The organism is Cupriavidus pampae, from assembly GCF_914271485.1.
Taxonomy (GTDB): domain Bacteria; phylum Pseudomonadota; class Gammaproteobacteria; order Burkholderiales; family Burkholderiaceae; genus Cupriavidus; species Cupriavidus pampae.
Window position 1 is genome coordinate 285723 of record NZ_CAJZAG010000006.1, and the last position, 113062, is coordinate 398784.

The 113062-nt window shown below is 65.5% G+C and carries 108 protein-coding genes and 1 pseudogene (2 of these 109 only partly in view); 74 read left to right on the forward strand and 35 right to left on the reverse strand.

The window, feature by feature from the left end:
• Positions 1-515 carry the 3' end of a DNA polymerase III subunit beta gene (dnaN, locus tag LDO41_RS16650; RefSeq protein WP_223990112.1) on the forward strand. It extends 601 nt beyond the left edge of the window, so only the last 515 of its 1116 coding nucleotides appear in the window; its start codon lies beyond the left edge, outside the window; the stop codon is at positions 513-515.
• A 225-nt stretch (positions 516-740) separates the two neighbouring features.
• Entirely contained in the window at positions 741-3266 is a 2526-nt protein-coding gene (gyrB, locus tag LDO41_RS16655; protein ID WP_223990114.1) for a DNA topoisomerase (ATP-hydrolyzing) subunit B, read from the forward strand.
• A 78-nt stretch (positions 3267-3344) separates the two neighbouring features.
• On the opposite strand, the gene rtcR is transcribed toward gyrB, so the two are convergent.
• On the reverse strand, positions 3345-4958 hold the full coding sequence (gene rtcR, locus LDO41_RS16660; protein WP_223990116.1) for an RNA repair transcriptional activator RtcR: 1614 nt from the start codon (positions 4956-4958) through the stop codon (positions 3345-3347).
• Positions 4959-5165: 207 nt separating this feature from the next.
• Here rtcR and LDO41_RS16665 point away from each other — a divergent pair, with 207 nt between their 5' ends.
• From LDO41_RS16665 to LDO41_RS16685, 5 genes are all read left to right on the forward strand, one after another.
• Positions 5166-6740, forward strand: coding sequence for a vWA domain-containing protein (locus LDO41_RS16665; protein ID WP_223990118.1), 1575 nt, complete (start codon positions 5166-5168; stop codon positions 6738-6740).
• A 463-nt stretch (positions 6741-7203) separates the two neighbouring features.
• Positions 7204-8430, forward strand: a complete 1227-nt coding sequence (locus LDO41_RS16670) for an RtcB family protein (RefSeq protein WP_223990478.1) — start codon at positions 7204-7206, stop codon at positions 8428-8430.
• Between the two features lie 56 nt (positions 8431-8486).
• Entirely contained in the window at positions 8487-9302 is an 816-nt protein-coding gene (locus LDO41_RS16675; protein WP_223990120.1) for a nucleotidyltransferase domain-containing protein, read from the forward strand.
• A gap of 24 nt (positions 9303-9326) precedes the next feature.
• Entirely contained in the window at positions 9327-10364 is a 1038-nt protein-coding gene (rtcA, locus tag LDO41_RS16680; RefSeq protein ID WP_223990122.1) for an RNA 3'-terminal phosphate cyclase, read from the forward strand.
• A gap of 122 nt (positions 10365-10486) precedes the next feature.
• Positions 10487-10747 carry an XRE family transcriptional regulator gene (locus LDO41_RS16685; protein WP_223990124.1) on the forward strand — a complete coding sequence of 87 codons (261 nt, stop codon included), beginning with the start codon at positions 10487-10489 and terminating at the stop codon, positions 10745-10747.
• Between the two features lie 220 nt (positions 10748-10967).
• Here LDO41_RS16685 and LDO41_RS16690 read toward each other — a convergent pair whose 3' ends face one another.
• Positions 10968-12002 (reverse strand): hypothetical protein, encoded by a 1035-nt coding sequence (locus LDO41_RS16690; RefSeq protein WP_223990126.1) that lies wholly within the window; start codon positions 12000-12002, stop codon positions 10968-10970.
• Between the two features lie 183 nt (positions 12003-12185).
• Positions 12186-12359, reverse strand: coding sequence for a hypothetical protein (locus LDO41_RS16695; protein WP_223990128.1), 174 nt, complete (start codon positions 12357-12359; stop codon positions 12186-12188).
• Between the two features lie 111 nt (positions 12360-12470).
• Here LDO41_RS16695 and LDO41_RS16700 point away from each other — a divergent pair, with 111 nt between their 5' ends.
• Genes LDO41_RS16700 through LDO41_RS16710 form a run of 3 tightly spaced genes read left to right on the forward strand, consistent with a single transcriptional unit; the run spans position 12471 to position 14900 of the window.
• Complete coding sequence (locus tag LDO41_RS16700) at positions 12471-12830, forward strand: PepSY domain-containing protein (protein ID WP_223990130.1); 360 nt, start codon at positions 12471-12473, stop codon at positions 12828-12830.
• Between the two features lies 1 nt (position 12831).
• Positions 12832-13497 carry a response regulator transcription factor gene (locus LDO41_RS16705; protein ID WP_223990133.1) on the forward strand — a complete coding sequence of 222 codons (666 nt, stop codon included), beginning with the start codon at positions 12832-12834 and terminating at the stop codon, positions 13495-13497.
• A complete protein-coding gene (locus LDO41_RS16710) occupies positions 13494-14900 on the forward strand; it encodes a sensor histidine kinase (RefSeq protein WP_223990135.1) in 1407 nt (468 codons plus the stop codon). Before LDO41_RS16705 ends, LDO41_RS16710 begins: the two co-directional genes overlap by 4 nt.
• A gap of 69 nt (positions 14901-14969) precedes the next feature.
• On the opposite strand, the gene LDO41_RS16715 is transcribed toward LDO41_RS16710, so the two are convergent.
• From LDO41_RS16715 to LDO41_RS16730, 4 genes are all read right to left on the reverse strand, one after another.
• Entirely contained in the window at positions 14970-15581 is a 612-nt protein-coding gene (locus LDO41_RS16715) for a 2-hydroxychromene-2-carboxylate isomerase (protein ID WP_223990137.1), read from the reverse strand.
• Positions 15578-16915: an MFS transporter gene (locus tag LDO41_RS16720; RefSeq protein WP_223990139.1), complete on the reverse strand. Its 1338-nt coding sequence runs from the start codon at positions 16913-16915 to the stop codon at positions 15578-15580. The genes LDO41_RS16715 and LDO41_RS16720 overlap by 4 nt, the downstream gene beginning before the upstream one ends.
• A 34-nt stretch (positions 16916-16949) precedes the next feature.
• Positions 16950-17729, reverse strand: coding sequence for an aldolase (locus LDO41_RS16725; protein ID WP_223990140.1), 780 nt, complete (start codon positions 17727-17729; stop codon positions 16950-16952).
• 151 nt (positions 17730-17880) lie between these two features.
• Positions 17881-18774, reverse strand: coding sequence for a LysR family transcriptional regulator (locus LDO41_RS16730; protein ID WP_223990142.1), 894 nt, complete (start codon positions 18772-18774; stop codon positions 17881-17883).
• Positions 18775-18999: 225 nt separating this feature from the next.
• Between LDO41_RS16730 and LDO41_RS16735 the strand changes: the two genes are divergently transcribed.
• The 9 genes from LDO41_RS16735 to LDO41_RS16775 all read left to right on the forward strand — a co-directional run bounded on the left by LDO41_RS16735 (position 19000) and on the right by LDO41_RS16775 (position 28437).
• Positions 19000-19350, forward strand: a complete 351-nt coding sequence (locus LDO41_RS16735) for a nucleotide pyrophosphohydrolase (protein ID WP_223990144.1) — start codon at positions 19000-19002, stop codon at positions 19348-19350.
• Between the two features lie 61 nt (positions 19351-19411).
• The gene (locus tag LDO41_RS16740; RefSeq protein ID WP_223990146.1) at positions 19412-20527 is read left to right on the forward strand and encodes a Fic family protein; all 1116 of its coding nucleotides are present in this window, start codon (positions 19412-19414) and stop codon (positions 20525-20527) included.
• 64 nt (positions 20528-20591) lie between these two features.
• The gene (locus tag LDO41_RS16745; RefSeq protein ID WP_223990148.1) at positions 20592-21452 is read left to right on the forward strand and encodes a DUF72 domain-containing protein; all 861 of its coding nucleotides are present in this window, start codon (positions 20592-20594) and stop codon (positions 21450-21452) included.
• Positions 21453-21458: 6 nt separating this feature from the next.
• A complete protein-coding gene (gene dbpA / locus LDO41_RS16750; RefSeq protein WP_223990150.1) occupies positions 21459-22853 on the forward strand; it encodes an ATP-dependent RNA helicase DbpA in 1395 nt (464 codons plus the stop codon).
• 165 nt (positions 22854-23018) lie between these two features.
• Positions 23019-23459, forward strand: a complete 441-nt coding sequence (locus LDO41_RS16755; protein ID WP_223990152.1) for a CBS domain-containing protein — start codon at positions 23019-23021, stop codon at positions 23457-23459.
• A 217-nt stretch (positions 23460-23676) separates the two neighbouring features.
• Complete coding sequence (locus LDO41_RS16760; protein ID WP_223990154.1) at positions 23677-25167, forward strand: MDR family MFS transporter; 1491 nt, start codon at positions 23677-23679, stop codon at positions 25165-25167.
• Positions 25168-25270: 103 nt separating this feature from the next.
• A complete protein-coding gene (locus LDO41_RS16765) occupies positions 25271-25888 on the forward strand; it encodes a glutathione peroxidase (protein WP_223990156.1) in 618 nt (205 codons plus the stop codon).
• A 65-nt stretch (positions 25889-25953) separates the two neighbouring features.
• Positions 25954-26802 (forward strand): fumarylacetoacetate hydrolase family protein, encoded by an 849-nt coding sequence (locus LDO41_RS16770; protein ID WP_223990158.1) that lies wholly within the window; start codon positions 25954-25956, stop codon positions 26800-26802.
• Between the two features lie 354 nt (positions 26803-27156).
• Positions 27157-28437 (forward strand): M20 aminoacylase family protein, encoded by a 1281-nt coding sequence (locus tag LDO41_RS16775; protein ID WP_223990160.1) that lies wholly within the window; start codon positions 27157-27159, stop codon positions 28435-28437.
• Between the two features lie 9 nt (positions 28438-28446).
• Here LDO41_RS16775 and LDO41_RS16780 read toward each other — a convergent pair whose 3' ends face one another.
• Positions 28447-29301, reverse strand: a complete 855-nt coding sequence (locus LDO41_RS16780) for an AraC family transcriptional regulator (protein ID WP_223990162.1) — start codon at positions 29299-29301, stop codon at positions 28447-28449.
• 129 nt (positions 29302-29430) lie between these two features.
• Between LDO41_RS16780 and LDO41_RS16785 the strand changes: the two genes are divergently transcribed.
• Positions 29431-30654, forward strand: a complete 1224-nt coding sequence (locus LDO41_RS16785) for an MFS transporter (protein ID WP_223990164.1) — start codon at positions 29431-29433, stop codon at positions 30652-30654.
• A gap of 85 nt (positions 30655-30739) precedes the next feature.
• Here LDO41_RS16785 and LDO41_RS16790 read toward each other — a convergent pair whose 3' ends face one another.
• Positions 30740-32020, reverse strand: a complete 1281-nt coding sequence (locus LDO41_RS16790; protein WP_223990480.1) for a M20/M25/M40 family metallo-hydrolase — start codon at positions 32018-32020, stop codon at positions 30740-30742.
• Positions 32021-32220: 200 nt separating this feature from the next.
• Between LDO41_RS16790 and LDO41_RS16795 the strand changes: the two genes are divergently transcribed.
• Complete coding sequence (locus LDO41_RS16795; RefSeq protein WP_223990166.1) at positions 32221-32511, forward strand: hypothetical protein; 291 nt, start codon at positions 32221-32223, stop codon at positions 32509-32511.
• A gap of 44 nt (positions 32512-32555) precedes the next feature.
• Entirely contained in the window at positions 32556-33548 is a 993-nt protein-coding gene (locus LDO41_RS16800; protein WP_223990168.1) for a Bug family tripartite tricarboxylate transporter substrate binding protein, read from the forward strand.
• Between the two features lie 23 nt (positions 33549-33571).
• On the opposite strand, the gene LDO41_RS16805 is transcribed toward LDO41_RS16800, so the two are convergent.
• A complete protein-coding gene (locus tag LDO41_RS16805) occupies positions 33572-34288 on the reverse strand; it encodes a response regulator transcription factor (protein WP_223990170.1) in 717 nt (238 codons plus the stop codon).
• Positions 34289-34461: 173 nt separating this feature from the next.
• Here LDO41_RS16805 and LDO41_RS16810 point away from each other — a divergent pair, with 173 nt between their 5' ends.
• Complete coding sequence (locus LDO41_RS16810; protein WP_223990172.1) at positions 34462-35301, forward strand: response regulator transcription factor; 840 nt, start codon at positions 34462-34464, stop codon at positions 35299-35301.
• Between the two features lie 26 nt (positions 35302-35327).
• On the opposite strand, the gene LDO41_RS16815 is transcribed toward LDO41_RS16810, so the two are convergent.
• The 4 genes from LDO41_RS16815 to minC all read right to left on the reverse strand — a co-directional run bounded on the left by LDO41_RS16815 (position 35328) and on the right by minC (position 38760).
• On the reverse strand, positions 35328-36404 hold the full coding sequence (locus LDO41_RS16815; RefSeq protein WP_223990174.1) for a porin: 1077 nt from the start codon (positions 36402-36404) through the stop codon (positions 35328-35330).
• A 410-nt stretch (positions 36405-36814) separates the two neighbouring features.
• Positions 36815-37069, reverse strand: a complete 255-nt coding sequence (gene minE, locus LDO41_RS16820; protein ID WP_223990176.1) for a cell division topological specificity factor MinE — start codon at positions 37067-37069, stop codon at positions 36815-36817.
• A 13-nt stretch (positions 37070-37082) separates the two neighbouring features.
• Positions 37083-37895 carry a septum site-determining protein MinD gene (minD, locus tag LDO41_RS16825; protein ID WP_223990178.1) on the reverse strand — a complete coding sequence of 271 codons (813 nt, stop codon included), beginning with the start codon at positions 37893-37895 and terminating at the stop codon, positions 37083-37085.
• 52 nt (positions 37896-37947) lie between these two features.
• Positions 37948-38760, reverse strand: coding sequence for a septum site-determining protein MinC (gene minC / locus LDO41_RS16830; RefSeq protein ID WP_223990180.1), 813 nt, complete (start codon positions 38758-38760; stop codon positions 37948-37950).
• Between the two features lie 176 nt (positions 38761-38936).
• Between minC and LDO41_RS16835 the strand changes: the two genes are divergently transcribed.
• The 11 genes and pseudogenes from LDO41_RS16835 (at position 38937) to LDO41_RS16885 (ending at position 53434) form a co-directional block, all read left to right on the forward strand.
• On the forward strand, positions 38937-39908 hold the full coding sequence (locus LDO41_RS16835; protein ID WP_223990182.1) for a magnesium and cobalt transport protein CorA: 972 nt from the start codon (positions 38937-38939) through the stop codon (positions 39906-39908).
• 129 nt (positions 39909-40037) lie between these two features.
• On the forward strand, positions 40038-40175 hold the full coding sequence (locus LDO41_RS16840) for a hypothetical protein (protein WP_191002154.1): 138 nt from the start codon (positions 40038-40040) through the stop codon (positions 40173-40175).
• A complete protein-coding gene (gene kdpF, locus LDO41_RS16845) occupies positions 40175-40264 on the forward strand; it encodes a K(+)-transporting ATPase subunit F (protein WP_109582419.1) in 90 nt (29 codons plus the stop codon). Before LDO41_RS16840 ends, kdpF begins: the two co-directional genes overlap by 1 nt.
• Positions 40264-42072 (forward strand): annotated as a pseudogene (kdpA, locus tag LDO41_RS16850) (potassium-transporting ATPase subunit KdpA); the annotation flags it as partial. The gene kdpF and the pseudogene kdpA, both read left to right, overlap by 1 nt.
• Positions 42073-42333: 261 nt before the next feature.
• Positions 42334-44439 carry a potassium-transporting ATPase subunit KdpB gene (gene kdpB / locus LDO41_RS16855; RefSeq protein ID WP_223990483.1) on the forward strand — a complete coding sequence of 702 codons (2106 nt, stop codon included), beginning with the start codon at positions 42334-42336 and terminating at the stop codon, positions 44437-44439.
• A gap of 36 nt (positions 44440-44475) precedes the next feature.
• Complete coding sequence (gene kdpC / locus LDO41_RS16860) at positions 44476-45102, forward strand: potassium-transporting ATPase subunit KdpC (protein ID WP_290370895.1); 627 nt, start codon at positions 44476-44478, stop codon at positions 45100-45102.
• A gap of 106 nt (positions 45103-45208) precedes the next feature.
• The gene (locus LDO41_RS16865; RefSeq protein WP_223990186.1) at positions 45209-48193 is read left to right on the forward strand and encodes a DUF4118 domain-containing protein; all 2985 of its coding nucleotides are present in this window, start codon (positions 45209-45211) and stop codon (positions 48191-48193) included.
• A 1-nt stretch (position 48194) separates the two neighbouring features.
• Positions 48195-48890, forward strand: a complete 696-nt coding sequence (gene kdpE / locus LDO41_RS16870; protein ID WP_223990188.1) for a two-component system response regulator KdpE — start codon at positions 48195-48197, stop codon at positions 48888-48890.
• Between the two features lie 227 nt (positions 48891-49117).
• Positions 49118-49816 carry a tetratricopeptide repeat protein gene (locus tag LDO41_RS16875; protein ID WP_223990486.1) on the forward strand — a complete coding sequence of 233 codons (699 nt, stop codon included), beginning with the start codon at positions 49118-49120 and terminating at the stop codon, positions 49814-49816.
• Positions 49800-52532 carry a circularly permuted type 2 ATP-grasp protein gene (locus LDO41_RS16880; protein ID WP_223990191.1) on the forward strand — a complete coding sequence of 911 codons (2733 nt, stop codon included), beginning with the start codon at positions 49800-49802 and terminating at the stop codon, positions 52530-52532. Before LDO41_RS16875 ends, LDO41_RS16880 begins: the two co-directional genes overlap by 17 nt.
• Positions 52529-53434, forward strand: a complete 906-nt coding sequence (locus LDO41_RS16885; RefSeq protein WP_223990193.1) for a transglutaminase family protein — start codon at positions 52529-52531, stop codon at positions 53432-53434. The genes LDO41_RS16880 and LDO41_RS16885 overlap by 4 nt, the downstream gene beginning before the upstream one ends.
• A 45-nt stretch (positions 53435-53479) precedes the next feature.
• On the opposite strand, the gene gatB is transcribed toward LDO41_RS16885, so the two are convergent.
• The 5 genes from gatB to gatC all read right to left on the reverse strand — a co-directional run bounded on the left by gatB (position 53480) and on the right by gatC (position 58420).
• Complete coding sequence (gene gatB / locus LDO41_RS16890) at positions 53480-54943, reverse strand: Asp-tRNA(Asn)/Glu-tRNA(Gln) amidotransferase subunit GatB (protein WP_223990195.1); 1464 nt, start codon at positions 54941-54943, stop codon at positions 53480-53482.
• A gap of 56 nt (positions 54944-54999) precedes the next feature.
• Complete coding sequence (locus LDO41_RS16895) at positions 55000-55980, reverse strand: dienelactone hydrolase family protein (protein WP_377741621.1); 981 nt, start codon at positions 55978-55980, stop codon at positions 55000-55002.
• A gap of 77 nt (positions 55981-56057) precedes the next feature.
• A complete protein-coding gene (locus LDO41_RS16900) occupies positions 56058-56519 on the reverse strand; it encodes a hypothetical protein (protein ID WP_223990199.1) in 462 nt (153 codons plus the stop codon).
• A gap of 19 nt (positions 56520-56538) precedes the next feature.
• The gene (gatA, locus tag LDO41_RS16905) at positions 56539-58044 is read right to left on the reverse strand and encodes an Asp-tRNA(Asn)/Glu-tRNA(Gln) amidotransferase subunit GatA (protein ID WP_223990201.1); all 1506 of its coding nucleotides are present in this window, start codon (positions 58042-58044) and stop codon (positions 56539-56541) included.
• Between the two features lie 76 nt (positions 58045-58120).
• The gene (gatC, locus tag LDO41_RS16910; RefSeq protein WP_223990488.1) at positions 58121-58420 is read right to left on the reverse strand and encodes an Asp-tRNA(Asn)/Glu-tRNA(Gln) amidotransferase subunit GatC; all 300 of its coding nucleotides are present in this window, start codon (positions 58418-58420) and stop codon (positions 58121-58123) included.
• A 768-nt stretch (positions 58421-59188) separates the two neighbouring features.
• On the opposite strand from gatC, the gene LDO41_RS16915 reads away from it, so the two are divergent.
• The 7 genes from LDO41_RS16915 (at position 59189) to LDO41_RS16945 (ending at position 67485) form a co-directional block, all read left to right on the forward strand.
• Positions 59189-60232, forward strand: coding sequence for a rod shape-determining protein (locus LDO41_RS16915; protein WP_011296266.1), 1044 nt, complete (start codon positions 59189-59191; stop codon positions 60230-60232).
• A 199-nt stretch (positions 60233-60431) separates the two neighbouring features.
• Positions 60432-61433, forward strand: coding sequence for a rod shape-determining protein MreC (gene mreC, locus LDO41_RS16920; RefSeq protein ID WP_223990203.1), 1002 nt, complete (start codon positions 60432-60434; stop codon positions 61431-61433).
• Positions 61430-61942 carry a rod shape-determining protein MreD gene (gene mreD, locus LDO41_RS16925; protein WP_223990205.1) on the forward strand — a complete coding sequence of 171 codons (513 nt, stop codon included), beginning with the start codon at positions 61430-61432 and terminating at the stop codon, positions 61940-61942. Before mreC ends, mreD begins: the two co-directional genes overlap by 4 nt.
• Positions 61943-62009: 67 nt before the next feature.
• The gene (gene mrdA, locus LDO41_RS16930) at positions 62010-64412 is read left to right on the forward strand and encodes a penicillin-binding protein 2 (RefSeq protein ID WP_223990207.1); all 2403 of its coding nucleotides are present in this window, start codon (positions 62010-62012) and stop codon (positions 64410-64412) included.
• A 12-nt stretch (positions 64413-64424) separates the two neighbouring features.
• Complete coding sequence (gene rodA, locus LDO41_RS16935; protein ID WP_223990209.1) at positions 64425-65567, forward strand: rod shape-determining protein RodA; 1143 nt, start codon at positions 64425-64427, stop codon at positions 65565-65567.
• 63 nt (positions 65568-65630) lie between these two features.
• Entirely contained in the window at positions 65631-66302 is a 672-nt protein-coding gene (locus LDO41_RS16940; RefSeq protein ID WP_223990211.1) for a DUF484 family protein, read from the forward strand.
• A gap of 79 nt (positions 66303-66381) precedes the next feature.
• Positions 66382-67485: a tyrosine recombinase XerC gene (locus tag LDO41_RS16945; RefSeq protein ID WP_223990213.1), complete on the forward strand. Its 1104-nt coding sequence runs from the start codon at positions 66382-66384 to the stop codon at positions 67483-67485.
• Here LDO41_RS16945 and LDO41_RS16950 read toward each other — a convergent pair.
• A complete protein-coding gene (locus LDO41_RS16950; RefSeq protein ID WP_223990216.1) occupies positions 67482-68453 on the reverse strand; it encodes a transcriptional regulator GcvA in 972 nt (323 codons plus the stop codon). The two genes, LDO41_RS16945 and LDO41_RS16950, sit on opposite strands and share 4 nt — an antisense overlap.
• Positions 68454-68655: 202 nt before the next feature.
• Here LDO41_RS16950 and LDO41_RS16955 point away from each other — a divergent pair, with 202 nt between their 5' ends.
• The 9 genes from LDO41_RS16955 (at position 68656) to pcp (ending at position 76128) form a co-directional block, all read left to right on the forward strand.
• Positions 68656-69024, forward strand: coding sequence for a DUF2917 domain-containing protein (locus LDO41_RS16955; RefSeq protein WP_223990218.1), 369 nt, complete (start codon positions 68656-68658; stop codon positions 69022-69024).
• Positions 69025-69120: 96 nt separating this feature from the next.
• A complete protein-coding gene (gene lipB, locus LDO41_RS16960) occupies positions 69121-69870 on the forward strand; it encodes a lipoyl(octanoyl) transferase LipB (RefSeq protein ID WP_223990220.1) in 750 nt (249 codons plus the stop codon).
• A gap of 51 nt (positions 69871-69921) precedes the next feature.
• A complete protein-coding gene (gene lipA, locus LDO41_RS16965; protein ID WP_223990222.1) occupies positions 69922-70932 on the forward strand; it encodes a lipoyl synthase in 1011 nt (336 codons plus the stop codon).
• Between the two features lie 311 nt (positions 70933-71243).
• A complete protein-coding gene (pxpB, locus tag LDO41_RS16970; protein ID WP_223990224.1) occupies positions 71244-71894 on the forward strand; it encodes a 5-oxoprolinase subunit PxpB in 651 nt (216 codons plus the stop codon).
• Positions 71891-72910: a 5-oxoprolinase subunit C family protein gene (locus LDO41_RS16975; RefSeq protein WP_223990226.1), complete on the forward strand. Its 1020-nt coding sequence runs from the start codon at positions 71891-71893 to the stop codon at positions 72908-72910. The genes pxpB and LDO41_RS16975 overlap by 4 nt, the downstream gene beginning before the upstream one ends.
• Before the next feature lie 57 nt (positions 72911-72967).
• Positions 72968-73708, forward strand: coding sequence for a 5-oxoprolinase subunit PxpA (gene pxpA, locus LDO41_RS16980; RefSeq protein WP_223990228.1), 741 nt, complete (start codon positions 72968-72970; stop codon positions 73706-73708).
• 52 nt (positions 73709-73760) lie between these two features.
• Positions 73761-74501, forward strand: coding sequence for a DUF969 domain-containing protein (locus LDO41_RS16985; RefSeq protein WP_223990230.1), 741 nt, complete (start codon positions 73761-73763; stop codon positions 74499-74501).
• 12 nt (positions 74502-74513) lie between these two features.
• Positions 74514-75464: a DUF979 domain-containing protein gene (locus LDO41_RS16990; protein ID WP_223990231.1), complete on the forward strand. Its 951-nt coding sequence runs from the start codon at positions 74514-74516 to the stop codon at positions 75462-75464.
• 13 nt (positions 75465-75477) lie between these two features.
• Positions 75478-76128, forward strand: a complete 651-nt coding sequence (pcp, locus tag LDO41_RS16995) for a pyroglutamyl-peptidase I (protein ID WP_223990233.1) — start codon at positions 75478-75480, stop codon at positions 76126-76128.
• A gap of 120 nt (positions 76129-76248) precedes the next feature.
• Here pcp and LDO41_RS17000 read toward each other — a convergent pair whose 3' ends face one another.
• The 5 genes from LDO41_RS17000 to LDO41_RS17020 are packed head-to-tail and all read right to left on the reverse strand — an operon-like array spanning position 76249 to position 81243.
• Positions 76249-77514 carry a VanZ family protein gene (locus tag LDO41_RS17000; protein WP_377741609.1) on the reverse strand — a complete coding sequence of 422 codons (1266 nt, stop codon included), beginning with the start codon at positions 77512-77514 and terminating at the stop codon, positions 76249-76251.
• Between the two features lie 33 nt (positions 77515-77547).
• Positions 77548-78378, reverse strand: a complete 831-nt coding sequence (locus tag LDO41_RS17005; RefSeq protein ID WP_377741610.1) for an ABC-type transport auxiliary lipoprotein family protein — start codon at positions 78376-78378, stop codon at positions 77548-77550.
• Positions 78375-79316 (reverse strand): MlaD family protein, encoded by a 942-nt coding sequence (locus tag LDO41_RS17010; protein ID WP_223990235.1) that lies wholly within the window; start codon positions 79314-79316, stop codon positions 78375-78377. The genes LDO41_RS17005 and LDO41_RS17010 overlap by 4 nt, the downstream gene beginning before the upstream one ends.
• On the reverse strand, positions 79316-80116 hold the full coding sequence (locus LDO41_RS17015) for an ABC transporter ATP-binding protein (RefSeq protein WP_223990237.1): 801 nt from the start codon (positions 80114-80116) through the stop codon (positions 79316-79318). The genes LDO41_RS17010 and LDO41_RS17015 overlap by 1 nt, the downstream gene beginning before the upstream one ends.
• Entirely contained in the window at positions 80113-81243 is a 1131-nt protein-coding gene (locus LDO41_RS17020) for an MlaE family ABC transporter permease (RefSeq protein ID WP_377741611.1), read from the reverse strand. Before LDO41_RS17020 ends, LDO41_RS17015 begins: the two co-directional genes overlap by 4 nt.
• Before the next feature lie 181 nt (positions 81244-81424).
• Between LDO41_RS17020 and LDO41_RS17025 the strand changes: the two genes are divergently transcribed.
• The 3 genes from LDO41_RS17025 (at position 81425) to LDO41_RS17035 (ending at position 84064) form a co-directional block, all read left to right on the forward strand.
• Entirely contained in the window at positions 81425-82369 is a 945-nt protein-coding gene (locus LDO41_RS17025; protein WP_223990239.1) for a biotin--[acetyl-CoA-carboxylase] ligase, read from the forward strand.
• Positions 82366-83184, forward strand: coding sequence for a type III pantothenate kinase (locus LDO41_RS17030; RefSeq protein WP_223990241.1), 819 nt, complete (start codon positions 82366-82368; stop codon positions 83182-83184). Before LDO41_RS17025 ends, LDO41_RS17030 begins: the two co-directional genes overlap by 4 nt.
• Positions 83185-83329: 145 nt before the next feature.
• Complete coding sequence (locus LDO41_RS17035; protein ID WP_223990243.1) at positions 83330-84064, forward strand: SPOR domain-containing protein; 735 nt, start codon at positions 83330-83332, stop codon at positions 84062-84064.
• A gap of 8 nt (positions 84065-84072) precedes the next feature.
• On the opposite strand, the gene rfaE2 is transcribed toward LDO41_RS17035, so the two are convergent.
• The 6 genes from rfaE2 to LDO41_RS17065 form a co-directional block, all read right to left on the reverse strand.
• Complete coding sequence (rfaE2, locus tag LDO41_RS17040) at positions 84073-84567, reverse strand: D-glycero-beta-D-manno-heptose 1-phosphate adenylyltransferase (RefSeq protein WP_223990245.1); 495 nt, start codon at positions 84565-84567, stop codon at positions 84073-84075.
• A gap of 38 nt (positions 84568-84605) precedes the next feature.
• On the reverse strand, positions 84606-85445 hold the full coding sequence (locus LDO41_RS17045; RefSeq protein WP_109582382.1) for a ferritin family protein: 840 nt from the start codon (positions 85443-85445) through the stop codon (positions 84606-84608).
• A gap of 201 nt (positions 85446-85646) precedes the next feature.
• On the reverse strand, positions 85647-86876 hold the full coding sequence (locus tag LDO41_RS17050; protein WP_223990494.1) for a patatin-like phospholipase family protein: 1230 nt from the start codon (positions 86874-86876) through the stop codon (positions 85647-85649).
• A 62-nt stretch (positions 86877-86938) separates the two neighbouring features.
• A complete protein-coding gene (locus LDO41_RS17055; protein ID WP_223990496.1) occupies positions 86939-87838 on the reverse strand; it encodes a PhaM family polyhydroxyalkanoate granule multifunctional regulatory protein in 900 nt (299 codons plus the stop codon).
• A 58-nt stretch (positions 87839-87896) separates the two neighbouring features.
• Positions 87897-88757, reverse strand: a complete 861-nt coding sequence (locus tag LDO41_RS17060; RefSeq protein WP_223990247.1) for an enoyl-CoA hydratase/isomerase family protein — start codon at positions 88755-88757, stop codon at positions 87897-87899.
• Between the two features lie 74 nt (positions 88758-88831).
• On the reverse strand, positions 88832-89812 hold the full coding sequence (locus tag LDO41_RS17065; protein ID WP_223990249.1) for a fumarylacetoacetate hydrolase family protein: 981 nt from the start codon (positions 89810-89812) through the stop codon (positions 88832-88834).
• 104 nt (positions 89813-89916) lie between these two features.
• Between LDO41_RS17065 and LDO41_RS17070 the strand changes: the two genes are divergently transcribed.
• The 4 genes from LDO41_RS17070 to LDO41_RS17085 all read left to right on the forward strand — a co-directional run bounded on the left by LDO41_RS17070 (position 89917) and on the right by LDO41_RS17085 (position 93371).
• Positions 89917-90765, forward strand: coding sequence for an IclR family transcriptional regulator (locus LDO41_RS17070; RefSeq protein ID WP_223990251.1), 849 nt, complete (start codon positions 89917-89919; stop codon positions 90763-90765).
• Positions 90725-91849: a DUF3108 domain-containing protein gene (locus LDO41_RS17075; RefSeq protein ID WP_318036294.1), complete on the forward strand. Its 1125-nt coding sequence runs from the start codon at positions 90725-90727 to the stop codon at positions 91847-91849. Before LDO41_RS17070 ends, LDO41_RS17075 begins: the two co-directional genes overlap by 41 nt.
• A 146-nt stretch (positions 91850-91995) precedes the next feature.
• Positions 91996-92838, forward strand: a complete 843-nt coding sequence (gene pcaD, locus LDO41_RS17080; RefSeq protein ID WP_223990254.1) for a 3-oxoadipate enol-lactonase — start codon at positions 91996-91998, stop codon at positions 92836-92838.
• Between the two features lie 275 nt (positions 92839-93113).
• Complete coding sequence (locus tag LDO41_RS17085) at positions 93114-93371, forward strand: BTH_I0359 family protein (protein WP_223990256.1); 258 nt, start codon at positions 93114-93116, stop codon at positions 93369-93371.
• Positions 93372-93449: 78 nt separating this feature from the next.
• Here LDO41_RS17085 and LDO41_RS17090 read toward each other — a convergent pair whose 3' ends face one another.
• Positions 93450-93842 carry a rhodanese-like domain-containing protein gene (locus LDO41_RS17090; RefSeq protein WP_223990258.1) on the reverse strand — a complete coding sequence of 131 codons (393 nt, stop codon included), beginning with the start codon at positions 93840-93842 and terminating at the stop codon, positions 93450-93452.
• 140 nt (positions 93843-93982) lie between these two features.
• Between LDO41_RS17090 and LDO41_RS17095 the strand changes: the two genes are divergently transcribed.
• From LDO41_RS17095 to LDO41_RS17115, 5 genes are all read left to right on the forward strand, one after another.
• Complete coding sequence (locus LDO41_RS17095; protein ID WP_223990260.1) at positions 93983-95059, forward strand: homocysteine S-methyltransferase family protein; 1077 nt, start codon at positions 93983-93985, stop codon at positions 95057-95059.
• 72 nt (positions 95060-95131) lie between these two features.
• Positions 95132-97894, forward strand: a complete 2763-nt coding sequence (gene metH / locus LDO41_RS17100) for a methionine synthase (protein ID WP_290370896.1) — start codon at positions 95132-95134, stop codon at positions 97892-97894.
• A gap of 200 nt (positions 97895-98094) precedes the next feature.
• Positions 98095-98451, forward strand: coding sequence for a hypothetical protein (locus LDO41_RS17105; RefSeq protein ID WP_223990263.1), 357 nt, complete (start codon positions 98095-98097; stop codon positions 98449-98451).
• A 230-nt stretch (positions 98452-98681) separates the two neighbouring features.
• Entirely contained in the window at positions 98682-99314 is a 633-nt protein-coding gene (locus LDO41_RS17110) for a response regulator (protein ID WP_223990264.1), read from the forward strand.
• A gap of 62 nt (positions 99315-99376) precedes the next feature.
• On the forward strand, positions 99377-99784 hold the full coding sequence (locus tag LDO41_RS17115; RefSeq protein ID WP_223990266.1) for a response regulator: 408 nt from the start codon (positions 99377-99379) through the stop codon (positions 99782-99784).
• 16 nt (positions 99785-99800) lie between these two features.
• On the opposite strand, the gene LDO41_RS17120 is transcribed toward LDO41_RS17115, so the two are convergent.
• A complete protein-coding gene (locus LDO41_RS17120) occupies positions 99801-101192 on the reverse strand; it encodes a CHASE3 domain-containing protein (RefSeq protein WP_223990268.1) in 1392 nt (463 codons plus the stop codon).
• A 304-nt stretch (positions 101193-101496) separates the two neighbouring features.
• Between LDO41_RS17120 and LDO41_RS17125 the strand changes: the two genes are divergently transcribed.
• Together LDO41_RS17125 and LDO41_RS17130 are read left to right on the forward strand one after the other, a co-directional pair.
• Complete coding sequence (locus LDO41_RS17125; RefSeq protein WP_223990500.1) at positions 101497-101661, forward strand: DUF1328 domain-containing protein; 165 nt, start codon at positions 101497-101499, stop codon at positions 101659-101661.
• 79 nt (positions 101662-101740) lie between these two features.
• Entirely contained in the window at positions 101741-102169 is a 429-nt protein-coding gene (locus tag LDO41_RS17130; protein WP_223990270.1) for a DUF883 family protein, read from the forward strand.
• 283 nt (positions 102170-102452) lie between these two features.
• Here LDO41_RS17130 and LDO41_RS17135 read toward each other — a convergent pair whose 3' ends face one another.
• On the reverse strand, positions 102453-102767 hold the full coding sequence (locus LDO41_RS17135) for a DUF1840 domain-containing protein (protein ID WP_223990272.1): 315 nt from the start codon (positions 102765-102767) through the stop codon (positions 102453-102455).
• Between the two features lie 186 nt (positions 102768-102953).
• Here LDO41_RS17135 and argS point away from each other — a divergent pair, with 186 nt between their 5' ends.
• The 5 genes from argS (at position 102954) to LDO41_RS17160 (ending at position 108185) form a co-directional block, all read left to right on the forward strand.
• Positions 102954-104759, forward strand: a complete 1806-nt coding sequence (argS, locus tag LDO41_RS17140) for an arginine--tRNA ligase (RefSeq protein WP_223990274.1) — start codon at positions 102954-102956, stop codon at positions 104757-104759.
• Positions 104760-104815: 56 nt separating this feature from the next.
• The gene (locus LDO41_RS17145; RefSeq protein ID WP_223990276.1) at positions 104816-105562 is read left to right on the forward strand and encodes an SPOR domain-containing protein; all 747 of its coding nucleotides are present in this window, start codon (positions 104816-104818) and stop codon (positions 105560-105562) included.
• 166 nt (positions 105563-105728) lie between these two features.
• A complete protein-coding gene (locus LDO41_RS17150) occupies positions 105729-106367 on the forward strand; it encodes a thiol:disulfide interchange protein DsbA/DsbL (RefSeq protein WP_223990278.1) in 639 nt (212 codons plus the stop codon).
• Positions 106368-106479: 112 nt separating this feature from the next.
• Positions 106480-107289 (forward strand): SDR family oxidoreductase, encoded by an 810-nt coding sequence (locus tag LDO41_RS17155; protein ID WP_223990280.1) that lies wholly within the window; start codon positions 106480-106482, stop codon positions 107287-107289.
• 26 nt (positions 107290-107315) lie between these two features.
• Positions 107316-108185 carry a helical backbone metal receptor gene (locus LDO41_RS17160; protein WP_377741622.1) on the forward strand — a complete coding sequence of 290 codons (870 nt, stop codon included), beginning with the start codon at positions 107316-107318 and terminating at the stop codon, positions 108183-108185.
• Between the two features lie 6 nt (positions 108186-108191).
• On the opposite strand, the gene LDO41_RS17165 is transcribed toward LDO41_RS17160, so the two are convergent.
• Positions 108192-109274 carry an MBL fold metallo-hydrolase gene (locus LDO41_RS17165; protein WP_223990282.1) on the reverse strand — a complete coding sequence of 361 codons (1083 nt, stop codon included), beginning with the start codon at positions 109272-109274 and terminating at the stop codon, positions 108192-108194.
• Between the two features lie 112 nt (positions 109275-109386).
• Between LDO41_RS17165 and LDO41_RS17170 the strand changes: the two genes are divergently transcribed.
• The 5 genes from LDO41_RS17170 to LDO41_RS17190 all read left to right on the forward strand — a co-directional run.
• Positions 109387-109815 (forward strand): MerR family transcriptional regulator, encoded by a 429-nt coding sequence (locus LDO41_RS17170; RefSeq protein ID WP_223990284.1) that lies wholly within the window; start codon positions 109387-109389, stop codon positions 109813-109815.
• Between the two features lie 96 nt (positions 109816-109911).
• The gene (locus tag LDO41_RS17175; protein ID WP_223990286.1) at positions 109912-110385 is read left to right on the forward strand and encodes a PaaI family thioesterase; all 474 of its coding nucleotides are present in this window, start codon (positions 109912-109914) and stop codon (positions 110383-110385) included.
• 25 nt (positions 110386-110410) lie between these two features.
• Positions 110411-111592 (forward strand): isovaleryl-CoA dehydrogenase, encoded by a 1182-nt coding sequence (locus LDO41_RS17180; protein ID WP_223990288.1) that lies wholly within the window; start codon positions 110411-110413, stop codon positions 111590-111592.
• Between the two features lie 146 nt (positions 111593-111738).
• Entirely contained in the window at positions 111739-112410 is a 672-nt protein-coding gene (gene can, locus LDO41_RS17185; protein WP_223990290.1) for a carbonate dehydratase, read from the forward strand.
• Between the two features lie 38 nt (positions 112411-112448).
• Positions 112449-113062: the 5' portion of an acetyl-CoA C-acetyltransferase gene (locus LDO41_RS17190; protein ID WP_223990292.1), read on the forward strand. 568 nt of this gene lie beyond the right edge of the window; the window shows 614 of its 1182 coding nt (coding positions 1-614); its start codon is at positions 112449-112451; its stop codon lies off the right edge, out of view.

Here is a 113062-nt window from a genome sequence, read left to right on the forward strand (position 1 = left end):
CGCGCAAGACCATCCTCGAACTGCAGCGTCTGCTCGAGGACACCGACGATCCCGTGCAGGTGCAGCTGGCCGCGAATCAGGTGAAGTTCACGTTCGCCAACATCGAGCTGATCTCGAAGCTCGTGGAAGGCAAGTTCCCGGACTTCCAGCGCGTGATCCCGAAGGGCTACAAGAACGCGTTCGCGATCGACCGTGTGCGCCTGCAGCAGGCGCTGCAACGTACCGCGATCCTGACCACCGACAAGTTCAAGGGCGTGCGCTGCATTCTCGATACGCACACGCTGAAGATCAGCTCCACCAACGCCGATCAGGAAGAGGCGCAGGAAGAGCTGGAACTCGACTACTCGGGCGACGCGCTCGACATCGGGTTCAACGTGACCTATCTGCTCGACGTGCTGGCCAATCTCAAGAGCGAGCAGGTGCAGGTCAGTCTCGGCGACTCGAATTCGAGTGCGCTGATTACCGTACCGGACGACGACAACTTCAAGTATGTCGTCATGCCGATGCGCATCTGATACTCCGGACCCAGGACGACAAGATACGCAGGACCGGAGCATCGAACGGCGCGCTACGGCTCCCCGGCACAGGCCTTGTGCCCGCCGCGGAGACCCACCGCAGCAGGGGGCAGGATCCCATCGATCCGCCCCTTTTGCCGTTTTTAGTAACCCGCTATTGCGGAACGATCGGGCGCGCCAGCAGCGAGACGCGCCGATCGCCGCATTTGCCGTGAGCAAGAAAACATGACCGAACAGCAGAAACCGCAGCAGGAAAACTCTTACGGCGCCTCTTCGATCCAGATCCTGGAAGGCCTGGAGGCGGTACGGAAGCGGCCAGGCATGTATATCGGCGATACGTCCGACGGCACCGGTCTGCATCACCTCGTGTTCGAGGTGCTGGACAACTCGATCGACGAGGCGCTGGCTGGCTATTGCACCGAGATTTCGGTGACGATCCACAGCGACAACTCGATCTCGATCGTCGATAACGGCCGCGGCATTCCGCCGGCCGTGAAGTTTGACGACAAGCACGAGCCGAAGCGCAGCGCCGCGGAAATCGCGATGACCGAGCTGCATGCCGGCGGCAAGTTCAACCAGAACAGCTACAAGGTGTCGGGCGGCCTGCATGGCGTGGGCGTGTCGTGCGTGAACGCGCTCTCCAAGTGGCTGCGCCTGACCGTGCGCCGCGATGGCCAGGTCAACCTGATCGAATTCGCGCGTGGCGATGTGCAGAACCGCGTTATCGAGACCGTGGCGGGCCCGGATGGCCAGCTCGTGGAAGTGTCCCCGATGAAGATCATCGGTGCGACCGACAAGCGCGGCACCGAAGTGCACTTCCTCGCCGACGAGGAGATCTTCACCAACGTCGAGTTCCACTACGAGATTCTGGCCAAGCGCATCCGCGAGCTCTCGTTCCTGAACAATGGCGTGCATATCAAGCTCACGGACCAGCGCACCGGCAAGGAAGAGGACTTCGCGTTCTCGGGCGGTGTGAAGGGCTTCGTCGAGTACATCAATCGCGCGAAGTCCGTGCTGCATCCGACCATCTTCTACGCGAACGCGGAGAAGGAAGGCATTTCCGTTGAAGTGGCGATGCAGTGGAACGATGGTTACAACGAGCAGGTGCTCTGCTTCACGAACAACATTCCGCAGCGTGACGGCGGTACCCACCTGACCGGTCTGCGCGCGGCGATGACGCGCGTGATCAACAAGTACATCGAAGAGAACGAGATCGCCAAGAAGGCGAAGATCGAGACTTCGGGCGACGACATGCGCGAAGGCCTGTCGTGCGTGCTGTCGGTGAAGGTGCCCGAGCCAAAGTTCAGCTCGCAGACCAAGGACAAGCTGGTCTCGTCCGAAGTGCGACTGCCGGTGGAAGAGCTGGTGGGCAAGGCGCTGACCGACTTCCTGCTGGAAACGCCGAGCGATGCCAAGATCATCTGCGGCAAGATCGTCGATGCGGCGCGCGCGCGCGAAGCCGCGCGCAAGGCGCGCGAGATGACGCGACGCAAGGGCGCGTTCGACGGCATGGGCCTGCCCGGCAAGCTCGCGGACTGCCAGGAACGTGACCCGGCGCTGTCCGAACTGTTCCTCGTCGAGGGTGACTCCGCAGGCGGCTCCGCCAAGCAGGGCCGCGACCGCAAGTTCCAGGCGATTCTGCCGCTCAAGGGCAAGATCCTGAACGTGGAGCGCGCGCGTTTCGACAAGATGCTGTCGAGCCAGGAAGTGCTGACGCTAATCACCGCGCTGGGCACGGGCATCGGCAAGGACGACTACAACCTCGAGAAGCTGCGTTACCACCGCATCATCATCATGACCGATGCGGACGTCGACGGCTCGCACATCCGTACGCTGCTGCTGACGTTCTTCTATCGCCAGATGCCGGACATCATCGAGCGCGGCTATGTGTATATCGCCCAGCCGCCGCTGTACAAGATCAAGCACGGCAAGGAAGAGCGGTATATCAAGGATGACAACGAGCTGAACGCGTACCTGCTGAGGCTCGCGATGGAGAAGGCCGCGCTGATCCGTCCGGATAGCAGCGAGATCAACGGCGACGCCCTGACCGAACTCGCACGCCAGTACCAGCTGACCGAGGGCGTGATCAGCCGGCTGTCACGCATCGTCGATACCGACGCGCTGCGCGCGATCGCGGACGGCGTCACGCTGGACCTCGACAATGCGGCCGCCGCTGAAGCATCGGCCGTCGCGCTGAAGGCCAAGCTTGCCGAGATGCACGCCAAGACGTTATTGGGCGCCGCCGTCAATGACGACGGTACCGCCGACGTCTACGCCCAGTTCGACGAGAAGAGCGACAAGCACCGCCTGATGATCGCGCGCCGCCACCACGGCAACGTCCGCCTGTCGCACCTCGACGCGGACTTCGTGCACGGCGCCGACTACCAGGCTCTGGCCACGGCCGCCGCCACGTTCCAGGGTTTGATCCCCGAAGGCACCAAAGTCAAGCGCGGCGAAGGCGAGAAGCAACGCGACCAGACCGTCTCCGACTTCCATCAGGCCATGCAATGGCTACTGGGCGAAGCCGAACGCGGTGTGACCCGCCAACGCTACAAGGGCCTCGGCGAAATGAACCCCGACCAGCTGTTCGAAACGACGCTGGACGTGACGCAACGCCGCCTGCTGCGCGTACAGATCGAAGACGCCATTGCCGCGGATCAGATCTTCACGACGCTGATGGGCGACGAGGTGGAGCCACGTCGGAATTTCATTGAAAGCAATGCGTTGATCGCGCGGAACATTGATGTTTGATGTTCTGCTGGGGCATGATCGGTAGCGATGCCCTGCCAGGTTGAAAACACCCCAGAGGTCGACACTCTGGGGTGTTTTTCATTGTGCGCCACTGGGCGAACAGATGCCGTCCCACGTCAGCGCGTATTTGAGCAGGTACTTGCGGAGTCTGTCCGCGTCATTGACCACCGAGCGTTGCGTGCGTGACTGATTGAAGAGCCTGCGTCCCGCATCGGACAGCGTTTGCGATTCCCTGCATACGCGAACCACTGCTTCGAGCTGCAGGCGGTCGAACAAGTCCAACTTGTCTGCCACATCGGCTGGCAGCAGAACATCGAGGTCGACGTCGTGCACTTGCGCCTGTTCCGCAGGCTGCCACAACCATTGCAGACGCTGGATTTCCGCATCCACCAAGTCAGTGGAAATTCGCCCTCCATCGGCCAGCGTTGCCATGCGGGTCACGCTGGCGGAGAGGTCGCGAAAGTTGCCGCTCCAAAGCGCCTGGTTTGACCGGGCGAATTGGAGGTAGCGTGACTTGGCTTCGGCATTGAAGCGAACGGCTTGGCCCACCTCTGCGGTGGCTCGCGCCAGAAGGTGATCGACATTGGGCTCGATATCTTCCGGGCGTTGCGCCAGGCCAGGCAGCGTGTAGGCCCAGAGGTTGATACGTGCGAACAGGTCTTCCCGAAAACGCCCCTGTGCCACGTCGATCCGCAAATCACGATTGGTGCCTGCGATCAGCTGGAAATCGCTGCTGACCTCGCGGTCGCTGCCCATGGGCAGGAAGCGCTTTTCCTCTACGGCCTTGAGTAGCATGGCTTGCTCGTCCAGGCCCAACTCCCCAATCTCATCGAGAAACAGTACGCCTTCGTGCGCCGTGCGCAGCAAGCCCGCCCGGTCGGTCGCTGCACCGGTGAATGCGCCTTTCTTGTGGCCAAAGAGCGTTGACGCCGCGCCGTCGCCGCGCAGCGTGGCGCAGTTCACTTCCACAAAATCGCCCTGCACTCGGTGCCGCGACTTCTTGAGCTCGTACATGCGCCTTGCCAGGTGGGACTTGCCCGCGCCCGTGGGGCCAGTCAGCAAGATGGGGGCTTCCGAGCGAACTGCGACACGTTCGATTTCCTCGATGAGGGCGTTGAAGCGCTTGTTGCGCGTGGGGATGCCGCTCTTCAAGAACTCCAGGGCTTCGGCATGCGCCTGGCTGAATCGCTGAGCAAGCACGTCGTAGCGAGACAGGTCGAGGTCGATCAACGTGTAGCTGCCTGGGTTGCCCCTCTCCTGCTTCTTGGGGGGCGCGGTCTGCAGCAGTAGTCCAGGGATGAAGCGCGACTCCACCATCAGAAACATGCAGATCTGCGCCACGTGCGTGCCGGTGGTGATGTGTGCCCAGTATTGCTCGCGGTCCGGATCGAACCGATAGCTGCGAGCCCAGTCGTAGAGCACCCCGTACATCTCGCCGAAATCCCATGGATTCCCAACGTCCGTGGGAATCAGGTTCACGGTGGTGTCGGGCGATACGTTGGCGATATCGCGTACCAAGGTCTGGGCCAGCGCTTCGTATTTGGTGGCGTAGAGCAACTCCAGTCGGTCGATCAGCGTGTCTTCATGCTGGACGAGAGAAATCGTCGGCCGCCATTTCTCCCAGCGGCCAGCTCCCTGCCCCGAGTCGAGTTGGGTACCCATGAAACCGATGACCACGTTCTTCTTCGTCATATCAATTTAGCTAATCAACTAGCTGATATTCTAGTTCTGGTGGCAATTGAGATGCTTAAATTTTTGCCAAATTTAGCGGAGAAAAATAATTTATCCATGTAAATCAATCACTTGATAAACGAAGTGCCGATCATAGAGGGAGCTGGCACACCCATTGCGATGAGAAGGGCACAAACAAGAAGATCGAATGAAAAAAGGGAGAACCCCATGGTCGACACGAAGCTTTTCCAAACGCATAAGGGCGCCTGGCTCCCTGCTGCCACGGCACGCAATGCCGAGCAAGCCCCGGCCTACGCTTTCAGCGCCCAGCATCGGCTGGCGCAGCTCGCAGCCACCGGTTGCCTGAGCCGCACCTTCTATGCGACGGCTGAAGACCAACTTGACCAGGTTGTGGCGTTGTCCAATGAGCTGGACGCAACCTTTGTGGCCAAGACGGCGATCTATGCTCGCGAGTCCGGATATATGAAGGACATGCCTGCGCTGCTGGCGGCCAGTCTCGCTATGCGTGATGTCGCCCTGTTGAGCCAGGTGTTCTCTCGTGTGATCGACAACGGCAAGATGCTGCGCAACTTCGTGCAGATCCTGCGTAGCGGCGCCGTGGGCCGAAAGTCCCTCGGTACCCGTCCCAAGAAGCTGGTTCAGCGGTGGCTGCTGACGGCCTCCGAAAAGCAGCTGCTCAATGCCGCTGTGGGCAGCACGCCTTCACTGGCTGATGTGGTCAAGATGGTTCACCCCAAGCCTCAGGAGGCCTGGCGCGCCGCGTGGTTCGCGTGGCTGATCGGCAAGCCGGTTGATGAGGCCGCGCTGCCTCCTATCACCCAGGCGTTCGAGCGCTTCAAGCGCGAGAGCGCGCAAGGCCTTGCCATCGAGGTGCCGGATGTGCCGTTCCAGATGCTGACGGCGCTGGCGCTGACCTCGGCACAGTGGGCGCAAATCGCTCGCTCGGGTTCCTGGCAGATGGTGCGTCAGAACCTGAACACCTTTGCGCGGCATGGCGCGTTCGATATCCCCGGCACCGCCAAGGTGGTTGCTGCCAAGTTGAGCGATGCGCAAGCCGTGGCAAAGGCTCGGGTCATGCCGTACCAGTTGATGGCAGCGTTCAAGGCAACGGTTGCCGCCGTGCCTGCGGTGGTGCGCGAAGCGCTGCAAGATGCGATGGAACTCTCGCTGGCCAGTGTGCCCAGCCTGAATGGCCGTGTGGTGGTCTGTCCGGACGTGTCGGGGTCGATGAGCTCCGCTGTCACGGGCCATCGCGGTTCGGCCACGTCCAGCGTGCGTTGCATCGACGTCGCCGCCCTGGTGGCAGCCGCGGTGCTTCGCAAGAATGCGCGGGCACGTGTGTTGCCGTTCGAGCAGGAAGTGGTGACGCTGTCGTTGAATGCTCGTGACTCGGTCATGACCAACGCGCAGGCGTTGGCCAGGATCGGCGGCGGTGGGACCAACTGCAGCGCGCCTCTGGCTCTGTTGAACCGAGAGCGAGCGGTGGTGGACCTGGTGATTCTGGTATCGGACAACGAGTCCTGGGTCGATGCCAGCCGGCGAGGCGCGACGCAAACCATGCGCGAGTGGGAAGTGCTCAAGCAGCGCAACCCGGCCGCGCGTCTGGTGTGCGTCGATATCCAACCGACGGCGACCACGCAGGCGGCGGAGCGCCAGGACATCCTGAATGTCGGCGGATTCTCGGATGCGGTGTTCACGATGATGGCGAACTTCGCCGAAGGCAAGATGGACGCTGCGCACTGGATGGGGGAGATCGAAAAGGTCTCGCTGGCACCTCAGTAGAAGGAAAGATCAAGCCGTAAGCCAGAGTATTGATTTCGCGTGAATGCTGGCAGGACTACATCGGATGCCTGGGGTTCGAATCCCCGGCTGGGAAACTGGCTAAGGCTACGTCTTGCCGACCCTTGTCACGCAACTTTTGAGATGCCCTGCCGCGAATGCGGGTGGAACTACAGATTCTTAATCTCGTGGTCGCGGGTTCGAGTCCCGTCGGTCCCAAATCAGGGGGACCGTAGCTCAGTGGTAGAGCACGACGTTTCACCAATTCTTTGTCGCGGCATGGCATCGCCTGTTTGGCGGTGAATGCGGATGGAATTACAGGTAGACGCACGCAGCAACACTGCGTGCCCTGCGAGCAGATACACGAGTGGTCGCGGGGTGCCCGGGTTCAAGTCCCGGTCCAGCAATGGATGGCGGAGTAAAGATTTCATCGCCCCTAGTCACCGCATTTTTTATGGAGAAGATCATGTCAGGTCAGAACTACAACGTTGAAGAGATCCCTGGCGGGGTGTCGGTGAAGATGTGGACCAAAGGCGTTCCCGTCGAGGAGGAAGCCAGGCAGCAGCTGGCCAATGCGGCTCGCCTGCCCATCGTGTTCAAGCACATCGCGGCCATGCCCGACGTGCACCTGGGAATTGGCGCCACCGTCGGCTCGGTGATCCCGACCCTCAAGGCCATTATTCCGGCAGCGGTAGGCGTGGACATCGGTTGCGGCATGATGGCCGCCAAGACCACGCTGCGTGCGGAAGACCTGCCGGACAACCTGGGCCCGTTACGCTCGGCCATCGAGCAGGCGGTACCGCATGGTTCGGCGCCCAAGCACCGTGGCCGTGACCCGGGTAGCTGGGAGAATCCGCCCGTGTCGGTGGACCAGGTCTGGGCCACGCTGGTCGATGAGTTCGAGGCGCTGTGCGAGTTGCACCCGCGACTGAAGAACACGAACAACCGCAAGCACCTGGGCACGCTGGGTACGGGCAACCACTTCATCGAGGTCTGCCTGGATGAAGCCGGTTTCGTCTGGTTCATGTTGCACTCTGGTTCGCGCGGTGTGGGCAATGCCATCGGGACGCATTTCATCGAGCTCGCCAAGAAGGATGCGGAGCGCAATCAGCGCAACCTGCCTGACAAGGACCTGGCTTACTTCGAGGAAGGCGCGCAGTACTTTGGTGACTATGTGCGCGGCGTGTCGTGGGCTCAGAAGTTCGCCATGCGCAACCGCGAAGTGATGATGGCCAACCTGATCGCTACGGTGCGCAAGGTCATCAACAAGCCGTTCGAGTCGCACGTCGAAGCCGTGAACTGCCATCACAATTATGTGCAGCAGGAGCGCCACTTCGGCCAGGACGTGTTCGTGACCCGCAAGGGGGCGGTGAGTGCCAAGCGCGGCGAAATGGGCATCATCCCGGGCAGCATGGGTGCGCGCAGCTACATCGTGCGTGGCCTGGGGAATCCTGAAAGCTTCGAGAGTTGCAGCCACGGTGCCGGACGTGTGATGAGCCGCACCAAGGCCAAGAAGATGTTCACCGTCGAGGACCACGTCAAGGCCACCGCTGGCGTCGAATGCCGCAAGGACGCAGCCGTCATTGATGAAATTCCAATGGCCTACAAGGACATTGATGCCGTCATGGCAGCGCAAGGCGACCTGGTCGAAGTGGTGCACACCCTGAAGCAGGTGGTTTGCGTGAAAGGTTGAGCCAGCGAGAGCTTCGTGCTCTCGCCGGCCGAAGATAACGAGCTTGGGGAGGGAGCATGAAGGAAGGAGCCGTTTTGAGTGCGCATTCCGTGTCAGATGACATGCGTGCCACTGTTCTGGAGAACCTTGCCGCGCTGGAGCGAACGCACCAGGTCAAGGTGCTGTTCGCCTGTGAATCCGGCAGTCGCGGATGGGGCTTTGCTTCACCGGACAGCGACTATGACGTGCGCTTCGTCTACGTCAATCGGCTGCCTTGGTACCTGAGCGTCGAGCCTGACCGCGATGTCATCGAGCAGCCCATCAGCGGCGAGCTGGACATCAACGGCTGGGATCTGCGCAAGACACTGCAGTTGCTGCGCGAGTCCAATCCGACGCTGCTCGAGTGGTTGCGATCGCCCATCGTTTACCAGCAGGAAGGCCGCTGGGCTGTGCGGCTTCGCGAGTTGGCCGAAGAAGGCTTCTCGCCAGTGCGGGGCTATCATCACTACGTGTCGATGGCCAAGAAAAATATGCGGGAACACCTCTACGGCGAGGTCGTCCGGTACAAGAAGTACCTCTACGTCTTGCGGCCGTTGCTGGCCGCTCGCTGGATACGCGAGGGACGGGGCGTACCGCCAATGCGCTTCGCGGAACTGGCCAGTGAAACCTTGACGGACCGGGCTCTGCTGGACGAAGTCAATGCGCTGCTGGAGGTGAAGATGCGGGCGGGCGAGTCTGCGACGAGTCCGCGCTGGGTGGGCATCCATGACTTTCTGGAAGCGGAGTTGGCTCTCGCGTTGACCCATTCACCTGACAAGGGACCGAAGGCCGATGAATATCAGCTCGACCAGTATCTGCACGATGCCGTGTTGCACTTCGACGCGCGTGTCTAAAACAACGAAAAAAGAAGCAAGACGATGATTGAAATCGATGGCTCCGCTGGCGAAGGCGGGGGACAAATCCTTCGCACTTCGCTGGCTCTGTCCATGTGTACGGGGCAGTCCTTTTCTCTGACCAAGATTCGCGCCGGCCGCGCGAAGCCTGGCTTGATGCGTCAGCACCTGACCTGCGTCAACGCAGCAAAGGAGGTTTGTGGCGCAGAGGTTTCTGGGGCCGAACTGAGTTCGCAATCGCTGACTTTCGTGCCAGGCCAGGTGCGTGCGGGGGACTATCACTTCAACGTTGGTACGGCAGGCAGCTGCACGCTGGTGTTGCAGACGGTGTGGCCGGCATTGCTGATGGCCCATGCACCCAGTCGCGTGAAGCTGGGGGGCGGCACCCATAACCCGATGGCTCCGCCCTTTCATTTCCTGGAGCGTAGCTATGCGCCTTTGCTGAAAAAGCTGGGTGCGAATGCTGAGCTGACGCTGCGTCGACTGGGCTTTTACCCGGCAGGCGGCGGTGAAATCGAGGTGACGATCTGGCCCGCCAAGGACGCGCTGCAGCCCTTCGATTTAAACGATCGCGGCGCCAGGGTGGAGGGCTACGCCGAATGTTTTGCACCAGCGCTTCCGCGCTCTGTCGCCCGTCGCGAGCTGGAGCAACTCGGCACGGCCCTCGGCTGGAGTGGCGATCAATTGCGCGAAGCGCCGACCCGTCAGCATGAGGGGCCTGGCAATGCATTGCTGGCCACTCTGGTGTACGACAACCTCAGTGAGGTCTTCACCGAGTTCGGCGAAAAGGGCGTGAGCTCGGAGAAGGTCGCGCGCGACCTGGCGCACGAAGTAAGGGCCTATCAAATGTCCAGCGCCGCGCTCGGCCCGAACCTGGCTGACCAGTGGGCGCTACCGCTGGCCTTGGCCGTATGGATGCGTCAACGCGAGGCTTCATTCACTTGCGCGCAGCTGACCGATCATGCGAAGACCAACTTCGACGTGATCGAGCGATTCTTGCCGGTGAAGTTCTCTACTGCGCCGTCGGAAGGCGGCTGGTCCGTCATCACCCGGCCCGTATAAGAGGTGTCGCGTGAGCATGTCGCGGTGTAACACCGCGACATGGTTCTTGGCTGGAAGTCCGCCTGCGCCTGCCTATAGTTTGTCGAGTGCCCGCATGGCATGACACGATAGGCAAGACCAGCATGTTCAGTTTTGTGTACGACCCCGAAGTCTTCGCCCGCCTCGGCTTTCCCGATGCGGATGAAATTCCTCTCAAGGCTGCCATCGTGGCAGATCTCGCTCGCTGTCTGCGAGTGGCCGGCATTTCGCTGGCAGATGCCGCCACCCTGCTCCGGCTTCCGCAATCGGATCTTGCGGTGATTCTGTGCGGGAAGTTGCAGCACTTTCATGTAAGCGAGTTGTGCCAATGGCGCGATCGTGTGCGAGCGTCATTGACGTCGTGACGTCGCACCCGGACTCCGTCCACCACTTATAGCGTTACCACCGGGTTCCTCCAATCTCACCACGTGTCCAAAGTTGGCCAAGGCGATACTTCTTCAATCGCGGTTTCAAATGCTCTCCGTCGGGGCGAGTCATCGAAGTGCCTCGCTCGGACTTCTCCGCGACGACGTGCATAAAAAATGGCCAGCTTTCGCTGGCCATTTTTCACTACGTGTTGCTGACTTACTGCGGCAGAGTCTGCAGGCTTTGCAGTTCCTGCGTGTACACCTTCATGTAAGTCGGGTTCGCGAAGCCCGTGGCGTAGCCGTAGTTCGACACCCACTTCACGAAACGGCCGAGGTCCGGCGACCACCAGCCCGTGATCGTTTCCGAATACGTCGCGTTACCCGAGCTGCCGTTCGGCAGCAGGGCATCGTTCGAGTTCGTGTACGTGACCACGTAGTTGATGCGCAACGCGTTGTAGGTGCCCGCAGCGACCGTGACCGGCTCGAAGGCCAAGACGTTGGCCTGAACGTTGGCCTTTTCGAAATAGCCCGCCGCGCAGCCATAGTTCCACGTCGAGTTCCACCCCTTGCCGACGTACATCGGGAAGTTGTAGTAGTCGCGCTTCGGCGTGTACGTGCACACGTTGCCGTTGTTCATGTACGTGCGCGTCAGGCGGTTGCGGTCCTGATCCTGCGTGTAGTTCTGATCCGGCGTGTTGGTGGCGATATCGACGCCCTTGATCGTGGCGATGCCGTTGGTGATCGACGACGTCGTGTACGCGATGCGTTGCGTGCCGCCGGTGCCGCCGAGGCGCAGCGACGTCTCGGCGAACGTGGCCACTTCACCGACCTTTTGTGGCACTGCGCTGTACATCGGGGTCGTGATCGGCGCCGGCTGCAGCGTCAGAAGCAGCTTGAAGACCTTCGACGGGTCGCTGACCGCGGTGGCCACCAGCGCGATGGTGTCGCCGTTCGGATTGATCAGGTTGCCCGACCATCCGGTATCGGTGAGCGTCTGGTTGATCACCGTCGTTGCAGCGCTGGTCAGCGCGACGGACCATTTCACCGGCTCGGTGGTGCGCAGCGACAGGAAGTCGCCCGATTTCACCGTCAGGTTACCTGACTTCCCCGTGGCAATCGACTGCGTTTGCGCGCTGCTGCCAGACGTGTTGATGTTGAGCGCGGCTGTATTCTGGTCATCGCCGCCACCACCGCATGCACAAAGCATTGCAGCCAGCGCGCAGCTGGCCATCCATTTACCCATACCCATCATGATTTCCCCTAACAAACTCTTGTGGATTTTTTTGAAAAGCCCGCTATTTCTATTCGGATTTCGAGCCCGGGCAATTCTAGTTTGGGGTGGTGTACTCGGCGCTCCCAACCGAAGGGGGATTGCTGGAGGAAATGAATATCTTTAATACAAAAAACATTAAAGACATCCAGTCATCATTTTTGATCAGCCCCAGAACAGGCTGCTTACCAGCACCATCGTGCCGAGCAGCGTGCTCAGCATCGTGAGCGCCTCGTGCAGGCCCACGCGTTCGTGCGGGCGGCTGAGGGGCGCGGAGGCCGCAGATAGGGCTGGAGTAGTATCTGCAACATGAACGCTTGGTTGGACGCAGGCCGGCATGGCTTTCCCCGGAAATTGGATTCGATGGAGGCATCATGCGGGCCGCAACCTGAATGGCGCCTGAGCGTGGCGTTCAGGTTCCGTTCAGCTTGGGCGCGTCAGGATGACGCCATGGCTACCAGAACCTCCCTCTTCCGCAGCGCCGCGATCGTCCTCGCCACGGCGGGGTCCGTCGCCGTGCTCTCTCTCACCTCGCTGCCGGCCAGGGCCGACACCGACGCCGATCGCGCGCGCGCCGCGTTGCGGGCCGGCGAGATCGTGCCGCTGGCGCGTGTGCTGGACGCCGTGAATCGTCAGTACAACGGCGATGTGCTCGACGTCGAGCTCGATCACGACGATGGTCAGTGGATCTACGAGGTGAAGCTGCTGCTGCCCGATGGCGGTGTGGCCAAGCTCAAGTACGACGCGCGCACCGTGGCGCTGATCAAGAGCAAGGGCGCCAAGCTGGAGAGCGCCCGAAAGGCACCCTGACATGCGCATACTCGTCGTCGAGGACGAACCGGAACTCGCGCGGCAACTCGAGCAGGCACTGGTCGCGGCGGGGTTTGCCGTGGACGTGGCCGCCGATGGGCTCGATGGCTGGCATCTCGGCCAGGAGAACCCTTACGATGCGGCGATTCTCGATCTCGGGCTGCCGTCGCTCGATGGCCTGTCGGTGCTGCGGCGCTGGCGCGAAGCGGCCTCCGAAATGCCCGTGCTGATCCTGACCGCGCGCGATAGCTGGGTGGAGAAGGTCGAAGGCATCGACGCTGGCGCCGACGACTATCTGACCAAGCCGTTCCGCATGGAGGAGCTGCAGGCCCGCATCCGCGCGCTGATCCGGCGTGCGTCGGGCAAGCTGGCCCCGGTTCTGGCGTGTGGGCCGATCGAACTCAATCCGCGCACGGGCACGGTGTCGGTCGCGGGCGCGGTGGTGACCCTCACGAGCCACGAGTTTCGTGTGCTCGACTATCTGATGCATCATCAGGACGAGATCGTCAGCAAGACCACATTGACCGAGCATATCTATGCACAGGATTTCGACCGCGACAGCAATACGATCGAGGTGTTTATCGGGCGGCTGCGCAAGAAGCTCGATACCGATCGCATCGAGACCGTGCGTGGGCGCGGCTATCGTCTGAAGTCGGCGCAGGCATGACGGCACCTCCCGCGGCACCCTCGACGACATCTTCCGCGACTCCCTCCACGACGCAGCCTCGCGCACCGGCGCGTTCCATCGCGCTGCGGCTGTTCGCCGTGTCCACGCTGTGGGTGATCGGCGCATTGGTCACCACTGGCCTGATTCTCTCCGCGCTGTTCGAACGTCACGTCGATCAGACCTACGCAAGCCAGCTCAACCGCGAGATCGCAAGCCTGGCGGGCTCGCTCGAATGGACGCCCGCGGGCGCACTGGTCACCACACGCACGCCGGCGGATCCGCGTTACGAACGGCCCTACTCCGGCGCCTATTGGCATGCCGTCGGTGGCAAGTCCGAGGTGCGCTCGCGCTCGTTATGGGACGCCGAGTTCCCCACGCATATGGAACGCGAAGTACCGACCACCGACGCCTATGTGGCCACGGGCCCGCGCGATCAGTCGCTGATGGTGATGACGCGCACGGTACGGCTCGAGGGCCCTGGCGCGCATGCGGGCGATACGCCGGTGACGATTGGCGTGGCAATCGATCGCACCGAATTGCGTGCGGCCAAGCGTTCATTCCGCAATCTGTTGTGGCTGTCGCTGGCGGTGCTGGGCCTGGGACTGGTGGCTGCGGTGGTCGCGCAGATCAGCTTTGGTTTGCTGCCACTCAAGCGCTTGCGCGAGGCACTGGTGGCGATGCACCGGCAGCGCGAGATCACGCTTGGCGGGACGTGGCCGAGCGAAGTGATTCCGCTCGTCGATGAAATCAACAAGCTGCTCGCGCGCAATGCGGAGGCGGTCGCGCGCTCGCGGCGCCAGGCGGCCGATCTCGCGCACGCGGTCAAGACACCGCTCGCGGTGCTCACCAACGATATCGATCGTCTGCCTACCGAAGATCGGCAACGCATGGCCGAACAGTTCGACGTCATGCGGCGTCAGGTCGATCGTCATCTGGCGCGCGCGCGTGCGGCGGGTGCCACGCGCGATGCCGGGCTGGTGCCCGTGCGCGAGGTGGCGGACGCGCTGGTGCGCGCACTAAGCCGATTGCATGACGAGCGTGCGCTCGATATCGAGGCCGAGGGCGAGGGCATGTTTCCCGGCGATCGTCAGGACTTGATCGAGATGCTTGGCAATCTGCTCGACAATGCGTGCCGCTGGGCGCGTCATCGTGTGCGGCTGCGTGTGGCACAGCATGACGATGCGCTCGAGATCGAAATCGCTGACGATGGTCCCGGCATTCCCGACGCGGCGCGCGAGGCGGTGATGTCGCGCTTCGTGCGGCTCGACGAACAGGCCGAGGGTAGTGGTCTCGGCCTCGCGATCGTGCGCGATATCAGCGCGCTGTATGGGGGCGAACTGCGGCTCGAACGCGCGCGCGAAGGTGGGCTGGCGGCGCGCCTGCGCTTTCCTGTCGGCGGTTGATCGCGGACGCATAAAAACGGGCTCCCCGAAGGGAGCCCCAGTCCTGCAATGACCACCAGGAAGAACAGATTACGAGGCCATGCGCCGCGCGATCGCTTCCTCGAGCATATCGAGGCGGTCCTGGCCCCAGAACAGCTCACCCTCGAACACGTAGGAAGGCGACCCGAACACGCCTGCAGCGACCGCTTCGTCGGTGTAGCGACGATAGCGTTGTTCGATGTCGTCCTGCTGTGCCCGCGCGATCAGCCGATCGGCGTCGAGGCCCTGGGCCCGCACGATGTCGTGCAACGTGTCTGCTGACGAGATATCGCGCTCATCGCACCATTCGGCGCGCAGGATCGCCTTGTACAACTCCAGCACCGGCACATGCTCCAGATCGGCCGCGATCACGATGCGCGAGGCGAGGTCCGCGTTCGGGCACATGTACCTGGGTGTCGGGTTCACGTCGATACCGAGCTTGCGACACCAGCGCTTGAGCTCCGTCACGCGATAGTGCTGGCGCTCCGGTGCGCGCTGACCCAGCAGCACGCCGCCCGTGCGCGCATACACGTCAGGCAGATCCACCGGCTTGTGGCGGATCTCGACGTCCATGCGTCGTGCAAGCGCATCGAGCCGATCGGCGCCGAGGTAGGCCCAGTCCGAGTTGAGCCAGAAGTAGTAGTCGATATGCGGGCGGGTCATGCGCGCTTGCTCCCGGCATTGCCAGACCGTATCGCCGAGAGCGCGGTCGTGGCGAACGCGGATTCACGCATGCAGGCGGCGCTGACAAAGGCGATCACGCTCAACGCGCCGAGGTACCACACGATATACGTGGGGCTGCCCTTGCCGTATGCGAGCAGCGACGTGGCGACGATCGGCGCGAGGCCGCCGCCGATGGCACCCGATACCTGCACCGCGATCGAGATGCCGCTATAGCGCACCTCGGGCGGAAACTGTGCCGAGAACAGGCTGCCTTCGGGACCATAGAGGCAGGCGTAGACGAGCCCGATGGCAATCGCGAGGGCGATCGTGATGTTCTTCGGCTCTAGCGTCTGCAGCAGCATGAAGAATTGCGGCGCGAAGATCAGAATGCCGACCGTGCCCGCCATAAACACCCACTTGAAGCCGATGCGATCGCCGAGTATGCCGAACAGCGGCATCGTGAACAGGGCCAGCAGCGCGCCCCATACGGTGGCATCGAGCATCACGGTCTTCGGTACGCCAAGCGTGCCGGTGGCGTAGGCCAGAGAGAACGTCACGACGGTGTAGAACCACGTCACCTCGGCCAGGCGTCCACCGACTACCGTCAGTACCTGACGCGGATAGCGCTTGAGCACCACCATCGCCGGCATTTCCACCTTCTCGCCCTTCTTCTGCATTTGCTCGAAGTCTGGCGATTCCGCAACCTTCGCGCGAATAAACCAGCCCACCGCGAGCAGCACCACGCTGGCGAGGAATGGCACGCGCCAGCCCCACGACAGCATGTCCTTCTCGGGCAATGCGGCAACCATGCCCATGGCCAGCGAGGACAGCACCAGACCCGGCGCGACGCCGGCCTGCGGCAGGCTGCCGAAGAAGCCCTTCTTGCCTTCCGGTGCGTGTTCCACGGCCATCAGCACCGCGCCACCCCACTCGCCGCCCACGGCGACGCCCTGCAGCAGGCGCAATAGCACGAGGGCCACCGCGGCCCAGTAGCCGATGCTGTCGTATGACGGGATCAGCCCGATCAGGATGGTGGGAATGCCCATCATGAACAGCGTGATCAGCAACATCGACTTGCGGCCGACCTTGTCGCCGAAGTGGCCGAAGATCACGCCGCCAAGCGGTCGCGCGAAGAAGCCGACCGAGTACGTGGCAAACGCCGCAAGCGTGCCGGTCAGCGGGTCAAACGAGGGAAAGAAGATCTTGTTGAAGATCAGCGCGGCCGCGGTGCCGTAAAGGAAAAAGTCGTACCACTCGATGGTGGTGCCCATCATGCTGGCCAGGCCCGCGGTGATGTACTCGCGCCGCGTGCGCTTGGTAGGAATGCTGTTCATCGTGACGCTCCTTGGATGGTGGGACGGCAGCGCGTCACGCTGCGGGCAGCGGCGGTACGCCGTGCGTCTGGCGGGCCCAGTAAGAGAACGTCGCATTGACGATCGAGGGCTTGAGCAGGTAGTCGTGGGCTTCACTTGCGAGCGCATCGTCCACGGGCGTCAATGGGCCGAACGCTTGCGCGCGGATCTGCATGCGCGCGGCGCGTTCGAGGTACACCGAAAGATAGGTGGCTTCCTCGCAGGTCTTGCCGGCGGTCAGGTAGCCGTGATGCGCGAGGATGATCGCGCGCTTGCTGCCGAGCGCTTCGGAGATGATCACGCCTTCCTGATCGGCGATGGGCACGCCCGGCCATTCGCCGAGGAACGCGCAGTCGTTGTGCAGCGGCGTCATGTCCATCTGCGCGATGACGAGCGGCTGACGCGCGGCCGCGAGTGCGGAGGCCCACGGCGAATGCGTATGGATGATCGAGTTGACGTCGGGGCGCGCATCGTACACCCACAGGTGGAAGCGTGTGGCCGGGTTGGGCATGCCGGCGCCGGTCAGCGTGTTGAGATCGCGATCGACCTCGATGAAATCGTCGGGGGTGGCTTCATCGAAGCCAAGGCCGAAGCGCAACGTCCAGTAGGCACCGGGGCGCTCCGAACGCACGCTGATCTGGCCGGCGAGGCCGGCTTCCTGCTCGGTCATCGCGAGGATGCGGCACGCGTAGGCCATGGTCTCCTGCATCGTGCGCGGCTTGCTGCGCAGATGTTGGGCCATCTCTTTGGTGGCACGCGTGTCGAAGTAGGACTTGTCTCTGAGGGGGGCATTCATACGTTCTCTCTCCGTGGTGGCCTCTGGCACGCGTTTGAGTCGAACTCGGCCAAAGGTACGGAGCGAAGTATGGAAACGACGCCCTGCGGGTGCTATGAAGCTACGGTCATAGCAGGTATCTCATCCCGTCACTGTTGTGTCATGAGAGGCCTCAAGGCAGGCTGCGTGCGACCTGTAGCGCGCATTCGAGCAGTGCGCCGGTCAGCGGCAGTGCATGTCGCTCGCCGTGGCTGATGGCGACGATGCGCCGGCGCAGCAGTGGACTGCGGATGCCGATCTTGCGCAGGCCGTAGTCGGCCAGCAGCTTGTCGGGCAGCCGGCACGGCAGGATGCAGTCGCCGACGCCGGTGGAGACCAGCTTGAGGATGGCATCGACGGTTTCCGCCTCGGCCACGTAGTCGGGGTGAAGCCCGGCGCTCTGGATCATGCGGTGCAATGCGTAGGCGGGTGGGAAGCCCACCAGACGCAGAGGGCGGCCGCGCAGGTCGATGCCATCGTCGTCCGCCTCGTTCCCGACCGCACTCTCCCGCGTGACCAGACACATCTCGTCCTCGAACAACGGATGGGACGCGAGCGTGGGCGTCGCCACGGCGGTGTCGTAGACAAAGCCGAGGTCGGCCTTGCCGCTTTCCACCAGCGACACGACCTCGGGCGAACTACGGCCCATCAGCGAGAGATTGACGCCCGGATGGCTACTGACGAACGCTGCCACCACGTCGGCCATAAAGTAGTAGCTGACCGTATGCACGATCGCGAGCCGGACCGTACCTTGTGTCGTGCCATGACTGTCGCGAATGGTATCGACGGCCTGATCGATCGCGCGATACGACCCGTGGATCGCGTCATGGAGCTTGCGTCCAGCCTCGGTCAGTTCCACACCACGGCCGGTGCGGACGAATAGCGGCTTGCCCAGATGCGCTTCGAGCGCGGCCAGTTGCCGGCTGAGCCCCGATTGCGTCTGATCGAGTTCCTCCGCGGCGCGCGACAGCGACTTGAGTTCGGCGATACGAAGAAAATTGCGGAGCTGGCGGTCGGGGGTATCCATGGGGGCAAGTCTTGTCCTGCGGGCGCCACGTCGATGGGCAACCTCTCAACTTACCGCAGCGGGGTGCGACGGCAATGGGCATATACCCGCCCCAAGTCGGGGCATGGAGCGGAACGGGCTGTGACGGCATGCAGGGTTTGTGCCCGATCTAACCCATGTCGATACAATCGTATCCTTTCCGATCCCGCTTTGCGTGGATCGAACCTCGTCATCGGATTCCGCATCATGGCTCTTATCGATATCCGCAATTTGCAGCAGGCCGCAGCCGGCTTTGCCGAAGCGCGTGGCTGGCGCAAATATCACAGCCCCAAGAACCTCGCCATGGCGCTAAGCGTCGAAGTGGCCGAGCTCGTCGAGATTTTTCAGTGGCAGACCGAGGACGAATCGCGCGGCGTCATGAACACCGACGAACGCGCGCACGTGGAGCAGGAGCTGGCCGATATCACGATCTATCTGACGCAACTGGTGACGACGCTCGGCGTCGATCTCGATGCCGCGGTGAAAGCCAAGATGGAAATGAACGCGGTGAAGTATCCGGCGGACGCCCCGCCAAGTGCTGAACGCATGGGGCGTTAATCTCCGCAGAAAATGCGGAGATTAGGTTGTGAATTCTCCGCACGCACGACATAATGGCCGCATGACATCCGGGGATTGGCGATATATCTGGCAGGCGCCCGACTGGCCGCGCATGCAGTACAACACCGTGACGCTGCAGCAGCCGCTCGCGGAGGCCGCCTATACGCAGGGCATTTTGCTCGGGCGGCTTGCCGACATCGGTATGTCCTTGCGCGATGAAGCTAGTCTGGCGGTGCTGACCAGCGACGTGCTCAAGACCAGCGAGATCGAAGGAGAGCATCTGAACCCGGAATCGGTACGGTCGTCGATTGCTCGCCGCCTCGGCATCGATATCGGGGCGCTGGCGCCGGTGGACCGGCATGTCGAGGGCGTCGTCGAAATGGTGCTCGACGCCACAGGTCGCGCCGCTGCGCCATTGACCGATGAGCGGCTGTTCGGATGGCATGCGGCGCTGTTCCCGACCGGCTACAGTGGCCTGTCGAAGATCCGGATCGGCGGCTGGCGCGACGACGCACGGGGCGCGATGCAGGTCGTATCTGGTCCTGCTCACCGGCAGCGCGTGCATTTTGAAGCCCCGCCGGCAACGCGCCTCGACGGCGAGATGGCGCGCTTCATCGAATGGGTCAACGCCGAGACCGGCGATCCGCCGCTTATCAAGGCGGGCCTGGCGCATCTCTGGTTCGTGACGCTGCATCCGTTCGATGACGGCAACGGTCGCATCGCGCGCGCGCTCGGCGATCTATTGCTCGCGCGTGCGGATCGCAGCCCGCAGCGGTTCTACAGTCTCTCTGCACAGATCCAACGCGAGCGCAGCGACTATTACGACATTCTCGAGTCCACGCAAAAGGGTTCGCTCGACGTGACGGCGTGGCTAGAGTGGTTCCTCGCCGCGCTCGTGCACGCCATCGCCAACGCCAATGCGTCGCTCGATGCCGTGCTGGCCAAGGCGCGCTTCTGGCAACGTTGGGGCAACGCCGCGTTTAACGCGCGGCAGGTGAAGGTGCTCAATCGCCTCCTCGATGGGTTCGACGGCAAGCTCACGAGCACGAAATGGGCGCGGATCGGCAAGTGCTCCGCCGACACTGCTTTGCGCGATATCGTCGAACTCGTGGACCGCGGTGTGTTGCGCCGCTCCGAGGCGGGCGGGCGCAGTACTTCGTACGAGCTGGCTCACTGAATCCGCCGCCGGCTGCCGGGGTTTCGACTAGACTCGCGTCATCGGTGTTCTCCGGAGCCACTACATGGCCACGCGCGACAAGCAGGGGACGTATCCATCGAATGTGCATGTCGGCATCGGCGGCTGGACGTTCGAGCCGTGGCGCGACAATTTCTATCCGGCGGGGCTCGCGCATGCGCGGGAGTTGCAGTATGCGAGCCGGCATCTGACCGCAATCGAGATCAACAGTACGTATCACGGCACGCAGAAGCGCACGTCGTTCGTGAAGTGGCGCGACGAGGCGCCCGATGATTTCGTATTCGCGGTGAAGGCGAATCGCTTTGCCACCAATCGGCGCGTGCTGGCCGAGGCGGGCGATTCGATCGCGCGCTTTATCGATAGCGGTATCGCGGAACTGGGCAAAAAACTCGGGCCCGTGGTGTGGCAGTTCGCGCCGACCAAGCAGTTCGATGCCGAGGACTTCGAGGCTTTTCTGGCGTTGCTGCCGGCTTCCGTGGAAGGCGTGAAGCTGCGGCATGTACTCGAGGTGCGGCACGATAGCTTTCTGTGCGACGCCTACCTGAAGCTCGCGCGCAAGTACAAGGCCGCGACAGTATTCACGGACTCGCCGAAGTTTCCGTCGATGGCGGACCTGACGGCGGATTTCGTCTATGCGCGACTGATGGACAGCAGCGCGAAGCAGGCAACCGGCTATGGGCCCAAGGCCCTCACGCAGTGGACCGAACGCGTGCGCGCGTGGAGCGATGGCAAGGCGCCCGACGACCTGCCGCGCGTGGCGGACACCGATGGCAGGCTCAAGGCGAAGGAGGTGTATGTCTTCTTCATCAATGGCGCCAAGGAGCGCGCGCCCGCAGCCGCGCAGGCGTTGCTTGGCAAGCTTGGCTGGCAGCCAACGACGGACGACACCCTGGGCGTCCCTCTATAATCCGGCATGACTTCCGCAACCGCACCCCTTTTCTCCGCCCTGCCCCTGTCGGCCGGCACGCTCGCCACGCTGACGCAGCTCGGCTACGACACCATGACGCCGATCCAGGCCGCGAGCCTGCCGGCGGCGCTGGCCGGCGAGGATCTGATCGCGCAGGCCCGCACTGGCAGCGGCAAGACTGCCGCATTCGCGCTCGCCCTGCTCCACCGGCTCGATACGCGACGCTTCGACGTGCAGGCGCTCGTGATGTGCCCCACGCGCGAACTCGCGGATCAGGTCACGCAGGAGATCCGCCGCCTCGCGCGTGCCGAGGAGAACGTCAAGGTCCTGACGCTATGCGGCGGCTCGCCGATGCGGCCACAGGTCGATAGCCTGATCCACGGCGCGCACGTCGTGGTGGGCACGCCGGGTCGCCTGATGGACCATATCGAACGCGGCAGCCTGGACATGCGCGCGATCAACACACTCGTGCTCGACGAAGCCGATCGCATGCTCGACATGGGCTTCGTCGACGACATCGCCTACGTCGCGCGTCATTGCCCGAAGGAACGGCAGACCATGCTGTTCTCGGCCACGTATCCGCCCGGCATCGAAAAGCTCGCGCAGCAGTTCATGCGCAAGCCGCGCGAGATCAAGGTGGCGGAGCAACACGCGCCCGACAAGATCCGCCAGCGCTTCTACGAAGTCGAGGACGGCCAACGCCTCAACACAGTGGCACGTCTGCTCGAGCACTACCGCCCCGTCAGCACGCTTGCGTTCTGCAATACCAAGGCGCGCTGCCGCGACCTCGTCGATCTGCTGCGCGCGCAGGGCTATCAGGCACTTGCGCTGCACGGCGAGCTCGATCAGCGCGACCGCGACCAGGTGCTGGTGCAGTTTGCCAACCGCAGCTGCTCGATCCTTGTGGCCACGGACGTCGCCGCGCGCGGTCTCGATATCGCGCAACTGGAAGCCGTGATCAACGTCGACGTGACGCCCGACCCCGAGGTGCACGTTCACCGCGTGGGCCGCACCGGCCGCGCCGATGCCGAAGGCTGGGCCTTCACGCTGGTGAGCATGAACGAGATGGGTCGCGTCGGGAATCTGGAACAGCACCATGGCGGCGAGTTCGAATGGCACTCTGCGGCGGAGTTGCTGCCCACGGGCACCGACCGGCTGCTGCCGCCGATGGTGACGTTGCAGATGCTCGGCGGCCGCAAGGAGAAATATCGTCCCGGCGATCTGCTCGGCGCGTTGACGGGCGATGCAGGCTTTGCCAAGGAACAGATCGGCAAGATCAACGTCATGGAGATGTCGACGTATATCGCCGTGGACCGCGCGATCGGTCGCGAGGCTGTGCGCAAGCTCAACGAGGTGAAGGTGAAGGGCCGCAAGGTCAAGGTACGCATGCTCACCGAGTGACGTCGGCGTCGCCGGGGTTGCTGCTCCCTTGCTGGCGGGGGACAAGATTCGTACAAGTCACCCTGTAAGCCCTGCCGATCCTTTGCTAATCTGAATGAACGGCCGGCGACGCATCGCGCAGCGTCGCCCGGATCCCCAGACGCAAGAGACCGACGAGGAGTGGGTATGAAAACCGCACGGCAGGTTCTGGAATCGAAGCCAACGCAGGCTATCTTCAGCATTTCTCCGGTAGCGACGGTCTACGCCGCGCTACAGATGATGGCGGAGAAGGGCATCGGGGCGTTGCTCGTCATGGAGCAGAACAAGATCGTCGGCATCCTCAGCGAGCGCGACTACGCGCGCAAGGTGATCCTGATGCAACGCACCTCGCGCGAGACGCTGGTGCGGGACATCATGACCGGTTCGGTGATCTACGTGCGGGCGGACCAGAGCACCGACGACTGCATGGCGCTGATGACGCGCCACCGCCTGCGTCACCTGCCGGTTATCGACGGTGAAGAACTGGTCGGCATGTTGTCGATCGGTGACCTGGTGAAGGACATCATCTCCGAGCAGAAATTCATCATCGAGCAGCTCGAGCACTACATTTCGGGCGGCGTGCACTAGGCTCAGGCCGCCCGGCAGCTGGCAGGCCGGCGGGGCGCAAAAACAGGCAACGGCAAAGTTCGGTAAGCGCATATAATTATGCGGTTACTGAATAAGGCCGCGCCTGATGTCCCCGCCTTTGTCTGCACAATCTGCATCGCCCGCCACCGAAGTGGGCATCTCATCCCCACCGCATTCCCCCTCAGTTCAGGATCCGGCACTCGACCATCGCGCGATCATGCGTGTGATCGGCGGCATCGTGCTGTGCATTCTGCTGGCGGCGCTCGACCAGACCGTGGTGATCCCGGCCGTACCTGCGATCGCCAACGACCTGAACGGATTTGGGCATCTGTCGTGGATCGTCACCGCGTACCTGATCGTCTCGACCGTCACCACGCCGCTCTACGGCAAGCTGTCCGACAGTTTCGGGCGACGCCGGCTGCTGATGGTGGCGATCTCGCTGTTCGTCGCGGCGTCGGTCGCGTGCGCGCTGGCGCAATCGCTGTCGCAGCTGATTCTGTTCCGGGCGCTGCAGGGCGTGGGCGGCGGCGGGCTGATGTCGCTCGCCCAGGCGGCCATCGCCGACGTGGTGGCGCCGCGCCAGCGCGGGCGTTATCAGGGCTACCTGGCCATGGTATGGGCGATGGCGTCGATCGCGGGTCCGCTCGTCGGTGGCTGGGTCTCGGACCATATGTCGTGGCGCTGGCTGTTCTGGATCAACGTGCCGCTCGGCGCGCTGGCGATGACCATGTGCTATCGCGGGCTGGCGCACCTGCGTCCGCGTGGCGGCAAGCCGAAGGTGGACTGGCTTGGCGCGCTGCTGCTGGCGGTGGCGATCGTCGCGTTCCTGCTGGCGATGAGCTGGGCTGGCGACGCCTTCGACTGGATCTCGCCCGAAATGGGCGCGCTGCTGATGGTCACCGCGATCGCGCTGGCGCTGCTCGCCTGGCAGGAACATCGCGCGCCGGACCCGATGCTCGCACCGCGGCTGTTCCACAACCGCGCGTACGTGATGGGCGTGGGCGCGTCGGCGATGTCCGCGCTCAATATCTTCCTGTGCATCTTCGCGCTGCCGCTGCTGTTCCAATTGGTACGCGGCGCCGATGCGTCGATGTCGGGCCTGCTCGTGGTGCCGTTCCTGCTGTCTACCGTGGCCGGCAACCTCGTGGTGGCCTGGCTGGCCCCGCGCGTCGGCCGCATGCGCGACATCCTGAGTGGCGGGTATGTGGCCGCGGCGATCGGCCTGATCGCACTGGCGGCGGCGACGCCGGCCGTGCCGACCGTGATGGTGCTGCTTGCCATGTCGATCGCGGGCATTGGCCTGGGGATGACGATGGTCGGCACGCTGATTGGCGTGCAGAACGCGCTCGAGCGTCGTGACATGGGGTCGGGCACGGGCGCGTTGCTGGTGATCCGCTCGCTCGGCAGCGCCATCGGCGGCGCGCTGGCCGGCACGCTGCTCGCGCTGCAATTCCGTGCGGCGATGACGAAGGCGGGCATTACCGAGTCGCTCGACCTCGGCGCGCTGCGCCATGGCAGCGAGGCGATGGCGCACCTGTCGCCGGCCGCGCATCAGGCGCTGGCGGGCGGGGTGGAGTCGGGTTTCCACCTGATTTTCGCGGCCGGCGCGGTCGCGGCGATCGTCGCGCTCGTGATCGTGCGCCGCATGCCGGACCTGGAGCTGCGCGGCAGCGTGACCGAACACGCGAAGACCGCGATGATGGACTGAAACGCTCGCCATGCACCGCCCGCGCACAACCGGCGCGGGAATAGCGCAGTAACGGCTCAGGAGCATTAAACTTGGCGGCGATCCCGAACCGGAGACACCCGTCATGATCCGTCCGCTTTCCGCCACGCTGTCCACCGCTGCCGCCCTGGCGGCCGTCGCCGCCATGGCTGCCCTCCCTGCCGCGTACGCGGCCGACAAGCCTGCAACTAACGCCGCCGCGCCTGCCGCCGCGGCCGGCGCATGCCCGGCGTCGCTGAACTTCAAGTTCCCGCGCCTGCAGGACGAGTCCCCGCAGAATCTCTGCCAATACGCGGGCAAGGTCGTGCTGGTGGTCAATACCGCCAGCTATTGCGGCTTTACGCCCCAGTATGAAGGCCTCGAGCAGCTCTACTCGAAGTATCGCGAGCGTGGCCTCGTGGTGCTTGGCTTCCCGTCCAACGACTTCTCGCAGGAGCCGGGCTCGGAGAAGGAGATTTCCGACTTCTGCTACAACACGTATGGCGTCAAGTTCCCGATGCTGGGCAAGTCGCACGTGCGCGGTGGCGACGCCAATCCGATGTACGCGTTGCTGGCCAAGGAGACCGGCACCACGCCGAAGTGGAACTTCTACAAGTATCTGATCGACCGGAACGGGCAGGTGGTCGGCAGCTATGGCAGCACCACGAAGCCTGACGACAAGCAGCTCGTCGGCAGGATCGAGCAACTTCTGGGCACGCGCTGAAGCCTGGCCCCGCGCCGGCCCGTCATTTCTTTGTCTGTCCCTCTGACCATCGCAAAAGGAAAACAATGAAGCTCGTACGTGTTGGGAATCCCGGTGCCGAGCGCCCGGGCCTCGTCGACCGCGACGGCCGCGTCCGCGACCTGTCGGGCGTGATTGGAGACATCGGCCCGCAGGAACTCTCGCCGGCCGCCCTGAAGAAGCTGGCCGCGCTCGATCCCGCGAGCCTGCCGCTGGTGGACAGCCAGCGCCACGGTGTGCCCTGGACCGGGATCGGCAAGATCATCGCGATCGGGCTCAACTACGCGGATCACGCGGCCGAGGCGGGCATGGCGCTGCCGGCGGAGCCGATCGTGTTCCTGAAGGCGACCACCTCGCTGAATGGCCCCGACGATCCCGTGATGCTGCCGTTCGGCTCGGAGAAGAGCGACTGGGAAGTGGAGCTCGGCGTGGTCATCGGCACGACGGCGCGCAACGTGTCGCGCGAATCCGCGCTGGACCACGTGGCCGGATACTGCGTCGTCAACGACGTGTCCGAACGCGAGTTTCAACTCGAGCGGGGCGGCACCTGGGACAAGGGCAAGGGTTGCGACACGTTCTGCCCGGTGGGCCCGTGGCTCGTCACGCGCGACGAGGTGGCCGATCCGCAGAAGCTGGCGATGTGGCTCGACGTGAACGGCGAGCGCCTGCAGAAGGGTTCTACCGCGACGATGGTGTTCGACGTGGCCACCGTGGTCAGCTACGTCAGCCGCTATATGACGCTGATGCCCGGCGACCTGATCGCCACCGGTACGCCGCCCGGCGTCGGCATGGGCTTCAAGCCACCGCGTTACCTGAACGCCGGCGACACGATGCGCCTGCATATCGAGGGACTCGGCGTGCAGACCCAGCTCGTCGTGCCATACGGTGATCGCTGAGCGCGATCGCTAAAGCAGCGGAGATCCGGGCGCGCTGACGCGTGCCCGGAATTTGGGGAAGCATGGGGGCACGAGAGGGTGGATGAGGGGGGCGGGGGCCCACGCTCATGCCGTCGGGTCTGTCGGACATGCACCGATATGGTGGGGCGAAATCTCTGTCAACGAGGTTCCCTGCTGAAACGTCTTCATACAAAGCGTCGCGATTGCTTGCAAAGCGTTCCGTGCGGGCAACAGTTTTCAGGCGTTTTGGGGCGCATGCGCACGAAAACCGCAATCAGGGTTTTACATGCGGATTTCGCGTGACACACTGAATCCAACGCTGTCACGAAAGCGCACCAATCGAGAGCCCCCGCCATGTCAGAGCACGCACCTGAAATCGAATCGATATTGAAGACCGTCGAAGCTGATGTCGACGCTGCCGACGGTCAAAAGCCCGATCGCCACTTCATTCCCACGCGCCATTTCTGCACGCTGGACGACACGCTCGACAGCCGCGCCGAACTGCAGGACATCCGGCGACATATCCACCAGCATCCCGAACTCGCGTTCAACGAGATCCACACCGCGGAACTCGTGGCGAGCCGTCTCGAGGGATGGGGCTACGAGGTGACTCGTGGCGTCGGCGGTACCGGGGTGGTCGGCACGCTGAGGCACGGCACGAGCCGTCGCAGCGTCGGCATTCGCGCCGACATGGATGCGTTGCCGATCCACGAACGCTCGGGACTGCCTTATGCCAGCGTGCACGAAGGCAAGATGCACGCATGCGGCCATGACGGCCACACCACGGTGTTGCTGGGCGCCGCGCGGCAACTGGCGCGCACGCGCCATTTCGACGGCACGATTCATCTGATCTTCCAGCCGGCCGAGGAAATCGGCTCGGGTGGCGGTGCCGAACGCATGCTCGCCGATGGCCTGTTCGAACGATTCCCATGCGATGCCATCTTCGGCCTGCATAACCACCCTGGCGTGGCGGCGGGCACGTTCATGTTCCGCGCGGGCCCGTTCATGGCCGCGTGCGACACGGTGGCGATCACGATCCGCGGCAAGGGGGGCCATGCCGCGCGTCCGCACCAGTCGATCGATCCGATCCTCGTGGCAGGTAGCCTCGTGATGGCGCTGCAATCGGTGGTGGCGCGCAACGTCGATCCGAATGAGACGGCGGTGGTGACCATCGGCACGCTGCACGCCGGTCACGCGCCGAACGTGATTCCGGACAGCGCGCGCATGGAGATCAGCGTGCGCTCGTTCAGCGCGGAGGTGAGGGCGTCGATGGAGGCGCGCATCCGCCAGTTGGCCACCGCGCACGCGGAAGGCTATGGCGCGACGGTCGAGATCGACTACGTGCGCGGTTATCCGGTGCTGGTGAACAGCGAGCGCGAGACCGCGTTCGCGCAGCAGGTGGCCGAGGAGCTCGTGGGTGCCGAGCGCACGGTGGGCAATTTCCATCGCATCGCGGGCAGCGAGGACTTCGCGTACTTCCTGCAGCAGCGCCCCGGCTGCTTTGTGCGCATGGGTAACGGCGCCAATCAGCCGCTGCTGCATAACGCGGGCTACGACTTCAACGACGAGAATCTGACCGTCGGCGCAGCGTACTGGACGCGACTGGCCGAGCGTTATCTGTCGGACGAGTTCTAAACCAGGGCACTAACGAAAGAACGCGCTCGGCGGCATGCCGAACTGCCGTTTGAACATCGTCGCAAAGGCGCTCGGACTGTCGTAGCCGAGGTCCAGCGCCACATCCACCACCTTCTCGCCCGCGGCCAGCTTCTCCAGCGCCGCGAGCAGTCGCGCCTGCTGGCGCCATTGCCCGAACGTCATGCCGGTATCGCGCGCGAATCTGCGCTGGATGGTCTTGGGATCGAGCCCGAGCCGCGCGCCCCAATCCACGAGCGTGAGGTCCGAATCGGGTGTTTCCACGATCTCCTCGCAGATTTCGCGCAGGCCTGCGTCGTCCGGACGCGGCAGATGCAGCGGCAGCGTGGGCACGCGCAACACCTCATCGAGCAGCAGACGCATCAGGCGTCCATCGCGCGAGTCGTCGGCGTAGGGCAGCGGGATATCGATGGCCGCGAGAATCAGTTCGCGCAGCAGCGGCGAGATGCCGAGCACTGTGCATTGCGTAAGCAGATCCGAGGCGGCATCGGGACGGATATAGGCGGTCCGCATCTGCACGCGGCTGGCCATGCGGATCCAGTGGGTGGTATTGCCCGGCATCCACATGCCGCGCGTCGGTGGCACCAGCCACTGCCCCTGCGCCGTATTGACGACCATGACGCCGTGTACCGCGTGGACCAGTTGAGCATGGGGGTGCTGGTGCGGCTTGGTCACGTGGCCATGCGGGTAGTCGGCCGCCATGGCAGTGACGGGCATCGGGCTGCGGTCGAACTTCAGGTAGGTGGGCGAGGGCGCGTGGGAGTCCGCGCGCGGCGCGGCGGGGCGATCGGCGTGGTCTCCCGGTATCTCGAACGCCGCGTGGTGGACTCGTTTAGCTGTCGGCATGTCCTTTTCTCCAAGGTCGCGACCTTATTCTCGCAGGACAGGCGTCGTTTTGCCATTTACGATGCCCGCACAGTAGGAAAAAGTTCCCTGAGATTCCAAGAGACAACCGGGCCAATGTGCCCCCGCACCATGACTATCACCGTGAACACCGCCCAGGCCCCCGCCGGCGCGGCGCAGCAGAAAGAGGAGGGCACGCGCTTCCGTGTGCTGTACGCGATCAGCTTCGCGCACTTCCTCAACGACATGATCCAGTCGCTGATCCTGGCGATCTACCCGATGCTCAAGGGCGGCTTCAACCTGAGCTTCACGCAGATCGGCCTGCTCACGCTGACTTACCAGATCACCGCGTCGCTGCTGCAGCCGATCGTCGGGCTATACACCGACAAGCATCCGAAGCCGCATTCGCTGGCCATCGGCATGGGCTTTACGCTGGGCGGCCTGCTGCTGCTGTCGGTGGCGCCGACCTACGGCGTGCTGCTGGTGGCCGCCGCGCTGGTGGGTACGGGTTCGTCGATCTTCCACCCGGAGTCGTCGCGCGTGGCGCGCCTGGCCTCGGGCGGCAAGCATGGCCTGGCGCAGTCGATCTTCCAGGTGGGTGGCAATGGCGGTAGCGCGATGGGACCGCTGCTGGCCGCGTGGATCGTCCATACGCAGGGCAATCTGGCGTGGTTCTCGGTGGCGGCGGTGCTGGCCATCGCCGTGCTGTGGCAGATCGGTGGCTGGTACGGGCGCCATCTGGCCGAGCGCGCGGGCAAGAAGAAGGCCGCCGCTGCGGTGCCCAAGCTGCCGACCTCGACGGTCGTGCGCGCGATCGCGGTGCTACTGCTGCTGATCTTCTCCAAGTACTTCTACATGGCGAGCCTGAACACGTACTACACGTTCTATCTGATGGAGAAGTTCGGGCTCACGCGCCAGTCGTCGCAGGTGTATCTGTTCCTGTTCCTGTTCGCGGTGGCCGCGGGCACGATCCTCGGCGGCCCGATTGGTGACCGCGTGGGCCGCAAGCAGGTGATCTGGGCGTCGATCCTCGGTGTGGCGCCGTTCACGCTGATGCTGCCGCATGCCAATCTGTTCTGGACCGGCATACTGTCGGTGGTCATCGGCTTTATCCTGGCTTCGGCGTTCTCGGCGATCCTGGTGTTCGCGCAGGAACTGATCCCCGGCAAGGTGGGCATGGTGTCGGGTCTGTTCTTCGGCTTTGCGTTCGGCATGGGCGGCATTGGCGCCGCGGTGCTGGGCAGCTTTGCCGACACGCATGGCATCACTGCCGTGTACCGCATCTGCGCGTATCTGCCGCTGCTGGGTTTGCTGGCGGTGTTCCTGCCGGACCTGCGCAAGCGCGCATTGGCCTGATCGGCTTTGCGGCATTGGCGTCCTCCCCGCGGGAGAGGACGCCGTACTTCCTTCCTTCCTTCCTTCCCTGCCTTACTACCCCGTCTTACTTCGCGGCCTTGTCCTGCGAGACGTCCATGATCATGCGCGTCAGCAGGTACAGCCGCGGCGTGACCGAGTTCAGGTCCACATACTCCGCATCGTTCGAATGCGCGCCAAAGCCGCGCAGGCCGAAGCGTTCGATCACGGGCGCCTTGGTCCCGGCCGCGGCGAACGCGGCATCGGTGCCGCCGCCCTCGGCGGTGTCGTACACGGCCAGCTTCTCACCGATCTCCGCATAGATGCCCTGGGCGTGCGCGGCCAGCGCGCGCGCGGCCGGCGTGACCTCGAGCGGCGGACGGCGGCGCTCGAACTTGACCTCGACCTTGGTATCGGAAATCAGCTTCTTCTGGACTCGCTCCTGCAGCGTCTTCTCGAGGCCGTCGTAGTCGGCGGTGCGCAGCACGCGCACGTCGGCCTGTGCCGTGGCCACGGCGGGAATCACGTTGCGGTTGGTACCTGCATTGGCGAGCGTCCAGTTGACCTTGAGGCCAGTGTCCGGATTCGACAGGTCGCGCATCTGCAGCACCTGATGCGCCATCTCGTAGAACGCGTTGCGGCCGAGTTCGGGCGAGCTGCCCGCATGCGACGACTTGCCATCGACCTTGAGCGCGATGGCGCCGATGCCGCTGGTCGCCAGCGACAGACGGTCGCCGCTGATGCGCGTGGCCTCGCACGAGAACACCGCGTCCTGCTCCGCGCCGAGCTTCGTCATGGTCGCGCGCGCGCCCGGCGAGCTGATTTCCTCATCGCCGTTGATCAGCACCGTGAGCGTGCCGTAATCCTTGAAGTTCATCTTCTGGAGGATCGCCACGGTATGGAGGATCACCGCGATGCCGTTCTTGTCATCGGCGATGCCGAGGCCGTAGGCGCGGTCGCCATCCACGCGGAACGGCTGCTGCGCGAGCATGCCACGCAGATAGACGGTGTCCATGTGGGCGATCAGCATGATCTTGCGCTTGCCGGTGCCCTTGAATTGCGCCAGCACCATCTTGCCGACCTTCTCGGGCGTGTCCTCCATGCGATAGACCTCGGTCGGCTCGACCAGCTTCGCATCGCCGCCGAGCGCGGCCAGGCGATCGCGGATGAGGTTGGCGATGCGGTCGAGGCCTTCGATGTCCTTGCTGCCCGATTCGATCGAGACGAGATCCTTCATCGTGTTGATCAGCGCGGGCTTCTCCTGCTGGGCGAGCTGGTACGCGGGCTCGACCGGGGCTGCGTGGGCCGAGGCGGCCGCAGCAGCCAGGGCGAGTACGGTGAGGCAGGACAGGGGGTGGTGTCGTCGCATGGCGGGCATGTAAAAGAAGCTCCTTTTGTTATCGGTGTGTGTGTGACGCGAGGAAGCCAAAATCTTGGCGATGCGGGCGCGCCGCGTAAAGTGTTTTTTGTGCATTCCTCTGGGATAGGAAAGCGAGGATTGGTCACTGTCGCGCGGGCGCCGCAGACAATCCTCGATGCAGGCATGCGTTTTGCGGCATCATTGCGGTCATGAAGTCCGCCGTATCCCCGTCTTCCCCCGCCCCCGGGCGTCCCGCATGCGCGCATTGCCGCGCGCTCGCCGCCGATTCGCGCCGACGCGAGCCGCATGCCTGCCTGGCCCTGCGCAACACGGCGCCGCTGGTCAGCCAGAGCGCCGCGGGCGTGCCGTACAGCATGATGTCGTTCACCTGCCGCGAGTGCGGAACGTCGTGGCGGCTCTATGATCGTGCGAACGAACTGTTCGTCTCGTGGGTCCCCGAGCACCCGCTGGATGCCGCCGCGCCCACCGATGGTGCGTGATCCGCGCTGTTTTTAAACCTTTGCTGACCGTTCTGCCCATCACCATGGCTTCTTCCTCTCGCATGCCGATTCTCGCGGCCCTCGCTCTGGCCGGCGCTGCCAGTCTGACCGCAACGACCGTTGCCCAGGCCGCCGACGCCTACCCGAGCAAACCGATCCGTCTGATCGTCGCCTATCCGACCGGCGGTATCAGCGATACCGTGGCGCGCGCGCTGGCCGATCGTCTTTCCGCGCAGATGGGTGCATCGGTGGTGGTGGAGAATCGCGCGGGCGCGGGCGGCAGCATCGGCATCGATGCGGTCGCGAAGGCGGCGCCCGATGGCTACACGATCGGCTTCGCCTCGACGAGCCCGGTAACGCTCAACCCGCATGTGGGCCGCGTCAACTACGATCCCCAGCACGACATCGCTCCGGTGATGAGCGTGATGTATTCCCCGGTGCTGGTGATTGCCACCCAGAGTTTCACGGGGCAGTCGTTCCAGGACCTGATTACGCAGTCGCGCGCCAAGCCGGGCTCGGTGCGCTGGGCCACGTCGGGCCTCGGCACCGTCGGGCACGTGATGCTGGAACAGGTGAAGGCGAAGTCGAAGGCCGACGTGACGCTCATCCCATACAAGGGCGGCGGCCAGCAGATGAACGACGCGCTCGGCGGCCAGTTCGAGGTGATGAGCACCAATGCGAGCCCGCAGCTGACCGGGCAAATGCAGGCAGGCAAGCTGCGCGCGATTGCCGTGGGCGCGCCGAAGCGGATCGAGAGCCTGCCGAACGTGCCGACGATGGCCGAGCTCGGGTATCAGAAGGCCAACCTGACGTCGACGTTCGGCGTGTTCGCGCCGGGCAAGACGCCGGCGGCGATCGTCAACCGCCTCAATGCGGAGCTGAACAAGGCGCTGACCTCGCCCGAGGTGCGCGAGCGCCTGCTGCGCGATGGCGAGGTGCCGACCGGTGGTACCGCCGCGCAGTTCGCGGCGGCCATCCACACCGAGTACGACGACAACGCGCGCATCGTCAAGGAAGCGGGCATCAAGGCGGATTGAGACGGCGCCCGCTCGGCCGGGCGCTACACCGCATCGAGGCGGCTGCCGAGGCCGTGGACCGTACGCAGGTCCACGCCGTTGTGCGGCCATAGCTCGAGCTTGCCGCGCACGCGCGACAGATGGCTGTCGATGGTGCGCGCGCCCTCGGCGAGCGCACCCTGCCAGACCTGATCGATCATCAGCCTGCGCGTGACCAGCGCGCCGAGATTGCGGAACAGCAGCAGCGCCAGCGCGAACTCTTTCGGTGCCAGCCGCACGCTGCGATCGCGCAACCAGACGCGGCGGTCGCCCAGGTCGAACCGATAGCGGCCATACACCAGTTCCGGGATGTCGTCGTCGGGCAGGCGGCCCGTATCGCCAGCACGCCGAAATGGCGCAGCCGCGCGTCGTGCCAATGCTTCCAGCCGCGCGACCAGTTCGCGCTCGCGCACCGGTTTGCGCAGGCAGGCATCGGCGCCGTCGGCAAGGCAGGCCACCACTTCGGCCTCTTCATCGGTATCGGACAAGACCATCAGCGGCACGCCGTGGCCGAACGACTGCCGCACGATGCGCACAAGTTCGCGCACGTCCGCATCGGCGTGATCGCAGTCGAGCAGCAGCGCATCGAAGCCCTGATGCCGCAGCGCGTCGATCAGCGCGGTGCCATGGCGGAATCGCATGCAGCGATGCGCGCCGCGACGCAGCGCGCGCTCGAGCTGCATCGCGCGCATCGGATCGTCATCGAGCACTGCAATATCCATGGCAGCGTTCCTTCCGCAATCGTCTGGGCAGGACGTCATGGTAGAAGTCCGCGCCGCGCGCGCGAAGTAAACTTTTGTTGCGGACTGCAGAATGAGCATCGTCTCATTTGCAGCGGCCCCATGGCCGTCTCTAATAACCGCTGGAGCGCCCGAGTGCGCGCACAGAGACGACGATGGGAATTACGATTGCTTCGCTCGAAGACGATCTCGCGGACGCCGCGCTGATCCGCGAGACCGTGGCGACGGCCGGACATGCCTGCACCACCTTCACATGCGGCTGCCAGCTGCTGCGTGCGTTGCGCGCGACCGCCTACGACCTGCTGCTGCTCGAATGGAACGTGCCGGGCGTGTCGGGGCGCGAGGTGCTGGCGTGGGTACGCGCGCATCTGGATCCACGCCTGCCCGTGATGTTCCTGAGCGTGCGCGACGACGAGCTCGATATCGTCGATATGCTAGTGGCCGGCGCGGACGACTATCTGGTCAAGCCAATTCGGCCGGCCGAGCTGGTCGCGCGCATCCAGGCGCTGGCGCGCCGCGCGTATCCGGAAAGCCTGCCCGCCGGCGCCACGGTGGCGCGCGGGTGCTTCGTGTTCGATGGCGCCGCGCGCACGGTCATGCGCGCCGGGCGCGAGGTCACGCTGACGCCGAAGGAGTTCGACCTCGCGATGCTGCTGTTCCGCTACGAGGGCCGCGTGGTATCGCGCGAGCATATGGTGGCCGCCGTATGGGGCCGCGACCTTGCGCCACTGTCACGCACGATCGACACGCATGTCTCGCGCGTGCGCACCAAGCTGCAGCTCGTGGAGTCGCTGGGCGCGCGGCTGGCGCCGGTCTACACGCATGGCTACCGGCTCGAACTGTTCGAGGGCGAGCCACCGCCAAAGCTGCCCCGGCGGCCGCCGCTCGAGGTGTTCGCGCCTGACCGGTTCACGGTGCCAGCGCCGCCATACAGAACGACGGCAAGACGCGCGGCCAATAAAAAAGGCGCCCGAAGGCGCCTTTCCATCAGCTGACAAGCGGATCGTGCGATCCGCGACGATCAGAAGATGTGGCGGATACCAGCGCCAAAGCCGGTCTGGTTGTTCTTGCCCGGCAGATTCGCCTCGGCAGCACCAGTGACCTTGTTGAAGTCCACGGTACCGTAGACCTGCGTGCGCTTCGACAGCGAGTACTCGGCCAGCAGCACGCCCGTGTAACGGTTGCCGCTGGCGTCGTTCACGCCGTACGCGTTCTTGATGTGGTCGCCGTAGAACACACCGGTCACGGCCAGGGCCGGCGTCGCCTGGTAGGTCGCGCCGATGTAGCCGATCATGTCCTGACGCGGGTTCGCGCCATAGTTACGCGTGGCTGCGGGCGGCAGCTTGGAGGGGTTCGGCGAGAAGAAGTTCGCGTCGAGCGTGCCGGTGCTGTCGCGGCCGCCAACATAGCCCAGGAACAGCTTTGCGGGTCCGATGGTGTACTTACCCGCGGCGCCCCACATTTGCTGCTTGTTGCTGTTGATGTCCTTGATTTCCTGATACACACCGCCGAAGCCGAACGGTCCGAACTCATAGGCAGCGCGTGCGCCCCAGTACGAGCTCTTGGTCGTGCTGCCCGGCACTTCGCCGAAGCCGTAGCTGGCGCCGACGCTCAGGCCGCTGAAGGCGCCCGAGTAGCTGACCACGTTGTTGTTACGGAACTGCGTCAGGAAGAACGGCCACGCGTTGTTGTCGTAGTTGCCGATCGTCAGGGGATCGTAGTCGCCGAAGAAGTTAAAGCCTTCGGTGTACTGACGGCCCAGCTTGACGGCACCGAAATCACCCGAGAGACCCACGTAGGCTTGACGACCGAACAGCGAACCGTTCTGGTTGGCACGGCCCGTATCAGGGTCGAAGCCGTTTTCCAGCTGGAAGATTGCCTTCAGGTTGTTACCGAGCGCTTCCGCGCCCTTCAGGCCCCAGCGGCTGTTGGTGATAGCGCCGTTGGTCAGTTGGGTCTGGCTGTGGTTGGCAGCGTCCGCGTTGGTCTGGTAGCGGATGGACTGGTCCACGATCCCGTACAGCGTCACCGACGTCTGGGCGTAGGCGCTGCCCGCGCACAGCGAGCCGATAGCGAGAGTCAGTAGCGATTTCTTCATGGTGCTCCTTTTCTGTCTTGTGGTGTTCGCGGCCGGATCACGGCGCGAATGGTCTACGTTTTCTGTAAACGCCGCGAAAATTTAACAAAAGGCTGAACTTTTCGACATAAAACTGAACTAGAGGCGGCGTTCAGGAAGACATTTGGTGCAAATCCGTTGGTTTGCCGCTACACCCTGTCACACACGCGACTTCATGGTGCGGTGCGGCAAGCGCCAGGACGGTGCACACCGACCCACAACGGGTATGCAGAAAGGGAGCGAGGGGGGAGGTGAGGAGCATGCAGGATCTGCATGTTGCAGTGCCGCAATCCCCACGAAGGTAGGAAGGGTTACTACCGAGCCGGCGCGAATGCGCTCAGGGTTACTACGGAGACGGCGCGAACGCGCCGTCTCGGGGTCATTGCCGCGGGTCAGCCCTGCGGAATTTCGATCTTGATATCGAGCACCTCGAGATTGTCCTGGCGCTCGAGGTTCACGCGCAGATCCTGGTCGCTGATCTTCACATACTTCGAAATCACGGCGACCAGCTCGCGCTGCAGCGCGGGCAGGTAATCGGCGGGCGCCGAATGGCCACTGCGCTCGTGGGCCAGAATGATCTGCAGCCGCTCCTTGGCGACCGAAGCGGATTTCTTCTTTTCCCCCAGCAGGAAGGACAGGATCGACATGGAATAGTCCTCCTTACTTGTTGCCGAAGATGCGCGAGAGCAGTCCCGGCTTCTGATAGTCGGTGAAACGCATGGGCTTGTCCTTGCCGAGGAAGCGGTCCACGACGTCGCCATACGCATCGGCCACGTCGGTGCCTTCCAGGTGGATCGCGGGCGTCCCCTGGTTGGAAGCGTGCAGCACCGCCTCGGATTCCGGGACCACGCCGATCAGTTTGATGCGCAGAATCTCCTGAATATCCTGGAGCGACAACATTTCTCCGCCATGCACGCGCTTCGGGTTGTAACGCGTGATCAGCAAGTGCTCCTTGATAGGCTCGCCTTCGCTCGCGCGCTTGGTCTTGGAGGCCAGGATGCCGAGGATGCGGTCCGAATCACGTACCGACGACACTTCGGGGTTGGTCACCACGAGCGCCTCGTCGGCGAAGTACATCGCCATCAGCGCACCGGTCTCGATGCCGGCCGGCGAGTCGCAGACGATGAACTCGAAGTCCATTTCCTTCAGGTTGTTGATGACCTTTTCCACGCCATCACGCGTCAGGGCATCCTTGTCGCGCGTCTGCGAGGCCGGCAGGATGAACAGGTTTTCGCACTTCTTGTCCTTGATCAGCGCCTGATGGAGGTTCGCTTCGCCCTGGACCACGTTGATCAGGTCGTACACCACGCGGCGTTCGCAACCCATGATCAGGTCGAGGTTGCGCAGGCCCACGTCGAAGTCGATCACGACGGTCTTGTGGCCTCGCAGGGCCAGGCCGGCGGCAAAGCTGGCACTAGTGGTGGTCTTGCCGACGCCTCCCTTGCCGGAGGTCACTACGATGATTTTTGCCATGGCTCTTTGGTCCAGTAAGGGTGCTAGATAGATCGGTCCCGGTCCCCGCGCGTCACTTCATCCGCAGCGGCTCGAGGATCAGTTTTTCGTCGGCCAGGCGAACCTGGGCGGATTTGCCGAGCACATTGGCCGGAAGCGTCTGCTCCGCGGTCCGGTAGATGCCAGCGATGGAAATCAGTTCGGGCTCCAGGCACGTGCAGAAGATGCGAGCGTCGTGGTTGCCCTTGACACCCGCCAGCGCGCGGCCGCGCAGCGGGGCGTAGATATGGATATTGCCTTCCGCGATCACCTCGGCGCCGTAGCTGACGAGGTCGAGAATCACCACGTCGCCCGGCGCATAGACCTGCTGGCCCGAGCGCAGCGGCCGGTCGATCAGCATGGTCGGGACCGCGCGCGCGGTGGCGGCGGCCACGATGCCGGCCACATCCGATACTGTCGCGGCGGCGGGCGCCGGGGCTGGCGCAGCAGCGGGTACGTCCGCAACCGCCTCGGCGGCGTCGGTGGAAGCGTCGGGCACGGGCTCGGCGGCTTCTTCCCGACCACCGCGTCGGCTCTGGCTATCCAGCAGCGGCAAGCCATAGGCTTCCGCCCATTCGCGCTGGTCCGCGCGGGCCACCACGCCAATGGCGCGGGCGCGCAACGTGCCCAGGGTCTCGATCAGCCGGTCGATGCCGACCCGTTCGTCGCCTTCCAGGCGACGCAGGTCCAGCGCGATGACGTCATTGGAGAAGAAATCGGGGGTCGCTTCAAAGCGGGAGAGGAGGTCGTCCCGCAGGGCGTCCGTGTCCGCGGTCTTGAGAGCGAGAAGGAGGGCGTCGACATTGCCACTTCGCAGCTCGAAGCGTGGCGATTTCTTCTGGGACATAGCCGGGTGACCGTGGAAATGCGACATTCTAACGTCGTCTCCGCGGCGAACTGTAACAATTCGCCAGTTGATTGCCGCAGGTGCCCGATGGTCGCCATACCGGGTGTCAGAGTGACGCCGATGCCCGCAGCCCCCTGACTCTTGCTAGGATGCCGCATCCAGAAAAAGGAATACCCATGGGTGCAGTGGTCAATTGCGTGGCCTATCGCAATGGCAAGAAGCTCGGCACGGTCGACGTCGATGCGATTTCCGACGTGCTGGCGGAGGACGACACGTTCGTCTGGCTGGGCCTGCATGAGCCGGACCTCCCGTTGCTGCGCAAGGTACAGCGCGAATTCGGACTGCATGACCTCGCGGTGGAAGACGCGCTCGACGCGCACCAGCGGCCCAAGATCGAGACCTACGGCGATTCGGTCTTTATCGTGCTGAACACCGCGCAGCTGGTGGACGAGGAGGTGGTGGTCGGCGAGACCCATATCTTCGTGGGCCCGCGCTACGTGGTATCGGTGCGCCACGGGGCCAGCAGCACGTACACGCCGGTGCGGGAACGCTGCGAGCAGGACCCGGCGGGGCTTGCGCACGGGCCGGGCTATGTGCTGTACGCGCTGATGGATTTCGTGGTCGATCACTACCTGCCCATCGTCAATCGGCTCGAGGACACGTTCGAGAAGCTCGAGCAGAACATCTTCCGCGACGAGTTCGATCGCGCGGCGCTGGAACGCCTTTATCGGATCAAAAGCCAGGTGCTGCGGCTGCGCAACGCGGTATTTCCGGTGGAGGACATCTGCAGCCAGCTGATTCGCCTGCATGAGAACCTCGTGCCGAAGGAGCTGCGCGCGTACTTCCGCGATATCGAGGACCACGCCAGCCGCGTGGTGCGCACGCTCGACGTGGTGCGCGAAATGCTGACCACCGCGGTGCAGGTCAATCTGGCGCTGGTAACCGTGGCGCAGAACGAGGTGGTCAAGCGCCTTGCGGGCTGGGGCGCGATACTGGCGATTCCGACCGTGGTGTTCAGCCTGTATGGCATGAACTTCGAATGGATGCCCGAGCTCAAATTCCATTACGCCTATCCGATCGTGGTCGGTTTCACCGCCGTGGCCTGCGGCGGCCTCTGGCGCAAGCTGCATCGGGCCGGATGGCTCTGAAATAGGCCCTGCGAGCCCGCCCCGGGCTCGTCTTTATATTTTCTTTACACCCCCCTCCGACCTCTCTACCCCGTTTTTACCCCTCGATCCCTAACCTCCCATTCGTGAATCACTCACGAGGCAGTTGCCATGGACGGGATCTATTTCATCGTGTTGTTAGGGTTTGGCGCGCTCACTGGCGCGCTACTGGCGCTGTGCGCCGCACTGGGCGCACAGCCCCCATCCGAGCCGAACGGGAAGACCGGCGCTGACGAGCGGGGGCGTTGATGAACTGGACCGACCTGCTGAGCGGCGGCCTGGCCGTCGCCATCTTTATCTACCTGCTCGTAGCACTGTTCCGGCCGGAGAAATTCTGATGTCTTCCCATTTGGTATCCGCCCAGTTTCTTGGGCTCCTGGCGCTCTTTCTCGCGATTCTGTTCATCGCGGGACCATTCCTCGGCCGCTATATGCGCCGTGCGATGGAAGAGGGCAACTACAAACTGACGGCATGGGGCCGTCCGCTGGAACGACTGGTCTATCGCATCGGTGGCGTGCGTGCCGACGCCGAGATGGGCTGGAAGCAATACGCCATCGCGCTGATCGTCTTCAATCTGATTGGCGTGATCGCGGTCTACGCGCTGCAGCGCCTGCAGGGCGTGCTGCCGCTGAATCCACAGGGGTTCGGCGCGGTCTCGCCCGATTCGTCGTTCAACACCGCGATCAGCTTCGTTGCCAACACGAACTGGCAGGGCTACGCCGGTGAGTCGACGATGAGCTATCTGACCCAGATGCTCGCGCTGACGGTCCAGAACTTCGTGTCCGCGGCCACCGGTATTGCGGTGGTGTTTGCGCTGATTCGTGGCTTCGCGCGTCATACCGCCCACACCATCGGCAATTTCTGGACCGACATGACGCGCAGCACGCTGTACATCCTGCTGCCGCTGTCGGTGGTGATGGCCGTGGTGCTGGTGGGGCAGGGCGTGATCCAGAACTTCGACGCGTACAAGGATGTGTCGATGGTGACGGAAGTGGAATACACGCAGCCGAAGGTCGATGCCGCGGGCCAGCCCGTGCTCGACAAGGAAGGCAAGCCCGTCATGGAAGCCGCAAAGACCGGCACGCAGCAGCTGGCGATGGGTCCGGTTGCGTCGCAGGAAGCGATCAAGATGCTTGGCACCAACGGTGGCGGCTTCTTCAACGCCAATTCCGCGCATCCGTACGAGAACCCGACGCCGTTCGCGAACCTGATCGAGATGCTCGCGATCTTCCTGATTCCCGCCGCGTTGTGCTTCACGTTTGGCGAGATGGTGCGCGATCGTCGCCAGGGCGTGGCGGTCATCGCGTCGATGACGGTAATCTTCGTCGTCATGGCGCTGGCTGCGATGGCATCCGAGGCCCAGATCACGGCCGCGCTCTCGCAATTGCCGATCGACCACGTGGCGTCCGCGCTGCAGGCCGGCGGCAATATGGAAGGCAAGGAAGTCCGATTCGGCATTTCGGCCAGCGCACTGTTCGCGACCATTACGACCGCGGCTTCGTGCGGCGCCGTCAATGCGATGCACGATTCGTTCACCGCGATCGGCGGCCTCGTGCCGATGCTGCTGATGCAACTGGGCGAAGTGGTGTTCGGCGGTGTGGGTTCCGGCCTGTACGGCATGCTCGTCTACGCGGTGCTGGCGGTGTTCATTGCGGGCCTGATGATCGGCCGCACGCCGGAGTACCTCGGCAAGAAGATCGAGACATACGAGATGAAGATGACTGCGGTGGCCATCCTCGTCACGCCGCTGCTGGTGCTGCTGGGCACCGCGATCGCGGTCATGGCGGATCCGGGCCGCGCGGGCGTGTTCAACCCAGGCACGCACGGTTTCTCCGAAATCCTGTACGCGCTGTCGTCGGCCGCCAACAACAACGGTAGCGCGTTCGCGGGCCTGTCCGCCAACACGCCGTTCTACAACACGCTGCTGGCCGCGGCAATGTGGTTCGGCCGCTTCTGGATCATCGTCCCGGTGCTCGCCATGGCTGGCTCGCTGGCCGCCAAGAAGCGCACGCCGGTGACGGCGGGCACGATGCCCACGCACGGTCCGCTGTTTGTCGTGTTGCTGGTTGGTTCGGTGCTGCTGGTTGGCGCGCTGACCTATGTGCCGGCGCTCGCGCTGGGCCCGGTGGCCGAACAGCTGCAGCCGCTGCAAGCCGCATCGACCGAGCCGTCCGCCACGCCCGCCGCCCCGGCCGCGCAGTTAGAGCAGACCCAGCAGCAACCCGCGGCGTTGACCGCCGCAACCCGGTAATTCGCGGAGAATCGCATGCAACATGATTCCACGGTAGCGCACAAGAAAACAGGCGCGACCGATAACACTCAAGGGGCCAGCCGGACTGCCGTGCAAACGTCCGCCGCCACTTCGTCAGCGTCAGGCAAGGGCCCGCACGGCCGCCCGGCGCGCGGCATGTTCGCGCCCGAGCTGGTCAAGCCGGCTATCGTCGACGCGTTCCGCAAGCTCACGCCACGCGAGCAATTGCGCAACCCGGTGATGTTCGTGGTCTACGCGGGCAGCATCCTGACCACGATCCTGTTCCTGCGCGCATTGGTGACGCCGAGCGCGGACGAGTCGGCGGGCTTTATCCTGGCCGTGTCGGTGTGGCTCTGGTTCACGGTGCTGTTCGCGAACTTTGCGGAAGCGCTGGCCGAGGGCCGCAGCAAGCAGCAGGCCGCCGCGTTGCGCGGTCTCAAGACCACGGTGACCGCACGCGTGGTGCGTGCCGGCCGCAAGGACTATCGCGCGCAGACCGCCACCGAGGCGCGCGTGGCCACCGAACTGCGCAAGGGCGACGTCGTGCTGGTGGAAGCCGGCGATACGATCCCTGGCGACGGCGAGGTCATCGAAGGCGTGGCCTCGGTCGACGAGTCGGCGATCACCGGCGAATCGGCGCCGGTGATCCGCGAGTCGGGCGGCGACTTCTCGTCGGTGACGGGCGGCACGCGCGTGCTGTCGGACTGGATCGTCGTGCGCATCACGACCAATCCGGGCGAAAGCTTTATCGACCGCATGATCGGTATGGTCGAAGGCGCCAAGCGTCAGAAGACGCCGAACGAACTCGCGCTGACGATCCTGCTGGTGGGCCTGACGCTGGTGCTGCTGCTGGCCACGGCCACGCTGCAGCCGTTCTCGCTGTACGCGGTGCTCGTGACCAAGCTCGGCGTGCCGGTATCGGTGACCGTGCTGGTGGCGCTGCTGGTCTGCCTGATCCCGACCACGATCGGCGGTCTGCTGTCCGCGATCGGTGTGGCCGGCATGAGCCGCATGATGGAAGCGAACGTGATTGCCACGTCGGGCCGCGCGGTGGAAGCCGCCGGTGACGTGGACGTGCTGCTGCTCGACAAGACGGGCACCATCACGCACGGCAATCGCCAGGCCGCGCGCTTCGTGTGCGCACCGGGCGTGACCGAGCGTCAGCTCGCCGAGGCGGCATGGCTGTCGTCGCTGGCCGATGAAACGCCGGAAGGCCGCGGCATCGTCACGCTGGCACGCCAGCAACCGGGCGCTGTCGCGCCGGAGCTCAACAACCGGACCATGGACGCGCCGGTGTTTATCCCGTTCAGCGCGCAGACGCGCATGAGCGGCGTGGACGTGACGCAGGGCAACCAGGTGCGCAGCGTGCGCAAGGGCGCGGCCGAAGCGGTGCGCCGCTACGTGACCGAGCGCGCCGGCAAGTTCCCCGAGGCCCTGGTGCAGGCGGTGGACGATGTGGCGCGTGCCGGCAGCACGCCGCTGGTGGTGGTGGAAGCTGTGAGCGTCGGTACCGAGGACAGCGTACGCGTGCTGGGCGTGATCGAGCTCAAGGACATCGTCAAGGCGGGCATCAAGGAGCGTTTCGGCGAACTGCGCAAGATGGGCATTCGCACGGTGATGATCACCGGCGACAACCGTCTGACGGCGGCCTCGATCGCAGCGGAAGCCGGTGTCGATGACTTCCTGGCCGAGGCCACACCCGAAGCGAAGCTGGCGATGATCCGCGAGTTCCAGCGCGAAGGCCGCCTCGTGGCGATGACCGGCGACGGCACCAACGATGCGCCCGCGCTGGCACAGGCGGACGTGGCGGTGGCGATGAACAGCGGCACGCAGGCCGCGCGCGAGGCCGGCAACATGGTCGACCTCGACAGCAACCCGACCAAGCTGATCGAGATCGTCGAGATCGGCAAGCAGATGCTGATGACGCGCGGTTCGCTCACCACGTTCTCGGTGGCCAACGATATCGCGAAGTACTTCGCGATCATCCCGGCTGCGTTCGCGACCACGTATCCGCAGCTGAACCTGCTCAACGTGATGGGTCTGGCCACGCCGGCCTCGGCCATCATGTCCGCGGTGATCTTCAACGCGCTGATCATCGTTGCGCTGATTCCGCTCGCGCTGCGCGGCGTGGTCTACCGCCCGCTTGGCGCCGCCACGCTGCTGCGTCGCAATCTGCTGATCTACGGGCTCGGCGGCATTCTGGTGCCATTTGTCGGCATCAAGCTGATCGACATGCTACTGGTGATGTTTGGCTGGGCCTGATTTTACGAATGCGCCCACGCAATACGGAGTAAGAACATGCAAACGCAACTGAAGACCACCACGCCGGCCCCCGCGCCGCAGGTACCCGTGCAGCAGGGCATGCTGCGCCCCGCGCTGACGTTGTTCGTCGCGCTGTCGATTGTGACCGGGCTGCTGTATCCGGGCCTCGTCACCGGCATCGGCCGCACGCTGTTTCCGCATGAGGCGGCGGGTTCGCTGATCGTCAAAGACGGCAAGGTCGTCGGCTCTGAACTGATCGGGCAGCCGTTCTCCGATCCGAAGTACTTCTGGGGCCGCCTGTCGGCCACCGCGCCGATGCCGTACAACGCGGCCGCTTCGGTGGGTTCGAACCTGGGCCCGACCAACCCGGCGCTGACCGATGCGGCCAAGGCACGCATCGATGCGCTGCGCGAGGCCGATCCGGGTAACGACAAGCCGGTACCGGTGGATCTGGTCACCGCGTCGGGCAGCGGGCTCGATCCGCAGATCAGCCCGGCTGCGGCGCAGTATCAGGCCGCGCGCGTCGCGCGCCTGCGCGGTGTGCCCGTGGCCAGGGTGGAAGCACTGATCGCCGCCAATACGCGCAGCCCGGGCCTCGACGTGCTGGGTGAGCCTGGCGTCAATGTGCTGAAGCTGAACCTCGCTCTTGATGCCATGAAGTAACCGCGTTACTTTCCCGCTTTCCTTCTTCCCACGGAAGAGGGAAGGCGGGAATCCCCGCCCGCATTTCCGCCGTGGCAGAATCGCAGCCATCTCTTCCCCGACTTCCATGACCGAACCCGTCGCCCGCCCCGATCCGGATGACCTGCTCGAACGCGTGCAGGCGGAGGGCGCGCGCGCGGCGCGTGGCAAGCTGCGCGTGTACTTCGGCGCCTCGGCTGGCGTCGGCAAGACCTTCGCGATGCTGACCGCGGCGCGCGCGCTGCGCATGCAGGGGACCGACGTGGCAATCGGCATCGTCGAGACCCATGGCCGCGCCGAGACCGAAGCGTTGCTCGAAGGGCTCGAGCGCCTGCCGATGCGGTCCGTGCCGTATCGCGACCGCGTGCTGCAGGAGTTCGACCTCGACGGCGCGCTCGCGCGGCGACCGGCGCTTGTGCTCGTGGACGAGCTTGCGCATTCCAACGCGGCGGGCAGCCGGCATCCCAAACGCTGGCAGGATATTCAGGAATTGCAGGCGGCCGGCATTGATGTCTGGACGACCGTCAACGTACAGCACCTCGACAGTCTCAATCAGGCGGTGGGCGGCATCACCGGCGTGCGCGTGTGGGAGACCGTGCCCGATGCGGTGTTCGATGGTGCCGACGAAGTCGTGCTGGTCGATCTGCCTGCCGACGAACTGCTGCGGCGCCTGCGCGAGGGCAAGGTCTATTTCGCCGAGCAGGCAAAGCAGGCCGCGCGCAATTTCTTCCGCAAGGGCAACCTGATGGCGTTGCGCGAACTCGCGCTGCGCCGCACCGCCGATCGGGTAGACGACGATGTGCGCGCGTATCGCGACGCGCGCGCGATCTCGCCCGTGTGGCGCACGCGCGAGGCCGTGCTCGCCTGCATTGGCAGCGGTGACGATGCGGAGCAGGTGGTGCGCAGCGCGCGGCGGCTCGCGAGTCAGCTCGATTGCGACTGGCATGTGGTGACGATCGCCACGCCGCGCCTGACGCCGCTTGCCGAGACCGTGCGGGCGCGCATGCAGGCCGCGATGCGGCTTGCCGAGGAACTCGGCGCGCGCACCGATACGCTCGCGGGCGACGATATGGTGAGCGCGGTGACTGGATACGTGCGCCGCCACAATCTGACCAAGGTGATCGTGGGCCGCGCGCGCACCGATTGGCCGCGTGAAGGCAACTGGCTCGAACGCGGCCGCACATCGCTCGCGCGCGTGCTGGCGCCGGCGCTGGGCGTCGGCAACCGGCTGATCGGCCGGCAGACCTTTGCCGATGCGTTGGCGATGGGCTGTCCCGAGATTGACGTGATTCGCGTGGCGGCCGACACCACGCGCGCCGACCTGCGCCCGCGTACGGCCGGCGCGGGAGCGAGCGGCGTGGAGGGAACGGTGGCGGGGGCCGCGCTGGCCGATGATGAAGCCGCTATGGAGGCCGCGGCCGCCGCGGACGCCATCAGCCGCAAGCGCTGGTACGACTACGGGTGGGCAGTGCTGTGGTGTGGCGCGGCTTCCGCGCTGTCGACGCTCACGCGCCCATGGTTCGATCAGGTCAACATCGCGATGCTGTTCCTTGCGGCCGTGGTCGGCGTGGCGTTACGTCATGGTCGTGGACCGGCCGCGCTCGCCTCGGTGCTCGCGGTTGGCTCGTTCGACTTTTTCTTTGTGCCGCCGCGCCTGTCGTTCGCCGTGAGCGACGTGCAGTACCTGCTGACCTTCGCGGTGCTGCTTACGGTGGGCCTGGTGATCGGTCAGTTGACGGCGGGGCTGCGCGAGCAGGCGCAGGTGGCCGTGCACCGCGAGACCGACGCGCGCACGCTGTACGAACTGGCACGGGAGTTGTCGGCGGCGCTGACGATCGAGCAGATCGGTGAAATCGGCAGCCGCTTTCTACGCGCCGCGTTCGATGCGCAGGCGACGTTCTTCGTAGTGGGTGCGCAAGGGCGGCTGGTGTCGCTGGCGTTCGACAGTGGCCATGGCGATGCTCGCCACGGGCGTGACGAGAATGCGCGCACATCTGCAGACCTGCACAAGGGCGAGGCCATCGACAAGGTGCTCGCGCAATGGGTGTTCGATCACGGCCAGCCAGCTGGCACCGGCACGCATACGCTGCCGGGCAGCACCGTGCTGTACCTGCCGCTCAAGGCGCCGATGCAGACGCGCGGCGTGCTGGCAGTGGAGCCACGCGCATGGCGTGCATTGGCCGCGCCCGAACTGCGGCGCCAGGCGGATGTTTTCACGACGTTGATCGCCATCGCGATCGAACGTCTGCATTATGTGGAAGTCGCGCAGCAGGCGTTGCTGTCGATCGAATCAGAACGGTTGCGCAGTTCGCTGCTGGCCGCGGTTTCGCACGATCTGCGCACGCCGCTGACCGGCCTGATCGGTATGGCCGAGACCCTGCAGCGCGCGAACCCGCCGTTGCAGGATGACGTGGCAGCGACCGTCGATGCGATGCGTGGACAGGCGCTGCGCATGCGCACGATGGTGGTCAATCTGCTGGATATGGCGCGTCTGCAGCGGCACGACGTGGCGTTGCAGCGCACGTGGCAGTCCCTCGAGGAACTCGTCGGCGCGGCGCTCGCATCGTTGCGTGATGCGCTCGCGGGCCATCGCGTACGCGTGGCGGATCTGTCGGTGCTGCCGCTGGTGGAATGCGACGGCGTGCTGATGGAGCGCGTGTTGTGCAATCTGCTGGAGAACGCCGCGAAATATACGCCGGCCGGTACCGAGATCCGTCTGCGCGGCACGCTCACCGAAGACGAAGTCCATCTGATCGTCGAGGACGAGGGCCCCGGCGTGCCGCGCGGCCGTGAGCGCCAGATTTTCGAGAAGTTCGTGCGCGGCGATAGCGAATCGTCGACCGCCGGCGTCGGCCTGGGTCTTGCGGTGTGCGATGCGATCATGCAGGCGCACGGGGGTCGCATCTGGGCGGATGCGGTGGAGGGTGCTGGTGCACGCTTCACGCTCGCACTGCCGCGCGGCAATCCGCCGGCGATCGAGCCGGAGGTCATCGATATGACCACGGAAGTCGCTAACCCGACCGAAACTGCGGACGTCGCGACGCAACCCATGCGCGACAAGGAATCTCACTGAAATGCCATTCGACTATTCGCCCACCGTCCTGCTCGTCGAGGACGAGCCGCACATTCGTCGTTTCGTGCGCGAGTCCTTGCAGGCCGAAGGCTGCATGGTGCACGAGGCGGACACGCTGAAACGCGGCCTGATCGACGCCGGCACGCGGCAGCCAGACGTCGTGATTCTCGACCTCGGCCTGCCCGACGGTGACGGCATGACGCTGATCCGCGAGATGCGGACGTGGACCGAAGTGCCGGTGCTGGTGCTGTCGGCGCGCACCGAAGAATCGGACAAGATCGCCGCGCTCGATGCGGGCGCGGATGACTATCTGACCAAGCCGTTCGGTGTGGGCGAGCTGGTCGCGCGCGTGCGCGTGTTGCTGCGCCGCCATGCCAAAGCCAATCCGCAGGGCACGCCGCAGATCGCGTTCGGCGACGTCAAGGTCGATCTCGCGAACCGGCTCGTCACGCGCGGCGAAGCGTCGATTCACCTGACGCCGATCGAGTACCGGCTGCTCGCGGTACTGATCGCGCATCGCGGCAAGGTCATGACCCATCGCGAACTGCTGCGCGAGGTCTGGGGCCCGTCGCATTCGGAGAGCAGCCACTATCTGCGTGTCTATATGGGCCATCTGCGGCACAAGCTCGAGGCCGATCCGGCGCAGCCGGCGCATTTGCTGACCGAAGTCGGCGTCGGCTACCGGTTCGCGGGGTAGTTGATGGTTATCGATGCGAGGAATGAAGCGATGAAATAAATCGCAGTCTTCATTCTTCGCTTGGATGGTTGGCGGTAACCCCACCGGGCCGATGCCATCCCCACTACACTGGCATTTGACCGGAACCGGACCGGAGTTTCCTCATGCCTGCCTTGTACTTGCCACGCGCCAATTCCGTCGCGCGCGTTTGCCTGCCTTCCTGCCTGCCCAAGCTGCGCAGCGTGGCCATGGCGCTCTTTCTGACGCTGGCGGCCACGGCGGCCACTGCCGCGCCGGGGCGTCCCGCGCCGGCGCAGGCGCAGACCCATGCGGCCGTGGCCGACTATGACGCCGGCCGCTTCGACGCCGCGTTTCAGGGGTTCGGTGCGGCAGCCAGGCAGGGCAACCGACTGGCGCAATTCAACTACGCAATGATGCTGCTGCGCGGCGAGGGCACTGTGGCCAGGCCGCAGGAAGCGCTGGTGTGGCTGCGCCGCGCCGCCGACAACCAGATGACCCACGCGCAATACACGCTCGGCGATCTCTACGAGCGCGGGCAGCTTGTGCCGAAGTCGCTCGAGCAAGCCAATCAGTGGTACGAGCGCGCCGCACAGGGTGGCCATGTGGAGGCGCAGATGGCACTGGGCACCAACTATTTCACCGGGCGCGGCGTGGCGAAGGACTACGGCAAGGCCTTCACGTGGTACAGCCGCGCGGCAACCGCGGGCGATGGCGGCGCGCAGTACATCGTCGGCAGTTACTACGAGCGCGGGGAGCCGGGCGTGGTGGAGAAGGATATCGAGCAGGCGAAGATCTGGTACGCACGCTCGGCCGCGCACGGCGACCCGGGCTCGTTGGCCAAGCTGCGCTCGTTGCTCGAGGAGTCCGTGCGCGCGAAGGGGATCACCGAGGGCATCAACAAGGGCGCCGATGCCAAAGCGATGTAGAACGGACGACCTGATGCCGCCGGCCGTGGCGCACGGCCACCATGATGAACTGCGTGCACCCGATGGCGCATTGCGCGCGTCGTGGGCACAGTTTTTCGATGCGCTGGGCATGACGCGCGCTGATGCACGGGACGAAGCTCAGATCGACACGGCGGTCGACACACCGGGTGACACCCCGGGCGACACCCTGAGCGCGCGTGCCGCGGCCGTGGCGCGTCAGGTCCGCGACAACGGCGTGACCTTCAATATTCATGCAGAGCAGGACGGCGAGAAGGACAGCGCGCGCGACTGGGCGCTGGAGTTGCTGCCGTTCCTGATCAGCGAGGAAGACTGGGCCACGATCGAGGCTGGCGTCACGCAGCGCGCGGTGCTGGCCAACGCGATCATGGGCGATATCTACGGGCCGCAGACGCTGCTGGAGCGCGGCCTGCTGCCGCCGGGGCTGGTTTTCGGTCATCCGGGCTACCTGCGCGGGCTCAAGGGGTATCACCCGCCGGGCGCCAGCTTCCTGCAGATCGTGGCGGTGGACCTGGTGCATGGCGCAGCGGGCTGGACCGTGCTCGCGCAGCGTACCGAAACTCCGGCGGGGATGGGCTATGCGCTCGAGAACCGGCTGATCGTGTCGGGCCAGCTGGCGGAGCCGTTTCGCGCGCTGCACGTCCGGCGACTGCCGCCGGTGTTCGCGCAGTTGATCTCCACGCTTACGCACCTGCCACTCGACGGCGCGACTGGGGAGCGGCACCTCGTGCTGCTGACCCCGGGACCCGCGAGCGCGATGTACTTCGAGCATGCGTTTCTCGCGCGCTACCTCGGCATTACGCTGGCCGAGGGCGGCGACCTGACCGTGCGCAACGATGTGGTCTACCTGAAGACGTTCGGCGGTCTCGAGCGCGTCGACGTGATCCTGCGCCGTGTCGACGACGTACTGTGCGATCCGCTCGAGTTGCATGGCGCCTCCGCAGTGGGTGTGCCGGGCCTGCTCGAAGCCATGCGCGCGGGCAATGTGCTGGTCTCCAACATGCCCGGCTCGGGATTTCTCGAGTCACCGGCGTTGCATGGATTTCTGCCGGGGATGTCCGAGGCGTTGCTCGGCGAGTCGCTGCGGCTGCCGGGCGTCGATACGTGGTGGTGCGGCGAGGCCGCCGCGCGGGCGCGCGCCTTCGACGCGCTGGGCGAGGCCTACATCATGCCGACGTATCCTGAACACCTCGCGGACAACCCCGCCCCCGCCAACGACCCCGCTGATGACCCCAACGAGGCCGCTGGGGGTGGCGAGCGCGAGGATGTCGATGCAGCCATCGACTGCGAGACCCTGCCGGGGCAGGAACGCGGCGTGCAGCGGCTGGCCGACTGGCGCGCGCGGATCGAGGCGATGCCCGATCGCTACACGATCCAGGCACCGCTCGCGCTGTCGCATTCGGCATGCTGGGAGCCAGACGATTGCCGCATGAGCTCGCGCGCGGCCCTGCTGCGCGTGTACGCCGTGGCGGATGGCAATGGCGGCTGGCAGGTCATGCCCGGCGGGTTCACGCGACTGGCGCCGCCTGGATGCGCCGAGGTCTCGATGCGCACCGGTGGCACCAGCGCCGACACATGGGTGCTGTCGACGCAGCCGATCGGCGCCACGCCGCTGGCCGCGCGCAGCGGCCTGTCGCCGCCCGCCGCGCAGGCCCAGGCTGCGCTTACGGTGTCCAGCCGCGCAGCCGAGAATCTTTACTGGGGCGGCCGCTATGCGGAGCGCGCCGAAAACACGGTGCGGTTGTGCCGACAGATGCTGGGGTCGATCGAGAGCCACGAGGAAACCGACGAGAACACGCTGGCGATGATCGGCAGCCTGGCGCGCTGGTTCGGCCTCGTGCCGGAAGATGCGCCATCGCCCGCGGCGTCGATGGCGGGCTTCGAACGCGCCCTCGTGATGACGCTGGCGGACCCTTCGGGCGACTCGGGCGTGATGTATGCGCTCGCGGGGCATGCGCGCGCCGCGAGCCAGATCCGCAACCGGCTGTCGAACGATCACTGGCGCACCATCCTCGCGGCGCGCAACGATTTCCGCGTCGGGATGTCAGCTGCCCTAACGTCATCGACATCGTCCACGCCGGGGGCAAACGGCGGCGCGGTGGGCTACGACCGCACGCGCGTGCTGGCCGCACTCGATCACCTGAGCATGCAGCTCGGTGCCATCAGCGGCGCGCAGGGCGATCGCATGACGCGCGACGAAGCGTGGCGGCTGGTCTTTATCGGCCGGCATATCGAGCGTATCGGCGGACTCGCGCCGATGCTCGAGACCGCGGTCGAAACCGGCGCGCTGCTCACGCGCGGCGGGTTCGACCTGCTGCTGCACCTGTTCGACAGCACACTCACGTTTCGCTCGCGTTACCCGGGCCGTACCGATATCACCGCGCTCGTGGAGCTGCTGGTGATCGAGCCATCCAATCCACGTGGACTCTATGGCGTGCTCGAGCGCCTGCGCGACAAGCTCGCGCAGATTCCACCGGGCGCCACCGGCCAGGCGCGCGTACGACTCGTCGAGATGTTGCCGCCGGCTTCGGCGCTGCCATCGCTCACGCGACTCGTGGAAGCGGACGCGGATGGCCGTCATGCGCGGCTCTCGGCGCTGTGCGATCACCTCGGCGAGCGTATGGCGCGCGTGTCCGAGGAGATCGCCTCGCGCTACTTCAGCCACGCCGGTGCCGCGCCGGGGCGTGAATTGCCATGAGCGACATCGCCCTCACCAAACTCACCACGCTCGCGGTGCAGCACATCACGACCTATCGTTACGCGCACCCGGTCGAGCTCGCCCAGCAGCGCGCCGTGGCGTCGCCATCCTCGTATCCGTGGCAGACGGTGCATGCGCACGAGATTGCGATCCAGCCCGCGCCGTCGCATCAACATATGCGCACCGATGCGTTTGGCAATCGCGTGCTCCATTTCATGCTCGACGTGCCGCACGAGACAATGTGTCTGAGCGCATCGAGCCTGGTCACCCTGCAACCGCGCTGGCATGGTTTCGACGCGGCGCGCAGCCTGCCATGGGAAGCCGCCGCGCAGTGCCTGCGGTATCAGGCGGGGCAGCCTTTCCATCGCGAGACCGAATTCGTCTATGCCTCGCCGAATGTGGCACTGGACGCGGAAATGCGCGCCTATGCGCAGGGCAGCTTCGGTCCCGGCGTGACGGTAGCCGCGGGCGCGATCGACCTGATGCATCGCATTCACGCGGACTTCGCCTATCACAGCGAGGCCACGGAAGTGCATACGCCCGCGCGCGAGGCGTTCGCGCTGCGCAGTGGGGTGTGTCAGGACTTCGCGCAGGTGATGATCGGCTGCCTGCGCTCGCTGGGGCTCGCGGCGCGCTATGTGAGCGGCTATCTGCTGACCGATCCGCCGCCGGGTGAGGCACGCCTGCTCGGTGCCGATGCATCGCATGCGTGGGCCGGCGTCTGGTGCCCGACGCTCGGCTGGATCGACCTCGATCCGACCAACGACGTGCTGGCCGACACGCGCCACGTCACGCTCGCGATTGCGCGCGACTACAGCGACATCCCGCTACTGCATGGCGTGATTGTCGGGGGCGGGGAGCATACGGTGGAGGTGCAGGTCAGCGTGGTGCCGCAGACCTGAAGATTCGCTCCCCTCTCCGGAGAGAGGGGAGGATGCTGACAGCGATCAGCCGAGCTTCTTCTTCAGCAGCTCGTTGACCTGCGCGGGGTTGCCCTTGCCCTTGGTGGCCTTCATGGCCTGACCCACGAGCGCGTTGAACGCCTTCTCCTTGCCGGCACGGAACTCTTCGACCGACTTCGCGTTGGCCGCGAGAACATCGTCGATGATCTTCTCGAGTTCGCTGCTGTCGGACATCTGCTTGAGGCCCTTGGCCGCGATGATCGCGTCGGCGTCGCCGTTCGACTCGCCGGCCCACATCGCCGGGAATACATCCTTCTTGGCGGTGTTGTTGCTCACGGTGCCGTCGGCGATGCGCGCCAGCAGCTTTGCAAGCTGCGCCGGGCTGACCGGTGCCGCGTCGATCGCGATACCGTCGCGGTTCAGCTGCGACGCCACGTCGCCCATCAGCCAATTGGCCGCGGGCTTGGCGCTGGCGGCACCCACCTCTGCGACCACCGCTTCGTAGTACGCGGCCTGAGCCTTGCTCGAGGTCAGCATGCTCGCGTCGTATGCGGACAGACCGTACTGCGACACGAAGCGCGCCTGCATCGACGCGGGCAACTCGGGCAGGCTCTCGCGCACGCGCTCGATCCATGCGTCGTCGATCTCCAGCGGCATCAGGTCCGGATCGGGGAAGTAGCGGTAATCGTGCGCGTCTTCCTTGGTGCGCATCGCGCGCGTTTCTCCGGTGTCCGGGTCGAACAGCACCGTGGCCTGCACGATCTTGCGGCCGTCCTCGATCTCGCCGATCTGCCACTGCACTTCGTATTCGATCGCCTGTTGCAGGAAGCGGAACGAGTTCAGGTTCTTGATCTCGCGGCGCGTGCCGAATTCCTTCTGGCCCACCGGGCGCACGGACACGTTGGCATCGCAACGGAAGCTGCCTTCCTGCATGTTGCCGTCGCAGATGCCAAGCCAGACCACGAGCGAGTGCAACGCCTTGGCATAGGCCACGGCCTCCGCGGCGCTGCGCATGTCGGGTTCGGTCACGATCTCGAGCAGCGGCGTGCCGGCGCGGTTGAGGTCGATGCCGGTCATGCCGGCAAAGTCCTCGTGCAGCGACTTGCCCGCATCTTCTTCGAGGTGCGCGCGCGTCAGTTGCACGGTCTTCTCGTACACGCCCTGCTTGCTTTCCACCTGAATCGTGATGGTGCCGCCCTGTACGACGGGAATCTCGTACTGGCTGATCTGGTAGCCCTTCGGCAGATCGGGGTAGAAGTAGTTCTTGCGCGCGAAGATGCTGCGCGGCGCGATCTTCGCGCCGATCGCCAGGCCGAACTCGATCGCGCGCTCGACGGCGCCCTTGTTCAGCACCGGCAGCACGCCCGGCAGCGCGAGGTCCACCGGAGAGGCCTGTGTATTGGGCTCGCCACCGAAGGCGGTGGAGGTGCCGGAGAAAATCTTGGAGACCGTGGAGAGCTGGGTATGCGTCTCCAGGCCGATCACCACTTCCCATTGCGTGGTATGCATGGCGGTATTCCTGTACGTGTGCGGGTGTTCTGTGTCTGGTGTTCGGATTCGGGGACTCAGGGCTCGGTGCTCGCCAGCCATGAATCGAGCTGCGCGAGCGCGGCCACGCGCGCGACGGCATCGCCGCCGACGGTGACATGGCCACCACGGCGCGTCGAGGCGACATCGCGGCGTACATGGAGCTCGCTGGTGCCGTCAAAGCCGTGATACGCGCCCGGATAGATCTCGAGGCGGAAGCGCGCGTTCGGCTGGCGCGCCTGCACCGCGCTCTGCAGCATCGCGCAGCGCGTGGCGGGCGTCCAGTCGTCGGCGCCGCCGATCATGACCAACAGCGGCGAGCGCAGCCGGAAATTATGTTGCTGCACCGCGCGCCGGCAGCCCGGATAGAAAGCCACCGCGCGCTCGACGTTCGGTGTGGCGGCCGGCCACGGCCGGCTGGCGTCGATCGTGGCCAGCACCGCCTGCGCGCCGTTGGACCAGCCGAGCAACACCACGCGGCGCATGTCGATGCCGGGCTTGTCCGCAAGCCAGCGCAGCGCGGCCAGCGCATCGGCGCGGCGCGCCTTGTCGTCCACGCCGCGCGCGTCGGGCGCTTCGTTGCAGCTGTTCTCTTTGCCGCGCGGTCCGTAGCTGTCGGGCATCAACACCGCGTAGCCGCGATCGCCGAGCCACTGCGCGTATTCGCGGTAGCGCGTCTGCAGCACGCCGGTGCGGCGCGTCTCGTCGAGCCCGTTACAACCGTGCAGCGCCACCACCACCGGCATGCCACCGCTACGCGGCGTGCTGCTCTCGCGCGGCAGGAACCAGTACGCGGTCAGCGTCGGCATGCCGGCTTCGCCCGGTACCGTCACGCGCTGTGCGGGCACCGGCTGCGCAAGCGCCGCGCTCGCCGGCGACGGGGGCGTCAGCACCGCGCTAGCGGGCGAGGACGGCAGCATCGCGGGCACGGCGGCAGCCGGCAGCGAAAAGGTGGCGACGGCGAGCGTCGCAATGGCGAGACCGGTCAGCGCCCGTGCCGCCGCGCGCAGGCGCGGCATGAGGTGCGGCATGAGGTGCGACGAAAGGTGGCGGGTGGCGCGGCGCGTGAGGTTGTCTGTCGTCATATCGTCGCCTGCTATCGCGTGGCGGCGCATGCGCCGGTGTCGGGATCGAACATCACGGGCCAGGCCTGTTCGTAGATGCCTGGTGTGCAACGCTGCTGGCAGCTCGCATGCGCGAGTGTGACGCGGCGCGGATCCTGCCACACCATCAGCTTGCAGCCGCTGCCATCGTTCGCGCGCAGTTCGATATGCGGCGTCTTGCGGACCTGCCGGAAGTCGGCCAGATCGAACGTGCACGAACCGCGCTTGCCGACCCACAACTTCCACGAGAGCTGCCGCACGGTGTTGTCATTGACGTTCAGCTGCGCGTCCTCGCGAAAGCCGTCTTCCTCGGTGCGCTGGCAATTGCCGGCAAGGTCGATGTCGCGGCTCGCGATCGGCGTGGAGCGGCCGAACGGCGACGGGATGCAGCCGCTCACCGCCAGGGCAAGCGCCATGGCGGCCAGGGTGCGGCACAGCATCCGGAAGTGCGTCATCTCGTGTTGTCGTAATCCGTCAGGCCGTGGCCGGACGGCGCAGGTGCCAGTCCGTGGCCTGCTGGAACGCATGCGCGGTCTGCAGCAGGCGTGCCTCGTCGAAGTAGTTGCCGATCAGCTGCAGGCCCACGGGCATGTTGCCCTCGCCGAAGCCGCACGGCACGCTCATGCCGGGCAGTCCAGCCAGGCTTGTGGACAGCGTGAAGATATCGGCCAGGTACATCTGCACCGGGTCGGCGCTCTTCTCGCCGAGCTTCCATGCGACCGTCGGGGCCACCGGGCCCATGATCACGTCGCACTGCGCGAACGCGCGCTGGAAGTCGTCGGCGATGATGCGGCGGATCTTCTGTGCCTGCAGGTAGTACGCATCGTAGTAGCCGTGCGACAGCACATAGGTGCCCACGAGGATGCGTCGCTTGACCTCCGCGCCGAAGCCCTCGGCACGGCTCTTCTTGTACATGTCGAGCAGATCGCGATACTCGGCCGCGCGATGGCCATAGCGCACGCCATCGAAGCGCGACAGGTTCGACGACGCTTCCGCCGGCGCGATCACGTAGTACACCGGAATCGACAGCTCGGTCTTCGGCAGCGACACGTCGACGAGCGTCGCGCCCAGCTTCTCGTACTCGGCCAGCGCGGCACGTACGGCTTGTTCGACATCGGCCGAAAGTCCCGCACCGAAGTACTCGCGCGGCAGGCCGATGCGCAGGCCGGCCAGCGGACGGTCCGCACTGGCGCCGGCGCGCGGCTGGCCCAGATGGCGCGTGAAGTCTTCGTCCACGCCGCCTTGCGCGGGCGTCAGGCTGGTGGAGTCGCGCTCGTCAAAGCCGGCCATCGCGTTGAGCAGCAGCGCGCAGTCTTCGGCGCTGCGCGCCATCGGGCCGCCCTGGTCGAGCGACGATGCGAACGCGATCATGCCGTAGCGCGACACGCGGCCGTAGGTCGGCTTGATCCCGGTGATGCCCGAGAACGAGGCCGGCTGGCGGATCGAGCCGCCGGTATCGGTACCGGTGGCGGCGGGCGCAAGACCGGCCGCGATGGCCGCGGCCGAGCCGCCCGACGAACCGCCGGGCACGCGCGCGGCATCCCACGGGTTGCGCACGGGACCGAAGGACGAGTTCTCGTTGGACGAGCCCATCGCGAATTCGTCCATGTTGGTCTTGCCGAGCGTGACCGTGCCCGCGGCAGCGAGTCGCGCCACCACGGTGGCGTCGAACGGGCTTTCATAACCGGCCAGCATCTTCGAGCCGGCTGTCGAGTGCCAGCCGCGCGTCACGAACACGTCCTTGTGGGCGATCGGCACACCGGTCAGCGGCGTGGCCTCGCCGCGCGCGCGGCGGGCGTCGGCCTCGCGCGCCTGCGCCAGCGTGAGTTCGGGTTGCACGTCGACAAACGCATTGAGCGCGCGGGTGGCCTCGATACGGGCCAGGTACTCACGCGCGAGCTCCTCGGCGGAGACGGTGCGCGCCGCCAGCGCATCGGCGATCTGGCGCAGGGAAATCAGGGAATCGGTGGAGAAGGACATGTCGGTCGGTAGGCGTCTGATGGTGGCGGACGAAGGTCGCGAGGCGGTCGCAATGGCGCGGGCCCGGCCCGCGTGCTCACTCGATGACCTTCGGCACCAGGTAGAGGCCGCCTTCAGTGGCCGGCGCGGGACGCTGGTAGTCGGCACGGCGGTCGCTCTCCGTGACCGCATCCTCGCGCAGGCGCTGCGCGATCTCGCGCACGGCGGACAGCGGATGGGCCAGCGGCGTGATGCCGGTGGTGTCCACCGCCTGCATCTGCTCGACGAGCGTGAAGAAGTTGTTCAGCTGGCCAAGCATATGGCCGGCCTCGTCATCGCTGGTTTCGATGCGGGCCAGATGGGCAATGCGCTTGACGTCGTTCAGATCGAGGGCCATGGCGTGGAATGACAGACGGCGCTGCGGGGACGCGTGGGACATGCACCGGGGATGAATCCATGCGCCGGGCAGGTGCGTACCGCGGAGGGAGTCCGGGAGTTACCGGAATTACCGTCGAAGTTACAAGTTTTTCCGGGGCCTAACGCCCCGAAACAGCGGGAATTATAAGGTATCATTACGCGTCGCTGCCGGCTCCCCGCCACGTCTTCACCACATTGTTTCCTGAAGTGCCCCCTAGGTTTCCCCTAGGCACCCCAAAAGTGCCAATGCTCTGGGGCAATGTGTGATGAAAGTGCGCGCCCAGCCGCTACCTGCACCCCCAGCACCGTATCGCAAGCAACGGGGCTGCGCCGCAGAGAGGTGAGGGCCCACAAGCTAGGACCGGCAAAACAAGGACGGATGGCAAGGTTGACACTGTGGGGCGCTCGCCCAGCGGTGAATTAGCGGCCAGTTTCGATCGCATTTTTCGCTGTCACAATCAGGTACCTCCGATTAGGCTTCTGCCACCGTCAGGTTAAATTTTCAACCTGTCAGGCGTGTTTCCCGCGAACTTTCGCGCAGGGTCTAATCAAAGGTTCCCGTAGGTCCGACGCTGATGCGTCGCGTGGCGTTGGCGCTGGAACCGGTTCTACGGGCCGCGCCACTGTTCCACGGGGGCCGTGAACCCTTTACGCGTACAACCAAATTCGTGGCCGGGCCGTCTGCAACATCGACTTGCGGCGCTGGCCGCTTCGCATACCCGCGAACCAACAGAAGACAGGATTCCTGATGTTCGGATTTCTCCGCAGCTATTTCTCCAACGACCTGGCCATCGATCTGGGCACGGCCAACACGCTGATCTACATGCGCGACAAGGGCATCGTGCTCGATGAGCCGTCGGTGGTGGCGATCCGTCAGGAAGGCGGCCCCAACGCCAAGAAGACGATTCAGGCCGTCGGCAAGGAAGCCAAGCAGATGCTCGGCAAGGTGCCCGGCAACATCGAGGCGATTCGCCCGATGAAGGACGGTGTGATCGCCGACTTCACCGTGACCGAGCAGATGCTCAAGCAGTTCATCAAGATGGTCCACGACTCGAAGCTGCTGCGTCCGAGCCCGCGGATCATCATCTGCGTGCCGTGCGGTTCGACCCAGGTGGAGCGCCGCGCAATCCGTGAATCGGCGCTGGGCGCCGGTGCCAGCCAGGTTTACCTGATCGAGGAGCCGATGTCGGCCGCGATCGGTGCCGGCCTGCCGGTGTCGGAGCCGTCGGGCTCGATGGTGGTGGATATCGGCGGCGGTACCACCGAGGTGGGCATCATCTCGCTGGGCGGCATGGTCTACAAGGGTTCGGTCCGTGTGGGTGGCGACAAGTTCGACGAGGCGATCGTCAACTACATCCGTCGCAACTACGGCATGCTGATCGGCGAACAGACCGCCGAAGCCATCAAGAAGGAAATCGGTTCGGCGTTCCCGGGCTCGGAAGTGCGTGAAATGGAAGTCAAGGGCCGCAACCTGTCCGAAGGCATTCCGCGCGCGTTCACGGTGTCGTCGAACGAAATCCTCGAAGCCCTGACCGATCCGCTGAACCAGATCGTGTCCGCGGTGAAGATCGCCCTCGAGCAGACGCCGCCGGAACTGGGCGCCGACATCGCCGAGCGCGGCATGATGCTGACCGGTGGCGGCGCGCTGCTGCGCGACCTCGACCGCCTGCTGGCCGAGGAAACCGGCCTGCCGGTGCTCGTGGCCGAAGACCCGCTGACCTGCGTGGTGCGCGGCTCGGGTATGGCACTCGAGCGCATGGACAAGCTCGGCAGCATCTTCTCGTACGAATAACGCGAGCCCGGGGGATTCCATCGTGGCGATACGCGGCCTGCCGGCGCATGCGACGGGGGCGGCGTCCCTCCGCCGTGCGTCCCCCCGTGCCGCCAGGCTTTCCGATACGACCCCATCCTTCGCCGCCGGATGCGCGCGCGTGGCCCCCAACACGGGCACCGCGGCCGCTGGCGGGTTGCACACGCCTGCGTACGGGTAAATGGATTACTCTCCGCCCCCACTCTTTAAACAGGGCACCTCTGCGGTGGCGCGGCTGGTCGTCTTCGTGGCGATCGCGCTCGCGCTGCTTATCGTCGACGCCCGGTTCAACGCACTAAGCGTTGCACGCCAGGTCGCGGCCACCGTGCTGCTGCCGGTGGAGCGCGTGGTGCTCGTGCCGCGCGACATGATGCGCGGCATGGCCGATTACGCGCAGTCTTCCGTCACGCTGGCCACCGAGAATCGCGAGCTGCGCCGCAATGCGGTGCAACAGTCCGAAGCCTCGGTGCGTCAGGCCGAACTCGAAGCCGAGAACAACCAGCTGCGCAAGCTGCTCAGCCTCAAGGAACGCTCGGCCACGCCGGTCACCACGGCGGAAATCCTCTATGACGCGCGGGATCCGTACAGCCAGCGCATCGTGATCGACCGCGGCAGCCAGCAAGGCCTGCGCGCCGGTTATCCGGTCATCGACGAGCGCGGCGTGGTCGGCCAGGTCACGCGGGTGTCGCCGTTCCAGTCCGAAGTGACGCTGCTGACCGACAAGGATCAGGCCATTCCGGTACAGGTGGTGCGCAACGGCCTGCGCAGCGTGGCCTTTGGCGGCGCGCGTGCCGGTCTGCTCGACCTGCGCTTTATGGCGGCGTCCGCCGACCTGCAACAGGGCGATCTGCTGGTGACGTCGGGGCTCGACGGTACCTATCCGCCGGGATTGCCGGTGGCGAAGGTGGTACAGATCGAACGCAAGGCCGATACCGCGTTCTCGCGCGTGTATTGCGAGCCGGTAGCTGGCGTGCGCGCCCATCGGCAATTGCTGGTGGTGCAGTACGAGGCCAACCTGCCGCCGCGTCCGGCCGATGAACCAACCGGCAAGTCCGACCGCGCGGAACGTGGTGCGCGTTCCGCGGCGGCGCGGGCGGCCGCGGAAAGCAAGGCGGCCGAGAAGGCCGAGGGCAAGTCAGACAGCAAGCCGGAAAACAAGGCCGCACGGGAGGCCGCGCAATGACCAATCGTCAGTATCTGCTGCGCCCGGTGAATCCCGTGTTCATCGTGCTGAGCTTCGTGTTCGCGTTCCTGTTCAACCTGATGCCCTGGGGCACCACGTTGTGGATCCCCGACATGGTGGCACTGGTGCTCGTGTTCTGGAACATCCACCAGCCGCGCAAGGTCGGCATGGGCGTGGCGTTCCTGCTGGGCCTGCTGATGGACGTGCATGACGCGCGTCTGCTCGGCGAGCACGCCATGGCGTACACGATGCTGGCGTATTTTGCGATCACCATCCACCGCCGCGTGCTGTGGTTCTCGGTGTACGCGCAGGCGCTGCATGTGCTGCCGCTGCTGTTTGTCACACACGCCGTACCGGTGGTGATTCGCCTCGCGATGGGCGCGCCGCTGCCGGGCTGGCAACTTCTGCTCGCACCCGGTATCGAAGCCCTGCTATGGCCGCTGGCGACCAGCGTACTGCTGGCGCCGCAACGCCGTTCCAACGATGTGGACGAGACACGTCCGATCTGATGCGCGCGTCGGCAAGCACGATGCGCGTATCGGAATTTAGGCCAGACCGAAGGCAGTAGTACCGTCCATGACAGAAATCCGCAACGTCGAACTCGAAATCGGCCGCTTCCGCATACGCGTGGCGGCCGCTGCGCTGTTCACGGTGATCTGCTTCGGCTTACTGTTCACACGCTTTCTGTGGCTGCAGTGGTACAAGCACGATCAGTACTCGGCCAAGGCCGAGGACAACCGCATCTCGGTGGCACCGATCGAGCCCAATCGTGGCCTCATCATGGACCGCAATGGCGTGATCCTCGCGCGTAACTACTCCGCGTACACGCTCGAAATCACCCCGTCCAAGCTGACCGATACGCTCGACAACACGATCGATGCGCTGGCTTCGCTGATTGATATCCAGCCGCGTGACCGGCGCCGCTTCAAGCGGCTGCTGGAAGAGTCGCGCAGCTTCGAATCGCTGCCGATCCGCAGCCAGCTGTCGGACGAGGAAGTCGCGCGCTTTTCGGCGCAGCGCTTCCGCTTTCCGGGCGTCGATGTGCGCGCGCGTCTGTTCCGTCAGTATCCGCTCGGCGAATCGGCGAGCCACGTCATCGGCTATATCGGCCGCATCTCGCAGCGCGATCAGGAACGCCTCGAGGAGATGGACGCGGCCAACGACGCCGAGGGCGCCAAGTACGATCCGCGCAAGGACGCTGACAACTACAAGGGCTCCAACTACATCGGCAAGATCGGCCTCGAGCAGAGCTACGAGACCGAACTGCACGGCCTGACCGGCTTCGAGGAAGTGGAGGTGAGTGCGGGCGGGCGGCCGATCCGTACGCTGTCGACGTCGCCGGCGACGCCGGGCAACAACCTGATCCTGTCGCTCGATATCCGCCTGCAGCAACTGGCGGAGCAGTTGTTCGGCGACCGCCGCGGCGCGCTGGTGGCGATCGAGCCGGCCACGGGCGACATTCTGGCGTTCGTGTCCAAGCCGACCTACGATCCCAATCTGTTCGTCGAGGGCATCGATGCCAACACGTGGAACGAACTCAACGGCTCGCCCGACAAGCCGCTGCTGAACCGTCCGCTGCGCGGCACGTATCCGCCGGGCTCCACGTACAAGCCGTTCATGGCACTGGCCGCGCTGAGCACGGGCAAGCGCACGGCCGCGTGGGGCATGCACGATCCGGGCTTCTTCACGTTCGGCAATCACACATTCCGCGACGACAAGCCCGGTGGCCACGGCTGGGTCGATATGCAGGCGTCGATCGTGCAGTCGTGCGACACGTACTACTACGCGCTCGCGCGCGACATGGGCGTCAACAATATCCACGATTTCATGAAGCCGCTCGGCTTTGGCCAGATCACGGGTATCGATATCGAAGGCGAGAGCCGCGGCATCCTCCCTTCCACCGAATGGAAGCGCAAGGCGTATAAAAAGCCCGAGCAGCAGCGCTGGTACGACGGTGAAACCATCTCGCTGGGCATCGGCCAGGGCTACAACAGCTTCACGATCCTGCAACTGGCCAATGCGGTGTCGATCATCGTCAACAATGGCTCGGTGATGAAGCCCCACCTGGTCAAGGCCGTCGAGGACTCCGTGTCACGCCAGCGCACGCTGACGGTACCGAAAGAAAGCTATCGGATTCCGCTCAAGCAGGCCGATATCGACGTGATCAAGAAGGCCATGGTCGCGGTGACCCACTCCGGTACTGCCGCGCGCGTGTTCGCTGGGGCTGCGTACGAATCGGCGGGCAAGACCGGTACCGCGCAGACCTACACGCTCGGCAAGAACGAGAAGTACAACCACCACGCGCTCGAGGAGCGCAAGCGCGACCACTCGCTCTACACCGCGTTCGCGCCGGCCGACAATCCGAAGATCGCGCTCGCGCTGATCGTCGAGAACGCGGGCTTCGGTGCGGCCGTGGCGGCGCCGATCGCGCGCAAGGTGATGGATTACTACCTGACCGGCAAGTGGCCCGAGGAACTGCAGGCCAACGCACCGCCGCCCGCCGAGCGCGAGCGCGCCGGCGGCAAGCCGCCCGTGGATACGCCGAGCGTGTTCACGACCGGCCTGACCGCGAGTGTGGCCAGCGCCACGGTGATGATGACCGCACCGACGGCAGCCGCCAGCGGCGCCGCTGGCGCGGGTGCGGCTAGCGCGACCGTGGCCGAGGCCAGCGGCGCCAGTGCGGGCACCAGTGCCAGCGCCAGCGCGGCGCGTGGCGCCTCCGAGGCGCTCGCCCAACGGCTGGACCCCGCCGCGATCGCGCCGGCTTCCGCCGTGGATACGCTCGATGCGCGCATGCTGCAGGCACTCGGCCACAGCCGGCTGGCGCCCGCGTCCGATACCGGCACGTCGGCGGCGCCCGCCGGTCCGACCAAGAAGCCGGTGACGCCAGCGGGGCAGCAGGGCGCGCCCGCCGTGCCCGTCAAGCCGCGCGCCCGTCCGGTGGCGGCCAACGCCGCCGGCACCCAAGCCGTCGATTAAGGAGAGGCGCCCATGGAAAAACGTCGCGTCCTGTCCGTTCTGCGGACCGCGTTCACCGGCTTCGACAAGCCGCTCGCGCTGATCGTGTTCCTGTTGTTCGCCACCGGCATCGTGGCGCTCTATTCGGCCGCCATCGACATGCCAGGCCGCGTCGAGGACCAGCTGCGCAACATCCTGCTGTCGTACGTCGTGATGATGGTGATCGCTTACATGCCCACACAGTTGCTGATGCGGGTCGCGGTGCCGCTCTATACAGTGGGAGTGGCGTTGCTGATTGCGGTGGCGATGTTCGGGCTGATCCGCAAGGGCGCGCGCCGTTGGCTCAACGTCGGTATGGTGATCCAGCCTTCGGAGATCATGAAGATCTCGATGCCGCTGATGCTCGCGTGGTACTTCCAGAAGCGCGAGGGCGTGATCCGATGGTTCGACTTCGTCGTGGCGCTGATCCTGCTCGGCGTGCCGGTCGGCCTGATCGCCAAGCAGCCCGACCTCGGTACCGGTCTGCTGGTGCTGGCGGCGGGTCTCTACGTGATCTATTTCGCGGGCCTGTCGTGGCGCATCATCCTGCCGCTGCTGGTGCTGGGCGTGGTGGCGATTACGCTGCTGATCTCCTACGAGACGCAGATCTGCGCGCCTGGCGTGAACTGGCCGATCCTGCACGACTATCAGCAGCACCGCGTCTGCACGCTGCTGGACCCGACCACCGATCCGCTCGGCAAGGGCTTTCACACGATCCAGTCGATCATCGCGATCGGCTCGGGCGGCGTGACGGGCAAGGGCTGGCTCAAGGGGACGCAGACCCACCTCGAGTTCATCCCCGAGAAACATACCGATTTCATCTTCGCGGTGTTCTCGGAGGAGTTCGGGCTGATCGGCAACGCCGTGCTGCTGGTGCTGTATCTGCTGCTGATCTTCCGCGGGCTGTATATCGCCGCCAACGCGCCGACGCTGTTCTCGCGGCTGCTGGCTGGCGCCATCACGCTGATCTTCTTTACCTACGCGTTCGTCAATATGGGCATGGTCAGCGGCATCCTGCCCGTGGTGGGTGTGCCGCTGCCATTGCTGAGCTATGGCGGCACCGCGCTGGTCACGCTGGGCATGGGCATCGGCATCCTGATGAGCATCTCGCGGCAGAAGCGGTTGATTCAGACCTGACGAGCGGTATGCGGCTCTTTGCTACACTGCCGACCACAACACCCCATGCCTGGTAGAGAAGCCATGAATTCGCAAGACGTCGCAAGCTGGCTGCAGAGCCATCCGCAGTTTTTCGAGGATCACGCCGAGTTGCTGGCGGCCGTGCAACTCACGAGCCCGCACAGCCACCGCGCCGTGTCGCTGCAGGAGCGCCAGATGGAAATCCTGCGCGAGAAGAACAAGGGCCTGGAACTGAAGCTGGCGGACCTCGTGCGGCACGGGCACGATAACGATCGCACGCAGCAGCGCATGCACGCGTGGCAACTGCGCCTGCTCGCGGAAGTCGACTCGCACGCGCTGCCGTATGCGGTGCAGGACGGCCTGCGACAGGTGTTCGACGTGCCCGCGGTGGCATTGCGGTTATGGGATGTGGGTCAGGCCTACGCCCATATCGAAGTGGCACAGGGCGCCAGCGACGACCTGCGGTTGTTCGCCGAAGGCCTGCGCGCGCCGTATTGCGGCCCAAACAGCGGGTTCGAGGCGGCCAGCCTGCTCGAGCGCACGGACATCGCCTCGCTGGCGATGGTGACGCTGCGCGCGCCGGCGCGTGTGGGCGAGGAGGGCGCCGGCCCCACCTTCGGTCTGCTCGTGCTGGGTTCGCCCGATGCGCGCCGCTTCCACGAAGGCATGGGGACTGCCTACCTCGCGCAGATCGGCGAAGTCGCGGGCGCCGCGCTCAATCGCCTGCGCGACTGATTGCAGCACTATCGCCATGGCGTCGCGGCGGCCCCGTGTCCAACGTGCGTTCCAACCCGCGATCCAACCTGCGTCGAACGTGACGAACGCGCGGACCGCGGGCGCCGGCGGCACCGACGGCGATGAAGAGAGCCGGCCCGCCACCGATGCGCGGGTCGTGCGCTATCTCGAGTGGCTCGAGACGGGCCGCAAGCTCGCGGCGCATACGCTGACCAACTACACGCACGACCTCGCAGTCTTGCAGCGGCATGCGGTGCGCCACGCGCCGGGCATCGATCTGCTCGCCCTTGAAACCCACCATATCCGTTCATTTGCCGCGCGCATGCATGGCGGCGGCTTGTCCGGCGCGACCATCGCGCGCGCGCTGTCGGGGTGGCGCGGGTTCTATCTGTGGGCCGCGCAGCATGGGCTCGGTGTGGTGGCGAATCCCGTCGACGGCGTGCGCGCGCCGCGCCGTGCGCATCGACTGCCCAAGGCATTGTCGGTGGAGCATGCGGTGGCGCTGGTCTCGCACCGCGGCAATAGCGATGGTAGCGACAGCAGCGACGACGCTGCCGCGCGCCGCGATCAGGCCGTCTATGAGTTGTTCTATTCGAGCGGGCTGCGCTTGTCGGAGCTCGTGCAACTCGACTTTCGCTATACCGAGGCGGGCGCCTATCGCTCGTCCGGCTGGCTGGACCTGGCCGGCGCCGAGGTGACCGTGATCGGCAAGGGCTCGCGCCAGCGCAAGGTGCCGGTGGGCGGCAAGGCGATCGAGGCGTTGCGCGCATGGCTGGCGGTACGCGATCAGCTGGTGCGTGCCGAGGCCGCGCCCGAGGACGCCACCGCGCTGTTCCTGGGCGCACGCGGCCGGCGCCTCTCGGGCGCCACGATTCAGCAACGCATCAAGAAGCAGGCCATTGCGGCGGGACTGCCGACCGATGTCCATCCGCACATGCTGCGGCATTCGTTCGCCACGCATGTGTTGCAGTCATCGGGCGATCTGCGCGCGGTGCAGGAGATGCTTGGCCACGCGAGCATCTCGACCACGCAGATCTACACCTCGCTGGACTTCCAGCATCTGGCCAAGGTTTATGACAAGGCCCACCCGCGTGCGGGACGGGCGGCGGAGAAGAGCGCCGGAACGGACCACAAAGCGGTGGACGACAAAAGGGTGGACGATAAAGAGGTGGACGAAGACTAACCGCTCGTCCGGGCGGACCACTGCGAAAGGATCGCGCGAAAGCGCTCCATCTCCGGCAGCAGCCATTGTCGGAACGCCTGTACCTTCGGCAGGTCGAGACTGTCCGCCGCGCATACGAAGTACAACAGCCACGGACAGTCGATGCTCACATCGAACAGCCGCACCACGCGCCCCGACAGCAAATCGTTGTAGGCCAGCGACGAGCGGATCAGCGCCACGCCCTGACCCTCGGCCGCTGCCTGCAGCAGCAGCGAGGAATCCTGCAGCAGCAGGCCCTTGCGCGGCTCGGGCCAGTCGAGGCCGGCGGCCTCGAACCATGGCTTCCACGGATCGCCCTCGCCGCGCAGCAGCGGCATGCCCGCCATGTGCTGAGGCAACTCGGGCAGCCGTCCGCCGTTGAAATCCGGGCTGCAGACCGGGAAAAACACGTCGTCGAGCAGCCGTTCCACATATAGGCCCGGATAGTCGCCGCTGCCCATGCGCAGCGCGATATCGACTTCCTCGTTGGCGAAATCCACAAGCGAGTTCGACGACAGCAGCTCGACGTCCAGCTCCGGATGCCGCTCGATAAAGCTGCCGATGCGCGGCGTGAGCCAGCGCGCGGCGAATGACGGCATGGTGCTGATGGTCAGCCGCTTGTCGCGGTTGCCGGCCTGGAGCACGCGCGTGGCATCGGCGATCTGCAGCAGCGCGTCGCGCACGCGCTCCGCATAGACGCGGCCGTTGGTGGTCAGCGTGACGCGCTTGCCGCGGCGCTCGAACAGCGGCTGGCCCAGTTCTTCCTCGAGCGCGCGAATCTGGTGGCTGACCGCGCCGTGCGTGACGAACAGTTCGGCGGCCGCGCGCGAGAAGCTCTCGTGCCGCGCGGCGGCTTCGAACGCGCGCAGCGCCGCGAGCGCGGGCAGGCGCGGAAACTCGCGCCGCCAGCTGCGTGCGTCGTCGGGATGCCAGGAGCCCTTGGCGGCCATAAGGGTGCGTTCCTATGTGAGTTTCGTTAGCAAGCGACAAGAAAATATATCGTTTTGATAGTCTTAGGGCAATCCCTAGAATGCAATGCACCGGAGCCGCAAATTAATGCGCTGAAGCAAGAATAACTGGCCCGGTCGGCACACCGAGCCAGTCTCGGTGAGCCGGCCAAGCCACGGCAGACCGGATACTGGAGAAGCCATCATGAAAACTCTGCTCACAACGACAGTGTTCACCCTGAATCCCGGCGAAGTGACCTCCCTGTCGCTTCATGCCGCACAACGCCTGGTTGTCCAGGATGCTGCCGGCACGCATCTCTGGGTTACGCGCGAAAACGATTCGGAAGACTACTGGCTTCGTTGCGGCAGTAGCCTCCTGCTTCGCCGTGGCGACGAGATCGTGCTTAGCGTCGATCCGACGGCACCGCGCGCACTGCAACTGGCGCTGATCGCCGAGGCGCGCCGCCCCTCGCTGACGTTTGGCGACGTGGCCCATCTGGCCTGGCGCGCCGCGCGCCGGCTGGTGCGTGGCACGGAATGGACGCCGGGCAAGGATCAGCTGAAGGTGCTGTGATGAAGGCGGGCCCCTGTCTCGGGGGCCTGTAAAGCGAACCCAATACAGCGAGAGGGTGGCCGGCAGGCCCGGCCCCTTTTCGCTACACTGGCGGGCATGCATCCCATACTAGTCATCGAACGGGGTCGCGAGCCGTACGCACCCTGTTTCGACGCGATGCGGTCGTTCACCGAAGCCCGCACCGCCGACACCTCCGACCAGATCTGGCTGGTCGAGCATCCGCCGGTCTACACGCTCGGCCAGGCCGGCGATCCAGCGCACCTGCTTGCCCCCGATGACGCGATTCCGGTCGTCAAGATCGATCGCGGGGGCCAGATCACCTATCACGGCCCGGGCCAGATCGTGGCCTACCTGCTGCTGGACCTGCGACGCAGACGCCTGATGGTGCGCGAGCTGGTCCATGATATCGAGCAGGCCGTCCTCGATACGCTCGCGGCGTATAATCTCGCAGCCGAGCGCCGCGCCGGCGCACCGGGCATCTATCTGTCGGATGGAGCGCACCGGGGTGCCAAAATTGCCGCGCTGGGCCTCAAGATCCGCAATGGCTGCAGCTATCACGGCGTCAGCCTCAACGTGCAGATGGACCTCTCGCCGTTTCTGCGCATCAACCCCTGCGGCTATGCCGGACTGGAAACGGTCGACATGGCCACGGCGGGTGCCACCGCGGTGGCCGACGATGCGCGCGATGGCGATGTGGCCACGCTGCCGGTGACCGCGGCTCATCAACCCGAGATCGCACGGCGCCTGGCGGCCGCCTTGTGCGAGGTGCTGGCGGCGCGCGAGGTGCGTGCCGTGGCCAACGGGCCCGCTGCCGTGGCCGGGGCAGAAACTGCCGCGGCCATATGAATGTGATCGGCTCAGACAGCCGGCTCCCCAATTTTTAGCGGAACGAACACTATGAGCGACGCCCTGATCGCCCCCACGAGCGCCCCCACGAGCGCCCCCACCAGCGAAGCCCCGCAGGCTGACTACGATCCGACGCGGAAGCAGAAGTCGGCCGACAAGACCGCGCGTATTCCCATCAAGATCGTACCGGCCGAGAAGCTCAAGAAGCCCGAGTGGATCCGCGTCAAGGCGGCCACCGGCAGCTCGCGCTTCTACGAGATCAAGGACATCCTGCGTGCGAACAACCTCGTCACGGTGTGCGAGGAGGCGAGCTGCCCGAACATCGGCGAATGCTTCGGCAAGGGCACGGCCACGTTCATGATCATGGGTGACAAGTGCACGCGTCGCTGCCCGTTCTGCGACGTCGGCCATGGCCGCCCCGATCCGCTCGACGTCAACGAGCCGGGCAATCTGGCTCGTACCATCGCCCAGCTGAAGCTCAACTACGTGGTGATCACCAGCGTGGACCGCGACGATCTGCGCGACGGTGGCGCCCAGCACTTCGTGGACTGCATCACGCAGACGCGCGAACTGTCACCGGCGACGCGCATCGAGGTTCTGGTGCCCGACTTCCGCGGCCGCCTCGACAAGGCGCTGGATATCCTGCAGGCCGGCCCGCCCGACGTGATGAATCACAACATGGAAACGGTGCCGCGCCTGTACAAGCAGGCTCGCCCGGGCGCCGACTATGCGCATTCGCTCAAGCTGCTGCAGGAGTTCAAGCGCCGCAACCCGACCGTCGCGACCAAGTCTGGCCTGATGGTCGGCCTGGGCGAGACCGACGAGGAAATTCTCGAAGTCATGCGCGACATGCGCGCGCACGATATCGACATGCTGACCATCGGCCAGTATCTGGCGCCGTCGGGTCATCACCTGCCGGTGTTGCGCTACGTGCACCCGGACACGTTCAAGATGTTCGAGGACGAGGCCTACAAGATGGGCTTCACGCACGCCGCTGTCGGCGCGATGGTCCGCAGCTCGTACCACGCGGACCAGCAGGCGCATCAGGCCGGGTTTGCCTGAACGCCTCGTCGTTGTGAAATAGCACGCCAGACGGCCGGGTTTCCCGGCCGTTTTGTATTGTGCCGTGCGAACCGGAAAGGTGCGGATGGCGTGGCGTTGGCTGCTTTTCAGGGCAGGACCGCACGGTTTAGGTGCAAAATACCTAGGGACATCCCGAAGTGGTAGTCGTTCGCTTGTTTCGATATCATGAATTTATCGATAAAACATCGATGAAATAGCGAAACGTCACATCCGGATCGTCAGCAGGCCCGTTACTTGCTCAGTAGCGTGCTTAGCAAAAACTGTCTGGCATCATCTCAACGGCTTCCCCCATGCCCCAATGCACCGTCCATCGCCTCGCGGAACAAGCGCTGCTCTATAGCGTCGCGCCGCCGGCATCCCTCGAGGTCCAGCGTCGTATCTGGGCCATGGCCGAGCGGGCCGCGGACTGGCGCGGCGTGGTCGACGTCGTGCCGGGCATGAACAACCTCACCGTGGTCTTCGATGGCTCCGCCGACGTGAGCGCGCTCGAACGCAACCTCAAGGTGGCCTGGGCGTCTGGCGAGACCCGCAACGCGACCGGCAAGCTCGTGGAGATTCCGGTGCGCTACGGCGGCGAGCACGGCCCAGATCTGGCCGACGTGGCCGCGCACACGGGGCTGTCGGCCGAGGAGGTCGTGCGCCGTCATGCCGCCGGCGAGTACGTGGTGTATTTCCTCGGCTTCCAACCGGGCTTCGCCTATATGGGCGGCATGGAGCCCGCGCTGGCCACGCCGCGCCGCCGCGAGCCCCGTCTGGCCGTGCCGGCGGGCGCGGTCGGCATCGGTGGCGAGCAGACCGGTATCTATCCCGCCGTGCTGCCCGGTGGCTGGCAGCTGATCGGCCATACCGATGCGCAATTGTTCGTGGCGGACCGTGATCCGCCGTCCCTGTTTGCGCCTGGTGACACCGTGCGCTTTGTCATCGAGGAATTTGTCGCGTGATTGAGATCATTCGCCCTGGCGCTCAGGCATCGGTCCAGGATCTGGGCCGGATTGGCTTCCGCCGCTTCGGCGTGGGCCGTTCGGGCGCCGCCGACGGGCTCGCGCTCGAAGTCGGCAATCGGTTGCTCGGCAATGCACCCGGCGACGCCGGCATCGAATTCACGCTCGGGCGCGCGGCCATGCGCTTCCACGCGGATATGCGCGTGGCGCTGACCGGCGCCGAGTGCGGCGCGAACATCGATGGCCTGCCCGTGTGGGCATGGCATGCGTTCGATGTGCGCAAGGGACAGGTGCTGACGCTGCCAGCCGCGCGCGGCGGCACGCGCACCTACCTCTGCGTGTCGGGCGGCATCGACGTGCCGCTGGTGATGAACTCGCGCAGTACCGATCTGAAGTCCAGCTATGGTGGTTTTCAGGGCCGCGCGTTGCGCGACGGCGATCGTCTGCCGGTGGGCCGCGTGGGGCTGGAGCGCGAACAGGACTGGCTCGGCGTGGCCGCGCCCGCCTGGTCGCTGCCGGCCAACCGCGCTGGCGATGCATGGGTGGTGCGCATGCTGGCCGGTCCCGAGTACGAGGATTTCGAGCCCGCCGCGCAGGCCGCGCTGTGGGACGCCGAGTGGACCATCACGCCGCAGAGCAATCGCATGGGTCTGCGTCTGCAAGGGCCGGCGCTCGCGCGCCGCGCCGAGCGCAGTGCCGATCTGCTGTCGCACGGCGTGGTGCCCGGCGTGATGCAGGTGCCCCCGTCGGGTCAGCCGATCGCGCTGATGAGCGATGCACAGACCACCGGCGGCTATCCAAAGATCGGCGTGGTGATTGGCGCGGACCTGTGGCGTCTGGCGCAGGTGCCGCTTGGCGCGTCGGTGCGCTTCATGCAGGTGACGCTCGAAGGTGCCGCGGCTGCGCAGGCGGAAGTGGACCGCTATCTGCGGCAGATCGATCAGGCCCTGCGCTGGCAGGACGCCGGCATGATCATCGCCGCGCGTCGGCGGACCCAGACTCGCGCCGTGGCGTAGTACCCGCCCCTCCGCAGCCCCCCCCAGGACATCAGAAAAACTCGCAGGAGAACCCCCATGGAAATCGACCTGAATGCCGACCTCGGTGAAGGCTGCGGCAACGATGAAACACTGCTGACGCTGATCAGCTCCGCCAACGTCGCGTGCGGCTGGCACGCTGGCGACGCGGCGACGATGCTGCAGACCGTCAAGTGGGCGCTGGCGAATGGCGTGGCCATCGGCGCGCATCCGAGCTTTCCCGATCGCGAGAATTTCGGTCGCACGGAAATGCAGCGCGATCCGGAAGCCGTCTATGCCGACGTGCTGTACCAGATCGGCGCGCTCGACGCGATGGTGCGCGCGCAGGGCGGGCAGCTCGCGCACGTGAAGCCGCATGGCGCGCTGTACAACATGGCCGTGCGCGATGCGGCGTTGTGCGAGGCGATCGTGCGCGCGGTGCGTGACTACAACCCTAACCTCGTGTTCTTCGGGCTGGCCAACAGCCAGATGATCACCATCGCGCGCGCTCACGGCCTGCGCGTCAAGGAAGAAGTGTTTGCCGACCGGGGCTACAACCCCGACGGCACGCTCGTCAAACGCGGCACGCCCGGCGCGCTGCACGAGGACGAAGAAGTCGCCCTGAACCAGACGTTGAGCATGGTGCGCGAGCAGCGCGTGCGCGCCATCGATGGCAACTGGGTACCCATCCGCGCCGAAACCGTGTGCCTGCACGGCGATGGCGCTCACGCGCTTGCCTTCGCGCGCCGCATCCGGGAACGGCTCGGCGCGGAAGGCATCGCTGTACGGGCCGGCGTCTGAGGGGGCATCCCCGCAGGCTGGCGTCGATTCATCTCTCTATCTGGTGTCCGTCATGGAATCAGCTGTCAATCTTTGGCCCCTGCTCGGGGTCGGTGTCATCATCCTCGGCTTCGTGCTGCGGTTCAATCCGATGCTCGTGGTCGCGCTCGCGGCACTGGCCACCGGGCTGGCCGCGTCGATGCCGCTGATGAACATCTTCGCCGCCATCGGCACCGCCTTCGTCAAGGCGCGCAACCTGCCGCTGATCATCCTGCTGCCGCTCGCGGTCATTGGGCTGCTCGAGCGTCATGGCTTGCGTGAGCATGCGCAGGCTTGGATCTCGCGCATCGCTTCGGCGACGGTGGGCCGTCTGCTGATCGTGTACCTCGCGGTGCGCGAACTCACCGCGGCCGTCGGTCTGACCAGCCTCGGCGGTCATCCGCAGATGGTGCGTCCGCTGCTGGCCCCGATGGCGGAAGGCGCGGCCGAGAATCGCTTCGGCCACCTGCCCGAGCCCGTGCGCCAGCGCGTGCTCGCGTTCTGCGCGGCCACCGATAACGTCGGCCTGTTCTTCGGCGAGGACATCTTCGTGGCGTTTGGCGCCATCGCACTGATGCACACGTTCCTGCTGTCGTCGAATATCGACGTGGAGCCGCTGCACATCGCGGTGTGGGGCATTCCCACGGCGATCTGCGCGTTCCTGATCCATGCGGTGCGCCTGAAGCGCCTGGACGGCTGGCTCGCGCGCGAGCTGGGTGGCCGCGCGGCGGTGCCCACCAATGCCACGCCGGCTGCCGCTGGCAAGAGCGAATAAGCGGAGCTGGACATGATCGTATCCATCGACTATCTCTACTGGCTCGCGGGCCTGGTGCTGGCCATCACGGCACTGATGACGTTCACGGACAAGACGCATCCGCGTCGCGTGTCCACGGGGCTGTTCTGGCTGCTGTACGCGGTGATCTTCCTGATCGGCGACAAGATTCCGCCGGCCATCGTCGGTATTGCGGCGGTCGTCATGGCACTGATCGCCGGGTTTGGCGGCGTGGGCCAGGGCAAGCACGGCACCCTGCCCGAAGCGGAGCGTCGCGCCAGCGCGAAGCGTCTCGGCAACAAGCTGTTTATCCCCGCGCTGCTGATTCCGCTGGTCACGGTGCTGGGCACCGTGTTCTTCAAGGATGTGAAGATCGCGGGCCTGGCACTACTGGACCCGAAGAACGTCACGTTCGTCTCGCTCGGTATCGGCTGCCTGATCTCGCTGGGCGTGGTGTGCTGGCTCACGCGTGATTCGGTGACGCAGGGCGTCAAGGAATCGCGTCGCCTGATCGAATCGCTCGGTTGGGCGCTGGTGCTGCCGCAGATGCTCGCGATGCTCGGCCTGGTGTTTGCCGATGCGGGCGTGGGCAAGGCCGTGGCGCATCTGAGCACCGCGTACATCAACATGGACTACAAGCTCGTGGCTGTGGCGGTGTATTGCATCGGCATGGCGCTGTTCACGGTGATCATGGGTAACGGCTTTGCGGCGTTTCCGGTGATGACCGGCGGCGTGGGCGTGCCCATCCTGGTCGGCATGTTCCATGCGAATCCGGCGGTGATGGCGGCAATCGGCATGTTCTCGGGCTACTGCGGTACGCTGATGACGCCGATGGCGGCCAACTTCAACATCGTGCCGGCCGCGCTGCTCGAACTGGACGACAAGAACGCCGTGATCCGCGCGCAGGTGCCGACCGCGCTTGGCGTGCTGGCGGCCAATATCGCCCTGCTGTACTTCCTGATGTAACGAGGCCCTCCGTATGCGCACCGTATTGCTTACCGGCTTCGAGCCGTTCGACAAGGAACCGGTCAATCCGTCGTGGGAGGCGGTGCGCGCACTCGATGGGCAGCGCGTCGGCGACGCGATCATTGTCGCGCGCCAGCTGCCCTGCGTGTTCGGCGCGGCGATTACCGGCATCGAAGCGCTGCTCGACGAGCTGAAGCCCGACGTCGTGATCGCGGTTGGTCAGGCCGGTGGTCGCACGGAACTGTCGATCGAGCGCATCGCGATCAACGTCGACGATGCGCGCATCGCGGATAACGCGGGCGCGCAGCCGATCGACGTGACGATTGCGGCGGCAGGTCCGGCCGCGTATTTCGCGACGTTGCCGATCAAGGCCATCACGCGCGATCTACGCGCGGCAGGCGTGCCGGCGATGGTGTCGCAGACCGCGGGCACCTTCGTGTGCAATCACGTGTTCTACGGTCTGATGCATGCGCTCGCGCAACGCGGCAACGCGCAGGTGCGCGGTGGCTTTATCCACATCCCGTATCTGCCGGAGCAGGCCGCGCGTCATCCGGGCGCGCCGAGCCTCGCACTGGACACGCTGATCGCGGGCCTGCGCGTGGCGGTTGCCACCACACTCGCCACGACCGATGACGTTCGCGAACAGGGTGGCCAACTCCACTAAGAGACCGTTTAAGAATGATTCTGGCGTCGTTGCGCGGCCTTGCCGTACCACTTGTACTGTCTGCGGCCGCGCGCCTAGCCAGAACCGCTTCGCTTCATTCTTAAACGGTCTCTAAGAAACCTACTCGACCTCGTGACGCTCTGTGGCCGCGGCCACCGCGCGCGCGGTGGCGCGGCGTTGCGCGCGGCGTTGCAGCTTGCGCCGCAGCGTCACCTGCTCCAGCCGCCAGATCACGTAGCAGAACGCCAGTAGCGGCCAGAACCAGCCCAGCCATTGCGCGAGGCTGTTGAAATGAATGAAGCGGCCCATGCGCCAGCCCTGCTCGGAAATCCACGCATACGGATTCGACGGCAGCACGTTGGTCAGCACCACCAGCGTGGCCAGCGCGAGCATCGCCAGCGTCGCGCGTAGCCAGCGCGGCAGGCGCAGCAGCAGCACGAGCGCCAGCGAGCTCGTCAGCAGCGCGAAGCGCCCACCTTCCGACAGCCAGTTGAACGAGTTGTCCTCGGGAAACTGCAACTCCGCCACCGCCGCCTTGATCAGCAGCGCCGACGCCAGCAGCCCCGCGAGGATGCGCAGCATCGGCGCGGTACGCCGCATTGCGAGCGAGGCAAACAGGCCCGTGCCGAGCCAGCTGCTGGCCGTGACGAGCGTCTCCAGCAACAGCTGGCTCTGCATGTCGTCCGGGCGCAGGCCCACCGAGTCCTGCCATGTCAGCAACATCGGAAACAGTGCCTGCAGCCATTCCATCGGCCATGAATCCGGATCGGTCAGCCATTCGCGCACGATGCCGCCCATGCCGAACAGATGCTCCTGTGGAAACACCTGCGCGAACGGCCACAGCAACAGCAGGATGATCGCGAAACTCGCATGCGGCTCGAACCACGCCATGCGCAGCCGCGAGAGCGTGCCGCGATCGATCAATGCCGCGCTGAACGGTGCGATCACCGCCGCGCCAAGCAGCGCGCCGAGCGCGTTTGTGATCAGGTCGATGTTGGACGGGATGCGGTTGGGCAGCCATGTCTGCAGCGCTTCCATCGTCGCCGATAGCAGTGCCCCCGCGACGAACGCGACCAGCGTGGCGCGCGCGCCCGAGATGCGTGGATGCAGCGACAACACCACCAGCGCGCCGAACGGACAGTACCCGATCACGTTGGTCAGCAGATCGAAGTCGGTGATGTAACGCGGCTTCGGCGCGTTCAGATACGCAAACGGCGAAATCCCGTTATTCACCCAACCCGAGAACGGATACAGGCTCGCATAGACCACCAGCAGCGTGAAGCAGATCAGGCCGACGCGCGCGAGCGGCGAATGGCGCGGCAGCCAGCCCTCCAGTTCGGGCGGACGCGGATAAACCGGCGGGCTCGGTGGGGGAGCGTGCTGCACGATGTCGAATCCCGTAACGCGTCGCCTGCGCTCTTACTGCGGTGCACGCGGCGCGCGCGGTGGCGTGGCTGGGGCGAGCGGCGGGACGGGCGCGGGCGACGGCGCGTCGGACAGTGGCATGGTGCCGCCCGGCAACAGCGGCGCGGCACTGACGGCGGTGGCTGCCGTGCCGTTCTCGAGCGGCAGCGTGGCGACCCAATCGAGGATCGCGGCGATCACCGCATCGCTGCTGGCCGCGAGCGCGCGCACGCCGCCGGCGCCATCAGCCGTCGGCGCGGGCTGTTCCGCCACGAAGGTCTTCTGGCCGATCTGGCCACGTTGATACACGGTCACGCGCGCGCGCACCACACCGCGGCTTGATGTAGGCGAGTCGAAGACCTGTTCGAACGCCAGCAGGTCCACGCGCATGCCCGGCGCCGCGGCATCGCGAATCCAGCCCAGCGCGCCACGCGCGGACACGGCTTCACGCAGCCGGTCGTCGAAAAGACGCGGCGCGGGCTGTACCCATCGCTGCGTGGAGTACGCCTGCAGCCGCTGCGGCTGCGCATACTGCAGGCGGTAGTAGAGCTGGCTGCCATCCATCCAGTCCGGCCCCTCGGTCTGCGCGACGCGCATCTTGGGCAACGATGCCGGCGGTTGCGCGGGCGCTGCCGCCAGCGGGCCGAGGTCGTAGGTCGTGGAAGGCGAGCTCGGCGACAGCACGCTGCAGCCGGTGAGTGCCAGAAGGGCGGCCATGGCGACCAGCGCGACCGATCCCCTGCCGGCGTTGCGCGGCAGCAGCGGTACGCGGCGCGCGGCCGTGGCGAGCGTGGCAGGAAGCGGGGCGGCGATGGTCATCACGGTGGACTCTCGAAAGCGGTTCATGGTGCGCGGAAACCGGACTCGCCGGGACCCGGCGAGCGCGCGGGACCGCCGAACAGCACGCTGTTGGGCTGATCGCCGAACTGGCCGGCCGCGCGATCGATGCTGCGGACGGTCTGGCGCGCATCGCGCGCGAGGCCGTTGATCTGCGGCAGCGTCTCTTCGTTGATGGTACTCGCGGCCGCCTGCACGGAGTCGGTGGCCACCTGCAGATCGTTGCCGACCTTGTTGACGGTGCGCATCACGGTGCCATTGGGGCTGGCGAGTTCATCGGTCATGCGGCGCGCCGAGGCCAGCGTGGCATTGAGGCTGTCCACGGCCTTGGGCAGTTTCTCCGCGGTCGGCTGCAGCGTGCGCGCAAGCTTCGTATAGTTCTCGGCGGTCTCGTGCATCGAGCGGATGGTGGACATCAGCTCGTCGCGATTGGTGGTCTGGAACATCTCGTTCAGCGACGCCATCAGCGTCTCGGTCTGCGTCAGCAGCGAATCGCCACGCTTTTCCAGTTCTTCGAAGAAGCCCGGCCGCATCACGATGCGCGCGGGTTCGCGCGCCGAGGTGCGCAACGGCGGCGACGCCGTGCCGGCGCCTTCCTCGCGCGCGGTGTCGTCAAGCTGCACGTAGGCGATACCGGTCACGCCCTGAAAGCCGAGGGTGGCGTACGTGGTGCGTGTGATCGGCGTGTCCTGATTGACGTTGATGCGCACGATGATCTGGCCCGGCACCTGTGGATCGAAGCGAATCGATACCACCTTGCCCACGTCGAGCCCGCGATACTTGACGTCCGCCTGCGGGCCCAGGCCGTTGACGGTGGAGCGCGTGATGAGGTCGAAGGGCACGCGCACCGCGTGGTCGCTGCTGAACCAGAACACCGAGAACAGCACCAGCACGGCCAGGCCGATCGTGAAGCACCCCGCGAGGAAGGCGTTCGATTTGTTTTCCATCAGGCTTCTCCGTGAGGCGGCACTGCCAGCGCCTGCATCGCTCGCTGGGCGCGTTCGCCCAGGAAATATTCGTGGATGAACGGATGATCGACCTTGATCACCTCCGCGATTGGCGCGGCCGCGAGCACCTTGTGATCGGCCAGCACGGCCACGCGGTCCGACAACGCCACGAGGGTGTCGAGGTCATGCGTGATCATCACCACGGTCAGGCCGAGTTCGGTGCGCAATTCGCGAATCAGCGCGACGTAGTCGTCCGACGCCATCGGGTCCAGGCCCGCGGTCGGTTCGTCGAGGAACACCAGTTCCGGCTCCAGCGACAGCGCGCGCGCGAGCGCCACGCGCTTGATCATGCCACCGGACAGGTCCGACGGCATCTTGTCCGCATCGCGCGCGGACAGGCCAACCAGCTGCAGCTTGAGCAGCGCGGCCTGACAGATCAGGTTGTCGGGCAGCGCGCGCAGTTCGCGCATCGGCAGCGCGATATTGTCGATGACGGACAGCGCCGAGAACAGCGCGCCGCGCTGGAATTGCAGGCCCCATCGATTGCGCAGCGCCTGCAATTGCGCGGGGCGCAGCGTGGCGGGCGTTTCGCCGAACACCTTGATGGTGCCCGAGGTGGGTCGCTCGAGTCCGACGATCTGGCGCAGCAGCACGGTCTTGCCGGTGCCCGAACCGCCGACGATCGACAGCACCTCGCCGCGGTACACATCGAGGTTCAGCCCATCGTGCACCACCGCGTCGCCGTAGCGCTTGACGAGGTTGCGGACCTCGATGATTTTCTCAGGAGTTGGCGCGTTCATATGCCGACGTCCTTGAACAGGATCGCGATGATGGCGTCGGCGACGATCACCACCGTGATCGACGTCACCACCGACGCGGTCGTGCCCGCGCCAAGGCTCTGCGTGTTCGGCTTGATGCGCAGGCCGAAGTGGCATGCGGTCAGCGCGATCAGCACGCCGAACACCGCGCCCTTGCCGAGCCCGAGCCACAGGTTGGCCACCGGCACCGCATCGGGCAGCTGGCGCAGGAAGTAGGAGTAGCTGATATCGAGCTGCAGCCGTGCGGCGGTCATGCCGCCCAACAGCGCCAGCAGATCGGTCCACGCGACCAGCAGCGGCATCGACACCGCGAGCGCGATCACGCGCGGCATGATCAGCCGGAAGCCGTGCGAGATGCCCATGACGCTCATCGCGTCGAGTTCCTCGGTCACGCGCATCACCCCGATCTGTGCGGTGATGGCCGAGCCCGAACGGCCGGCGATCAGGATCGCCGCCAGCACCGGCCCCAGTTCGCGGATCACCGCCATGCCGAGGATATTGACGATGAACGTGCTGGCGCCGAATGTGCGCAGCTGGTTCGCCGACAGATAGGACAGCACGATGCCGATCAGGAAGCCGACCAGCGCCGTGATGCCCAGCGCCTTGTAGCCGATGCTGTAGATATTGGCCGAGATCTCGCGCCACGGGCCGCGCTGTGGCGCGCGCAGAAAGCGCAGCAGGTCGAACGCGAGCTGCCCCAGCATCGTCACGCCGTTGGCCAGCTGCATGAACATCGACAGGATGCCGGCGCCGAGCACCGTGATCGGATTGAATCGATCGACCATGCGTTTCTTCCAGCCGTCGGTCTTCAGGCTGGCGATGCGCGCGAACACGCGGTGCTGCCCCTCGTCCGCGGTCAGGTGGGTGGGCAGCTTGCCCTGCCACGCCTGCCAGATCAGCTGCGCGCCGATATGGTCGAGCCGGTCCACGCCGGCCAGGGTCCATTCGGCGCTGTCGGGGGCGTTGGCCAGCGACTTCAGTTGCGAACGCAGATCGCGCGCGCCTCCGCAGTCCGCGAGCGCGAGCGCGGTCCAGTCGCCCTGCAGGGCAATCCTGCAGGTGCCATCCTGGCGCTTGATATCGATAGCGGGCGTCGTCGGGCGATCCAAATGAAATACCAGCGAAGTGATGGTTGAGTCCCGAAGGCTGAGTCCCGATTCTATGCTACCGATTGCGATGTGGCGATGAGACTTCCTCTGACACGCGGAAACACGGTGGTTCTCAAAGGGCACGGCTACAATGCACGACCATTCCTGCGCCCAACGGGCGCAACCGTCCACGCCAGCCGTCATGTCCGACCCGCTTCGTTCCCCCGCTAGTTCCGCGGGCCCCTCCGCCGCCCCCTGCGCCGACCCCCGCGCCACCAAGCCGGCGCCCTGGCGCATCGACGCCGCCGCGCTACGCGCCGCGCTCGTGGGCCCGGCGCGCCGCTGGGCGGTCGAGACCGTCGAGGAAACCGGCTCGACCAACGCGGACCTCGTACACGCGTGCCGCATGGCCGAGTGGCCAGCGGCCGATGGTGAGGCCGATGGTGAGGCCAGCGGCGTGCAGGTACGACATACCTACCTCCAGACCGCTGGGCGCGGCCGGCAGGGCCGGCCATGGCAACAGGGGCAGGCCGGACTGACATTCTCGGTGGCGCTGCCGCTCGCGCTGCCATTGGCGCGGCTGGCAGGGCTGAGCCTCGCAGTGGGACTGGCCGTGGCCGAGGCGCTCGACGACTGCATGGGCGCGGACTCCACGTCACCGGCTACGCCCGTCCGCCTGAAATGGCCCAACGACCTGCAGGTGGACGGCCGCAAGCTGGCCGGCATCCTGATCGAGACCGTGCCCGCTGGCACGGGGCGGGTCTGGGCCGTGGTCGGCATCGGCATCAACCTTGTGCGTGACGCGGCGACGGAAGCCGCGCTGGGCCGCGCGCTCGCGGGCGTGGAAGAGGTGCTGCCGGGCTTCGACGTCCGGCACGACGCCACGCGCGTGTTCGCCGCCGTGCTCAACCGGCTGGCCGCCATGCGCGAGGTGTTCGTGGCGGAGGGCCTGGCGCCGATGACCGCGCGCTGGTCCGCGCGCGACGCGTTTCGCGACGAGCCGGTGCGCCTGTTGCAGGACGGCCGCCTGATCGCCGAAGGCCTGGCGCGCGGCGTGGATGACGAGGGCCATCTGCTGCTCGAGACCGACGCGGGCCTGCAACGTGTGACCAGCGGCGAAGTGTCGTTGCGGGGAGCGCAAGCATGAGCGCGCTGCTGATCGATATTGGCAACACGCGCCTCAAGTGGGCGTGGTGCGCCACGCTCGAAGCGGATCCGTCGGTGGCGCAGCCCTGGCACTTTGACGGGGCGATTGCCCATGGCGCCCCGCAAGAGGCAGCCGAGCTGGGCCAGACCGTCGAGGCCTGGCGTGCGCTGGCCGCGGCAGGGGCGCAGGTACCGGAAGTCTGGATCGCCAACGTGGCTGGCGACGCGGGCGCCGAGCGCGCCAACGCGCTGCTCAAGCAGGCGTTTGGTGGCGCGGCCCCGCTGGAATGGGTACGCACGACGGCCGCGTATGGCGACCTCGTCAACGGCTACCGGGAGCCCACGCAACTCGGTGTCGACCGTTGGGTCGGGGCGATCGGCGCGCATCGCCGGTATCCCGGTGAAACGTTGCTGCTGGTCACCGCCGGCACCGCGACCACGCTCGATATCATCACCGCCAGCGCCGACGGGGCACGGTTCGATGGCGGGCTGATCCTGCCGGGGCTGGCGCTGATGCTCGGCGCGCTCGCCCGCAATACGGCGCAACTTCCGGCGCTTGATGTCACCGATACGGTCGCCGCCACGCGCGGAGCGTTGGGCGCTGACAACACTCACGACGCCATCGCCGCCGGCTGCCTGGCCGCGCAGACTGGCGCCATCGCCCAGACATGGCGTGCGCTCGCGGCCCGCGGGCCGGTGCGCTGCGTGCTGTCGGGCGGCGCGCGCCATGCGCTGGCCGGCGCACTCGCGATGCCGATCGAGTTGCACGATAATCTGGTGTTACTTGGGCTGCACGCTATGGCCTTGCGCCGCTAAACTCGGTGCCTGGCCTCAGTGCCCGACGATACGGGCGCCTGAATCGGATAGTTCGTGGACCCTTCGCGGACCTTTTTCGGACCCTTCGCGCGCCCGTTTCACAACGCAGACCGCAAGGTCGCTCAACCCCACACCGCTCGCCTCGATGCCGAACAAAGGCCTGACCGTATCGCTGCTGATCCTGCTGGTCATCAACGCGCTGCTGCTTGCGGCCGCCTGGGGTGTGTTCGGCCCCGAGCCACTGGCTGGCTGGATGGAAAGCCCGCGCGAGCCGCAGCGCGTGGATCAGCAGGTGCGCAAGGAACGCATGGAAGTCGTGCCAGCGAGCGCGCCCGGGGCCAGCAACAGCACCGCGCCACGGGGCAGCCTGAGCAGCGTCACGGGCGTTGCCGCCACCAAGATCGTGGCCGCCGCGACCGGCGTCTGTCTGGAACTGGGTGGCTTTACGCCGACCGGCGCCCGACGCGCCACCGAAGCACTGGCCACCCTGCCGGTGGAAGCGTTCGAACGGGAGCAGCAGGTGCGCTGGTGGGTCCATCTGCCCGCGCAGCCGACGCAGGACAATGCGGATCGCAAGCTGGCCGAACTGCGCCGGCGCCATGTGACCGACGTCGCGGTGGTGACCAGCGGCACGTCGGAGACGCAGATGACCTACACGGTGTCGCTCGGACTGTTCCATGAACGTGAGCGCGCGGAGCGATTTCTGGAGACGTTGCGCGGACAGGGCGTGCGCACGGCGATGATCAGCGATGCGCCGCGCGCGGTGTCGCGCCAATGGCTGCGTGTGCGACGCGTCGATGAAACCGCGCGCGCGCAACTGGAAGACGTAAAGCGGAAATTTGGCGCGGAAGACCTGCAGGCCTGCGCGCTGGCGAGCTGATCCGTGGATCAGCGCTGCTGGCGAACCTTCGTCAGCAGCTTGGTGGTGGAGCGGTCGTGGAGGAAGTTGATCGCGTACGCCTGGCCGCCCCAGCTGCGCACCAGTCGCGTTTCCTCGAGCGTATCGATATCGTAGTCGCCGCCCTTGACGTAGACGTCGGGCCGCACGAGCCGGATCAGTTCCACTGGCGTCTGCTCGCGGAACATCGCCACCAGATCCACTGCGCCGAGCGCCGCAATCAGCGCCATGCGATCGGCTTCATGATTGAGCGGCCGATCGTCGCCCTTGCCGAGCATCTTCACCGACGCATCGCTGTTGACACCCACCACCAGACTCGCGCCCATCGCGCGCGCCTGCGCGAGGTAGGTCGCGTGCCCGCGATGCAGGATGTCGAACACCCCATTGGTGAACACGAGCGGACGCGGCAACGCGGCGACGGCCGCGTGCAACGCGGCGACGTCGTCCGCGGGGACGAGTTTCGATTCGAAAGCGGGAGCCGTCATAGGGAACGAACGCGATGGGCGACCGGGTTGAACCCTGCTCACGCGCCCTGCAGGCTCGCGTTCAGTTCCTTGCGATAGCGATTCAGGTCCTGCACCGAGTCGAACGTGCGTTCGAACAGCAGCGACATGTTGTGCAGAATGCGCTCGATCACCTTCTTCTCCCAGCCTTCGTCGAAGCGGATCTGCTCGTCGAGCCAGTGCTCGAGCCAGTCCGGATCCGGCAGGCGGGACTGCACGGTGTCGTTGGGGAACAACGCTTTGTTCACGTGCAGGTTGGTCGGGTGCAGCGGCTTTTCGGTACGACGTGCCGATGCCATCAGCACGCCGATCTTGGCGAATGCCGCGCGCGCGCTGTCACCGAACTGCGCCAGGTACTTCTTCATGTAGCGCAGATAGGCGCCGCCATGGCGGGCTTCGTCTTGCGACAGCGTGCGGTAGATGTGCTTGATCACCGGCTCCGTGTGCCATTCGGCCGCACGGCGATACCAGTGATTCAGGCGGATCTCGCCGCAGAAATGCAGCATCAGCGTTTCCAGCGGCGGCGCCGGGTCGAACTCGAAGCGCACCGCGTGCAGCTCTTCTTCGGTCGGCACGAGGTCCGGACGGAAGCGGCGCAGGTACTCCATGAGCACGAGCGAATGCTTCTGTTCCTCGAAGAACCAGATGCTCATGAATGCCGAAAAGTCCGAATCGTGCCGGTTGTCACGCAGGAACATCTCGGTGGCAGGCAGCGCCGACCATTCCGTGATCGCGTTCATGCGGATGGTCTTGGCCTGATCGTCGGTCAACAGGCTGGCGTCGAAGTCATCCCATGGGATGTCCTTGTCCATGTGCCAGCGGACCGATTCCAGTGATTTGAACAGTTCGGGGTAGAGCATGGTAAGCCTTTGAAATTACGGGCGGATTCTACCAGATGGGAATCATTCTCGAATATTTTCTCTAATTCCTTTTTAGGCGCAAAGCAGTGAAATACAAACGAGTTATACGCCCATTGGCCGCCTCGCTTGACAGAAATACCAAAACACATGTGCGAAGTGGCGAAAGTGCTATATCGCCTGTGACGTGCTAGTGGGAGTCGTTCAAACGCCCAGTCGTTCCCCGACGGCATGGCTCGGGGCAGCGCCGTGGGTGGTGGGCGCGCCGTGGCCGTGAGCCGGCGGGGCAGTCGTTGACGGCACCACGCCATAGAGAAACGCCGCGATTTCGTCGGCCTGTGCCTCGGCGTCGCGCTCGCCGAGTGCAAGCAGCGCCTGCGTGAACGCAGGCTCGAACAGCAGATAGCTGGCAAATGCCGCGCCGCGCGCCTCGGTACCGCCGAGCGGGGCGAGCAAGGCGCGCACCGTGCGCGGTAATCGGTCGATATGCGCGGCCGCGATGGCTTCGATCGGCTCGCTCGGCGCGATCGTCATCACCTCGACTGGCCGCCAGCCCTCGGCATCGCCGGCCACTTCCGGCATGCGCGCGAGCAGGCGGTTGATATGCTGCAGCCGTTCGAGGTCCGCCTGCAGACCGTCAAGGAAGATGCTTGCCAGCGCCTGGCCGCCGACCTGCGCCAGCGAGGGATAGCCGCCCGCGGGCACGGTATCGAACCAGCCCGCGCGCTGGCGCGACGCCGCGCCGATGGCCAGGATGCGCGAAGCGCCGAGGTGGATCGCCGGCGACAGCGGCGACATCTGCCGCATGGTGCCGTCACCGAACCACTCGTGGTGACCCTCGATCTCGAGCGGGATCGAGGGAAACAGGAACGGGATCGACGAGGACGCGAGCAGGTGATCGACACCGATGCGCGCTTCCACGGCCACGCGCTGGCTCCGATGCCAGGGATGGATGCGTCGGTGCGATTGATAGAACGTGACATGGCGCCCGGTGGAGTACGAGAGCGCGGTCACAGCGAACGCGTGGAGCACACCGGCATCGAGGCTCGCCTGCACGCGCTCGCTGTCGAACAATTCGCCGAGCATGCCGCCCAGCGGCGCGTTGTCGAACAGCGCGCGCGGGGCGCGCCGCGTGGCCCAGCCGAAAGCGAGCGAAGACAGCCAGCGCGCACCGGATGCGCCTACGCGCAGCACGTCGGTCCGATAAACGTCGTCGGCGTGGATGCCATGCCAGAGCGCGGCCAGGCTGTCGGCCGCGGCCTGGAAATCGGCGGCGCCGATCGCCAGGCCCGCACCGTTGACCGCACCGGCCGAGGTGCCCGCGATGATGCCGAACGGCAGCGGGCCACGTGCCATGCCATGCCGCGCGGCAATGCGCGCGATGCCGGCCAGCACGCCAGCCTGATACGCGGCGCGTGCGCCGCCGCCCATCATGATCAGCGCGGTCTGCTGGCGCCGAGGGGCGGGGTTCGAGGCGATGGGTGCAGACGGTGCGATCACGCGGATTTCTTCGCGGCAGCTTTCTTTGTCACCGCCTTCTTTGCCACGGCCTTCTTTTTCGCTGCCGGCTTCGGCTTCGCAGCTTTCTTCGCTGCCGTCTTGCCGGCGGCCTTTTGCGCGGGCTTTGCGGCCGACTTGCCGGGTGGCTTGCCTGACGATGCGGTCGTCTTCCGCGTTGTCGTCCCCGGCGCCGGCCGCGCCGGTTCCGCCGCGCTCACACCGCCCGGACTGCCGAACGGCGCCATGCTGGCCGCCGCAGCACCACTCGCGATCTGGTTGAACTGCTGTTGCAGCAGGTTCCACCACAGGGCCGCGTTCGGCGGCAGGGCCGCTTCCTCGCCCGCAGCCTCACCGTTGCCTGTGGTGTCGCCCGTCGTGGCATGACCCTCGGGCGCCGCGGCCTCCACCGGCGCATCGTCGGGCAGCGCCTCGGTGTTCTCGTCCGCGAACTCGTCTTCGTCTTCCACCTCGTCCCACGCGCCCGGCGGATCGTCGTCACTCGCTACGTCCGGCGCGCTTTCCGGCGCGCGCGTGGGCATCGTGAACGCATGATGATGCGGCGTGGCGCTCGGCGCGTTGGCCGCGCGCGCGACGTTCTCCATCGCGGTCTGCATCGCGTCGGGGGAGAGCGCCTTGCCGAACGTCTGCAACGCGACGAGCGTCGCGCGCTGGACCTCGAGCCCCTGGATGGTGGTGCGCAGCAGGCTCGCGTTGAGCTGCAGCCAGCCCTCGACGGCCTTGAGGTCGTGAATGCGCTTGTCGACGTCCTCGAGGTCCATCGGCGGCGTCATCGCCTGCATGCCCGGCATCATGCCGCCGGGCATGGCGCTGCTCGCGCCCCAGAGGTTGCGCAGGAACTCGAAGCCGTTGCTGAAATCGGGAATCTGTCCAAACATGGTCATGCACTCCCCTAGATCGGATGGAAGACCGGCGGATGAAAGACCGGCAGATTGATTAGCCGAACTCCGGCGGACGCTTCTGGCGCAGACTCGCCACGCCTTCGTGCACGTCGGGCCCGGAGAAACCCATGAATTCGAGCGCCAGCGAGGTATCGAACGCGGGACCGGCCATGCGCAACCAGTTGTTGAGCGCGTACTTGGTCCAGCGAATCGCGGTTTGCGAGCCCGCCGCCAGCCGTTCCGCCACTTCAAAGGCTTTCGCGACCAGCGCCTGCTCGTCCACCGCCAGCGATACCAGGCCGATCCGCTCGGCTTCCTCGCCGCTGACCGACTCGCACAGCATCAGATAGTACTTGGCCTTGGCCATTCCGCACAGCAGCGGCCAGACGATGGCGGCATGATCGCCCGCCGCCACGCCGAGCCGCGTGTGCCCATCGACGATGCGCGCGCCGCGCGCGGCGATCGAGATGTCGGCCAGCAGCCCCGCCACTAGCCCGGCGCCCACGGCAGGGCCATGCATTGCAGACACCACGGGCTTGTCGCAATTGATGAGGTTGTAGACGAGGTCGCGCGCTTCCTGCCACACGCGGGTGCGCGTGGCGAAATCATTGGCCATCGCCTCGACCAGCGCCAGGTCGCCGCCCGCGGAGAAGCCCTTGCCCTCGCCGCGGATCAGCGCCACACGGATGTCGGGGTCGGCCGAGACATCGCGCCAGATCTCGGCCAGTTCGCGATGCATGTCGGCATCGGCGGTGGCGAGCTTGCCATTGGCCGACTGCCCGGCGCCCATCACGATCTCGAGGATCGATCCATGCCGCCGCAGCGTCAGCGCGCGGTAGCGCTCGAAACGCGGTGAGAGGGGATGTGAGGGCTGTGAGGGCTGTGACGGTTGTGAGGTCTGCGGTGCTGCGTCCATCGTTGTCTCCGGTGTTGTTATCGTGGGCTCCTGTCCTGCCGGAGCCGGTTACACGCGCGATGGTCGGTGTCCTGCTAGCGTTGCGACACCGCCTGGTCGATTGCGCCAAAGATCGACTGGCCCTGCGCGTCGAACATCTCGATGCGCACGGCGTCGCCGAACTTCATGAAGGCCGTCACGGGCTTGCCGCCCTCGATGGTCTCGATCATGCGCTGCTCGGCGATGCAGGCGTAGCCCTTGCTGCGATCGACGTTGGAGATCGTGCCTGAACCGACGATCGAGCCCGCGCGCACATTGCGCGTCTTGCAGATATGCGCGATCAGCTGGCCGAAGTCGAACACCATGTCGGTGCCGCACTCGGGCGCGCCCACCTTCTTGCTGTTCCAGTGCACGATCATCGGCCGATGCACCTTGCGCTCGCGCCACGCCTCGCCGAGCTCGTCGGGCGTGATCGCCACCGGCGAGAACGCGGTGGCCGGCTTGCTCTGGAAGAAGCCGAAGCCCTTGCCGAGTTCGGCCGGAATCAGGTTTCGCAGCGACACGTCGTTGGCGAGCATCACGAGGCGGATGGCGTCGGCCGCCTGCTCGGGCGTCGCGCCCAGGCGGACGTCGCCGGTGATCACGGCCACTTCGGCCTCGAAGTCGATGCCCCACGCTTCGTTCGGGCACACGATGTCGTCCTGCGCGCCAATGAAGTCGTCGGAGCCGCCCTGGTACATCAGCGGATCGGTCCAGAATTCGGGCGGCATCTCGGCCCCGCGCGCGCGGCGCACGAGTTCGACGTGGTTCACGTAGGCCGAACCGTCGGCCCATTGATACGCGCGCGGTAGCGGCGCCATGCAATCCTTGGGCGCGAACGGAAACGGATGGCGCGCACGGCCCGCGTTGAGCGCTTCGTAGAGGTCCTGCAACTGCGGCGAGTAGAAAGTCCAGTCGTCGAGCGCGGTCTGCAGCGTGCTGGCGATGTTGGTAGCGAAATGCGCGGTCTTGAGGTCGCGGGACACCACCACGAGCTGGCCGTCGCGCGAGCCGTCCTTGAGAGTTGCAAGTTTCATGCGATTGTCGAAGCCATTGCGGGATGGGCGGTAGTGTAACGGAGCGCCCGGGTAGAATCCTTCACTCCTCAACGTCCACGCCAGTCACCACACCGCATAGCGCCATGACCGAACCGGAAGATGACGAATCGAAAGCGCGCGCCGGCATCCAGTCCATCGAGGTCGGATTCCGGCTGTTGCAGGCGCTGGCCGCATCGCCGCGCGCGATGATGCTGCGCGACCTTGCCGCGGCCGCCGAGATGCCACCGGCCAAGGCGCATCGCTACCTCGTCAGTTTTCAGCGACTCGGTGTGGTCACGCAGGATGTCGCGAGCGGCCGCTATGACCTCGGCCCGTTCGCATTGCAACTCGGACTGGCCGGGCTCAACCGGCTCGATCCGGTGCGCAAGGCGCGGCCCGTGTTGTCGCAGTTGCGCGACGAGATCGATCAGACCGCGGGCATCGCGGTGTGGGGCAACCATGGGCCGACCATCGTCCATTGGGAAGAATCCAGCCATCCGGTCACCGTCAGCCTGCGTCTGGGCGATGTGATGCCGATGCTCAATTCGGCCACCGGACGGCTCTTCGGCGCGTATCTGCCGCGCCGGCAGACATTGCCCACGATCGAACGCGAACTGGCGCTGCGTACCGCCGCAGCCCCGCCCGCCTCGGCCCGCGCGGCGGTGCAGCTGGCCCTGCAGGAATACGACGTGGTCTGCGCGGACGTGCGCGCGCAGGGCGCCGCGCGCACGCGCGGTGGCGTGCTGCCGGGCATCAACGCGATCTCCGTGCCGGTGTTCGATGCCAGCGGCCATGTGGCGCTCGCGCTGATCGTGCTCGGCGCCGAAAGCGTATTCGATGCAGAATGGGGCAGCGCGATCGATCGCCGCGTGCGTGACATCGCCCGACAGATTTCATCGGAACTTGGCTATCTTGGCGGCACCCCACCGGCCGCAGCGGCCGGCCTCTCCTGATATTCGTGCGCGCCGGCGTTGGCGCTGGGGCGGCGTTGCCGCTCTCGTACTGGGCATGCATGCGCTGGTGCTGCTGGGACTCATGCGCATGCCGCAGCCGCGCCTGCCGGACCTCCCCGACGCGCCCTCGTTGCAGGCCATTCTGCTACCGCCGCCGCCACCGCCCGTCGTGGCCAGACCGGTGCCGCCGGTTCCTTCGATAGCGCGGCCCCGCGCGCCAGCTCCCGCACCTGCCGCCGCCCCAACGCCCCCAACGCCCCCCCCGCCGCCAACGGCCCCGGTCGAATCGCCGCCGGCCGCCGCACCGCCGCTGGCCACCGCGCCGACCGGCGAGATGGCCACCGTCACCGGCAGTGGCACCGATGGCAACGCCTCAGGGGCGGCTGCCACCGGATCATCGACCGGTACGCCGAGCGCCGCGGCGGAGCCACCGGCGCCAGCCTATGTGGCACCGCCTTCGGCGACCCTCGATTACGCGAGCTTCGTCAACGGCGTACAAAACCCCGATGGCCGGATCCGCTGGGAGCAGGATGGCGCCCACTATCGGCTGGCTGTGGAAACGCGCGTGCTGTGGTTTCGCTTCGCGTTCCAGAGTACAGGCGCACTGAATGAACGGGGACTGGCCCCGGAACGGTACGAAGAAAACTGGCGCGGCAAGGTGCGCGCCGCGCGTATCGACCGCGCGGCCGGTGTGGTGGCGTTCGAATCGCGCGGCAATCAGGTGCCGCTGCCGCCCGACTTGCAGGATCGCTTCAGCGTGTTCCTGCAGATCGTCGGGTGGGTGCGCGGCGATCCCGCGCGCTATGCCACGCCCGGTGTGACCGAAACCTTTCATCTGGCGGACACCAGCGACGTGGAGGCCATTCAGGTGCAATACGTCGGTGAAGACGATATCGACGTCGGCAATGGCCAGTTCATCACGCGCGCCAAACATTTCGTGCGCCTGCCACGCCGCGCCGATGACAAGCGACGCGTGGAAATCTGGCTCGCCCCCTCCCTTGGCTGGATGCCCGCGAGACTGCGGCAGACCGAGCCAGATGGCACACAAATCGATCTGGTCTATCGTGGAGGAACGGGGCGCTGATTTCCTGTCAGCATTCCTCCGACACAAAAATCGGCGGCCGATGATTGTTCATCGGGCCGCCATCGCCAACCATGAAGGAATGCTGCGGGAAGTACGACCTTCTTTGCGGCCAGCAGGACCAGCCAGTACCCCAAACCGGAGACTTTATGAAGCCGTCGGCCAGCCCCTCACACATGCAGCATGTGCAGGTCGGCGATATCGCGTTGCAGGTGCGTGTCGATGGCACCGAGGGTCCGTGGGTTGTACTCATACACGCGTTGGGTGCCAATCTGTCGCTGTGGGACGACACGGCGCGGCACCTTGCATCACGCTATCGCGTACTGCGCATCGATCTGCGTGGGCACGGCGGCAGCGCGGCGCCGGTGGGCGCATACACGATGACGCGGCTAGCCGACGATGTGGTCGGCGCGATGGATGCGCTGGAGATCGCACAGGTGCACCTGTGTGGCGTCTCGGTGGGCGGCATGGTGGGCCAGACGTTCGCGATACGGCACCCCGAGCGGCTGTTGTCGCTGACGCTCGTCGATACGATCAGTCATACCCCGATGTCGGCACATCCGATGTGGGCGAATCGCATTGGGCAGGTGGAAGCACATGGCATGGCCGGCGTGGCCGACGCCACGCTCGAGCGTTGGCTCACCGCGCCGTTTCGCAAGGCGCATCCGGACGAAGTGGCGCGCATCCGCGCGATGCTGGTGGACACGCCGGAGCAGGGATTCGTGGGGGTGGCCCAGGCCATCATGGCATTCGATCTGGTCAACGCACTGCCGCGCATCCACGTTCCCACGCTTGTGGTGGTCGGCGCGAATGACGAAGGTTCGCCGGTGTCGATGGCGGAATCGATCGCGGGGGCGATCCCGGCTGCGCGGTTAGTCGTGTTGCCAGACGCGGCCCACCTCGCTTTTATCGAACAACCGCAACGGTTTCACGAAGCATTCGACGCGTTCCTGGGGCACGCGGCATGCGGTGGGCAGTGTGATATTCCGTAACGCCGTTGGGCGTGTTGCAACACACTGATACGCAACGCTCAAGAAACTTGCGCGCACTGCCGATGCTCAAAGAGAGCAGAGAGGAAGAAAAGAGGGAAAACGAAGAGGTTGAAAGCGCCCCGCACTTGAATCACGGGCGACTACCCTCAGCTTGGAGGTGAAATCGCGGCATTGCGCCGGGGTTGCATAGATGTCAGGTGTGATACCGACACCCGACCCGATAGCTTGCAACCATCGTTGCGATAGTCGCCAACCATATGCCAGGAGGTAGTGCGATGCAAATGATCTACAACAGCGACAATTACTGCATTGTCGAGTTTGGAGCAGACGTCGAGCATGCGCCCCTTGCCTCGGGCGGCTTCGAGATCGTGGACAAGAACCTGAAACGCGAAATTTTCCTCGGTGGCCATATGGCCGAGACCTTCCGCGCGGACGTGAAACGTCTGATTGAAAGCGAGCCTTCCGTGGAAGAGGTCGACGATTTTCTCGGCAAGTTCGATACCGTGATGAACAACCCGCTGGTGATGCACTGACGAAGCTGCACGCGGGCCACGGTCTCCCTCAGCAAAACGCCCGCGGACGCGGGCGTTTTTTTATTCAGCGTTTTCCGTTCAGTACTGTTCCCACGGCAGCCCATCGTGCCGCCATCCATTGACGGTATTGCGATGCCGATCAGTATCAAGGTCGCCCTCGAATCCGTGCTGAACGTAATAGACCGTCGCGAAGCCAGCGCCTTCCAGCGCTCGCGCCGCAGCGCTGGAGCGGTTACCGCTGCGGCAGATCAGCATGACGGGCCGCGCCGAGACATGGCCCGCCAGTTTTTTGACGTTCTGCACGAAATGCGGATTGACCTCCCAGTCGGGACCGTCGTTCCAGGGCACATTGTGGGCGCCCTTGGGATGGCCGACGAACAGGTACTCCATCTCGCTGCGGCAGTCGATGAACAGGGCATCGGGCTCGCTATCGAGCAGTTGTCTGGCGTCGTTGGGAAGCAGCGTTTGCATGCGGGAGAGCCGTATGGGGAGGCCGGGCGGCGAATAGGACTCCCAGTGTAGTGCCGAGGCCCCGCGGTCCGCAACCGCAAACCATTGACGCAACTGGTAAAATCGCGGTCTTGCCGCATCGAACCGAACCGAGCTCCGATATGAGTGCCGACACCCAAGCTGCCCGTCCCGACATCCGCCCCGACGCGCGCCCCTACACGCGTGGCGCAAACCTGCCACAACTGCTGCGCGAGCGCATCCTGATTCTCGATGGCGCGATGGGGACGATGATCCAGCGCTACAAGCTGTCGGAAGCCGATTATCGCGGCACGCGCTTCGTGGACCATCACATCGACGTCAAGGGCAACAACGAACTGCTGCTGCTGACGCGTCCGCAGGTCATCAGCGAGATCCACGAACAGTACCTCGCGGCCGGTGCCGACCTCATCGAGACCAACACGTTCGGTGCCACGCGCGTGGCGCAGGAAGACTACAAGATGGCGGACCTCGCGTACGAGATGAACGTGGAGGCCGCGCGCCTGGCGCGCGCCGCGTGCGACAAGTACTCGACGCCGGACAAGCCGCGCTTTGTCGCCGGTGCATTCGGTCCCACACCCAAGACCGCGAGCATTTCGCCCGACGTCAACGACCCGGGCGCGCGCAATGTCGACTTCGAGGAACTGCGGGCGTCGTACTACGAGCAGGGCAAGGCGCTGATCGAGGGCGGCGCGGATGTATTCCTGGTCGAGACCATCTTCGACACGCTCAATGCCAAGGCCGCGCTGTACGCGATCGACCAGCTGTTCGAGGATACCGGCGAGCGTCTGCCCGTGATGATCTCGGGCACCGTGACCGACGCGTCGGGCCGCATTCTGTCCGGACAGACCGTGGAGGCGTTCTGGAACAGCCTGCGCCACGCGCGCCCGGTGACGTTCGGCCTGAACTGCGCGCTGGGTGCCACGCTGATGCGCCCGTACGTGGCCGAGCTGGCCAAGGTCTGCGACGTGCCCATCTCGTGCTACCCGAACGCGGGCCTGCCCAACCCGATGAGCGACACCGGTTTCGACGAGACGCCAGAGGTCACGTCGTCGCTGGTCGAGGAGTTCGCGGCCTCGGGCCTCGTGAACCTCGTGGGCGGTTGCTGCGGCACTACGCCCGACCACATCGCGGCGATCGCGAAGCGCGTCGCCGGCAAGGCGCCGCGCGCGTGGCCCGGCCACTATCGCGACGCCGCCTGATCAGATCGACGCCCCGGTCCGCATTGCCCCCGCGCATTGCCCCCCGCGCATCGCCCCAATAAACAGACCCATATCCGAGCCTTCGCCATGAGCCAGTCCAACCTGCCCCCGCGCCCGATGCGCCTTGCCGGCCTCGAGCCGTTCACGATCGATGACGACACGTTGTTCGTCAACGTCGGCGAGCGCACCAACGTCACGGGGTCCAAGGCGTTCGCGCGCATGATCCTCGCGGGGCAGTTCGACGAGGCGCTGGCCGTGGCGCGGCAGCAGGTGGAGAACGGCGCGCAGATCATCGATATCAACATGGACGAGGCCATGCTCGATTCGAAGGCCGCGATGGTCAGGTTCCTGAACCTGATCGCGTCCGAGCCCGATATCGCGCGTGTGCCGATCATGATCGACTCGTCCAAGTGGGATGTCATCGAGGCCGGCCTCAAATGCGTGCAGGGCAAGCCCGTGGTGAACTCGATCTCGCTCAAGGAGGGCGAGGAGCAGTTCCGCCATCAGGCCAACCTGATCCGCCGCTACGGCGCGGCGTCGGTGATCATGGCGTTCGACGAGAAGGGCCAGGCCGATACGTTCCAGCGCAAGACCGAAATCTGCAAGCGTAGCTACGACCTGCTCGTCAACGAGATCGGCTTTCCGCCCGAGGACATCATCTTCGACCCGAACATCTTCGCGGTGGCCACCGGGATCGAGGAGCATAACAACTACGCGGTGGACTTCATCGAAGCCACGCGCTGGATCAAGCAGAACCTGCCGTACGCGAAGGTGAGCGGGGGCGTGTCGAACGTGTCGTTCTCGTTCCGCGGCAACGACATGGTGCGCGAGGCGATTCACACCGTGTTCCTGTACCACGCGATTGGCGCGGGCATGGACATGGGCATCGTCAACGCGGGCCAGCTCGGCGTGTACGACCAGCTGGACCCCGAGCTGCGCGAGCGCGTGGAGGACGTGGTGCTGAATCGCCGCGACGACGCGACCGATCGTCTGCTCGAGATCGCGGACCGCTTCAAGGGCGGCGCCGCAAAGAAGGAAGAGAACCTGGCCTGGCGCGGCACGCCCGAGGCGCCGGTGTCGGTGGGTGATCGTCTGGCGCACGCGCTGGTGCATGGCATTACGAACTTCATCGTCGAGGACACCGAAGAAGCGCGCGTCATGATTCACGCGCGCGGTGGCCGTCCGATCGAGGTCATCGAAGGGCCGCTGATGGACGGCATGAACGTCGTCGGCGACCTGTTTGGCGCGGGCAAGATGTTCCTGCCGCAGGTGGTCAAGAGCGCGCGGGTGATGAAGCAGGCCGTGGCGCACCTGCTGCCGTTTATCGAGGAAGAAAAGCGTCTGCTGGCGGAAGCCGGTGGCGACGTGCGCGCGCGCGGCAAGATCGTGATCGCGACCGTCAAGGGCGATGTGCACGACATCGGCAAGAACATCGTGTCGGTGGTGCTCCAGTGCAACAATTTCGAAGTGGTCAACATGGGCGTGATGGTGCCGTGCAACGAGATCCTGGCGCGCGCCAAGGTCGAGGGCGCGGACATCGTCGGCCTGTCGGGGCTGATCACGCCGTCGCTCGAGGAAATGGCTTACGTCGCCTCCGAGATGCAGCGCGACGACTACTTCCGCATCAAGAAGATTCCGCTGCTGATCGGCGGCGCCACCACGTCGCGTGTGCATACCGCGGTGAAGATCGCGCCGCACTATGAAGGTCCGGTGGTGTACGTGCCGGACGCCTCGCGCTCGGTGAGCGTGGCGTCGAGCCTGCTGTCGGACGAAGGCGCGGCGAAGTACCTCGACGATCTGAAGACCGACTACGACCGCATCCGCACCCAGCACGCGGGCCGCAAGGCGACGCCGATGGTCACGCTGGCGGAGGCGCGCGCGAACAAGACGAAGATCGACTGGAGCACGTACGTGCCGCCAAAGCCGAAGTTCATCGGCCGCCGCGTGTTCCGCAACTACGATCTGGCCGAGCTGGCCCGCTTTATCGACTGGGGTCCGTTCTTCCAGACGTGGGACCTCGCCGGCAAATACCCGGACATCCTCAACGACGAGATCGTCGGCGAATCCGCGCGGCGTGTGTTCTCGGACGGCAAGAGCATGCTGGCGCGCCTGATTCAGGGCCGCTGGCTCAGCGCCAACGGCGTGATCGCGCTGTTGCCGGCCAACACGGTCAACGACGACGATATCGAGATCTATACCGACGAGTCGCGCACCAAGGTCGCGCTGACGTGGCACAACCTGCGCCAGCAGAGCGAGCGTCCGGTGGTCGATGGCGTGCGCCGTCCGAATCGTTCGCTGGCGGACTTTATCGCGCCGAAGGAGAGCGGCATTGCCGACTACATCGGGCTCTTCGCGGTGACGGCGGGTCTGGGCGTGGAAAAGAAGGAGCGGCAGTTCGAGGCCGATCATGACGACTACAGCGCGATCATGCTGAAGGCGCTGGCGGACCGGCTGGCCGAAGCGTTTGCCGAATGCCTGCACCAGCGCGTGCGCACGGACCTGTGGGGCTACGACGCGGCCGAGGCGCTGACCAACGAGCAACTGGTCGACGAAACCTATCGCGGCATCCGTCCGGCACCGGGCTATCCGGCGTGCCCCGAGCATACGGTCAAGGGGCCGATGTTCACGTACCTCGATGCGGCCGACATCGACATGGGCATTACCGAGGCGCTGGCGATGACGCCGGCCGCGTCGGTCAGCGGCTTCTATCTGGCGCATCCCGAGTCGACGTACTTCAGCGTCGGCAAGATCGGCACCGATCAGCTCGAGGACATGGCGGCGCGCCGTGGCGAAGATCGCGCGACGATGGAACGCGCGCTCGCGCCGAACCTGTAACGGCATGTCAGCGTCCGGTGTGCGCGGAAACGCGTATATCGGGCGCGCGCCGGTTTTCGGTTCACGGCTGCTTACAGGGCATTACAAGTGCTCACAGACGGTGCGGGGCGGACTCCATAGACTGAGCCTCAGTTCATGTGACATCGCGTGAATGCCGCGGCGAATGTTTCGCCACGGTGCATCTGAAAGGAGTCTCTCCCATGAAAAAGCTGCTGATCTCCCTGTCCGCCCTCACGATCGCCGCTGGCTCTTCGCTGGCCATGGCGCAAGGCACCGGCGTCACGACCGGAGCGCAAGGCGGCGCCGGTCTGACTGCCCCGGGCACGTCGGCCGGAGCTCAGGTTGGTGGTCAGGCTGGTGCCGGCACGAGCGCCACCACGCAGGGCGCGACCGACACGGGCGCGGATGCCAAGGCAGACACGAAGGCAGAGAGCAAGGCGGGCGCCAAGCATGGCAAGCACGCCAAGACCACCAAGCCCAAGAAGGGCACCGATGCCAGCCTGGGCACCAGCGCGGTGACCGGCGGCAGTACGGAGGCGGGAAGCAAGATCCAATAGCCTCCAATAGCCGCATCGTATCCGTCTGAAATCGGACAATAAAAAAGGGCGCCTTCGGGCGCCCTTTTTTTGCGCCCGCAATAACCGTTACCCCCGCAAGCCCCTGTAAATCCTGCATGTCATGTCAGCCTGACACCGACATCTTTGCGCGCGCCTCCGCACTACAATGCATGAAACCGGCCCGTTCCGCCTTGCGCGTGGGGGCTGCCCTCTTTACCGTGGAGACACCGATGATCCGCGTCTTGATCGCCGATGATCATGAGATCGTTCGCGCGGGTTTGCGCCAGTTTATTTCTGAGGAACCCGACATCAAGGTGACGGGCGAAGCCGCCAGCGGCGACCAGGTGATGGCGCAGTTGCGCGACAACGAGTTCGATGTGCTTGTGCTCGATATCTCCATGCCCGATCGCAATGGCATCGATGTGCTGAAGCTGATTCGGCAACGTCTGCCCAACCTGCCGGTGCTGATCCTGTCCACCTATCCGGAAGACCAGTACGCGATCAATCTGATCCGTGCCGGCGCTTCGGGATATCTGACCAAGGAAAGCGCGCCGGACGACCTCGTCAAGGCCATCCGCACGGTGGCACAGGGCCGCCGCTATGTGAGCGCGACGGTCGCCGACCTGCTGATCGGCGGCCTCGACAAGCCGACCGAGCAACCTGTACATCAGACGCTGTCCGAGCGCGAATTTCAGATTTTCTGCAAACTCTCGCGTGGGCAATCCGTGTCCGTCATCGCCGACGAACTGTTCCTGAGCGTCAAGACAGTCAGTACTTACCGCTCTCGTATCCTGGAGAAAATGGGCATGAAGACCAATGCCGACCTGACCTATTACGCCATCAAGAACGGCCTGGTCGAATAAGCCGCGCAACCCCATTTCGCACTGACACCATCGCCCAGACCGTTTCCGAACCCCCCAGAGCCATGCCGGAGCAAGCCGCGGCCTCTTCGCACCGATTGCTGCGAGTCCTCCTGATCGAGGACTCGCCGGTGCTGCGTGGCATGTTGCTCGAGTATCTGAACGCATTTCCGTTCGTGGAGAGCGTGGACTGGGCCGATACGGAAAGCATGGCGGTGCGCCTCGTCAGCGAAGGCGAGTATCACGTCGTGATCTGTGACCTGCAGCTGCGCCAGGGCAACGGCATCAACGTGCTGCGCGAAATGCAGAAGGCGCATCTGCCCGGCATTCGCATCGTCTACACGAACCACGCGCAGGTCTCGATGTACCGCCGCCAGTGCACCGAGGCCGGTGCCGACTACTTCTTCGACAAGTCTCTCGAGCTGGAGCAGGTGTTCCGGGTGATCGAGGACTACGCGACCTCGCCCCCCTGAGGGCGAGCGGATCTCTTCAGATTTCCAGTTCTTCTTCCGGCGGTGCCAGGACGGATGTCGTCAGCGGTACCACCACACGTATCGTCACACCTTTGCCCGGCTCCGAATCGATCTGGATGGTGCCCCCCAGCGCGGTGACGCGCTGCTCCATGCCGAGCAGACCGTGATGGCCCGCCGTGCTGCCGGCGTCGAAGTCGGGCGGCAGGCCGACGCCATCGTCGCGGACCTCGAGCGTTAGCTCCTGCGGTGTGCACGCGAGCGTCACGGAGACATGCTGCGCACCGGCATATTTGCTGGCGTTGGTGAGCGACTCCTGCACGATGCGATAAAGCGCGATGGCCGCGCTGTCGCGCAGCTGCGGCACCGTTTCCGGCAGGTCGACCGTGGTCTGCCATTCATTGCGCGCGCCGACGTCCTCGACGGTCTGGATGATCGCCTCGCGCAGCCCCAGGTTCAGCAGCACCGTGGGCCGCAGATCTTCAATCAGGCGACGCTTGATCTGGATACTCTGGTCCACATGCAGCATCACGCGCGTAATCTTGTCGCGCGCCTCGGGGTGGGTCTCCTGCACGCGCAGCCGGACCCAGTGCAGGTCCAGCTTGATCGCGGTGAGGATGGCGCCGAGTTCGTCGTGCAGTTCGCGCGCGAGCCGGGTCTTCTCGTCCTCGGTCACGCGCTGCAAGTGCGCGGCCAGCGCCGATAGCTGGCGTGTGCGCGCGCGCACCTTGCGGTCCAGCCGCGCACTCTCTTCCTCGAGCTGGATGCGCGCGGCCTCCGCCATCGTCATGCGACGCGTGTGGCCGAGTCCGACCGCGACCAGCAGCAGGATATTGATCGTGGTCAGCAGGCCGATGCCGTAGCGCGACAGTTGCAGGTCGTGCTCGGCCCCCTCGAGGTTATGCGTGACGGTGCCAGCTTCGCGCGACTGCAGATGCTCGAGTCCGCGGCGCGCGTTCTCCATGGTCTGCTTGCCGTAATCGGTGCGGATGAGGTCGAGCGCCACGTCGACATCGCGCCTGCCATAGACCAGCGTGAGCGCCATCTCGTTGATCTTGCGCGTGACGAACTGCGAGGTTTCGGCGAACAGGCGCAATCCTTCCGGATCGTCCGCGTAGTGCTGGCGGATCCGTGCCATCAGAGTGGTGATCTTTGGCAGTGCGGCGTAATACGGCTCGAGATAACTCTCCTTGCCAGTCAGCAGAAAGCCGCGCTGGCCGGCTTCCGCATTGACCAGTTCGCCTACCAGCGCGCCCAGGTCGCTCTGTACCTGCTGCGAGCGGATCGCCTGCGTATAGCCTTCGCGCAGGCGCAGGTTGCCAGTCTCCGAAGCGATGAGCACGGCCAGCGTCAGCACGATGCCGCCGGCCAGCAGCAAGGTGTTTCTGAGGAGTAATGAATGCTTGACCATGTCGTGGGATGCGAAGGATGCAGCGATGAGAACTACGAAACGAGTGCGATACCGAGTGCGATACGAGCGGCGCGGCCATGGGATCACATCATGTTCGCGGGGTCAATCGTACCGGTCACACCGATGGCACGCACCCAGCGCCGAGCGTGGCTCGTTGTAGGACTCGGCTGACATGTGAATCGGCGCGGTTTCGGTGTTTGGTGAAGGGCACCGCCCCTACGATGAGGCTATGAGCTTGCGCACCGTGGCGCAAGCCGAAGGCGCCGAAAAGCCGGTGCACTTCGCTAACCTCGGGAGACCGGCCATGCTGCATTACGCACTCGTCTTTTTTGTTGTCGCCCTGATCGCGGCGATTTTTGGCTTCGGCGGTATTGCTGCCGGCGCGGTGGAAATCGCGAAGATCCTGTTCTTCATCTTCCTGGTCGTGGCCCTCGTCACCTTCGTGATGGGTCTGGTCCGCCGGAGGTAGGGCAGCGCAACGGCACGGTGACCGTCTGCGGGGGGTCATCGTGCGTTGACAGCGTCCGAACCAAAAAGGAGTCACTCTCATGCTCACGCAGAATCCGAAGGTCCGAAAGGAAATAAATCACCTGGCCGACAGCGCGCAGAACACCGTTCGCCAGATCAAGCATTCGGCGCGCGATACGCGCGACGCCGCTCGCGATGCCGCGGCCCCGGTGTCCGATGAAGTGCGCGCGCTGATCTCGCAGTTGCAGCAAACCATCGAGGTGCTGGCGCACGAGGGCTCCGCCGAAAGCGTGCAGGCCGGTGAACGGCTGCGTGAACGCGCGCAGCGGCTCGCCGAGCGCGTCCGCTCGCAGACTTACGATGGTATGCACTGGGCGCGTGACCACGTCGATGCGGCCGTCGATACCGGTCGTCAGCGTGTCGTGGACTCGCCGCTGAAGGCCGTCGGTATTGCCGCGCTCGCGGGCGCGTTCATTGGCCTGCTGCTCGCCGGCCGCCGCAGCGACTGATTGTCGGACTGACCGTCGCGCACCGATTTCCGATTTACCCCCTGTTTTACCCCTGTAGCACACCCCCCTTTCCGGATATATCCCTGATCCGGCAGCCCGGCCACCTCACGGTGTCCGGGCAATTTTTTTGCGTTTTTTGCGCTAAGGGAGGAAGGGCGGCTTACGATTTGCTTTCAATTTCGGCCCGGGGCGAGCATGGGCCTTGCGCTCCCGCGGCGCAAAAAGCGCCGGCGGAGAACGATGGATGCAGCCCGGAGGCTGCGGGGCGGGTCCTGCTCCGGGCTTATACGCCCCAGAGCACGTTGGCCCCTTCCTTCTGGGAGACGCGCAGCATATCGAGGAACGGATAGGCGCGCTGGCCCAGGTGAAGCGGTTCTTCCTCGTGCTCGTCGTCGTCAGAGACGGACGAGTTGGCGGGATGGATCTTCTTTGCGTCCGAGACCGCGGCTTCCAGCTTCTGGATGGCGCGCGGCATTTCCTCGGTCGTGATCACCCCACGCTCACCCAGATGCTTGCCGATGATGCCAAGCAGGGTAATGGCGAGGTCCTTCATCATGATCAGGTCCTGCGCCGCGTGGGATTTGAAGGTGATCAGCATGATGTGTCCTTTCTTCGAGTCACGGAAACCATGGAGTCCCATGGTGTCCTTGAGGATGCACGCATAAGCAACCGCATGATGTCAGCATAGCACCTGATAAAATTCGCCGTTTATCCGAATTCATACATGGTCGCGCGGCGCGTCGTTCACTTGACGACACGGCTGCGGGACCCAGGGCCCGACACCATGCTGCCAGTTCAGACCTCCATTCTTGCCACTGCGTTCACCGACGCGGTGCGCTCGCTCGCCCCGGCCGACGCCGCGCTGCCCGCCGTCACGTTCGAGCGCCCGAAGGTCGCCGCCCACGGCGACCTGGCCTGCAACGTCGCCATGCAGGTGGCGAAGGCCCTCAAGAGCAATCCCCGCGAGCTGGCCCAGCGCATCGTCGCGGCCGTGGAAGCGGACCCGCGCGCGCAGGCGCTCGTGGAAAAGCTCGAGATCGCCGGCCCCGGCTTTATCAACCTGCGGCTGAACGCCGTGGCGCGCGCCGAGGTGCTGCGCGCGGTGCTGGCCGAGGGCGACCGCTTTGGCGCCAAGGCGGCCGGCGCGCACGGCCAGGTGCTGGTCGAGTTCGTCTCGGCCAACCCGACCGGGCCGCTCCACGTGGGCCACGGCCGCCAGGCCGCGCTTGGCGACGCGCTGGCCAACCTGCTGAGCTGGCAGGGCTGGGCCGTGCACCGCGAGTTCTATTACAACGACGCGGGCGTGCAGATCCACACGCTGGCGGTTTCGGTGCAGGCCCGCGCGCGCGGCTTCAAGCCCGGTGACGCCAGCTGGCCGGAGTCCGCGTACAACGGCGACTACATCGCCGATATCGCGGCCGACTTCCTCGCCGGCAAGACCGTCAGCGCGTCCGATGGCGAACCGGTGACCGCGTCCGGTGACGTGGAAGATATCGATTCGATCCGCAAGTTCGCGGTCACGTACCTCCGCAACGAACAGGACATCGACCTGCAGGCGTTCGGCGTGAAGTTCGATCGCTATTACCTTGAATCGTCGCTGTACAGCGATGGCCGCGTCGAAGACGCCGTGCAGACCCTGGTCGCGAAGGGCAAGACCTACGAGAGCGAGGGTGCGCTGTGGCTGCGCACCACCGATGACGGCGACGACAAGGATCGCGTCATGAAGAAGACCGACGGCACGTACACGTACTTCGTGCCCGACGTCGCGTATCACACCACCAAGTGGGAGCGCGGCTTCCACAAGGTGATCAACGTGCAGGGCAGCGATCACCACGGCACCATCGCGCGCGTGCGCGCCGGCCTGCAGGGTCTGGATATGGCCATTCCGCAGGGCTACCCCGACTACGTGCTGCACAAGATGGTCACCGTGATGAAGAACGGCGAGGAGGTGAAGATCTCCAAGCGCGCCGGCTCGTACGTGACCGTGCGGGACCTGATCGAATGGAGCAACGGGGGCGACCGCACGATTCGCGGCTGCCTCGAGTCCGGCGTGGCCGACTGGCCCGGCCTGTTCACGCGCGGCCGCGACGCGGTGCGCTTCTTCCTGCTGTCGCGCAAGGCCGATACCGAGTTCGTGTTCGATGTGGACCTCGCGCTGAAGCAGAACGACGAGAACCCGGTGTATTACGTGCAGTACGCCCATGCGCGCATCTGCTCGATCTTCGAGGCGTGGGGCGGCGCCGACTGGGTGGCGCGTCTGCCCGAACTGGCCGGCGCGGATCTGGCCGCGGTGACCGCGGCCGACGTCAGCCCGCAGGCGCTCGCGCTGGGCCGCCGTCTGGCCGAGTTCCCGGACATGCTGGCCGCCGCGGCGGGCGAGCTGGCGCCGCACGCGGTGGCGTTCTACCTGCGCGACCTCGCGGGCGACTTCCACGCGTTCTACAACGCCGACCGCGTGCTGGTGGACGACGAGGCCGTCAAGCGCGCCCGCCTGGCGATGCTCGCCGCGACCCGTCAGGTGCTGCGCAACGGCCTGGCCGTGATCGGCGTTTCCGCGCCGCAGCGCATGGAACGCGAAGCGGTGGCCTGAGGCATGCGCGTCACCGGACTGGCCCTATAATCGCGAGCACTACCGAAGAGGACTTCATGCAACAGAATGCCAAGCGTGCCCAGCGCACCCGCCGTCGCGACAGCCAACATGGCGGCACGTTCCTGGGCCTGGTGCTCGGCCTGATCGTCGGCCTGGCTATCGCGGTCGTGGTGGCCCTGTATATCACCAAGTCACCGGCGCCGTTCCAGCAGAAGGGCGGCGGCACGACCACGCCGCGTCCGAGCGAGCCGGGCAACGTCACGAGCGCGCTGCCCGCGCCGAGCCAGCCTGCGCAGCCCGCGCAGTCGGCCGACCAGGCGGACCCGAACAAGCCGCTGTGGAGCAAGACCCCGGCGAAGCCGGTGGGCCAGCCCGATGGCGCGGCCAATCCGGCCAATCCGGCCGCCCCGGCGCAGCCGCCGGTGGCCGTGACCCGTCCGTCGGAAGTGCCGGCCGCCCCGAATGGCGCGGCCTCGCGTCCGGTCACGCCCCCGCAGGCCGCGCGCCCGGCCGAGAAGCCCGTGGCCGACCCGATTGCCGAGATCGCCCAGGCTGACGCCAACAAGGTGGGCTACCTGCTGCAGGTGGGCGCGTTCCGCTCGCAGGACGATGCCGACCGTCAGAAGGCCAACCTCGCCATGCAGGGGTTCGAGGCCAAGGTGACCGACCGCGATGTCAACGGCGTGAAGATGTACCGCGTTCGATTGGGGCCGTTCAATCGTATCGAAGACATGAACCGCGCGCGCGACCGGCTGCAGTCTTCCGGTTTCGAGGCGTCGGTGATCCGCTTTACCAAGCAGTGAAAGCTGCGCTTTCGGTGGAACCGGAAGCGCCCGCGCTGGTCATAAGCAGGTTGTGCACGGCAGCTCGCCGTGCACCGGACGCCTGACCGCCCTTCCAACGCAGCAACGTACAAACGTACCAACGCGTATAAACGTACCAACGCACCTGACCGCAAGGCCTTCCGACATGAAGAAACTCGCCGCCCTGTTTGCCACGATCGCCGCCGTGAGCGGTCTGCTGATGACCGCGCCCGCCGTTCAGGCCGCGCCGACCGAAGGCAAGGACTATCAGGTCCTGAAGGCGCCGCAGCCGGTTCCGGCCGGCAAGATCGAAGTGACCGAGTTCTTCTGGTACGGTTGCCCGCACTGCTACGACTTCGAGCCCGAGCTCGAGGCATGGGTGCACAAGCAGGGCAAGGACGTGGTCTTCAAGCGCGTGCCGGTGGCCTTCCGCGAGGACCTGCTGGCCCACACCAAGATCTTCTACACGCTGGAGGCGCTGGGCAAGCTCGAGGCGCTGCACGGCAAGGTGTTCGAGGCGATCCACAAGGACCGCAAGCGCATGCTGAGCACCGACGAAATCGCCGATTTCATGGCCAAGAACGGCATCGACCGCAAGCAGTGGGTCGACACCTTCAACTCTTTCTCGGTGACGACCAACGCGCAGCGTGCGAACAAGATTGCCGATGCGTACAAGATCGATGGCGTGCCGACCGTGGTCGTGCAGGGCAAGTACGTGACTTCGCCGTCGATCGCTGGCACCAAGGGCGCCGCGATCCAGGCGATGGACTTCCTCGTGACCGGCGTACGCGACAAGAAGCTCTGAAGCGCGCGGCGCTGACGAAGCCAGTCTCAACAGTTGCCAGGACGGCCCGGTGCACCCCCAGGTGCGCCGGGCCGTCTTGTCTTGATACCTCCCCAGCGCTTACAGTGAAACGATGCGACCTCTGAAAGTCTTTCTGACCGGCGCGTCGAGCGGCATCGGGCAGGCGCTTGCGCGCGAATATGCGACGCAGGGCGCCGTGCTTGGGCTGGTTGGGCGCAACGAAGCCACGCTGCGCGAGTTCGCGGGCACGTTGCCGAACCCCAATGCGGTACGCGTCTATGCAGCCGATGTCCGCGACGCGCCAGCCATGGCGCGGGCGGCGGAGGACTTTCTCGCGCATTTCGGCTGCCCCGACGTGGTGGTGGCGAGCGCGGGCATTTCGATCGGCACGCTGGCCGAGGAGCCGGCGGACCTCGAGGTGGCACGTGCGGTCATGGATACCAACTGGTACGGCACGCTCGCGACGTTCCAGCCGTTCCTGCCCGCGATGCAGGCGCGCGCGCCCGGTGTCGGCGGCCTGCGCGGCACGCTGGTCGGGATTGCGAGTGTGGCGGGGGTGCGCGGGCTGGCGGGCGGCGGTGCCTACAGCGCGTCGAAGGCGGCGGTGGTCAAGTTGCTGGAGGCGCTGCGGCTCGAGCAGAAGTCTCACGCGATCCGTGTGGTGACGATCGCGCCCGGGTATATCCGCACCCCGATGACCGCGCACAACCCGTATCGCATGCCGTTTCTGATGGACGCCGACCGCTTTGCGCGCAAGGCCGCGCGCGTGATCGCGGCGGGCCGGCGCTATCGCGTGCTGCCGTGGCAGATGGGCATCGTCGGCTGGGCGCTGCACCTGATGCCACGTTGGCTCTACGACCGGCTGTTCGCAAAGGCCCCGCGCAAGCCTCGACAAGGCGCACGACAGGGAACCGAGCCGTGAGCGATCGCGCGGATCTCGGGACCGATGTGCGGACCGATGCGCGCACCGATGCGCGCACCGATGCGCTCGGCCACCTGCACGCGGTGGCGTCGGACGGCGCGCGCATCGCGTCGCTGGTGCCGTCGATCACGGAACTGCTGTTCGATCTGGGCCTCGGTGACCAGTTGGTGGCGCGCACGGGCTTCTGTATTCATCCGGAGCCTGCTGTGCGCGCGGTGCCGAAGGTCGGCGGGACCAAGGACGTGCAGCTGGACAAGCTGCGCGCGCTCGCGCCGACCCACGTCATCGTCAATATCGACGAGAACCGGCGCGAGACCGTGGAGGAAATCCGCGCGTTCGTGCCGCACGTGATCGTGACCCATCCGTGCGCGCCCGAGGACAACGTGGCGCTATACCAGTTGCTGGGCGCGATCTTCGGCCGCACCGAACAGGCCACGGCGCTGGTCACGGCGCTGGAGGCGCAGCTGGATGCCCTCGCGCATGCGGGTGGCGAGGCAGGATGGCCCGCCCGGCGCGTGCTCTACGCGATCTGGCAGGACCCGTGGATGACGGTGTCGCGCGACACGTATATCAGTCGCATGCTCGCGCGCGTGAACTGGGCGACGTGGCCGGTAGCGCTGACGCCCGAGGCCTGCGTCGATGGCGATTGCAGTCGCCCCAACGCGGCCGGCGAGCGCTATCCGACGTTCCGCTGGAGCGATGCGCTGGTGCGCGACCTCGATGCGGTGCTGTTGTCCACGGAGCCCTATCGCTTCACCGAGACGCATGCCGACGCGCTCGAGCGGCAGCTCGGGCTGCCGGTGCTGCTGGTCGATGGCGAGATGTTGTCGTGGTACGGCAGCCGCGCGGTGGCCGGCGTGCGCTATCTGGCCGGCCTCGCGCGCGAGGGGTTCTAGAAAGAGCTACGCCGCGCGGAAGCGGTAGATGCCGTCCTCGCCCAGCTCGCGCACGAGTTCGCCGCGATGCCAGAGCGCATGCAGGTGGGCCAGCGCCTCGCCCATGGCGAACGTGAGCTGGTGGATATCGAACTGCCGACGGAAGATCACGCCGACGATATCGTGCGCGTGGCAGGGCCTCTCCGTGCACGCGGCCAGGGTCTCGGCCAGACGGTCGACGTGATGCTCATGCAGTTGCCGCAGCCGCGTATGAAGGTTGCGGAAAGGGCGGCCGTGTGACGGCAGGATCAGCACGTCCGCGGGCAGGTCCTCGTACTTGCCGAGCGAATCCAGATACAGCTGCAGCGGGTTGGCCTCGGGCTCCATATCGAACACGCTCACGTTGGTCGAGATGCGCGGCAGCACCATATCGCCCGAGATCAGCACGTTGCTCGCGGCGTTATACAGCGCGACGTGCTCGGGCGCATGGCCGAAGCCGGTGATCACACGCCATTCCGCCGGCGAACCGGCGTCGTCGAGACCCAGTTTCACCACGTCGTCATCCATGAGCCGGCGGTACTGGGTGGGCAGGTCGGGCACGAGGGACGGGTAGTAGCTTTTGCGCGCGCGCAGCTTCTCGAGGTTTTCGGGATCGGTCAGCCCATGGCGCTCGAAGTGGCTGGCCGCGAAATCGCCGCCGGCATTCGATCCCGCGCCCGTGCCGCTGTTCATCACGCGCGCGGTCATATAGTCGCCGAGGCTCATCCACAGCCGCACGTCCCAGCGCTTGCACAGCCAGTGCGCCAGACCGACATGGTCCGGGTGGCAGTGGGTGACCAGCACGCGCAGCACCGGCAGACCATCCAGATGGTGCGCGAAGATCGATTCCCAGTGCGCCTGAATGGTGTCGTTGGTGATGCCGCAGTCGATGATGGTCCAGCCGTCGCGGCCATCCAGCCGGTCCCGCACGAGCCACAGGTTGATATGGTCGAGCGCGAACGGCAGCGGCATGCGCAGCCAATAGATGCCGGGTGCCACTTCCTGCCGCGTGCCCGGCTCGGGCAGCGTGTCGCCGTAGGGGTATTGGAGCTGGTGTTCGAGTGCGTTCATGGGAGTCTCTTCGATCGGCGCTCGCGGTCGATCATTGTCAGGTGCCGCGGTTGACGCTAACGTTAACGTCAATCGGGGCGTTTGTCCGCCCATCTTAGTCGAAAACTTGACGATGCAACGAACTCAGTCTTCCTCCGCCACTTATACGATCACCGATCTCGCGCGCGAGTTCGACGTGACGCCGCGCGCGATCCGCTTCTACGAAGACCAGGGGCTGCTATCGCCCGAACGCGAAGGCCCCGGCGGGCGCAAACGCGTCTATAACGGTCGCGAGCGGACCCGCCTCAAGCTCACACTGCGCGGCAAGAGGTTGGGGCTCACTCTCAATGAAATCAAGGAAATTCTGGATCTTTACGAGTCGCCTCGCGATACCGCGCCGCAGCTCGAACGGTTTCTGCATGCACTCGCGCAGCATCGCCAGACGCTCGAACGCCAGATGGAAGATCTGCAGGCGCAACTGGCGGAGATCGATGCGCACGAGCGTCAGTGCCGCACGCTGCTGGCCGGCCATGCGGCGGCCGCCCCGGAAAGCGCCGCATGAGCATCGCGGATACGTATTCGGATCGGCAGCAATTGACGTTTACGTAAACGTCAATAGAATAGCCACCAGCTCGTCAGCCCCCAAGGAATCCATGCCATGACCGCTTCCGCTGAAACCGACCACGATGCTTCGTCCGCCCTGGCGCCGGGCCGCGCCGACGCCATCGCCGCCAGCTTTGCGCGGCAGGGCATGATGCAGACGCTCGGCGCGCGGATCGAGCGCGTGGTGCGCGGCGAAGTGGAGCTGTCGATGCCGTGGTCCGACGCGGTGACCCAGCAGCATGGGTTCTTTCACGGTGGCGCGGTGGGCGCGCTCGCGGACACCGCGTGCGGATATGCGGCGCTCTCGGTGGTGGCCGACGGCGAGGCCGGGCTGACTGCCGAGTACAAGATCAACCTGCTGTCGCCGGCACAGGGCGAGCGGCTCGTGGCGGTGGCGCGCGTGCTCAAGCCGGGCCGCACGCTGGTGGTGGCGCAGGGAGATGTGTTTGCCGAGCAGGACGGCCGCCGCAAGCAGGTGGCGACGATGCTGATGACGCTGTGCGTGGTCCGCACGCTGGACCACGTCTGAACCGACAAGAACACAGGAGACCGACATGACCGAACTGCCAGGCCTGAGATTCGATCTCGGCGAGGACATCGAGATGCTGCGCAGCGCCGTGCGCGACTGGGCGCAGGCCGAGCTGGCGCCGCGCGCCGCGGAGATAGACCGCACCGACCAGTTTCCGATGGACGCGTGGAAGAAGATGGGCGACCTCGGCGTGCTCGGCATTACCGTGGCCGAGGAGTACGGCGGCGCGAACATGGGCTACCTCGCCCATATGATCGCGATGGAGGAAATCAGCCGCGCATCGGCGTCGGTGGGCCTGTCGTACGGCGCGCATTCGAACCTGTGCGTGAACCAGATTCATCGTAACGGCACCGCGGCGCAGAAGGCGAAATACCTGCCGAAGCTGGTTTCCGGCGAGTGGATTGGTGCGCTGGCGATGAGCGAGCCCAACGCGGGGTCGGACGTGGTCAGCATGAAGCTGCGCGCCGATCTGCGCGGCGACCGCTACGTGCTCAACGGCACCAAGATGTGGATCACCAACGGGCCGGACTGCGATGTGCTGGTGGTGTACGCCAAGACCGAGCCGGACCTTGGCGCGCGCGGCATGACCGCCTTCCTCGTCGAGAAGGGCATGAAGGGGTTCTCGGTGGCGCAGAAGCTCGACAAGCTCGGCATGCGCGGTTCGCACACCGGGGAGCTCGTGTTTCAGGACGTCGAGGTGCCGGTGGAGAACGTGCTCGGTGCCGAGAACGGTGGCGCAAAAATCCTGATGAGCGGCCTCGACTACGAACGCGCGGTGTTATCGGGTGGCCCGGTCGGCATCATGCAGGCCTGCATGGACGTGATCACGCCCTACATCCACGACCGCAAGCAGTTCGGCCAGAGCATCGGCGAATTCCAGCTGATCCAGGGCAAGGTGGCGGACATGTACACCACGCTGCAGGCGGCGCGCAGCTATTTGTACACGGTGGGCAAGAACCTCGATGCGCTGGGCGCGGAGCATGTACGGCAAGTACGCAAGGACTGCGCGGCGGTCATTCTGTACACGGCCGAGAAGGCGACGTGGATGGCGGGCGAGTCGGTGCAGATTCTCGGCGGCAATGGTTATATCAACGAGTATCCGGCCGGACGGCTGTGGCGCGATGCCAAGTTATACGAGATTGGCGCAGGCACTTCGGAGATCCGCCGCATGCTGATTGGCCGCGAGTTGTTCGCCGAGACGATGTAAGTGGCGTGGCCGGCTCACGAGTCAGGGGTCGTAATTGCGCTTTCGCCATTACAATTTCGACTCTTGCTGGCCAGACATCGTTATGACTTTGCTTATCCAATACCCTTTCAGCCCGACTCACCTCACGCACAGCCAAGGAGAGCGACATGAATGACGCCATCGCTCAACTGTTCCGCAACAACCGCGACTGGGTGGACCGCGTCAATGCGGAAGACCCAGCCTTCTTTACGCGACTGGCCAACCAGCAGGCGCCCGAGTACCTGTGGATCGGCTGCTCCGATTCGCGCGTGCCGGCCAACCAGATTCTCGGCCTGGCGCCCGGCGAGGTCTTCGTCCACCGCAATATCGCCAACGTGATCTCGCACAGCGACCTCAACGCGCTGTCGGTGATCCAGTTCGCGGTGGAGGTGCTCAAGGTGCGCCATATCACCGTGGTGGGCCATTACGGCTGCGGCGGCGTGAAGGTTGCGCTCAAGCGCGAGCGCATCGGCCTGGCCGACAACTGGCTGCGTCACGTGCGCGACGTGGCCGACAAGCACGATGCCTACCTGGGCACGCTGCTGCGCGAGGAAGACGCGCATACGCGCCTGTGCGAGCTCAACGTGATCGAACAGGTCAACAATCTGTGCCAGACCACCGTGCTGCAGGACGCATGGGCGCGCGGTCAGGTCGTGACCGTGCACGGGTGGGTCTACGGCGTGTCCGATGGCCTGCTGCGCGATCTCGGCATTGCCGCGAGCAGCACCGACGAATTGCACCAGCAGCTGGACGAGGCCTATCGCCAGTACGGCGATCCGCCGCGCGCCTCCATCCGCTGATCCCAGACAAGCTGTACATCGATAACAGGAGACACGACATGCAAGACCCAATCGTCATCGTATCCGCCGCCCGCACGCCGATGGGCGCGTTCCAGGGCGAGCTGTCCGCGCTGACCGCGCCGCAACTGGGCGCCGCGGCCATTCGCGCGGCGGTGGAGCGCGCGGGCCTCAAGCCCGAGCAGGTGGAGGAGGTGGTGTTCGGTTGCGTGCTGCCGGCCGGTCAGGGTCAGGCGCCCGCGCGTCAGGCCGCGCTGGGCGCCGGGCTGCCGCTCGGTGTCGCCTGCACCACGGTGAACAAGATGTGCGGGTCGGGCATGCGCGCCGCGATGACGGTGTTCGACGGCCTGCTCGCGGGCTCGTTCGAGATCGCGGTGGCCGGTGGCATGGAGAGCATGACCAACGCGCCGTACCTGATTCCGAAGGGCCGTGGCGGTTATCGCATCGGCCACGGCATGATCTACGACCACATGATGCTGGACGGCCTCGAGGATGCGTACGACAAGGGTCGCGCGATGGGCACGTTCGGCGAGGACTGCGCGGCGAAGTATGAATTCACGCGCGCGCAGCAGGACCAGTTCGCGATCGAGTCGGTGCAGCGCGCGCAGCAGGCGACCGCGAATGGCGATTTCAAGTGGGAGATCACCCCCGTCAC

Coding starts and splice junctions, on each gene's coding strand:
- LDO41_RS17005 (WP_377741610.1), bottom strand. CDS start 78,378: ATGAACCGCTTTCGAGAGTCCACCGTGATGACCATCGCCGCCCCGCTT.
- minC (WP_223990180.1), bottom strand. CDS start 38,760: ATGTCCCAGAAGAAATCGCCACGCTTCGAGCTGCGAAGTGGCAATGTC.
- LDO41_RS16795 (WP_223990166.1), top strand. CDS start 32,221: ATGAAGTCCGCCGTATCCCCGTCTTCCCCCGCCCCCGGGCGTCCCGCA.
- LDO41_RS16815 (WP_223990174.1), bottom strand. CDS start 36,404: ATGAAGAAATCGCTACTGACTCTCGCTATCGGCTCGCTGTGCGCGGGC.
- LDO41_RS16895 (WP_377741621.1), bottom strand. CDS start 55,980: ATGCCGCGCCTGCGCGCGGCGGCACGGGCGCTGACCGGTCTCGCCATT.
- LDO41_RS16840 (WP_191002154.1), top strand. CDS start 40,038: ATGGACGGGATCTATTTCATCGTGTTGTTAGGGTTTGGCGCGCTCACT.
- LDO41_RS17015 (WP_223990237.1), bottom strand. CDS start 80,116: ATGAACGCGCCAACTCCTGAGAAAATCATCGAGGTCCGCAACCTCGTC.
- mreD (WP_223990205.1), top strand. CDS start 61,430: ATGACCAATCGTCAGTATCTGCTGCGCCCGGTGAATCCCGTGTTCATC.
- LDO41_RS16690 (WP_223990126.1), bottom strand. CDS start 12,002: ATGATGGGTATGGGTAAATGGATGGCCAGCTGCGCGCTGGCTGCAATG.
- LDO41_RS17095 (WP_223990260.1), top strand. CDS start 93,983: ATGAGTGCCGACACCCAAGCTGCCCGTCCCGACATCCGCCCCGACGCG.
- LDO41_RS16805 (WP_223990170.1), bottom strand. CDS start 34,288: ATGGATATTGCAGTGCTCGATGACGATCCGATGCGCGCGATGCAGCTC.
- LDO41_RS16765 (WP_223990156.1), top strand. CDS start 25,271: ATGATCCGTCCGCTTTCCGCCACGCTGTCCACCGCTGCCGCCCTGGCG.
- LDO41_RS16755 (WP_223990152.1), top strand. CDS start 23,019: ATGAAAACCGCACGGCAGGTTCTGGAATCGAAGCCAACGCAGGCTATC.
- LDO41_RS17165 (WP_223990282.1), bottom strand. CDS start 109,274: ATGAACGCACTCGAACACCAGCTCCAATACCCCTACGGCGACACGCTG.
- LDO41_RS16730 (WP_223990142.1), bottom strand. CDS start 18,774: ATGGATACCCCCGACCGCCAGCTCCGCAATTTTCTTCGTATCGCCGAA.
- LDO41_RS16725 (WP_223990140.1), bottom strand. CDS start 17,729: ATGAATGCCCCCCTCAGAGACAAGTCCTACTTCGACACGCGTGCCACC.
- LDO41_RS17035 (WP_223990243.1), top strand. CDS start 83,330: ATGCCGAACAAAGGCCTGACCGTATCGCTGCTGATCCTGCTGGTCATC.
- LDO41_RS16675 (WP_223990120.1), top strand. CDS start 8,487: ATGAAGGAAGGAGCCGTTTTGAGTGCGCATTCCGTGTCAGATGACATG.
- LDO41_RS16880 (WP_223990191.1), top strand. CDS start 49,800: ATGCCAAAGCGATGTAGAACGGACGACCTGATGCCGCCGGCCGTGGCG.
- mrdA (WP_223990207.1), top strand. CDS start 62,010: ATGACAGAAATCCGCAACGTCGAACTCGAAATCGGCCGCTTCCGCATA.
- LDO41_RS16835 (WP_223990182.1), top strand. CDS start 38,937: ATGGGTGCAGTGGTCAATTGCGTGGCCTATCGCAATGGCAAGAAGCTC.
- LDO41_RS17010 (WP_223990235.1), bottom strand. CDS start 79,316: ATGGAAAACAAATCGAACGCCTTCCTCGCGGGGTGCTTCACGATCGGC.
- rtcA (WP_223990122.1), top strand. CDS start 9,327: ATGATTGAAATCGATGGCTCCGCTGGCGAAGGCGGGGGACAAATCCTT.
- LDO41_RS16710 (WP_223990135.1), top strand. CDS start 13,494: ATGACGGCACCTCCCGCGGCACCCTCGACGACATCTTCCGCGACTCCC.
- LDO41_RS17125 (WP_223990500.1), top strand. CDS start 101,497: ATGCTGCATTACGCACTCGTCTTTTTTGTTGTCGCCCTGATCGCGGCG.
- gatB (WP_223990195.1), bottom strand. CDS start 54,943: ATGCATACCACGCAATGGGAAGTGGTGATCGGCCTGGAGACGCATACC.
- LDO41_RS17045 (WP_109582382.1), bottom strand. CDS start 85,445: ATGCTCTACCCCGAACTGTTCAAATCACTGGAATCGGTCCGCTGGCAC.
- LDO41_RS16865 (WP_223990186.1), top strand. CDS start 45,209: ATGACCGAACCCGTCGCCCGCCCCGATCCGGATGACCTGCTCGAACGC.
- rfaE2 (WP_223990245.1), bottom strand. CDS start 84,567: ATGACGGCTCCCGCTTTCGAATCGAAACTCGTCCCCGCGGACGACGTC.
- LDO41_RS16715 (WP_223990137.1), bottom strand. CDS start 15,581: ATGACCCGCCCGCATATCGACTACTACTTCTGGCTCAACTCGGACTGG.
- LDO41_RS16955 (WP_223990218.1), top strand. CDS start 68,656: ATGAAAACTCTGCTCACAACGACAGTGTTCACCCTGAATCCCGGCGAA.
- kdpF (WP_109582419.1), top strand. CDS start 40,175: ATGAACTGGACCGACCTGCTGAGCGGCGGCCTGGCCGTCGCCATCTTT.
- lipB (WP_223990220.1), top strand. CDS start 69,121: ATGCATCCCATACTAGTCATCGAACGGGGTCGCGAGCCGTACGCACCC.
- LDO41_RS17180 (WP_223990288.1), top strand. CDS start 110,411: ATGACCGAACTGCCAGGCCTGAGATTCGATCTCGGCGAGGACATCGAG.
- LDO41_RS16775 (WP_223990160.1), top strand. CDS start 27,157: ATGTCAGAGCACGCACCTGAAATCGAATCGATATTGAAGACCGTCGAA.
- LDO41_RS17030 (WP_223990241.1), top strand. CDS start 82,366: ATGAGCGCGCTGCTGATCGATATTGGCAACACGCGCCTCAAGTGGGCG.
- LDO41_RS17055 (WP_223990496.1), bottom strand. CDS start 87,838: ATGTTTGGACAGATTCCCGATTTCAGCAACGGCTTCGAGTTCCTGCGC.
- LDO41_RS16665 (WP_223990118.1), top strand. CDS start 5,166: ATGGTCGACACGAAGCTTTTCCAAACGCATAAGGGCGCCTGGCTCCCT.
- LDO41_RS16770 (WP_223990158.1), top strand. CDS start 25,954: ATGAAGCTCGTACGTGTTGGGAATCCCGGTGCCGAGCGCCCGGGCCTC.
- LDO41_RS17170 (WP_223990284.1), top strand. CDS start 109,387: ATGCAACGAACTCAGTCTTCCTCCGCCACTTATACGATCACCGATCTC.
- LDO41_RS16670 (WP_223990478.1), top strand. CDS start 7,204: ATGTCAGGTCAGAACTACAACGTTGAAGAGATCCCTGGCGGGGTGTCG.
- LDO41_RS17090 (WP_223990258.1), bottom strand. CDS start 93,842: ATGCAAACGCTGCTTCCCAACGACGCCAGACAACTGCTCGATAGCGAG.
- gyrB (WP_223990114.1), top strand. CDS start 741: ATGACCGAACAGCAGAAACCGCAGCAGGAAAACTCTTACGGCGCCTCT.
- gatA (WP_223990201.1), bottom strand. CDS start 58,044: ATGTCCTTCTCCACCGATTCCCTGATTTCCCTGCGCCAGATCGCCGAT.
- pxpB (WP_223990224.1), top strand. CDS start 71,244: ATGCCCCAATGCACCGTCCATCGCCTCGCGGAACAAGCGCTGCTCTAT.
- argS (WP_223990274.1), top strand. CDS start 102,954: ATGCTGCCAGTTCAGACCTCCATTCTTGCCACTGCGTTCACCGACGCG.
- LDO41_RS16810 (WP_223990172.1), top strand. CDS start 34,462: ATGGGAATTACGATTGCTTCGCTCGAAGACGATCTCGCGGACGCCGCG.
- minE (WP_223990176.1), bottom strand. CDS start 37,069: ATGTCGATCCTGTCCTTCCTGCTGGGGGAAAAGAAGAAATCCGCTTCG.
- LDO41_RS17115 (WP_223990266.1), top strand. CDS start 99,377: ATGCCGGAGCAAGCCGCGGCCTCTTCGCACCGATTGCTGCGAGTCCTC.
- mreC (WP_223990203.1), top strand. CDS start 60,432: ATGGATTACTCTCCGCCCCCACTCTTTAAACAGGGCACCTCTGCGGTG.
- kdpB (WP_223990483.1), top strand. CDS start 42,334: ATGTTCGCGCCCGAGCTGGTCAAGCCGGCTATCGTCGACGCGTTCCGC.
- LDO41_RS17060 (WP_223990247.1), bottom strand. CDS start 88,757: ATGGACGCAGCACCGCAGACCTCACAACCGTCACAGCCCTCACAGCCC.
- LDO41_RS16790 (WP_223990480.1), bottom strand. CDS start 32,020: ATGCGACGACACCACCCCCTGTCCTGCCTCACCGTACTCGCCCTGGCT.
- LDO41_RS16700 (WP_223990130.1), top strand. CDS start 12,471: ATGGCTACCAGAACCTCCCTCTTCCGCAGCGCCGCGATCGTCCTCGCC.
- LDO41_RS17025 (WP_223990239.1), top strand. CDS start 81,425: ATGTCCGACCCGCTTCGTTCCCCCGCTAGTTCCGCGGGCCCCTCCGCC.
- LDO41_RS17130 (WP_223990270.1), top strand. CDS start 101,741: ATGCTCACGCAGAATCCGAAGGTCCGAAAGGAAATAAATCACCTGGCC.
- LDO41_RS17135 (WP_223990272.1), bottom strand. CDS start 102,767: ATGCTGATCACCTTCAAATCCCACGCGGCGCAGGACCTGATCATGATG.
- LDO41_RS16875 (WP_223990486.1), top strand. CDS start 49,118: ATGGCGCTCTTTCTGACGCTGGCGGCCACGGCGGCCACTGCCGCGCCG.
- LDO41_RS16885 (WP_223990193.1), top strand. CDS start 52,529: ATGAGCGACATCGCCCTCACCAAACTCACCACGCTCGCGGTGCAGCAC.
- LDO41_RS16800 (WP_223990168.1), top strand. CDS start 32,556: ATGGCTTCTTCCTCTCGCATGCCGATTCTCGCGGCCCTCGCTCTGGCC.
- LDO41_RS17150 (WP_223990278.1), top strand. CDS start 105,729: ATGAAGAAACTCGCCGCCCTGTTTGCCACGATCGCCGCCGTGAGCGGT.
- rtcR (WP_223990116.1), bottom strand. CDS start 4,958: ATGACGAAGAAGAACGTGGTCATCGGTTTCATGGGTACCCAACTCGAC.
- lipA (WP_223990222.1), top strand. CDS start 69,922: ATGAGCGACGCCCTGATCGCCCCCACGAGCGCCCCCACGAGCGCCCCC.
- LDO41_RS17105 (WP_223990263.1), top strand. CDS start 98,095: ATGAAAAAGCTGCTGATCTCCCTGTCCGCCCTCACGATCGCCGCTGGC.
- LDO41_RS16985 (WP_223990230.1), top strand. CDS start 73,761: ATGGAATCAGCTGTCAATCTTTGGCCCCTGCTCGGGGTCGGTGTCATC.
- kdpC (WP_290370895.1), top strand. CDS start 44,476: ATGCAAACGCAACTGAAGACCACCACGCCGGCCCCCGCGCCGCAGGTA.
- LDO41_RS17175 (WP_223990286.1), top strand. CDS start 109,912: ATGACCGCTTCCGCTGAAACCGACCACGATGCTTCGTCCGCCCTGGCG.
- LDO41_RS16785 (WP_223990164.1), top strand. CDS start 29,431: ATGACTATCACCGTGAACACCGCCCAGGCCCCCGCCGGCGCGGCGCAG.
- LDO41_RS16940 (WP_223990211.1), top strand. CDS start 65,631: ATGAATTCGCAAGACGTCGCAAGCTGGCTGCAGAGCCATCCGCAGTTT.
- LDO41_RS17050 (WP_223990494.1), bottom strand. CDS start 86,876: ATGATGGGCGGCGGCGCACGCGCCGCGTATCAGGCTGGCGTGCTGGCC.
- LDO41_RS17065 (WP_223990249.1), bottom strand. CDS start 89,812: ATGAAACTTGCAACTCTCAAGGACGGCTCGCGCGACGGCCAGCTCGTG.
- LDO41_RS16695 (WP_223990128.1), bottom strand. CDS start 12,359: ATGCCGGCCTGCGTCCAACCAAGCGTTCATGTTGCAGATACTACTCCA.
- gatC (WP_223990488.1), bottom strand. CDS start 58,420: ATGGCCCTCGATCTGAACGACGTCAAGCGCATTGCCCATCTGGCCCGC.
- LDO41_RS17120 (WP_223990268.1), bottom strand. CDS start 101,192: ATGGTCAAGCATTCATTACTCCTCAGAAACACCTTGCTGCTGGCCGGC.
- pcaD (WP_223990254.1), top strand. CDS start 91,996: ATGAAGCCGTCGGCCAGCCCCTCACACATGCAGCATGTGCAGGTCGGC.
- LDO41_RS16740 (WP_223990146.1), top strand. CDS start 19,412: ATGACATCCGGGGATTGGCGATATATCTGGCAGGCGCCCGACTGGCCG.
- LDO41_RS17070 (WP_223990251.1), top strand. CDS start 89,917: ATGACCGAACCGGAAGATGACGAATCGAAAGCGCGCGCCGGCATCCAG.
- LDO41_RS17145 (WP_223990276.1), top strand. CDS start 104,816: ATGCAACAGAATGCCAAGCGTGCCCAGCGCACCCGCCGTCGCGACAGC.
- can (WP_223990290.1), top strand. CDS start 111,739: ATGAATGACGCCATCGCTCAACTGTTCCGCAACAACCGCGACTGGGTG.
- LDO41_RS17110 (WP_223990264.1), top strand. CDS start 98,682: ATGATCCGCGTCTTGATCGCCGATGATCATGAGATCGTTCGCGCGGGT.
- LDO41_RS17155 (WP_223990280.1), top strand. CDS start 106,480: ATGCGACCTCTGAAAGTCTTTCTGACCGGCGCGTCGAGCGGCATCGGG.
- minD (WP_223990178.1), bottom strand. CDS start 37,895: ATGGCAAAAATCATCGTAGTGACCTCCGGCAAGGGAGGCGTCGGCAAG.
- LDO41_RS16760 (WP_223990154.1), top strand. CDS start 23,677: ATGCGTGTGATCGGCGGCATCGTGCTGTGCATTCTGCTGGCGGCGCTC.
- LDO41_RS16685 (WP_223990124.1), top strand. CDS start 10,487: ATGTTCAGTTTTGTGTACGACCCCGAAGTCTTCGCCCGCCTCGGCTTT.
- LDO41_RS16780 (WP_223990162.1), bottom strand. CDS start 29,301: ATGCCGACAGCTAAACGAGTCCACCACGCGGCGTTCGAGATACCGGGA.
- LDO41_RS16735 (WP_223990144.1), top strand. CDS start 19,000: ATGGCTCTTATCGATATCCGCAATTTGCAGCAGGCCGCAGCCGGCTTT.
- LDO41_RS17085 (WP_223990256.1), top strand. CDS start 93,114: ATGCAAATGATCTACAACAGCGACAATTACTGCATTGTCGAGTTTGGA.
- kdpE (WP_223990188.1), top strand. CDS start 48,195: ATGCCATTCGACTATTCGCCCACCGTCCTGCTCGTCGAGGACGAGCCG.
- rodA (WP_223990209.1), top strand. CDS start 64,425: ATGGAAAAACGTCGCGTCCTGTCCGTTCTGCGGACCGCGTTCACCGGC.
- LDO41_RS16705 (WP_223990133.1), top strand. CDS start 12,832: ATGCGCATACTCGTCGTCGAGGACGAACCGGAACTCGCGCGGCAACTC.
- LDO41_RS16720 (WP_223990139.1), bottom strand. CDS start 16,915: ATGAACAGCATTCCTACCAAGCGCACGCGGCGCGAGTACATCACCGCG.
- LDO41_RS16990 (WP_223990231.1), top strand. CDS start 74,514: ATGATCGTATCCATCGACTATCTCTACTGGCTCGCGGGCCTGGTGCTG.
- LDO41_RS16915 (WP_011296266.1), top strand. CDS start 59,189: ATGTTCGGATTTCTCCGCAGCTATTTCTCCAACGACCTGGCCATCGAT.
- pxpA (WP_223990228.1), top strand. CDS start 72,968: ATGGAAATCGACCTGAATGCCGACCTCGGTGAAGGCTGCGGCAACGAT.
- LDO41_RS16950 (WP_223990216.1), bottom strand. CDS start 68,453: ATGGCCGCCAAGGGCTCCTGGCATCCCGACGACGCACGCAGCTGGCGG.
- pcp (WP_223990233.1), top strand. CDS start 75,478: ATGCGCACCGTATTGCTTACCGGCTTCGAGCCGTTCGACAAGGAACCG.
- LDO41_RS16900 (WP_223990199.1), bottom strand. CDS start 56,519: ATGACGCACTTCCGGATGCTGTGCCGCACCCTGGCCGCCATGGCGCTT.
- dbpA (WP_223990150.1), top strand. CDS start 21,459: ATGACTTCCGCAACCGCACCCCTTTTCTCCGCCCTGCCCCTGTCGGCC.
- LDO41_RS16745 (WP_223990148.1), top strand. CDS start 20,592: ATGGCCACGCGCGACAAGCAGGGGACGTATCCATCGAATGTGCATGTC.